Origin of the sequence: Stutzerimonas stutzeri, from assembly GCF_002890915.1 — a bacterium.
GTDB lineage: Bacteria > Pseudomonadota > Gammaproteobacteria > Pseudomonadales > Pseudomonadaceae > Stutzerimonas > Stutzerimonas stutzeri_AF.
In genome coordinates this window covers 55582-170924 of the sequence record NZ_POUT01000001.1, presented here as the reverse complement: position 1 = coordinate 170924, position 115343 = coordinate 55582, and the positions used below count along the sequence as shown (strand labels likewise).

Here is a 115343-nt window from a genome sequence, read left to right as displayed (position 1 = left end):
TGGAGGCCGGCATGCAGATGACCCGCGAAGGCAAGACCTCGCAGTCGGCGGCCATCGTGATCTTCTCCTCGGCGCTGGTGAACCCGGTATTCGGCTGGTCGCTGACGGTGCTGCTGGACAACCTGGGGCTGATCGGCGACAAGGAGCGCGGCCAGTCGCTGAGCCATCTGCATCGCTGGGTGATCCCGACGATCGTGTTCGTCGTGCTCTGCGGCGTGATGCTGGGTATCGGCATGTTCCCGGGCATCCCGGCGCTGTTCGAATCCTTGCGCATCGACCTCTGAGGCGACGGGCATGAAAAAGGGGAGCCGCGGCTCCCCTTTTTGCGTTGCGCCGGATTCAGCGCTGGCTGTTGGTGATCAGCGTGCCGACGCCGACGTCGGTGAAGATTTCCAGCAGCACCGCGTTGGGCACCCGGCCATCGATGATGTGCGCGCTGTTGACCCCACCCTGCACCGCCTCCAGTGCGCAGCGGATCTTCGGCAGCATGCCGCCGTAGATGGTGCCGTCGGCGATCAGTGCGTCGACCTGGGCGGTGGACAGGCCGGTGAGCACGTTGCCCTGCTTGTCCATCAGGCCGGCGATGTTGGTCAGCAGCATCAGCTTCTCGGCCTTCAGCGCCTCGGCCACCTTGCCGGCCACCAGGTCGGCGTTGATGTTGTACGACTCGCCGTTGTCGCCGACGCCGATGGGCGCGATCACCGGAATGAAGTCGCCGTGCACCAGCATCTCCAGCAGCTCGCTGTTGACCCCGGTGACTTCGCCGACGTGGCCGATGTCGATGATTTCCGGCTTGGTCATTTCCGGCGTCTGCCGCGTGGCCTTGAGCTTCTTCGCGCGGATCAGCCCGGCGTCCTTGCCGGTCAGGCCGATGGCGCTGCCGCCGTGCTGGTTGATCAGGCTGACGATGCTCTTGTTGACCTGGCCGCCGAGGACCATCTCCACCACGTCCATGGTCTGGCTGTCGGTCACCCGCATGCCGTCGATGAAGTGGCTCTCGATGTTCAGCCGCTTGAGCAGGTCGCCGATCTGCGGGCCGCCGCCGTGCACCACCACCGGGTTGATGCCCACCGCCTTCATCAGCACGATGTCACGGGCGAAGCCAGTCTTCAGCTCCTCGCTCTCCATCGCGTTGCCGCCGTACTTGATCACCAGCGTCTTGCCGACGAAGCGGCGGATGTAGGGCAGCGCCTCGGACAGAACCTGGGCGAATTGGGTGGCAGCTTCACGGCTGAGGGTCATGCAGGGCTCCGCAGAATTCAGAACGGCAGTTTGAGGTCGGGTGCAACGCTGTGCAGCTGGGTGCGGAAGACGCCCTGGATGCGCTTCAGCTCGTCCTCGCTGTCAGCCTCGAAGCGCAGCACCAGCACCGGCGTGGTGTTGGAGGCGCGGATCAGGCCCCAGCCCTTGGGATAGTCGACCCGCACGCCATCGAGCGTGATCAGGTTCGCCTCGCCCCACTGGGCGTCGCGTTGCAGGGCGTCAATGATGGTGAATTTGCTTTCTTCTGTCACCGTGATGTTGATTTCCGGCGTGGAGATATCGGCGGGGAAGGCGGCGAACACCTGTTCGGCATCGCGCTTGTCCTGGCTGAGGATCTCCAGCAGGCGCGCGGCGCTGTAGATGCCATCGTCGAAGCCGAACCAGCGCTCCTTGAAGAAGATGTGGCCGCTCATCTCGCCGGCCAGCAGCGCGCCGGATTCCTTCATCTTCTTCTTGATCAGCGAGTGGCCGGTCTTCCACATAACCGGGCGGCCGCCGTAGCCGCTGATCAACGGGGTGAGGCGGCGGGTGCACTTGACGTCGAAGATGATGTCGGCGCCCGGGTTGCGCGAGACCACGTCCTTGGCGAACAGCATCAGCAGGCGATCGGGGTAGATCATGCTGCCGGCGTTGGTCACCACGCCGACGCGGTCGCCGTCGCCGTCGAAGGCCAGGCCCAGGTCGGCCTTTTCCGCTTTCACCTTGGCGATCAGGTCGACCAGGTTTTCCGGCTTGCCCGGGTCCGGGTGGTGATTGGGGAAGTTGCCGTCGACCTCGCAGTACAGTGGGATGACCTTGCAGCCCAGCGCTTCGATCAGTTGTGGGGCGATGACGCCGGCCACGCCGTTGCCGCAATCGACCACCACCTTCATCGGCTTGGCCATGGCGATGTCGTCGCGGATCTGCTGGAAGTAGCGTTCGAGCACGTCGACCTGCTCGACGCTGCCGACGCCTTCGGCCAAGTCGTTGGTTTCGATGCGCCGGCGCAGCGCCTGGATCTGCTCGTTGGCCAGCGTGTCGCCGGCGATGACGATCTTGAAGCCGTTGTAGTCCGGCGGGTTGTGGCTGCCGGTGAGCATCACCCCGGACTTGCCGGCGAGGATGTTGGCCGCGTAGTAGAGCACCGGGGTCGGCACCATGCCGATGTCGCTGACAGTGCAGCCGCTGTCGAGCAGGCCCTGGATCAGCTGTTGCACCAGTTCCGGACCGGAGAGGCGGCCGTCGCGGCCCACGGAAACATTGGGCTCGCCCTTGGCGAGGCTTTCCGAGCCGATCGCGCGGCCCACCCAGTAGGCGGTTTCGTTGGTCAGGCTGTCGCCGACGACGCCACGGATGTCGTAGGCGCGGAAGATGCTGGCGGGCAAGTTCGGGGCTTTGGCGCTGCTCATTGCGTTTTCTCGCTCCTTGCTGTCGAGGCCGAAAAGATCCTGGTCCTCGTCGAGAATATCGATGTCGAGAATATCGGTGTCCGGCACGCGCGGATCGACGTACTCGCTGGATTTGGCTTGCCGGACGGCGGGCGCCGCCGCAGCGGATGCGTGAGTCGGAGCCGATCCGGCGGTGCGGATGGGCAGACGGACCATGTTCCGGGCCAGCGCATCGAGCGCCGGCAGGCTCAAGGCCGGTATTTGGATGGTCTTGCCGGTGGAGAGTTCCTGCAGCAGCCGATTGATCTGCAACACATCCTCGCGCAGCCGCCGCTGCTGGGCGCCGAGCACCAGCTGCAGGCCGATCAGCACGCCGGCCAGCGCCAGCAGCGCGGCGGCCAGCAGCGTCAGGGGCGGGATCGTCGCGCTGCCGGCGGCGCTGCCCGGCTGGAAACTCAGCTTCCAGTTGGGGTTGCCGACGGACAGGTTCAGCGTCGTTGCCGCGCGGGCGCCTGTGCCGCGCTCGATGAGCAGTTGGGCCGGTGCGCCGGAGAACTGTTGGCTCAGGCGCAACTGACCGGCCTCGACGGGCAGTCTGGGCAACGCGGCGAGCAGCCGCTCGAGCTCGATCACCAGTAGCAGCGTGCCGCGTATCGGCTGTTGCGGATCGGCGCGCAGCGCGGTGGCGCTGTAGAGTAGCCAGCGATTGCCTATCTTGTAGGCTTCCGCCGCTGGCGCCTGGCCGTTTGCGGCGCGCTGCAGCAAATCCATCGCGGCGAAATTCATCGGCCCCGGGCGGTTGTTGTCGGGCCTGATCCGGCCAAGTGGGTTGAGGTAGGCATCGACCACGCCCGGCTGCCCGCGCAGGCTGCGCTCGGCCTCGTCGGTCTGCTGTGCGTCGTCCAACGCGTCCAGCAGGCGCAGCCGGGCAACGCTGGCCTGGGTATCGTCCTGCAACTGGCGCAGGGCCTGCTGCAGGGCGCTCGCCTGGCTCTGGCCCCAGGCATTGGCGAGCAGCGCCTGTTGCTGTTGCTGTGCGTTCTGCAGCCCGAACCAGAGCAGCGCGGCGGCGGCGCCGAGGCCGATCAGGCTGGTCGTCAGGCCGGCCAGCAGCGGCTTGAGGTTGGTCGTGCCGCTACGCTTGGTGCGGGGGGCGGCCGGGTTCAGTACGCCTGAATCCTTGGCTGTGCGTTTGAAGAGTGCCATGAAGCTCCTCGAATCATCCTGAAAGGCGGGCAGTGGGCTCAGTGGTTGCCGGAATGCCCGAAGCCGCCGGCGCCGCGGTCGCTGCTGTCGAAGTCGGCGACCAGCTCGAAGCGGGCCTGCACCACCGGCACCAGCACCAGCTGGGCGATGCGTTCGCCGACGGCGATGGAAAAGGCGCTCTGGCCGCGGTTCCAGCAGGACACCATCAGTTCGCCCTGATAATCCGAATCGATCAGGCCGACCAGGTTGCCGAGCACGATGCCGTGCTTGTGGCCCAGGCCCGAGCGCGGCAGCACCAGCGCCGCCAGGCCCGGATCGGCGATGTGGATCGCCAGCCCGGTGGGAATCAGCAGGGTCTCGCCCGGTTGCAGGACGGTGTCGCTCTGCAGCATGGCGCGCAGGTCGAGCCCGGCCGAGCCCGGGGTGGCGTATTCGGGGAGCGGGAAGTCCCGGCCGAGGCGCGGGTCGAGGATCTTCGCTTGGAGTGCGTGCATGGTTGGGTCAGGCCTGTTTCTGGTAGCGGTCGGCGATGAAGGCCACCAGCTCGCGGGCAATGTGCCCCTTGCTGGCCTGGCCGAAGCGGGTTTCGTGCTGCTGGCGGTCGATCACGCTGACGGCGTTGTCTTCGCTGTTGAAGCCGATGCTGGGGTTGGCCACGTCATTGGCGACGATCAGGTCGAGGTTCTTGTCGCGCAGCTTGCGCGTGGCGTATTCCAGCAGGTTCTCGGTTTCGGCGGCGAAGCCGACGCAGAACGGACGATCCGGGCGGCTGGCCAGGGTGGCGAGGATATCCGGATTGCGCACCATCTGGAGCAGCAGGCCGTCACCGCTGTTGGGGTCTTTCTTCAGTTTGTGCGGTGCGACCACTTCCGGGCGGTAGTCGGCCACCGCCGCGGCGGCGATCAGCAGGTCGCAGGGCATCGCCGCTTCGCAGGCGGCGAGCATGTCGCGGGCGCTGACCACGTCGATGCGCTGCACGCGGTCGGGCGTCGGCAGGAACACCGGGCCGGTGACCAGCGTCACCCGTGCGCCGGCCTCGGCGGCGGCCTCGGCCAGGGCGAAGCCCATCTTGCCCGAGCTGTGGTTGGTGATGTAGCGCACCGGGTCGATGTTTTCCTGGGTCGGCCCGGCGGTGATCAGCAGGTGCAGGCCGGTCAGCGTGCCGGTGGCGAAGCAGTCGGCAGCCGCCTGCGCCAGCTCCTCGGCCTCGAGCATGCGGCCCATGCCGACGTCGCCGCAGGCCTGGCTGCCGGAGCCGGGGCCGAACAGGCGGATGCCGCGTTCGAGCAGCAGTTCGCGGTTGGCCTGGGTCGCCGGGTCGGCCCACATCGCCTGGTTCATCGCCGGCGCCAGGGCCACCGGCGCGTTGGTCGCCAGTACCAGGGTGGTCAGCAGGTCGTTGGCGGTGCCCTGGGCCAGGCGCGCCATGAGGTCGGCGGTGGCCGGGGCGACCAGTACCAGGTCGGCCCAGCGGGCCAGTTCGATATGCCCCATGGCCGCTTCGGCGGCGGGATCGAGCAGGTCCAGATGTACCGGATGGCCGGACAGCGCCTGCAGGGTGAGTGGGGTGATGAATTCACGCCCGCCCTGGGTCATCACCACCCGGACCTCGGCGCCGTGGTCGCGCAGGCGGCGGACCAGTTCGGCGCTCTTGTAGGCGGCGATGCCGCCGCCGACGCCCAGGACGATGCGTTTACGATACAGCCGCTGCATAGGCCTGCCTTCTATCTTGTAAGAATTGCCGGGGTGAGAACTGCGTCGGAACTTGCCCGGACCCCCGGAAAAAATGACGGGCTAAGATAGCACAGCGCCCACAGCGGAGAAGTGGGCCCGCTCGACAGGGAGGTGACATGAGCATTCGTGACTGGCCGGCGGCGGAACGGCCGCGGGAGAAGCTACTCGAACAGGGCGCGGCCGCGCTTTCCGACGCCGAATTGCTGGCGATATTCCTGCGCACCGGCGTGGCCGGCAAGAGTGCGGTGGATCTGGCGCGGCATCTGCTCAGCGAATTCGGCAGCCTGCGCGCACTGCTGGAAGCCGATCTCGCCGAATTCGGTGCGCACCTGGGGCTCGGCCCCGCCAAGTTCGCTCAGCTGCAGGCGGTGCTGGAGATGGCGCGGCGACACCTGGCCGAACGCCTGCGCCGCGACTCGGCGTTGGAAAGTCCGCAGGCGGTGCGCGACTACCTCAAGGCGCGCCTGCGCCACGAGCCGCACGAACTGTTCGGCTGCCTGTTCCTCGATGCCAAGCATCGCGTGCTGGCCTTCGAGGTGCTGTTCCACGGCACCATCGACGGCGCCAGCGTCTACCCGCGGCAGGTGGTCAAGCGCGCGCTGGCGCAGAACGCGGCGGCGGTGATCCTCACCCACAATCATCCCTCCGGCGTGGCCGAACCGAGCGAGGCCGATCGCCGGCTGACCCTGCGCCTGAAGGAGGCGCTGGCGCTGATCGATGTGCGGGTGCTGGATCATTTCATCGTCGGCGAGGGGGAGCCGTTGTCGATGGCGGAATATGGGTGGGTGTGAGGGAGATTGGCCTGGGGCCTTCGGCCTCGATCATGAAGCGGGACTTCCACCCCATATCCAATCCTGCCTATTCAAGACCAGGCTTCGCTCAGCTAGGCCAACAACGGCACCAGCAATAACGGCCCGAGCACCAGCAGCACGAAGCGCCCGTTCCAGCCGAAGGCGATGCGCCATGGCGAGAGCTGCGCCTGGCGCGCCAGCATCAGTGCCGAGGGGCCGTAGGGCGAAAGCAGCATCGCCAGCGAGAAGCCGGCGAGCAGCGCCACCGCCGGCTGCATGACCGCCACGCCGTGCCCGGCCAGTTGCGCCAGCAGCGCGGCGCACAGGCTCAGCGAGATGATCGGCGCGACGCCGAGCAGGGCCAGGCCGATGATGGCGAGCAGGCCGGCGCTGCCGAGGCCGAACAGCGCCAGCGGCGTGGCGCTGAAATGGGTGGCCAGGGTGGCCACCGGTACCAGCGCGGCGGTCAGTCCGCCGAGCAGCGCCGAGCAGGCGAAGATGAAGGTCTCGTTGCGCATGCCGGCGAGGGTTTCGCGCACTTCCGTGTAGGCTGCGCGAGGTTTTTCGCCCTGCCGGAACAGGAGGCCGATCACCGCCAGCGGTACCAGCAGCATCGCCGCCTGGGTCGCCGACAGCCAGGTCAGCGCCGCCAGCAGGGCGATCGACAGGATACCGATCAGGCTGCCGAGCAGCAGGCCGCGGAATTCGGCCGGCGGCGCTTCGTCCGTGAGCGTGCCGGACGCGCCCATGCCGTGCAGCTGTTGCAGCCGGCGATTCTCCAGCGGCCAGCCGACCAGCAGCAGGATCGCCGCGGCGAGCAGGCCGAACGGCAGTAGCGCGGCCCAGCTCAGCTCCGGTAGTTCGCGGGTGAGGATCGCCACCGCCACGCTGGTCGGCGCCAGCAGCGGTACCAGGGCGAAACCGCGCAAGGCGGTCACCATCACCCCGCGGCTGCCCTCGCGGCGCTGGGTTTCGCTGTAACGGCGATTCTGCAGATGGCGATCCAGCGAGCCGCAGACCAGGTTGAGCATGCCGAAGCTGAGAATCGAGCTGATCGCGAAGGTGCTCAGCAGATAGCTCGGATAGAGGCTCGCGCGCGGTCCGGCGAGCAGCAGCCGGTGCAGTTCGCCGAGCTGGTGCAGGCGCTTGACCAGGCAGTGCATCAGCCCCAGGGCGCCGATGAAGGCGCCGTAGTACGCCGCCGAGGCGAGCATCCGCTGGCCTTGCGGCCAGCTGGCGTCGCCGCGCAGCAGCCAGTAGCCGAGCAGGCCCAGGGTGACCAGCCCGAGCCGGCGCGGATAGGGCATCAGCGAGCGCCAGTGCCAGGCGAAGAACAGCCCCAGCAGCAGCCCGCTGGCCACGCTGAGCGGTTGCAGCCGGGTCACCAGGGCCAGCAGTTCGCAGAACAGCGCCAGCGGCAGCAGGGCGGTCATGGCGTCAGGGCAGTTCGCTGCGCAACGGGCCGCGCTTGTAGACGCCCTCGCCGAAGGCGATCAGGCGCTGCTGTTCGTCGAGCAGGTCGCAGCTGGCCATGAACACCTTGTGGCCGCTGGAGCGGCAGCGGGCCACCGCGCGGATGCGGCTGCCGGTCGGCGCCGGCGCGCTGAAGCTGACGGTCATCGACAGGGTGGTGGCGACGCGGCGCTGCTCCGGATGCTCGGCCCAGGTGCCGCACAGGCCCATGGCCACGTCGAGCAGCGTCGCGCTGACCCCGCCGTGCAGGTTGCTGGCATTGTTCAGGTGGCGTGGCAGCAGGAGCAGCTCGACCACCGCAAGGTCGGGCGCGTAGTCGACGAGGCGGCAGCCGAGGTCCTGGAAGAAGCCGGTGACGGTGGCTTCCACCTGGCGCAGCGTGATGTCGGAATAATGAGTGTCGGGCATGGCTGTGTTCGCGGATGGCTTGCGCGGCAGCCTGGCAGTCTTTAGGCTTTCGGTCAATCGTGTGGAATGTCATTCCGCTGTGCGAAATAAAAATAAGAGCGATCGAGGAGGTCCGCATGTTTTCCCGTATCGGCATCATCGGCGCCGGCGCCATGGGGCGCGGCATCGCCCAGCTCTTCGCCGCCGCCGGCCAGCAGGTCTGGCTGTACGACGCGCGCCCCGAGGCCGTCGCCGAGGCGCTGGCATTCAACCGCGAGCTGCTCGAGCGCAACGTCGCCAAGGGGCGCATGACGGCCGAGCAGCTCGCCGCCACGCTCGCGCGCATGCAGCCGGCGCATGCCCTGGCCGAACTGGCGGGCTGCGACCTGCTGATCGAGGCGATCGTGGAAAACCTCGAGGCCAAGCAGGCGCTGTTCGTCGAGCTGGAAGGGCTGGTCGGCGCGGAGGCGGTGCTCGCCAGCAATACCTCGTCGCTCTCGGTGACGTGCATCGCCGCCGCCTGCCGCCGTCCGGAGCGGGTGGCGGGCTTTCATTTCTTCAACCCGGTGCCGCTGATGAAGCTGGTCGAGGTGGTGCGCGGCGAACGCACCGCTGCGCAGGTGATCGAGCGGCTGGTGCGGCTCGCCGAGCAGGCCGGGCACTTCCCGGCGGTCACCCCGGATACCCCCGGCTTCCTGGTCAACCATGCCGGCCGCGCCTACGGCACCGAGGCCCTGCGCATCCTCAGCGAGGGGATCGCCAGCGCCGAGCAGATCGACCGTATCCTGCGCGACGGTCCGGGTTTTCGCATGGGGCCGTTCGAGCTGTTCGACCTGACCGGGCTGGACATTTCCCATGCGGTGATGGAGTCGGTCCACGGGCAGTTCTACCAGGACCCGCGCTACACGCCGTCCTACCAGGCGGCCCAGCGCGTCGCCGCCGGCCTGCTCGGGCGCAAGAGCGGCCAGGGCTACTACCGCTACGACAACGGCCAGCAGATCCGCCCGGCGGAGCCGCGGCGCGAGGCGGTCGCTGTCGACCGGCCGTTCTGGCTGGACAGCCGCGACCCCGAACTGCGCGGACGTGTCGCCGCGCTTCTGCACGGAGCCGGCGCGTTGCTGGAACCGGATGCGGAGCCTTCGGCGCGGGCCATCTGCCTCCTCACCCCGCTGGGCGAGGATGCCAGCAGCATGATCGCGCGGTTGGCGTTGCCGGCGGCGCGCTGCATCGCCCTCGACCCGTTCAGCGACTTCGACAGGCGCCGCGTGCTGATGCGCCAGCCGGCCCTCGACCCGGCGCTGGAGGCACAGGCGTGCCAGGCGCTGGGGGGCGACGGCGTTCCCGTCGAAGTGATCAACGACTCGCCGGGCTTCGTCAGCCAGCGGGTGATCGCCAGCATCGTCAACCTCGGCTGTGAGATCGCGCAGAAGGGCATCGCCGAGCCGCAGACGCTGGAGCGCGCCGTCCAGCTCGCCCTCGGCTACCCGAAAGGCCCGCTGGGTTTCGCCGCGCACTACGGCGCGGCGCGGATTCTCACCATCCTGCAGGGCCTGCAGCTGTGCTACGGCGGGGAGCCGCGCTATCGGCCCAGCCCGTGGCTGCGCCGGCGCGTGCAGCTGGGGCTACCGCTGGCCACGCCCGATCGTCCCGACGCCTGAATCGACTCCGGCGCGAGCGCCCGCCGGGACGAACGGCGCTGCCGGCGGGTCTTCAGTTTGCGGCGGGCCTGCCGCTAGCCTGTAAGGTCCCGCATGAAGGCCAGTTGCTACTAAGGAACTACTGTGTTTCGTGGCGGGGATAGGTAAAACACTCTGTCCGTTCGACAAGAACAAGAGGCCGCACATGAGCCCCGCCTTTCGCCGTCAGCCCGGGATCGTCCTGTTCCAGGGGCTGCTGATCATCGGCCTGCTGCTGCTTCAGCACTGGCTGGTGCCGCCGTTGCCCGTGATGGCCTTGTTGTGGCTGGGGGCATCGCTGTGGCCTTGGTTCGTCCGCTGGCCGGCGACGAGTGACGTCGCCGCAAGCGCCGAGGGTGGCCAGCAGGCGTTCACCGACTTCAGCAAGAACCTTTCGCGCAACACCTGCCATAACGCCCTTGCCGCGGCGCAGGTGGCCTACAGCGCCGAGCAATTGGCCAGCCGCCTGCAGTCCCAGCTGCAGGCGGTGAGCGAGATCGCCGGTGGCGCCGAGGGCATCGCCGCCACCGAGCAGGAAAGCGCCGAGCGGGCGCGCCAGGCGCTGGAGGCGGCCGAAGCCGTGCGCCGTCGCAGCGATGCCGGGCAGGCCGAACTGCAGCAGGCGATCGAGCGCATGCAGCAACTGAGCGCACAGACCCAGGCCAGCCGCACGCTGATCGACGGGTTGTCGCTGCGCACCGAGGAAATCCGCCAGATCACCGATGTGATCCAGTCCATCGCCAGCCAGACCAACCTGCTCGCGTTGAACGCCGCCATCGAGGCGGCGCGTGCTGGCGAGGCCGGGCGCGGCTTCGCGGTGGTCGCCGACGAGGTACGCAACCTCGCCGCGCGCACTTCCAGCGCCACCGAGGAAGTCGGGCGCATGGTCGCCGACATCCGCCAGCAGAGCGAAGCGGTGGTGAGCCACATCCAGAAACAGGCCGACGAGCTCGATGCCGCCGCCGGGCAGATCGCCACCACCGGCGAGCAGCTCAGCGGCATCGCCGGGCTGGCCGGTAACGTCGAGAGCCAGGTGGCGCAGATCAGCTCGGGGACCGCCAGCAATCACGAACGCCTCACCGGGCAGTTCGTCGCCCTCGACCAGTTGCGTGCCGACGCCCTGGGCAGCGAGCAGCAGACCCGCCAGCTCGAGCAGGCCGCCGAGCGCCTGGTGGCGCAGGCCGAGAGCGCCAGCGAGCAACTGGCCGAGGTGCAGCTCGACGACTATCACCAGTTCATCTTCGACCTCGCCCGTGAGGGGGCGGCGGCGATCGGCGCGCGCTTCGAGGCCGATATCGAGGCGGGGCGGGTCAGCCTGGACGATCTGTTCGACCGCAACTACCAGGCGCAGCCCGGGACCGACCCGCAGAAGTACCACACCCGCTTCGACCGTTACGCCGACGAGGTGCTGCCGGCGATCCAGGAACCGCTGCTGGAGAAGCACTCGGCCGTGGTCTATGCCATCGCCACCACGCCGGAGGGCTACGTGCCGACCCACAACCGCGCATTCAGCCAGCCGCCGGTGGGCGACCCGCAGATCGACCGGGTCAAGAGCCGCAGCAAGCGCCTGTTCAACGACCGTACGGGCGGGCGTTGTGGCAGCCACCAGCGCAAGGTGCTGCTGCAGACCTACAGCCGCGACACCGGCGAGCTGATGCATGACCTGTCGGTACCGATCATGGTGCGCGGCCGGCACTGGGGCGGCCTGCGCCTGGGCTATCGGCCGGAGGCATAACCGCGCGGCCGTTGCCGACTGCGATCAGCGATCAGGGCGCCACGGCCATCCATTGCTCGCTGAGGCTGCGTGCGTGGCGGTCGACCATGATCGGGGCGAAAGGGCGGCCCGAGGCCGTGGTGAAGTTGTTGCTGCCGCTGTTCATGTCCTCCAGGGCCACCTTGAGGAAGCCCCAGCGGGTCTTCAGCTTCGCCAGCGCCGGATCGCGTTTGCCGTCCAGCGCCGCCATCTGGGCATCGATGGCCGGCACGAGCTGGCGCTCGTCCTGCCCCAGGTAGGTGTCCGGCTGCTCGCGGGCGATCTCGAAGGAGCCGATGTAGGCACGGCTGAGGTATTGCACGGCCAAGTACTCGACCTTCGCCGGCAGCTCGGCCTGCGCGCCGGCACTGGCCTGCTGGGCGCGCACCTCGGTGAGGAAGTCGCGCAGCGCCTTGCTCATCTGCAGCGGCCAGCCCCAGGGCATGTCGTCTTCTGCGCGGCCGAAGCCGGCGCCTTCGCGCAGCCGCTCCTGCAATTGCCGATGGCTTTCGCGCAGTGCCGTGGTCGGAGCGGGAATGCCCTGCAATGCGGCGTCCAATGCGAGGAGGTCGTTTTCCAGGCGCAGCAGATGGGCCTTCTGAAAACCTTCGCCGCGGTAGAGCAGGAGGCTGCTGGTGGCGCGGTTGGCATGGATCTGCAGGCTTTCCAGGGGCGTCAACGGTTGGCCCTGGGCCGTCTCCACCAGACCGGGAAGCAGGCCGAGAAGCAGGAACAGCAGCCAGAAGCGGGTATGACGATGCATAGTCGTGCTCCTTTGTTGTTTTTATAGAAGCGGTGCGGCAGCCCGTGGCCATAGACCCTAGCGGACTCGTGGCCAAGTGGTATCACCCCAAGGAGTGATTTCGCCCCATGGGGCCGATTGGCGGCCAGGCTTGGCCGAAGTGTCCGCTTGACTAACCGAACAGCCCCTAGAGCATGTGCTCCAGGCCGATCACGTCGGCTATCCAGGCATTGAAGCGGCGCCAGAGGCCGCCCGGTTCCTTGTCCAGGGTGCGCAACTGGCCGTTGTCTTCGGCGATCCAGACCATGCGCGGGCTGCCGTCGCGTTCTTCCAGGCGCACCTCGTAGCTGATCGCTGGCGCCATGCCTTCCAGGGTCAGGCGCTGGACTTCCCGGGCGAGCGCCGGGCTTTCCACCAGGATGCCCACCTCGCTGTTCCACAGCACCGAGCGGGGGTCGAGGTTGAGCGAGCCGATGAAGACCTTCTCCTGGTCGAACACCGCGGCCTTGCTGTGCAGGCTCGATTCCGACTCGCCGAAGAAGCTGTAGGAGGTCTGCTCCTCGGGTTGCCGGCGCAGTTCGAACAGGCGCGTGCCCAGCGCGAGCAGTCGCTGTCGGTAGGGCGCGTAGCCGCCATGCACGGCGGGCACGTCGGTGGCTTCCAGGGAGTTGGTGAGCACGCGGATGGTCACGCCGGCATCGGCACGCCCGGCGAGGTATTCGACGCCGCTGTCGGTGGGGATGAAATAGGCCGAGACCAGCGTCAGTTCGCGGCGCACCTGCTGCATGGTCGGCGCCAGCTGGGTGGTCAGCAGCAGCGCCGGTGCCGGCGTGCCGTCGGCGAGCAGTTTTTCCGGGGCGTCCCACAGCGCTTCGCCCGCGGCCCAGGTCAATTGCTCCAGCCACTGCTGCAACTGCGAGTGCTGCCGGTAGGCGAGCAACCGTCGGTACTGCTCGCCATTTTCACGCTGGGCCCGGGCCAGGTAGTCCTGCAACTGCTGGCGCGCCTTGTCCAGGTCGGCCTGCTGCGGCTTGCGCCAGAGGAAATGCTGAATGGGAACGCTCAGCTGGTTGTTCCAGTACTGGTCGAAGCTCTGCGCGAGCTGTTCGGCTACGGGCCCCGCGCCGAGCAGATCGATATCGGTGAAATTGAATTTCTGGTTGGCGTCGAAATACTCATCGCCCAGGTTGCGGCCGCCGACGATGGCCAGGCTGCTATCGACCAGCATCAGTTTGTTGTGCATGCGCCGATGCTGCAGCGAGAGGTGCAACAGCCGTCCCATCGCCCGGGTGATGCCGGTGCTGCGGCCGAGATGCAGGGGATTGAAGACGCGAATCTGGATGTTCGGGTGGGCGGCCAGCGTGGCGATGCGGTAGTCCTGGCCGTCGCTGGTGGTGTCGTCCAGCAGCAGGCGTACGCGCACGCCGCGATCGGCGGCCTGCAGCAGCTCGTCCACCAGGGCGCGGGTGGTCAGGCCGTCGTGCACGATGTAGTACTGGATATCCAGGCTGAGCCGGGCGGCACGGATCATCTCGGCGCGGGCGGCGAACGCCTCGGTGCTCTCCGGCAGTAGCCGGAAGCCCGAATGGCCGGCGGGTTGCGCGGCGGCGAGTTGCTGCACCTGGCGCCCCAGGGGCGATTCGGCCGGCGCCACCGAGAACGATTCGCTCGGTGTCGGTTGGCTGGCACAACCCGCGAGTGCCAGGATCAGCAGGGGCAGCAGATAAGCGCGCAAGGTCACTCCGGTACGCGTCTGGTTACCTGAACTTGGACGCTGCGCTTGGCTTGGAATTCAGAATCGGTCCTTGAGCCGGTACCACAGCATACCCAGCGCCAGCAGCGGCGAGCGCAGCGCGCGGCCGCCGGGGAAAGTCGGGTGCGGGACCTGGGCGAACAGCTCGAAACGGCCGCCGTGCTGCCCGGCGATGGCCTCGGCGAGCAGTCGGCCGGCCAGGTGAGTGGCGTTCAGGCCGTGGCCGGAATAGGCCTGGGCGTAGAACACGTTGGGCTGCTCCGGCAGCCGGCCGATCTGCGGCAGGCGGTTGGCGCCGATGCCGATCATGCCGCCCCACTGGTAGTCGATGCCGATGCCGATCAGCTGTGGGAACACCTGAAGCATCTTCGGTTGCATGTAGGCGGCGATGTCCTTCGGATCGCGCCCCGAGTAGTGGCAGGCGCCGCCGAACAGCAGCCGGCCATCGGCCGAGAGACGGAAGTAATCGAGCGCCACGCGCTGGTCGCAGACCGCCATGTTCTGCGGCAGCAGCTCCTTGCACAGCGGTTCGGGCAGGCGCTCGGTGGCGATGATGTAGCTGCCCGCCGGCAGTACCTTGCCGGCCAGCTGCGGCTGCAGGTCGTTCAGGTAGGCGTTGCAGGCCAGCACCAGGTTGTCGGCCCGCACCACGCCTTGCGCGGTATGCACCTGTACCTGCGCTCCGTAGTCGATGCGTTCGACGCTGGACTGCTCGTACAGTCGCACGCCCAGCGCCTGCGCGGCAGCCGCCTCGCCGAGTGCCAGGTTCAGCGGATGCAGGTGCCCCGAACCCATGTCGACCAGGCCACCGAGGTAGCGCTGCGAGCCGACCACCGAGCCGATGTTCGGCCGCGAGATGCGCTGCAGCGGATGCGGATAGCCGAGGCGCAGCAGGTCGGCGTATTCCTCGTCGAAGCCCTTCAGATGACGCGGCTTGGTCGCCAGGTCGCAGTAGCCCCAGGTCAGGTCGCAATCGATCGCATGCCGTTCGATGCGCTGGCGGACGATGTCGACGGCCTCGAAGCCCATGCGCTTGAGTTCGTCCACGCCCTCCTCGCCGAGGATCGGCGCGAACTGCTCGACATCGTGGCCGACGCCGCGGATCAACTGCCCGCCGTTGCGTCCGCTGGCGCCCCAGCCGATGCGCCGGGCCTCCAGCAGGACCACCGAGAGCCCGCGCTCGGCGAGTTCGATGGCGGTGTTCAGGCCGGAGAAGCCGCCGCCGACGATACAGACATCGGCCTGCTGCTCGTCCTGCAGAGGTGGGAACTGGAGTTCGCGATTGACGCTGGCGGCATAGTAGGAAGGGACATGAACGCCGGCGTTCGGCGCGGATGTACGGCTATTCATCGAAGAGTCATTGGCTATAGGCATGTGCCTAGGGTAGACCGGAGCGGCACCGCCGGGCAAAGGCCAGCCTGACCGACGGCGGCGCCCGGTGGGCGTCGACGGTCGCATGGCCGGGGTGCGCAATGCTCTACTCCGGTACTGGCAGGTCCAGCGACTCCTTGAGTTCTTCCATCACGATGTAGCTCTTCGATTCGCGCACGTGCGGCAGCTTCAGGAGGATGTCGCCCAATAATTTGCGGTAGGAGGCCATCTCGGAGATGCGCGCCTTGACCAGGTAGTCGAAGTCGCCGGAGACCAGGTGGCATTCCAGCACATGCGGCAGCTTGAGTACCGCGCGGCGGAACTCCTCGAAGATGTCGCCGGACTTGTAGGCCAGGCTGATCTCGACGAAGACCAGCAGGCCGGCCTTGAGATGCTGCGGGTTCAGGCGGGCCGAGTAGCCCATGATGATGCCCTCGCGCTCCAGCCGACGCACGCGCTCGGTACAGGGGGTGGTGGACAATCCGACGCGCTCGCCCAGCTCGGTGAACGGCAGGCGCCCTTCGGCCTGCAGGATGCGCAGGATCTGGCGGTCGATCTTGTCCAGCTCACGACGAGTCTGGTGCTTGGTTCTCATGGGGAAATACCCTCCATAAAAAGCCAGGATGGCGTTAATAAAAGGCAAATTTAGCTTTTTATATAGTGAATATCACTGCGCAGGCCTTTTTATACTGCCCTCAATAGTGATCCGTGAAAGCCCGGTCGAAACGGGCGGGAGGGCATGTCATGCGTGTACTGGTACTGGGTAGCGGTGTGGTCGGTACGGCCAGCGCCTACTATCTGGCCCGGGCCGGGTTCGAGGTGGTGGTGGTCGACCGCCAGCCGGCGGTGGCCATGGAAACCAGCTTCGCCAACGCCGGCCAGGTTTCGCCCGGCTATGCCTCGCCATGGGCCGCGCCGGGGGTGCCGCTGAAAGCGATCAAATGGCTGCTGCAGCGCCACGCGCCGCTGGCGATCAAGCTCACCGGGGACGTCGAGCAGTACCTGTGGATGGCGCAGATGCTGCGCAACTGTACCGCCGCGCGCTATGCGGTGAACAAGGAGCGCATGGTGCGGCTGTCCGAATACAGCCGCGACTGCCTCGACGAGTTGCGCGCCGAGACCGGCATCGCCTACGAGGGGCGCCAGCTCGGCACCACCCAGCTGTTCCGTACCCAGGCGCAGCTCGACGCCGCGGCCAAGGACATCGCCGTGCTGGAGCGCTCCGGCGTGCCCTACGAATTGCTCGACCGCGCCGGCATCGCCCGCGCCGAGCCGGCGCTGGCCAAGGTGGCGGACAAGCTCAGCGGCGCCCTGCGCCTGCCCAACGACCAGACCGGCGACTGCCAGATGTTCACCACGCGCCTGGCCGAGATGGCCCGCGAGCTGGGCGTCGAGTTCCGCTTCGAGCAGAACATCCAGCGCCTCGAGTACGCCGGCGACCGACTCGCGGGCGTGTGGATCGACGGCACGCTGGAAACCGCCGACCGCTACGTGCTGGCGCTGGGCAGCTACAGCGCGCAGATGCTCAAGCCGCTGGGCATTCGCGCGCCGGTGTATCCGCTCAAGGGCTATTCGCTGACGGTGCCGATCAGCGACCCGGCGATGGCGCCGCAGTCGACCGTGCTCGACGAAACCTACAAGGTGGCCATCACCCGTTTCGACCAGCGCATCCGCGTCGGCGGCATGGCCGAGATCGCCGGGCACGACTTGTCGCTCAATCCGCGCCGCCGCGAAACGCTGGAAATGGTCGTCAGCGATCTCTTCCCGCTGGGCGGCGACCCGGCCGAGGCGGTATTCTGGACCGGCCTGCGACCGGCGACGCCGGACGGCACGCCGATCATCGGCGCAACACCCTATCGCAACCTGTTCCTCAATACCGGTCATGGCACGCTGGGCTGGACCATGGCCTGCGGTTCCGGCCGGGTACTCGCCGATCTGCTGGCATCCAAGCGGCCGCAGATCAGCACCGAGGGGCTGGACATCTTCCGCTACGGCAAGCACAAGGAGACCCGCAAGCATGCCCATCCGGCGCCTGCACACTGAAACCCGCTACAGCGAGGCGGTCATCCACAACGGCGCGGTGTATCTCTCCGGGCAACTGGCCGACGACCTCGACGGCGATATCCGCCAGCAGACCCGCGAGACGCTGGCCAGCATCGAGCGCCTGCTGGAGGAGGCCGGCACCAGCAAGGCGCGGCTGCTCTCGGCGACCATCCACCTCAAGGACATCGCCGGCGACTATGCCGGGATGAACGAGATCTGGGATGCCTGGCTCGCCCCGGGCACCGCGCCGGCGCGCACCACGGTGCAGGCCTTGATGTACGCGCCGCAGGTGCGGGTGGAGATCACCGTGGTCGCCGCCATGCCCGATCTGGCCGGGCCGGTGCTCTAGCTCCAATCCCACGTAGGGTGGACAACGGCGCAGCCTTGTCCACCGTGGTGGATAAGCCGCAAGCGGCGTTATCCACCCTACGCCGCCGCGCCCGAGATATCGTTCCGGCGTGTTGTAAATTCTGAACGCCATTGCCATCATAAGCGCCCTCATCGCATCGCTCTTGAAAGGGGGCTCCCGTATTGGACGTCGGCGTTCGACTGCAAACCATCCGCAAGCTCAAGGGCTTGTCCCAGCGCGAACTGGCCAAGCGCGCAGGCGTCACCAACAGCACCATTTCCATGATCGAGAAGAACAGCGTCAGCCCGTCGATCAGCTCGCTGAAGAAGGTGCTGGGCGGCATTCCCATGTCGCTGGTGGAGTTCTTCTCGCCGGATTTCGAGCAGGACGGCGACACCCAGGTGGTCTACAAGGCCGGTGAGCTGATCGATATCTCCGACGGTGCGGTGAGCATGAAGCTGGTGGGCAAGGCGCATCCGAGCCGGGCCATCGCCTTTCTCGACGAGACCTATCCGCCGGGCACCGACACCGGCGAGGAGATGCTCGCGCACCAGGGCGAGGAGGCCGGCATGCTGGTGGCCGGGCGCCTGGAACTGACCGTGAACGGCCAGATCTACGTGCTGGAAACCGGCGACAGCTATTACTTCGAGAGCAGCAAGCCGCATCGCTTCCGCAATCCGTTCGATGAGCCGGCCAGGCTGATCAGCGCGACGACGCCGGCGAATTTCTGAGCAGTGATATCCGCAGCGCCAGGTTGGGCACGACGAGACCAGTGCCTTCGGGCTGGTATCTGTTGGGCTTCGCGCCGCTCAGCGCCAACCTACGGGGCGCCCGCTCATCGAGGGCTGGGCGGCATCCCAACTGCCCCATAAGCAAAGGTCGCGCACGCTGGAATGCGACACAGGGTCGCTGCTGGCGCTTGGGCCGAAGCCGGTTGTTTCGGCGAGCAAGGCTTGCCGCTATACTACCGCCCGCCTGCGTAACCGTGGCCGCGGGCGTGTCTAGCCACAATGAGGGTGTAAGGTGAACCTGATTAAGAAGATCCTGGTAGCACAGACTGCCGTAGTGGCCCTGTGGGCAATGAGCGCTCAGGCTGCGACCGACGAAGCCATCGCCGAGCGTCTGAAGCCGGTGGGTGAAGTATGTATTCAAGGTGAAGAGTGCGCAGCGGCGGGTGCCGGCGCTGCCGCTGCCGCGGGCGGCGCTGCCCGCAGCGGCGAAGAGATCTATGGCAAGTTCTGCACCGCCTGCCATGGTTCCGGCCTGCTCAATTCGCCGAAGACCGGCGATTCCGCAGCCTGGTCCGCCCGTGCCGACGCGGCCGGCGGCCTGGATGGCCTGCTCAAGCATGCTATCAGCGGCATCAACGCCATGCCGCCGAAGGGTACCTGCGGCGACTGCTCGGACGACGAGCTGAAGGCTGCGATCCAGCACATGTCCGGTCTCTGATCGCACACGAGCGTCATCTGCAAAGCCGCCTTCGGGCGGCTTTGTCGTATCTGCGCGGAGCAAAGCCGCGACGGGCCGGGTCGAATGTTGCGGATTCTGTTTCCACGCGACATTCCGCGTGGTCATCGCAGGCAGAGAGGTTGTCATGCCCGGTTCCGCGTCGCATCCCGAACAGCTGCGTTTCGCCAGTGACGGACGCACGCCCAACAGTCCGCATCCGCTGCTGATCTATCGCCAGTTGCCGCTGGCCGATGGCGATCTGGCCGTCGCCTTCGAGCGCCTGTTCGACAGCCATCTGTGGCCGGCTGCCTGGCGCGGGTCGATCTACGATTACCAGCACTATCACTCCACCGCGCACGAGGTGCTCGGTGTGTGCCGTGGCTGGGCGCGGGTGATGCTGGGTGGCGAGCGGGGGCGCGAAGTCGAGCTGCGCGCCGGCGATGCGCTGGTGCTGCCGGCCGGCACCGGCCATTGCTGCATGCAGGCGAGCGCGGATTTCCAGGTCGTCGCGGGGTACCCGGCGGGCCAGCACTACGACCTGCTGCGCCCCGATGAGGCTGGCCACGATGCCGCACGTGAGCGTATCGCGCAGGTCGGTGTGCCGATCAGCGATCCGCTGGCCGGCACCCAAGGCGCGCTGGTGCGGCTATGGCGCGAGGCGTCGCTCAGTCGATGAACTGCACCTGGCCGTCGGCCAGCGACTGCACCCGGGCCAGCGACTCGACCCGGAAACCGGCTTCTTCCAGCTCCCGGCGGCCATTCTGGAAGGACTTCTCGATGACGATGCCGAGCCCGGCGATGCTCGCGCCGGCCTGCTGGATGATCGAGATCAGGCCCTTGGCGGCTTTGCCGTTGGCCAGGAAGTCGTCGATGATCAGCACCCGGTCATTGGCCGAGAGGTGGTTGGTGGAGATCGCGATGGTGCTTTCCACCTGCTTGGTGAAGGAATACACCGAGGCGGTCAGCAGGTGGTCGGTGAGCGTCAGCGACTGATGCTTGCGGGCGAAGATCACCGGTACGCCCAGCTCCAGCCCGGCCATCACCGCCGGGGCGATGCCCGAGGCCTCGATGGTGACGATCTTGGTGATGCCGTCTTCGCGGAAGAGGCGGGCGAACTCCTGGCCGATGGCCTGCATCAGGGCGGGGTCGATCTGGTGGTTGAGGAATGCGTCGACCTTGAGTACACGGTCGGAAAGTACGATGCCTTGCTGGCGGATTTTCTGTTTCAGCTGTTCCACGAACACGCTACCTCAAGCGGACTCCAGGGCCAGGCCGCCAGCGGGCACGGCAAGCGACCGCCCTGGGGCCGGGCTCGCGCGCCTCGTCACCGGTGCCATCCGCTCGCTGGCGCTCGCGCGCAGCCTGGAAAGCCGCGCATTCTCGCTCAAATCGCGTATCGCGTGCAAAACCGGCAACTGCGCCGGAGCCGGTGGTCGACGGGCGGTGAGCCGGCGCTCAGCCGAACAGCTGCTGCTTGCGCCGCAGCCAGCGATAGCCGTAGCCGCCCAGGCGCAGGTGCAGCGGATGCCCGCGGGGTTGTTCGTAGTCGCTGTCGGCGAGCACGTCGACCATGTTCTGCAGGTCTTCGTCATCGATCTCCACAGTCACTTCTTCGGGCGACAGGTTGACCAGCATCAGCACGGTGGAGCCGGCGTCGTGGCGGACGGCAAACACCGACGGCGGGCCGACCTGCACCGGGGTGTGCCGGCCCTGGCCGATCTCCCGCAGGCCGATGCGGGTGCGGATCATGTTGCCGGTGCGAGCCAGCAGCGAATCGCCGCGCAGGGTCTGCGCATAGACGTTGAGCCGTTCGTAGCTGAACGGCCCTTGGTCGATCAGCGGTGCGGCCAACTGCTCGGCTTCGGCGCAGGAAAAGCCGGCGTTGGGCTCGTTGGACCATTGCATCGGGGTGCGCACCGCCAGGCGTTCAGGCCGTGACAGGTCGTCGCCCATGCCGATCTCCTCGCCATAGCGGATGATCGGTGTGCCGGGCAGGGAGAACAGCAGGGCATGGGCCATGGCCAGGCGCCGCTCGTCGCCGTCGAGCATCGGCGCCAGGCGCCGGCGGATGCCGCGGCCATAGGCGCGCATGTCCGGATCGGGGGCGAAGGCCTGCATCACTTCCTCGCGCTCCGCCTCGGTGAGCCGTTCCAGGTCCAGCTCGTCGTGGTTGCGCAGCCAGATGGCGTACTGCGAACGTTCCGGCGGCTCCGGCTGGCGGCTCAGGGCATCCATCAGCGGTTGCGCGTCGTTGCGCGCGAGGGCGAGGAAGAAATGGTTGTTGGCCCAGAAGTTCAGCAGCAGGGTCAGCCGGTCACCCTCGCCGAAGTAGTCGCGGTACTCCTGCGGCTCGACGTCTACCTCGCCCAGCAGTACGGTTTCCGGGCGGCGCAGGGTGACGAAGTCGCGCATGTGCTCCAGCAGCCAGTGGCCCTTGGCGCTGTCGCCGGCGCCGGCCTGCTCGATCAGGTGCGAGGCGGCGTCGACGCGAAAACCCGAGACACCGAGGCGCAGCCAGAAGGCCATGATCCGCTCGATCTCCTCCACCACCCGCGGGTTGGCCAGGTTGAGGTCCGGCTCGTGGCTGTAGAACAGGTGCCGGTAGTACTGCCCGGCCTTCTCGTCCCAGGTCCAGACGCTGTCCTCGATGGTGGGGAAGATCGACTCGATGCTGTCGTCCGGCTCGTCCGCCCACAGGTAGTAGTCGCGGTACGGTGAGTGGCGGTCGCTGCGCGCCTGCTGGAACCAGCGGTGCTCGCGCGAGGTGTGCTGCACCACCAGCTCGATGATCACATGCAGGCCGAGTTCCTCGGCCTTCTCCAGCAGGCTGACCACGTCGGCCAGGTCGCCGAAGCGCGGGTCGACCTGCAGGTGGTCGCTGACATCGTAGCCGGCATCGCGGAACGGCGAGCGATAGAAGGGCATCAGCCAGACCGCGGTGGCGCCGAGGCCGCGCACGTAGTCGAGGCGTTCGGTGACGCCGGGCAGGTCGCCGCAGCCGTCGGCGTTGCTGTCGCGAAACAGCGAGGGGTCGATCTGATAGATCACCGCGTTGCGATACCAGAGTGGGCGCATCTTCAGGTTTCCTTCGGGCAGAGGAGCACGGCCTGGCCGGGAGCCAGTTCGCCGGAATAGGGCCGGCCTTCGCCCTGGCCGTCACTGGCGACCTGGAGCTGCCAGGCGCCGTTGAGCGGACAGGCATGGGCCTGCTCGGCGAAATTGATGCAGACGATGCGGCAGTCGTCGCCCAGCTCGCGGCGATAGGCGAGCACCTGCGGGTGCGACGGCAGCTCTTCCCAGCGCCCGTGACGCAGGGCCGGGCTGGCCTTGCGCGCGGCGATCAGCCGGCGATAGAGGGCGAAGGTGGAGTCGGCGGCGCGGTACTGGCGTTCGACGGCCAGCGCCTCGGCATCGGGCGCGAACGGCAGCCAGGGCGCGGCGCCCCAGCCATGCGGCGGTTCGGCGAGCCAGGGCAGCGGTGCGCGACAGCCGTCGCGGCCGCCGGGGTCGATCTGCTCGTCCGGGGCGATCGCGGCGTCCTCCAGGCCCAGTTCTTCGCCCTGGTAGAGGAACGGCGTGCCGCGCAGGGTCAGCAGCAGGACGGCGGCGGCATGGGCGCTGCGCAGCGAGCCCTGGTAGCGGCTGCGCTGGCGGCGGTTGTCGTGGTTGGACAGCACCCAGGTCGGCCAGGCGCCGGCCGGCTCCAGCAACTGCTCGACGTCGCGGATGCAGGTGCGGAACATCACCGGGTCCCAGGGCGCGTCCAGCGGGGTGAAGTTGAACGACATATGCAGTTCGTCGCCGGCGCCGTAGTACTGCAGGATGCGTTCGGTCGAGCGGATGTTCACCTCGCCCACCAGCACGCGGTCGCCGGGGTAGCTGTCGACGATCCGGCGGATGCCGCGCAGCACCTCGTGGCTGTAGGGCTGGTCGTTGAAGTTGGCCAGCGGCTCGCCGGCCAGGCAGCGCGGATCGTCGGCGAATTGCGGATCCTTGCCGGTGCAGTGGATGACGTCGATGCGAAAACCGTCGACGCCGCGCTCGAGCCAGAAGCGCAGCACGCCATGCATCGCCTCGATGACCTCCGGGTTGCGCCAGTTCAGGTCCGGCTGCTGCGGCAGGAACAGGTGCAGGTAGTACTGCTGGGTGTGCTCGTCCCAGGTCCAGGCGCTGCCGGCGTTGAGCTGCGCGCGCCAGTTGTTCGGCTGGTCGCGCCAGATGTACCAGTCGCGCCTGGGGTTGTCCCGCGCGCTACGCGACTCGAGGAACCAGGGGTGCTGGTCCGACGTATGGTTGGGTACGAAGTCCAGCAGCACACGGATGCCACGGGCATGGGCCTCCGCGATCAGCCGGTCGATATCGGCCAGCGAGCCGAACAGCGGGTCGATGTCGCAGTAGTCGCTGATGTCGTAGCCGGCATCGATCATCGGCGAGCGGAACACCGGCGACAGCCACAGCGCATCGACGCCCAGCCGCTGCAGATGGTCGAGCTGGCGCAGCACGCCCGCGAGGTCGCCGACGCCGTCGCCGTTGCCGTCGGCGAACGAGCGTGGGTAGATCTGGTAGACGGTGGCGCCTTTCCACCACGGCGGCTGGGTTGGTTCGCTCATGCGCGCTTCCTTCTCGGTCCTGGCGGGTCGTGGGCGATACCCCTGTGCAGTTACGACTGACGCGAAGCGCCCAGGTTCGCCATTGCCCGAACCGGGCCGAAGGACCACGGGCGCGCCGCTGTCTTTCAGCGGTCCTGGACGGATAGCATGTGGCGATAGCCCGTCTAGCACCTAAGCTAGGCACAGATCGTTCACCAATCCAATCCGGAGACCGTCATGCTGCGTATTGCCATCAATGGGTACGGCCGTATCGGCCGCACCGTCCTGCGCGCGCTGTTCGAACGTGGGCTGGACAACCAGATCCACATCGAGGCCATCAACGACCTCAGCGAGACCGCCACCCTGGCGCACCTGACCCGCTTCGATTCGACCTTCGGGCGTTTCCAGGGCCAGGTCGACGTGCACGATGACATCCTGCAGATCCGCGGGCAGTCGATCCGCCTGCTCTGCGAGCGCGACGCCAGCAGGCTGCCGTGGGGGGAGCTGGGCGTGGACGTGGTGCTGGAGTGCTCGGGCAAGTTCAAGAAGCGCGAACTGGTCGAACAGCACCTGCAGGCCGGGGCCGGGCGGGTCTTCGCCTCGCACCCGCTGGACGGGGCGGACCTGACCGTGGTCTACGGCGTCAACCACGAGCTGCTCGGCAGCCAGCGGGTGATCTCCAATGCCTCCTGCACCACCAACTGCCTGGCGCCGCTGGCCAAGGTGCTGCACCAGGCGGTCGGCATCCGCCAGGGGCTGCTCAACACCGTGCACTCCTATACCAATGACCAGAGCCTGCTGGACAAGGCCCACCGGGACCTCTATCGCGCCCGCGCCGCGGCGCTGTCGATGATTCCCTCGACCACCGGCGCGGCCAAGGCCATCGGCCTGGTGCTGCCGGAACTGGCCGGGCGCCTGGATGGCCTGTCGGTGCGCGTGCCGACGCCGAACGTCTCGCTGGTGGACCTGACCTTCACCGCCGAGCGCCCACCGGCCAGTGTCGAGGCGGTCAACCAGATGCTGCGCGAAGGCGCACGGCAACTGCCCACCGGCGTCATGGAGTGCAACGAACTGCCGCTGGTCTCCAGCGACTTCAACGGCTATCCGATTTCCTGCGTGGCCGATCTCAACCACACCCGCGTGCAGGGCGACCTGGTCAAGGTGCTGGCCTGGTACGACAACGAGTGGGCCTTCTCCCACCGTATGCTCGACGTGCTGCTGAGCTGGGAGGCGCTGTGTTCGGGCGCTTGAGTGCAACGGTCTGCACGGCTCGCAGGTTGGGGCGGGTGCGCAGTTCGTAGGTTGGGTTGAGCGAAGCGAAGCCCAACTTACCCAACCCAACAAGGAGGCACGAGCCAAGGCGGCTCCCTCGCCGGACAAGGATGGCGTTGGGCTTCGGCGCTGCGCGCCGCAACCCCACCTACGGGTTGCGGCGCATAAATCGAGACGAAAGGTCTCGATTTGCGGTTGACGGCGGCCGTCTATACTTTCTACTCTCCAGAAACGATAGTGAGACAAAAAGTCTCAAAATAATAAAAGCTGCCGCGCCAGGCAGCGCTGCTTGGAGAGTGCCCCATGAGCCATCGCATCGTTCTGCCGCGCCTGATGGAAATCGGCGCCGGCGCCAGCCAGCAGCTCGCCAGCGTGCTGCGCACGCTGGGTTGCAGCCGCCCGCTGATCGTCACCGACCGCATGATGGTCGAGTTGGGCTATGTCGCCCGCCTGAGCGAACAACTGGAGCAGGCCGGCATCGCCAGCCAATGCTTCGCCGATACCCTGCCCGAACCCACCGCCGCCTCGATCCGCGCCGGGGTGGAGATGGTCCGCGAGGGCGACTTCGACTCCATCGTCGCCCTCGGCGGTGGCAGCCCGATCGACTCGGCCAAGGCCATCGGCATCCTCGGCAAGTTCGGCGGCGAGATGCGCGACTACCGCTTCCCGCGTGACGTCAGCGAGGCCGGCCTGCCGCTGGTCGCCATCCCCACCACCGCCGGCACCGGCTCGGAGGCGACCCGCTTCACCATCATCACCGACGAGACCAGCGACGAGAAAATGCTCTGCGCCGGCCTCGGCTTCATGCCCGTCGCCGCGCTGATCGACTACGAGCTGACCCTCTCGCTGCCGCCGCGGGTCACCGCCGACACCGGCATCGACGCGCTGACCCATGCCATCGAGGCCTACGTCAGCCGCAAGGCCAGCCTCTACAGCGACGCCCAGGCACTCGAAGCCATGCGCCTGCTGGCACCGAACCTGCGCAGCGCCTTCCACGAGCCGAATAATCGTGCCGCGCGCGAGGCGATGATGCTTGGCTCGAACCTCGCCGGGATCGCCTTCTCCAACGCCTCGGTGGCGCTGGTGCACGGCATGAGCCGGCCGATCGGCGCCTTCTTCCACGTGCCGCACGGGCTGTCCAACGCCATGCTGCTGCCGGCGATCACCGCCTTCTCGATTCCCGCCGCGCCCGAGCGCTATGCCGATTGCGCCCGCGCCATGGGCATCGCCGCCGAAGGCGACAGCGTCGAGGCCGCCAACGACAAGTTGCTGGCCGAGCTGCGCGCGCTCAACCAGGAACTGAAGGTGCCGAGCCCCGCGCAGTTCGGCATCGAGCGCGCGCGCTTCTTCGAACTGCGCGAAACCATGGCGCGCCAGGCGCTGGCCTCGGGTTCGCCGGGCAACAACCCACGCGTGCCCACGGAAGCGGAAATCATCGACCTCTACGAAACCGTCTGGAACCAGGAGTGAGACCATGCAGACCCTCGGCAACCTGATCAACAACGAAGCCGTCGCCGGCCGTTCCGGGCGCAGCGCCACCGTTTACAACCCGGCCAGCGGCGAAGCGCGGCTGCAGGTCTCGCTGGCCTCGGCGGAGGAAACCCGCGAAGCCATCGGCGCCGCCCAGGCCGCCTTCGACGGCTGGTCGAAGACCCCGCCGCTGGTGCGTGCGCGGGTGATGTTCCGCTTCAAGGAGCTGCTCGAACGCCGCCGCGACGACGTCGCCCGGCTGATCACCAGCGAGCACGGCAAGGTCTTTTCCGACGCCCAGGGCGAAGTCACCCGCGGGCTGGAAGTGGTCGAGTTCGCCTGCGGCATCCCGCACCTGCTCAAGGGCGAGTTCTCCTCCAACGTCGGCCGCGACATCGACTCCAACTCGCTGATGCAGCCGCTGGGCGTCTGCGCCGGCATCACCCCGTTCAACTTCCCGGCGATGGTGCCGCTGTGGATGGTTCCGGTGGCGCTCGCCTGCGGCAACACCTTTGTCCTCAAGCCGTCGGAGAAGGACCCGAGCGCGACCATGCTGATCGGCGAGCTGCTGGCCGAGGCGGGACTGCCGGCCGGCGTGCTGAACATCGTCAACGGCAACAAGGAAGCGGTGGACGTGCTGCTGACCGACGAGCGCGTGCAATCGGTGAGCTTCGTCGGCTCGACGCCGATCGCCGAGTACATCTACCGGACCGCCTCGGCCCACGGCAAGCGCTGCCAGGCCCTGGGCGGGGCGAAGAACCATATGGTGGTCATGCCCGACGCCGATCCGCAGCAGGTGGTCAGTTCGCTGATGGGTGCCGCCTACGGCTCGGCCGGCGAGCGTTGCATGGCGATCTCGGTGGCGGTGTGCGTCGGCGACGAGGTGGCCGACAAGCTGGTCGGCATGCTCCGCGACGAGATCGGCCGGATGCGCACCGGCCCGGGCCTGGGCGTCGAGCCCGAACCGCAGATGGGCCCGCTGGTCACCCGCGAGCACCAGCAGAAGGTCCTCGGTTACATCGACCTCGGCGTCGAGGAAGGCGCGACGCTGGTCTGCGACGGTCGCGGCTACAGTGTCCAGGGCTACGAGAACGGCTTCTACGTCGGCCCGACGCTGTTCGATCACGTCACCCCGCAGATGCGCATCTACCAGGAGGAAATCTTCGGCCCGGTGCTGGCCGTGGTGCGGGTCGCGTCGTTCGACGAGGCGCTGCAGCTGGTCAACGACCACGAGTACGGCAACGGCACCTCGATCTTCACCCGCGACGGCGACACCGCGCGGCAGTACGAGGAGAACGTCAGGGTCGGCATGGTCGGCGTCAACGTGCCGATCCCGGTGCCGATGGCCTTCCACTGCTTCGGCGGCTGGAAGCGTTCGATCTTCGGCCCGCTGAACATGCATGGCCCGGACGGGGTGCGTTTCTTCACCCGGATGAAGACCGTGACCCGGCGCTGGCCCACCGGTATCCGCGCCGGTGCCGAGTTCGCCATGCCGACGATGAAGTAAGCTCGCGCGACACGAGAGCGTAGGGTGGAAAACCGCGCAGCGTTTTCCACCGCTACCCCTGCCTGGCTCCGCCGCCTGCGGGCGGCCTGTCATCCATCGTCATGAGTGAAACCATGCGCAGTACCCGCGAAAAAGGTTCCTCCATCACCCGCGTGCTGGAAATCATCGAGGCAGTGGCCGCTGCCAAGGACCCCCTGACGCCGACCGCACTGGCGGAAAGGCTGGATATTCCAAAAGCCAGTGCACATCGCCTGGTGCAAACGCTGGAGAGCGAAGGCTTCCTGCAGTTCGGCCTGCGCGGCGGGCTGCTGCCGGGCGAGCGGCTACACGTCGCCGCGCTGAACATCCTGCGCAGCAGCCGGCACAAGGCGTTGCGCCAGGCGATCCTGCGCCAATTGTCCGAAGCCATCGGCGAAACCTGCGGCCTGGCGATCCCGGACGGGTTGGACATGCTCTATTTCGACCGGGTGCAGACCAACTGGCCGCTGCAGATCAACCTGCCGATCGGCAGCCATACACCGCTGTGGTGCACCGCCAGCGGCAAGCTCTACCTCGCCTCGCTGCCCCCCGAGCAGCTGGAGCGGGTGCTGCCGCGCCTGCCGGTCCAGCGCCTGGCGCGCAACACCCTCACCGACCTCAGCGCATTGCGCGACGACCTGGCGCGCATCCGCGAGGAGCAACTGGGCACCGATTCCGAGGAGTTCATCGATGGCATGGTGGCCTGCGCGGTGCCGGTGCGCGATGCGCAGGGCGAGTTGCTCGCCTGCCTGTTCAGCCATGCCCCGGTGATCCGCTGCTCGATGGCGCAATTGCTCGAGTTCGTACCGCGCCTGCGCGCCGCTGCCAGCGAACTGGAAGCGGTACTCGGCAGCGCGGCCGTGCTGCAGGAGCAACGCTGAGTCAGATCACGTAGAACAGTATCGCGATGAAGTGCAGCAGGCTGCCGACCATCACGAAGATGTGCCAGACGCCATGCCAGTGGCGAAAGCGCTCGTCGTAGACGAAGAACACGATGCCGATGGTGTAGCACAGGCCGCCGCCCAGCAGCCAGGCGAAACCCGCACCGCCCAGCGCGGCGAACAGCGGCCTGACCGCCACCAGCACGATCCAGCCCATCACCGCGTAGATCACCAGCGACAGCACCCGCGCCTCCGAGCGCGGCTTGATCTCCTGCGCCATGCCGATCAGCGCCAGGCCCCAGACGATGCCGAACAGTGTCCAGCCCCAGGCGCCGCTCAGCGTTACCAGGCAGAACGGCGTGTAGCTGCCGGCGATCAGCAGGTAGATCGACAGGTGGTCGAGCTTGCGCATGACCACCTTGGCCCGCCCACGCAGGCTGTGATAGAGCGTGGAGATGCTGTAGAGCAGGATCAGGCTGAGGCCGTAGATCGCCACGCTGACGATCTCCAGCACCGTGCCGTCGAGCGCGGCGAGCACCAGCAGCCAGATGGCGCCCATGCAGGCCAGCACTGCACCGACCAGGTGCGTCCAGGCATTGAAGCGTTCGCCGTGGTACATCGAATCCCTCCCGAACATGCGACCTGCCAAGCATGCCGCGCCTGGGTTACGGGATTCAAACAGACGAATGACGATCGTCGGAATTCAGGGGAGAGCGATTTCAGGCTTTTTGGCAGCCCTTCGACCTGCATCGCCCCGAGGTCGGGCCTCCCACAAAAGCAGCATACCTTCGCCAGACTGGTGGGAGGCGCGCCCTCGCGGCGATGTTTTTTAGGCTTCAGGCTTCAGGCTTCAGGCGGGATTTCCCTAGCGCTTCAGCATCGCCCGCATCGCCGCCAGCGCGTCGTTGCCGCGCGCGGCCTTGACTTCCACCGGGGCGTCTTCCTGGCCTTCCCACTCCAGGTCTTCGGGCGGCAGTTCGTCGAGGAAGCGGCTGGGCAGGCATTCGATGATCTCGCCGTACTGCTTGCGCTTGGCGGCGAAGGTCATCGCCAGGTTCTGCCGCGCGCGAGTGATGCCGACGTAGGCCAGGCGGCGCTCTTCCTCGATGGTATCGGCCTCGATGCTGGAGCGGTGCGGGAGGATTTCCTCCTCCATGCCGAGGATGAACACGTAGGGGAACTCCAGGCCCTTGGAGGCGTGCAGGGTCATCATCTGCACGCCCTCGGCGCCTTCTTCCTCTTCCTGCTGGCGTTCGAGCATGTCGCGCAGCACCAGCTTGGCGATGGCCTGCTCGATGGTCATGTCGCCGTCCTCGTCCTTCTCCAGGGTATTCTTCAGGGCGTCGATGAGGAACCAGACGTTGCCCATGCGGAAATCCGCGGCCTTGTCGCTGGAGGTCTGCGAGCGCACCCAGGTCTCGTAGTCGATGTCCATGACCATGCTGCGCAGCGCGGCGATCGGGTCGTTCTGCGCGCATTGCTGGCGCAGGTCGTCCATGTAGCGCTTGAAGCGCGCCAGGCGTTCGGTGAAGCGGGTGTCCAGGTGTTCGCCCAGGCCGATCTCGTCGCAGGCGGCGTACATGCTGATCTTGCGCGCGGTGGCATAGTTGCCGAGCTTCTCCAGGGTGGTGGAGCCGATCTCGCGGCGCGGCACGTTGATCACTCGCAGGAAGGCGTTGTCGTCGTCCGGGTTGACCAGCAGGCGGAAGTAGCTCATCAGGTCCTTGACCTCCTGGCGGGAGAAGAAGCTGGTGCCGCCGGACAGCCGGTAGGGAATCTGGTGGTGCTGCAGCTTCAGCTCGATCAGCTTGGCCTGGTAGTTGCCGCGGTAGAGGATGGCGAAGTCGCTGTAGGGCCGCTGGGTCTTGAGGTGCAGGGTGAGGATTTCCACTGCCACGCGCTCGGCCTCGGCTTCCTCGTTGCGGCAGCGGATCACCCGGATCGGGTCGCCGTGCCCCATTTCGGACCACAGCTGTTTCTCGAAGGCGTGCGGGTTGTTGGCGATCAGCACGTTGGCGCACTTGAGGATGCGGCTGGTGGAGCGGTAGTTCTGCTCGAGCATCACCACCTTCAGCGACGGGAAGTCCTCCTTGAGCTGCATCAGGTTCTCCGGCCGCGCGCCGCGCCAGGCGTAGATCGACTGATCGTCGTCGCCGACCACGGTGAAGTGCGCGCGCTCCTGCACCAGCATCTTGACCAGCAGATACTGGCTGGCGTTGGTGTCCTGGTATTCGTCGACCAGCATGTAGCGCACCTTGTTGCGCCACTTCTCCAGCACTTCGGGGTGGTCCTGGAACAGCTTCACCGGCTGCAGGATCAGGTCGTCGAAGTCCACCGCGTTGTAGGCCTTGAGGGTGCGCTGGTAGTGCGTGTAGACGATGGCCGCGGTCTGTTCCTTGGGGTTGCGCGCCTCGGCCAGGGCCTGGTCGGGCAGGATCAGGTCGTTCTTCCAGTTGCCGATGTAGTGCTTGATCTCGTCGACGCCATCGTCACCGGCATATTCCTTCTGCATGATGTCGGTCAGCAGTGCCTTGATGTCGCCCTCGTCGAAGATCGAGAAGCCCGGCTTGTAGCCGAGCCTGGCATATTCCTTGCGGATGATGTTCAGGCCCAGGTTGTGGAAGGTCGACACGGTCAGGCCCTTGCCTTCGCCGCCGCGCAGCAGGCTGCCGACGCGTTCCTTCATCTCGCGGGCGGCCTTGTTGGTGAAGGTCACGGCGACGATGTACTGCGCGCGGATGCCGCATTGCTGGATGAGGTAGGCGATCTTGCGGGTGATCACGCTGGTCTTGCCGGAGCCGGCACCGGCGAGCACCAGCATGGGGCCGCCGACGTAATTCACGGCTTCCTGTTGCCGAGGGTTGAGTCGGGACATGTCGTTCAGGTCGTTCGAAGCGGGGGCGGGAGTTTAGCAGGCTGAAGGTTGATGCCGGTCAGTCGCTCATCAATAAGCCACCAATCGTCGCCCGCTGGGCCTTGGCTAATGAAAATAATCCATTAGTCTTGTCGGCGCGCTGCAGGATGCGGGTGTTACCTGGCACAGGGATATGTGGGAATCATGAGGCGAATCGCACGCCTCCAACATATCGACTCGCGGAGGCCGCTTGCCAGCGCCCGTCCAATCCATGCCGCTGTTGCTGCTGACCGAGCGGCCCGAATGGGCCGAGCGGTTGCGCGCCTGCCTGCAGGCCTCGCGCAGCCAGCAGCCGCTGATCGTCGAGCGCGACTGGGAAACGGCCCGCGCGCATCTCGCCGGCCCCTGCCTGCTGCTGGCGACCCCCGCCTGCCAGCCGGCCGCCGGACTTTGCCCATGGCCGCTGATCCTGCTGCTCGACGAGGAACCGCGGGAGGCGCCGGAGGGCGCGGTCGATTGGCTGGTGGCCGACCAGTTGACCCCCGAAGTGCTGCGCCGCTGCCTGCGCTATGTGCGCGAGCGCTGCAATCTGCAGGGCACCCTGCAGCGTCTCGCCGAACAGGACCCGCACACCGGTATCGCCAATCGCCAGGGCTTCCAGGTGCTGCTGCTGGAGGCGCTGGCCGAACATCAGGGCCAGGGGCTGGTGCTCGGCTACCTGGACCTGGACAACTTCCGCCACGTCAACGATGCGCTCGGCCACCGGGCCGGCGACCGGCTGATCCTGCAGGTGGTGGCGCGGCTCAAGGCGCAGCTGGAGGTCGGCGACCTGCTGGCGCGCCTGGGCGGCGACGAATTCGCCCTGCTGCTGGATACTCGCGACGATCCCCTGCGTGCCGAGGCGGTCGCCGATCGCCTCGTCGAGGCCCTGGCCGAACCCTACTGGGTCGACGGCGAAAGTCTGATGCTCGGCTGCAGCCTCGGCCTGGCGCGTGCCTCTGCCGGCATCGGTGCCGACCCGCTGCTCTGGCGTGCGCAGATCGCCATGCGCCAGGCCAAGGCCAGCCAGGGCTGCACCTGGTACTTCTACGACGAGCAGGCCAACCGCGGCGCGCGCAGCCTGGTCGATCAGGAAGGCGAGCTGCGCCGGGCGCTGCGCCGCGATGAGCTGGAGCTGCACTACCAGCCGCGATTGTGCCTGGAGAGCGGGCGTATCGTCGGCATCGAGGCGCTGGTGCGCTGGCGGCATCCCGAGCGCGGCCTGCTGGCGCCGGACGCCTTCGTTCCCATGGCCGAGGAGAGCGGGCTGATCGTGCCGCTGGGCTACTGGGTGATCGCCCGCGCGCTGCGCGACCTGCAAAGCCTGCACGCCCAGGGCGCACAGCTGCTGCACATGGCGATCAACCTGTCGTTCCGCCAGTTCCAGGACAGCCAGTTGCTGCCGACCCTCAACCGGCTGATCGACGAACGGGGCATCGATCCGCACTGGCTGGAATTCGAACTCACCGAAACCGCGGTGATGCGCCGCAGCGAGCAGGTCCAGCAGACCATGCAGGCCCTCGGCCGGCTCGGCGTGCGCTTCTCGCTGGACGACTTCGGCACGGGCTTCTCGTCGTTCGTGCACCTCTCCAGCCTGCCGATCACCCTGCTGAAGGTCGACAAGAGCTTCGTCGCCGGCATGATCGTGCGGCCCGAGAAGCGGCAACTGGTGCAGGCGATGATCGGCCTGGCGCACAACCTGCAGCTGGAAGTGGTCGCCGAGGGGGTGGAAACCGCCGAGCAACTCGAGCTGCTGCGCCAGTTCGGCGCCCAGCAGGTGCAGGGCTATCTGGTCAGCCGGCCGCTGCCGCTGGCCGGGCTGATCGCCTTCATGAGCGCCGAGCGCCAGGCCGGCCAGGCACACTGAGCGGCCTGGCGCGTCTTCAGCGGACCATGTGCAGGAAGTGCATGTGCTTCTCGTACTGGTCGAGGATGTCACCGATCACGTCGTCACGGCTCCAGCCCATCACGTCGTAGTCCTGCCCGCCTTCCTTGAGGTGCACCTCGGCACGGAAGTACTTGCGCTCCTCGCGCTCGTCCTCCTCGCTGGTGGTGACGACGAAGCTCGGCATCACGTAGGCGCGCGGACGCACCTCGTAGATGAAGTCCGGTTCGCCCTCGTGGCGGATCTCGATGCGCACGCGGCGATCCTCGCCTTCGCTGAGTTCGACACTGTAGCCCTGCTTGCGCATTTCCTCGGCGATCGCCTCGCAGGCCGGACGCACCACCTCGGCGATGAAGCGCACCACATGGGCGCGGCGCGGGAACAGCATCAGGTTGCGCAGGCGCCGCTGCCAGCCGCCGGCACCGCGTGGCGCGCTGGGCGAGATGCTCAGCGCCTGGTAGCGCAGGCCCTGCTTGGTCGCATCCAGGCGCAACGCCTTGAGCAGCCCCCACATCGAGCAGAGCAGGGCGATGGTGAACGGCAGCGCGCTGGCGATGGTGGCGGTCTGCAGCGCGGTGAGGCCGTCGGCCAGCAGCAGCGCGATGGCCACGCCGCCCATCGAGGCCGCCCAGAAGATGCGTTGCCATACCGGCGTGCCCGGATGGCCGCCGGAGGCGAGCATGTCCACCACCAGCGCGCCGGAGTCGGCCGAGGTGACGAAGAACACCACCACCATGATGATGGCGATCAGCGAGATGAGCGCGGAGAACGGGAAGTGCTCAAGGAAGGCGAACAGCGCCAGCGAGCTGTCCTGCTCGATGGCCTCGCCGAGGCTGCTGACGTGTTCCCAGAGGATCATGTGGATCGCGCTGTCGCCGAACACGGTCATCCACAGCAGGGTGAAGGCCGTAGGCACCAGCAGTACGCCGGCGACGAACTCGCGGATCGTGCGGCCACGGGAGATCCGTGCGATGAACAGGCCGACGAAGGGCGACCAGGCCAGCCACCAGCCCCAGTAGAACAGGGTCCAGCCGCCGATCCAGTCGTTCGGTTCGTAGGCGTAGAGGTTGAAGGTCTTGTTGACGATATCCGACAGGTAGCTGCCGGTGTTCTGCACGAAGGTCTGCAGGATGAACACCGTGGGGCCGGCGATCAGCACCAGCAGCATCAGCAGGGCCGCCAGCGTCAGGTTCAGCTCGGACAGGCGCCGCACTCCCTTGTCCAGGCCGCTGACCACCGAGATCGTCGCCAGCAGCGTGGTGGCGATGATCAGGCCGATCTGCACCGGCACCGATACCGGCAGCCCGTACAGGTGGTTGAGCCCGGTGTTGATCTGGGTGACGCCCAGGCCCAGCGAGGTGGCGACGCCGAGCACCGTGCCGATGATCGCGAAGATGTCCATGGCATGCCCGATCGGCCCGTGGATGCGTTCGCCGATCAGCGGGTAGAGCGCCGAACGCAGGGTCAGCGGCAGGCCGTGGCGGTAGGCGAAGTAGGCCAGGATCATCGCCACGATGGCGTAGATCGACCAGGCGTGCAGGCCCCAGTGGAAGAAGGTGATCTTCATGGCATCGCGGGCGGCGAGGACCGTGCCGCCTTCGCCCGTCGGCGGCGAAAGGAAATGCATCACCGGTTCGGCGACGCCGAAGAACATCAGGCCGATGCCCATGCCGGCGGAGAACAGCATGGCGAACCAGGTCAGGGCGCTGTAGTCCGGTTCGCTGTGGTCGGGGCCGAGCTTGATGTCACCGTAGCGGCTGAAGGCCAGCAATACCACCATCAGCAGGATCAGCGCGACGGCGAGGATGTACAGCCAGCTGACGTTGGCGATGATCCAGGCCTGCGCCTCGCTGAACAGCATTTGCGCATGGCTCTGGAAGGCGACGCTGTAGATCACCAGCGCCAGGATGATGAGGGCCGAGCCGTAGAAGACCGGGGCGGTGAAGGTTGAAGACGAAGACTGTTTTGCCTCCATGCTGCGCTCCTTTGTGGGTGTCTGGGGAGTGGCCGCCTGTGGCGAAAGGACAGCAATTTAACACAGACCGCCAAACGGCCCGGCCGACGCCAGGCTCGGCGCCACTGGCCGACACGGGGGCGCTCCGGCGCCGGCCGCGCGCAAGGGCTTGCTTCAGGCCTGGCTGCCGGGGCGGTACTGCAGCGCTTCGGCGAGGTGCTGGCGGCCGATGCGGGGGGCCTGTTCGAGGTCGGCGAGGGTGCGAGCCACCTTGAGCAGCCGGTGGGCGGCGCGCAGCGACAGGCCGAGGCGCTCGCAGGCGTGCTCCAGCCAGCGCTGGTCCTCGGCCTGCAACTGGCAGTGGCTGCGCAGGCCGGCGAGGTCGAGAAAGGCATTCGCGCAGCCCTGGCGCGCCAGCTGCAGCTGCCGGGCCTGTGCCACCTGGGCGGCGGCTTCGGCACTGCTTTGCCCGGCTTGCGGCGGCGCGTTGAGCGCGGTGGCTTCGCGGGCGACGGTCAGGTGCAGGTCGATGCGATCGAGCAGCGGTCCGGAGAGCTTGCTGCGATAGCGCTGGATCTGGTCGGGCGAGCAGTGGCAACGGCCGCCGGGATCGCCGAGATAGCCACAGGGGCAGGGATTCATCGCCGCCACCAGCTGGAAGCGCGCCGGGAAGCGCACCTTGTCGCGCGCCCGGGCGATGACGATCTGGCCCGATTCCAGTGGCTCGCGCAGCACCTCGAGAACCTTGCGGTCGAACTCGGGCAGTTCATCGAGAAACAGCACGCCCTGGTGCGCCAGGGTGATCTCGCCGGGTTGCGGCCGGCTACCGCCACCGACCAGCGCCGGCCCGGATGCACTGTGATGGGGCTGGCGAAAGGGGCGCTGCGGCCAGTGCGCGAGCGGGCTGTGGCTGGCCACCGAATGGATCGCCGCGACTTCCAGCGCTTCCTGCTCGTCGAGCGGCGGCAGCAGCCCGGGCAGGCGGCTGGCCAGCAGGGTCTTGCCGGTCCCCGGTGGGCCGGAGAACAGCAGGTTGTGCGCGCCGGCCGCAGCGACCAGCAGGCCGCGCTTGGCGGCCTGCTGGCCCTGCACGTCGGCCAGGTCGGGGTAGGGCAGGGTCTGGCGCAGCAGCCCCTGCGCCACATAGGGTTGCAGCGGCGTCGCGCCATTGAAGTGCGCGGCGACTTCGAGCAGGTGGTCGGCGGCATAGACGACCAGGCCGGAGGCCAGGCTGGCTTCCTCGGCATTGGCCCGTGGCACCAGTAAGGCACGGCCGGCAGCGCGTGCCGCGAGTGCCGCCGGCAGCACGCCCTGGACCGGCCGCAGTGCGCCGGACAGCGCCAGCTCGCCGAGGCATTCCAGGCTATCGAGGCGCTCGGCGGGCAGCTGGCCGCTGGCGGCGAGGATGCCGAGGGCGATGGCGAGGTCGAAGCGGCCGCCATCCTTGGGCAGGTCGGCGGGGGCAAGGTTGAGGGTGATGCGCCGCGGCGGGAAATCGAAGCCGGAGGTGAGGATGGCGCTACGCACGCGGTCCTTGCTTTCCTTGACCGCGGTTTCCGGCAAGCCCACCAGCGCCAGCGCCGGCAGGCCGTTGGCCAGGTGAGCCTCGACCGTCACCGACGGGGCTTCGACGCCGACCTGCGCGCGGCTGTGAACGATGGCCAGGGACATTCGATCGCTCCTTGATCGTGTCGCGGCCCGGTCTATTCGGACGCGGGCGGCGCGAGTCTTTCTTCCAGTTCGGTGACTTTGGCTTCCAGCGCCTCCAGGCGGGCGCGGGTGCGGGCGAGCACGACCATCTGGCTGTCGAATTCGTCGCGGCTGACCACATCGAGCTTGTTCAGCGCGCCTTGCACCACAGCCTTGAGCTGGGCTTCGAATTCGCTGCGCGGCAGCGGCGCCTCGCCATTGAACAGGCGCGAGGCCTGGGAACCGATGGCATCTAGGAAAGCTTTGGGCGGCAACATTGACAATACCTGCTGTTGAACGGCGCGCAGTGTAGCACGCGATTTTTTTGGTTTGCCTGCGCACAAAAATTGAGCAGTTGCGGGTATGCGTGCGCCCTGTTTTGGTGCGTGCGTGCGGCGCAACCGCCCGTCGGGGCGCGGCGTCGGTGGCTGGAGCCCCTGAAATCCGGCCTTGGCTAAAGCTGGCATCGATTCTGCTTTGTCCCCATCGACGCATGCACCACCGGGTTGCGGCGCACAGGCGATTCGAGACGCGTTGTTGGAGAGGTTGGTGGTGTCGGTTTAGCCGCTCCGGCCGCAGTCGGAGCGTTACAAGAGCCAGACACTGAGCTTAGACTTGAGCCGGGTTCGTACTTCTGGGGCAAGTCCACCTAAAACGGGAGAAGTTTTCATGAAACTAGTCACTGCCATCATCAAGCCGTTCAAGCTGGACGACGTGCGCGAGTCGCTGTCGGAAATCGGCGTGCAGGGCATCACGGTCACCGAGGTCAAGGGTTTCGGTCGCCAGAAGGGGCATACCGAGCTGTACCGCGGTGCCGAATACGTCGTCGATTTCCTGCCGAAAGTGAAGATCGACGTGGCCATCGCCGACGATCAGCTCGATCGCGTGATCGAGGCCATCACCAAGGCGGCCAACACCGGCAAGATCGGTGACGGCAAGATCTTCGTCGTCAACCTGGAACAGGCCATCCGCATCCGTACCGGCGAAACCGATACCGACGCGATTTAAGCAGACCTGCGAACCCCCCACGCCCCAGGAGTAAAACCATGACTCTGCGAAAATTCGCAGGGCTAGGAGCCCTTTTGTCCCTGTTAAGCCCCGGCCTGGCCATGGCGCAGGAGGCAACGCTGGATTCAGGCGACACGGCATGGATGCTCACGGCCACCGCGCTGGTGCTGTTCATGACGGTCCCTGGGCTGGCCCTGTTCTACGGCGGCATGGTCCGCTCGAAGAATATCCTCTCGGTGATGATGCAATGCTTCGCCGTCACTGGCCTGATGAGCATCCTCTGGATGGTCTACGGCTATAGCCTCGCCTTCGACACTACCGGCATGGAAGCGGGAGTCACCAACTTCAATTCCTTCGTCGGTGGCCTGGAGCGCGCCTTCCTCAGCGGCCTGAGCCCCGACAGCCTGATCGGCGCCTTCCCGGAAAGCGTCTTCATCACCTTCCAGATGACCTTCGCCATCATCACCCCGGCGCTCATCGTCGGCGCCTTCGCCGAACGCATGAAGTTCTCGGCGATGCTGGTCTTCCTCGGTGTCTGGTTCACCCTGGTCTATGCACCGATCGCCCACATGGTCTGGAGCGGCGACGGCGGCCTGATGTGGGACTGGGGCGTGCTCGACTTCGCCGGTGGCACCGTGGTGCACATCAACGCTGGTATCGCCGGCCTGGTGGCCTGCCTAGTGCTGGGCAAGCGCAAGGGCTACCCGACCACGCCGATGGCACCGCACAACCTGGGCCTGACCCTGGTCGGCGCGGGAATGCTCTGGGTCGGCTGGTTCGGCTTCAACGCCGGCTCCGCGGTGGCCGCCGACGGCACCGCCGGCATGGCCATGCTGGTCACCCAGATCGCCACCGCGGCGGCGGCACTGAGCTGGATGTTCGCCGAGTGGATCGCCCATGGCAAACCCAGCGCGCTGGGCATCGCCTCCGGCGTGGTCGCCGGCCTCGTCGCCATCACCCCGGCCGCCGGTACGGTCGGCCCGATGGGCGCGCTGGTCATCGGCCTGGTCTCCGGCGTGGTCTGCTTCCTCTGCGCGACCAGCCTGAAGCGCAAGCTGGGCTACGACGACTCGCTGGACGCCTTCGGTGTGCACGGCATCGGCGGCATCGTCGGCGCGCTGCTCACCGGGGTGTTCGCGGCACCGGTGCTGGGGGGCTTCGGTGAGGTGGAAAGCATCGCGCTGCAGCTGTGGATCCAGTTCAAGGGCGTGCTCTTCACGGTGATCTATACCGCCGTCGTCACCTTCGTGATCCTCAAGGTGATCGATCTGGTGATGGGCCTGCGGGTCACCGAGGAGCAGGAGACCGTCGGCCTCGACCTCAGCCTGCACAACGAGCGTGGCTACAACCTGTAACCCATTTCAGGGCAGCCCCGGAGCCAACCCGGGGCCAGGGCAGGCCGTCGGCGCAGAACGCGGCGGCCTGCAGACCGAACAGCGCGAGAAGCGCGACAGCAAGAGGTGAAACATGGATAGCACAGCGTTGATACCCGTCCAGTACGGACTCGATACCTTCTACTTCCTGATCTGCGGAGCCCTGGTGATGTGGATGGCGGCCGGTTTCGCCATGCTCGAGTCCGGCCTGGTCCGGGCGAAGAACACCGCCGAGATCCTGACCAAGAACATCGTGCTCTATGCGGTGGCGTCGATCATGTACCTGCTGATCGGCTACTACATCATGTATTCCAGCCCGGAAGGCGGCATTCTCCCCAGCCTGGGCTTCCTGATCGGCGACGAGAACGCGGTCGACGTGGTAGCCGCCGGTGGTGAGGACGCGCCGTACTATTCCTCGCGCTCCGACTTCTTCTTCCAGGTCGTGTTCGCCGCCACCTGCATGTCGGTGGTCTCCGGTGCGGTGGCCGAGCGCATGAAGCTCTGGGCCTTCATCGCCTTCGCCGTGGTGATGACCGGCTTCATCTACCCGGTGCAGGGGTTCTGGAAATGGGGCAGCGGTTTCCTTAATGCCGCCGGGTTCCTCGACTTCGCCGGTTCCGGCGTGGTGCACATGGCGGGTGCCACCGCGGCGCTGGCGGGTGTCCTGCTGCTTGGCGCGCGCAAGGGCAAGTACGGCCCGAACGGCCAGATCAATGCCATCCCCGGCGCCAACATGCCGCTGGCGACCCTCGGTGCGTTCATCCTGTGGATGGGCTGGTTCGGCTTCAACGGTGGCTCGCAGCTGAAGATGAGCACCATCGAGGATGCCAACGCCGTGGCCCAGGTCTTCGTCAACACCAACATGGGCGCCGCCGGCGGCCTGGTGGCGGCGCTGATCACCGCCCGCCTGCTGTTCGGCAAGTCCGACCTGACCATGGTGCTCAACGGCGCCCTGGCCGGCCTGGTGGCGATCACCGCCGAGCCGCTGACCCCGAGTGCCCTGCAGGCGACGCTGATCGGCGGCGTCGGCGGCGTGCTGGTGGTGTTCAGCATCCTCGGCCTGGACAAGCTGAAGCTCGATGATCCGGTCGGCGCCATCTCCGTGCACGGCGTCGCCGGCATGTGGGGCCTGCTGGCGGTGCCGCTGACCAACGCGGATGCCTCCTTCGGCGCACAGCTGCTGGGCCTGGTGTCGATCTTCCTCTGGGTGTTCATCGCCAGCCTGATCGTCTGGGGCATCATTAAAGCGGTGATCGGCCTGCGCGTCAGCGAGGAAGAGGAATACGAGGGCGTCGACGTGGTCGAGTGCGGTCTGGAAGCCTATCCGGAATTCACCCGTCAGTAACGATTCGACGGCTTGTGACAAGGGCGCCTTTTGGCGCCCTTTGTTTTTTCTGGCGCCACGCTAGAATGCGCGCGATCAGCCGTTGAACATGAGTCTTCCCACATGTGGCAACAGACCCGGATCGCCCTGCGGCCGCGGCCGCGCGGTTTTCACCTGATCACCGACGAGTTGCTGGCGGCGCTGCCGGAACTGCGGCAATGCCGGATCGGTCTGTTACATCTGTGGCTGCGGCATACCTCGGCCTCGCTGACCGTCAACGAAAACGCCGATGCCGCGGTGCGCCGGGATTTCGAGCGCTTCTTCAACCGCCTGGTGCCGCAGGGTGAGGGCGGCTACGAGCACGATTACGAAGGGCCGGACGATCTGCCCGCGCACTTCAAGGCCAGCCTGCTCGGCTGTCAGCTGAGCCTGCCGGTCAGCGATGGGCGCCTGGCGCTGGGGACCTGGCAGGGCGTCTATCTCGGGGAACACCGCGATCAGGGTGGTTCGCGGCAGATAGTGGCAACGCTGCACGGAACGGCAAGTTGAATTTTTTTTGGCGGTGACGGTCATTCCGCATCGCTGGGCTATAACTTACTACCGCTTTGGCAAGCCATGAGGTTGAACATGAGCGAAGAAGAACTAGAACAAGACGATCTGGACGTGGGCGACGAGGAGGAAGGGGAGGAGCTGAACGCGGCCGACGACGCCGACGACAGCCTCGACGACGAAGGCACCGACAGCGAGCGGGCCACGCCGACCAAGAAGGCCAAGGCGAAAGCCGCCGAGCCTGACGAACTGCCGAGCCTGGAGGCCAAGCAGAAGGAGCGCGATGCGCTGGCGCGGGCCATGGAGGAATTCCTGGCGCGTGGCGGTCGGGTGCAGGAGGTCGAGCCCAATGTGGTCGCCGACCCGCCGAAGAAGCCTGATAGCAAGTACGGAAGCCGCCCTATCTGAGCACGGATGAATACCCAGAAGCCCGCCCGCGTGCGGGCTTCTTCGTGTCTGGACGGCTGCGGCCGTTCGTCAGCTGCTGCGCCAGCCGTGCAGCAGCTTGGGCAGATCGGCCAGGCTGCGGATCTCGGCGTCCGGCTGGTAGTCGTGCTGCCAGGCGATGCCGCCCGGGTTGAACCAGACCGCGCGCAGGCCGGCCTGCTGTGCGCCGGCGATATCGTCCAGCGCATGGTCGCCGATGTGCACCGCCTGGCTCGCCTCGACTTCGCCGAGGCGTAGCGCCTGCTGGAACGGGTGCGGGTCGGGCTTGCCGACGCCCAGTTCCTCGGCGCAGAGGGTGAAGCGGAAATAGTCGGCCAGGCCCAGGCGGCGCACGTCGGCGTTGCCGTTGGTGATCACGCCGAGGGTGTAGTGGTTGGCGAGGAATTCCAGGGTGGGCTGCACGTCGGGGTAGATCTGCACCCCATGGCGCGCTTCGAGGAACACCTGGAAGCCCTGCTCGGCCAGCTCGCTCGCCTCGTGGGCGGGGTAGCCGGCATCGTTCAACGCATGGAACAGGATGCGCCGGCGCAGCTCACTGATGCGGTGCCGGAGCGCCGGCTCGCGCTCGACCAGCATGCGCCGGATCGCCCCCAGCGCCTCGATCGGAAACTCGCCCAGGCGCGGAGCATTGTGGCCCAGCCAGTCGCGCAGGGCGGTTTCGGCGCTGTGGATCGCCGGGCTGGCTTCCCAGAAGGTGTCGTCGAGGTCGAAGGTGATCAGGCGGATGCTCATGTGTCGGTGTCCTGCTTGCGCTTGGCGCGCGGGTGCGCCTGGTCGTAGACCTTGGCCAGGTGCTGGAAATCCAGGTGGGTGTAGATCTGCGTGGTGCCGATGTCGGCGTGGCCGAGCAGTTCCTGCACCGAGCGCAGGTCCTGTGAGGATTCCAGCAGGTGACTGGCGAAGCTGTGGCGCAGCATGTGCGGATGCAGGTGCTGGCCGAGCTCGCGCACGCCGGCCTGGCGTACCCGCAACTGCACGGCGCGGGCGCCGAGGCGGCGGCCCTGCTGGCCGATGAAGACCGCGCCGTCGGCCGGGTTGGCCAGTGCCCGCAACGGCAGCCAGGTCTGCAGCGCTTCGCGTGCCTTGCGGCCGACCGGCAGCTCGCGGACCTTGTTGCCCTTGCCGAGCACTCGCACCAGGCCGGCGGCCAGGTCGAGCTGGTCGAGGTTCAGCCCGACCAGTTCGGACAGGCGCAACCCCGAGGAATAGAACAGCTCCAGCATCGCCTGGTCGCGGTGGGCGATGAACTCGTCTTCCACGCCGCCATCGAGCAGCTGCATGGCGCGGTCGGTATCCAGCAGGCGCGGCAGGCGCCGTTCGCCCTTGGGGGCCGACAGGCCCGTAGCCGGGTCGTGCTGGCAGCGGCCTTCCTGGTTGAGATAGCGGTAGAAGCCGCGCACCGAGGACAGCAGGCGCGCCAGGCTGCGGCTGGACTGGCCCTTGCGGTGCAGCTCGGCGATCAGCTGGCGCAGGTGGCGGCCGTGCAGCTCGTTCCAGCTGGCGATGTGCTGCTGCGCGCAGTAGCCGAGCAGCTTGTGCAGGTCGCGCCGGTAGCCATCCAGCGAATGCGCCGACAGCTGCCGGGCGCTGCGCAGGTGTTCGAGGTAGGCGTCTAGATCGGTTTGCACAAGGGCTCCTTCGATCTGGAAAAGCGGCAAGCTACCCATGGATGTAGGAGCCAGCTTGCTGGCGATGTTGCAAGCCACCGATCGCCAGCAAGCTGGCTCCTACACTGATGCGCTTGCAGTTGCTTCTAGGGTCTGTTGCCGTTTCGTCGCGAGCCGCGTTGCCGCGCCAAATGACGCCAGGCAAGGCGCGGGACGCAGGTAATGGTCATTCCCTTGCCAAGTCCCGCAACGCCGCATGGCGCCATTTGCCGCGCAACCCGAAGGGCCGGGCCGGTTTTTGCGCGGTGCTGCGTTATTCGTCGTTCATTTGGAATAACCAAACTTCACTCCTCATGCCTTGCCCCGCGCAAAAACCGGCTCCGGCGCGGCCGCGAACGAAATGGCAACAGACCCTAGCGTACCGACCGCAGCGGCGTGCCGAAGCGCGGCAGCACGCGGGTGAGCACTTCGGCGATGTAGCCGAGGAACAGCGTGCCCAGCGAGCTCTTGTAGTGCTGTGGATCGGGGCTGCCGATCGCCAGCACGCCCAGCTGGTTGGCGAGCGTGACCACCGCGGCCGAGCCGATGCTGGAGCTGTCCTCGGCGCCGAACAGGAAGCTCAGCTCGTGCGGGCGCAGCACGCCGCAGATGGTCTTGCCGCCGTCCAGCAGGCCGCCGATGCTCTGCTGCGCCTCGCCGGAGCTGACGCAGCGGCCCACCGGCAGCGCGGCGTCGCTGAACAGGATCAGGCTGACGTAGGGTACCTGGAACTCGTGGCGCAGGCTGTCTTCCACCGCGCTGACCACTTCCTCCAGGCTGCCGGCATCGAGCAGGTCGAGCACCAGCCGGCGGGTCTTGTCGAACAGCCGATCGTTGTCGCGGGCGACGTCCATCAGTTGCGACAGGCGGTGGCGCATCTCGATGTTGCGTTCGCGCAGCAGCTTGACCTGGCGCTCCACCAGCGACACCGCGCTGCCGGGCTGGTGGGGGATGCGCAATTCGGGAATCAGCTCGTCGTGGTCGACGAAGAATTCCGGGTGGGCACGCAGGTAGGCGGCGACGGCTTCGGCGTCGGGCAGCGGCTCGTTGCCCTGGGTCTGGTCGGTCATAGGCGAACCTGTCCTTCAAAAACGCGAACGGCGGGGCCGGTCATCATAACCGGCTGCCCCGGGCCTGCCCATTCGATGGACAGACGGCCGCCGGGCAGCTCGATCTGCACCGGCGAGTCCATCCAGCCCTGGCGGATGGCGGCGACCGCCGCGGCGCAGGCGCCGGTGCCACAGGCCTGGGTTTCACCGGCGCCACGCTCCCAGACGCGCAGGCGCGCATGCTGGCGGTCGATGACCTGCAGGAAGCCCGCGTTGACCCGCTGCGGGAAGCGCGGATGGTGTTCGATCTTCGGGCCCAGCTCGTGCACCGGCGCCTGGTCGACGTTGTCGACGCGCAATACGGCATGCGGGTTGCCCATGGATACGGCGGCGATTTCGAGGCTCTGGCCGTCGACCTGCAGCGGATAGCTGAGCGCCTCGCCTTCGGCCTGGAAGGGAATCTCGACCGGCACCAGGCGGGGCGGCCCCATGTCGACGCGGATCTGGCCATCCGGGCGGATATCCAGTTCGATGATGCCGCCCTTGGTCTCGACGCGGATCCTGCGCTTGACGGTCAGGCGCTTGTCCACCACGAAGCGGGCGAAGCAGCGCGCGCCGTTGCCGCACTGCTCCACTTCCGAGCCGTCGGAATTGAAGATGCGGTAGCGGAAGTCCACGTCCGGATTCTGCGGCGGCTCGACGATCAGCAACTGGTCGAAGCCGATGCCGGTATGGCGATCGCCCCATTGCTTGGCGTGCTTGGGCTGGATGTGCGCGTGCTGGCTGACCAGGTCGATGACCATGAAGTCGTTGCCGATGCCGTGCATCTTGGTAAAGCGCAGAAGCATGGTCTCGGCCTCAACTGGGCAGCGGGCTTTCGCCGGCATAAAGCTCCTGCACGCTCTCGCGGCGGCGCACCTCGAAGGCCTGCTCGCCATCCACCAGCACCTCCGCGGCGCGGCCGCGGCTGTTGTAGTTGGAGCTCATGACGAAACCATAGGCACCGGCCGAGCACACGGCCAGCAGATCGCCTTCGGCCAGGGCCAGTTCGCGGTCCTTGGCGAGGAAGTCGCCGGTCTCGCAGATCGGCCCGACGATGTCGTAGCGGCGGGGCTGGCCGGCACGCGGCTGCACGGCGATCACGTTCATCCAGGCCTGGTACAGCGCCGGACGGATCAGGTCGTTCATCGCCGCATCGACGATGGCGAAATCCTTGTGCGCGGTGTGCTTGAGGTACTCCACGCGGGTCAGCAGCACGCCGGCGTTGGCGACGATGGAGCGGCCCGGTTCGAACACCAGTGCCAGCCCGCGGCCCTCGATGCGCTGGCGCACGGCCTGGATGTAGTCGCCGGCCAGTGGCGGCTGTTCGTCGCGGTAGCGCACGCCGAGGCCGCCACCCAGGTCCAGGTGACGGATGTGGATGTCGTGTGCGGCGAGGCGGTCGATCAACGCCAGCAGGCGATCGAGCGCATCGAGAAACGGTGGCAGGCTGGTCAGTTGCGAACCGATATGACAGTCGACGCCAACCACCTCCAGGTTCGGCAGCTCGGCAGCGCGGGCATAGACCGCCTCGGCCTGGTCGATGTCGATGCCGAACTTGTTTTCCTTGAGCCCGGTGGAAATGTACGGGTGGGTGCCGGCGTCCACGTCCGGGTTGACCCGCAGCGACACCGGCGCCTGCAGGCCCAGCTCGGCGGCGACCTGCTGCAGGCGCTCCAGCTCATCGGTGGATTCGACGTTGAAGCAGTGCACGCCGACCTCCAGCGCGCGGCGCATGTCGTCGCGGGTCTTGCCGACGCCGGAGAAGACGATGCGCTGCGGCTGGCCGCCAGCGGCCAGCACGCGCTCCAGCTCGCCGCGCGAGACGATGTCGAAGCCGGCGCCGAGGCGCGCCAGGACGTTCAGCACGCCCAGGTTCGAGTTGGCCTTGACGGCGAAGCAGACCAGATGCGGCATGCCCTGCAGCGCATCGGCGTAGGCCCGGTACTGGGCCTCGATGTGGGCGCGGGAGTAGACGTAGGTCGGGGTGCCGAAGCGCTGTGCCAGCGCGGACAGTGCCACGCCCTCCGCGAAGAGCTGACCGTCGCGGTACGAGAAGGCTTCCATGAATTGCCTCCTTTAGAGTTCGAAACGGTCTTTGGAACGTTCTTTGACGGTTTGCTCGTCATCCGGCAGGTACAACGGACCTTTCTGGCCGCAGCCACTGAGCGCGGCGGCGAAAACGGCGAGGGCGACGAAGGGAAGCAACAGACGCTTCATGGGGGTTGGAATCCTTGAAAAAGCTAATCGCCGGAGTATACCCAGCACCCGCCGGATTGCCTATGCGGGCTGCGTGTGGCGTGGCCGCCGCGACCGGCGTTGCCGCGGGACTTTTGCAGGAGCGGGCTATGTCCGCGATGGCTTGCAGGGCCTGCTTCGCGAGCATGGCTCGCTACGGTACTCGCCGAGCCCGCCTGGGGATGGGTTGTATCGAAACGGGAACAAGCTCTAAGCTCGCCGCCATTCAGTGCGGCCCGCTGCCGCGCCCCTTTCAGCCGAGGAACAGCCGCATGAGCCTGAGCGAAGCCCGCTATCACGATCTGGTCGATACCGTGCAGGAAAGTGTCGAGGACGCATTCGATGACAGCGGCCTTGATGTCGACCTGGAAAATTCCGGCGGGGTGCTGACGGTGCGCTTCGACAATGGCAGCCAGCTGATCCTCAGCCGCCAGCCGGCCTTGCGCCAGCTGTGGGTCGCCGCACGTTCCGGCGGCTTCCATTTCGACTATGACGAAAGTAGCCGGTTGTGGCTGTGCGACGCCAGCGGCGAGCGGCTCGGCGAGCTGCTCGCGCGTGCCACCCAGGAACAGGCCGGCGAAGCGCTGACGTTCGACGAGCTCTGAGCCCGTCGTCCTGCAGCGCCCGTGATTGCTGGCCTGCGGGGCGGGGCCTTGCTTATTCGGGCCGCTGTGATAGTGTCTTGCACAGGTCAACAAAACCCCGCCTTCGGGCGGGGTTTTGCTTTTTTCGCCTTTTGATTTTTGCAGGAGCTAGCCAGAACCCATGACCAGCGCACCGCCGATCATCCTCACCCAACTCGATCTGCAGCGGCTTGAGCGGCTGCTCGACAACCTGGACGACTACGGTCCGGCTGCCGAAGCGCTCGAGCAGGAATTGTCGCGGGCGCAGGTCGTGGAGCGCAGCGAAATGCCCGCCGGCGTCGTCACCATGAACTCGCGCGTGCATTGTCGCGACGAAGGCAGCGGCAAGGACTACCACCTGACGCTGGTCTATCCGCAGGACGCCGGCAAGGAAGGCACCGTTTCCGTGCTGGCGCCGGTGGGCACCGCGCTGCTGGGCATGAGCGTCGGCCAGCATATCGACTGGCCGGCGCCGGGCGGCAAGATGCTCAAGCTCACCCTGCTCGCCATCGAGTATCAACCCGAAGCGGCGGGCGACCCGCTCTGAGCTTCAGCTCCCGCCCGCTCCATCGCCCGGCAGATCCCGCTGCCGGGCTTCCAGTGCCGCGATACGCTGCTCCAGCCGATAGTTCCGATACAGCCGCAATGGCCAGCAGGATGGCCGCTGCGGCGCGCAGCCCGTGGTCGATGACGGCCGAGTCGAGAAAGTCCATTCAAACCTCGATGTTCAGAGCGTGTCGAGAAAGCTGCGTAGCGCCTTCAGTTCGTCCCGGTTCAGCTCCAGCGCTTGGAGGCGCGCCGAGGTGGTCGGAAACAGCGGGTCGTCCTGCTGCGCGGCGGTGGGTTTCGGCCGAGGCATGCCGACGTTGTAGAAGTTGAGCAGGCCCATCAGGTCGGGAAACAGCCCGTTGTGAATCCACGGCCCGGTCCGGCTCACCAGACGCAGCGACGGCGTGCGGAAACGACCGACGTCCTCCGCCCGGCCGGTCACCTCGTAGCGTCCCAGGTCCTGGTACTTGCGGCCGTAGTAGGTCATGCCGGCGTTGTGGAATCGATCGTCGCTCATGGCCGGGCCGAAGTGGCAGTTCATGCAGCGCGCCCGGGTGCGAAACAGATGCAGGCCGTGCAGTTGTTCGTCGCTCAGTGCATCGTGGCGCCCGCGCAGGAAACGCTCGAAGCGCGTCGTGCGAGCGAAACGCACCAGCGTGCGCTGGTAGCTGGCCAGAGCCTGGCGCAGCATGCGCGCGTCGATCGCATCCGCGCCGAACGCCTCGGCGAAACGCTGACGATAGCCGGCGTCGGCATTCAGCCGTCGCAGCAGTTCGTCCCGCTCGAAGGCCATTTCCAGCGGGTCCTCCACGGGAAACAGCGCCTGGTCCTCGAGGCTGGCGGCGCGGCCGTCCCAGAACGGCTGGCGGGTGAAGCCGCTCATCACCAGGCTCGGTGAATTGCGCCGCCCGGCCTGGCGGTCATGGCCGAAGGACACCTTGCGGCCATCGGCGAAGGCCAGGTCCGGCTCGTGGCAGGAGGCGCAGGCGATCTGCCTCGAGCGCGACAGGATGGGGTCGAAGAACAGCCGCTCGCCCAGGGCCGCCTTGGCCTCACTGAAAGGATTGCCCGGCGGCGAGGGCGCACGCTCGGGCAGCGGGCCGAGTTCCTGCCAGGCGATGTCCTTGTCCACGTGTGGCGTCGGCCAGGTGTGTGGCGGCTGGGTGTAGATCTGGCGCAGGCAGGCGTAGCCCTCCCTGTCCGGCGCAGGGGCGAGGTGGTACAGGCAGTCGTCGGCCTGGGCCGCGACACTCAGCAGTACGCTGAATAGCGTAACGGGCAACAGTTGCATGGCCATCAGAACCGGTAACCGACTTCCAACCAGAACTGGCGACCGGTTTCATAGACTGCCGAGTCGTAGTAGGCCGAGGCGCTGGTATTGTCGTTGGCGTTGCTGCGGTTGGTGAGGTTGTAGACATCGAGATTGACGAAAATGGCCTGGCCTTCGAGCGTTGGCTGCTCCCAGGCGAGGCGCGCGTCCCAGGTGAAGGCATTGCCATACGACTTGTCGTAGTAGGCGCGATAGCCGTTGACCGATTGCAAGGCCTGTTTGAGCGTATCGACACCGGCGCGATAGCGGAAGAAGTTGCTCCAGCTGAGGCGCCAGACGGGGATCTCGGTGATGATGGTGAGCCGGTAGGTCCAGTCGCGGGTGTAGTTCGATGGAGGCAGGTCGCTGATGTGGATCACCTTGCCCTGGTAATGGACGTAGCGATCCTCTTCGACAGAGTCCGCGTAGCTGTTGTGATTGGTATTGTGGTGGGTCCAGTCGGCTGCCAGTTGGCCCGAGGTGCGGGCCCCCCAGGCATCGAAGCTGCGCAGAGGGGTAAGAGTCAGCGTCAGCACTTCGGTGTTGGACTGGCCATCGTTGGTGTAGCGGTAGTCGCCGTTGACCTGTTCCACCTCCATGACCTGGTCGCGGCCCTTGCGCTTGACCCATTTCACTCCCAGTTCGAGATCATCGAGCCGCTGGGTCAGGCCGAAGGTCAGTTCGTCGTCATGGGGAATGTCCAGTTTCGAGAACAGGGTGTCGTCACCCTGGGCGCGTTCGCCCCAGGTGAAGCCGTTGCCGGCGTTGCGCAGGTAGGTGTGTTCCAGCGCGCTGCGGCCCTGTTGCAGGCGCCAACCGGCTGAGTTGCGGCCATAGTAACGGTTGACTCCGGTATGGAAGCGGGTGCTGCGCTCGCCGAAGACATCCCACTCCAGGGCGAAACGCGGTGCCAGCGTGTGCTTGTCCATGTAGTCGTCGCTGTCCAGGCGTGCGCCTGGGCGCAGCATGAGGTTGCCGAAGCGGATCTCGTCCTGAAGGAAGGCGGCCCAGCTGTTGAGGGAAAAGCGTACTTCGCCCTGGTCATAGCGGGTCAGAGTGCCGACATACTGCCCCAGGTCTTCGTCGCATAGCCCCTGTCCCGGCATGCTGGCACAGGTACGGCTGCCCAACAGGGAATAGACGTTCACCGTGGACGTGCTCAGGCGCTCGTAATCGTATTTCAGGTGGCGGAACTCGAAGCCCGTCTGGAACAGGTGCTGGCTGCCGAACAGATCGAGTCTGTTCCAGTCCGCAACCAGCTTGTAGTCGAACGCATCCTGGCTCTGCTCGATGTCGCCATAGCCGCCTTCGGTCGAGATCGTGCCGATGCCCCAGTCCTTGTCGGCCGTCTTGCGCCAGTTGTTCCAGTCGTCACGGTCGCTGTCGCGGGAGTTTTCCAGGCGGCTTAGTGACAGGTTCTGGGTAACGCGGGCGAATTGGCCCTGGTAGAGGGCCTTGGTATTGAGCATCAGGCCGCCCGACTCGACGCTGTAGCGGCTGTCGAGAGCGTTGTTGCGGTAGTGGGTTGATTCCTCCGGCGCGTAGGTCAGGCTGCCTTCGAGATCCAGCTGGTCGTTGGCCTGCCAGACGGCCTTGAGGAAGATGTTCTGCGCCTTGCGTTCTTCGTCGCGCGTTTGCGCGCTGTAGCCGACCTTGCCGATGTTGTTGGGGGTGTATTGATGCACCGGAATGCTCGATTCTTTCTGCACAATGTTGGCCAGCAGACCGACGCTCTCGGTCAGGTAACCCTCCAGTGTGGCGCGGTAGATATGCTTGGTGAATTCGGGCTGATAGCTGTCCGCGTAGCCGGTGCCTGATCCGGCGCCCTCGAAGTTCTCCCGTTCATCGTCATCGACGTGATACTCGGTCCACTGCGCACGGGTGGTCTGGTAGGACAGCCGGCCGTGCAGGTCACGCGTCGGCTTGCGGGTATTGGCTTCCACTACGCCGCCGTTGAAGCCGCCGTATTGTGCACCGACGTTGCTGTCGAGCACCCGGATTTCTTCCAGCAGGTCGGTGTCCAGTGCCAGACCCTGGCTGCGACCTGGCACGGCATTCGCCAGGTTGTGTTGGCTCTGGGCAGGATCGATGTCATTGTTCATGTTCATGCCATCGACCAGAAAGGCGTTCTGGTAGAACTTGGCGCCGTTGATGCTGATATTGGCCGGGCCGATCTCGCCGGGTGTCTTGCTGCTCAGCTGGGCATTGTCGAACTGCACGTTGGGATGGATCTTCAGCAGGCTGGTGATATCGCCGTTGCCGGCCGGAAGGCTTTCGATGAGGTGCCGGTCTATCGTGGTTTCGCCCTGCTTGTGTGTGCGGTCGGCCAGCACCACCACGTCGTCGAACTGCAGGGGACGCCGTTCGGCCCGGTCCGCGCTCGGGGTGACGGCCGGTGCGGGCTCCAGGCTGAGGGTGCCGCCGCGCTGCTGGTGCCAGGTGAGCCCGGTGCCGGCGAGCAGACGCTGCAAGGCTTGCTCCAGCGTCAGTTCGCCCTGCACGGCGCCGGACTGCTTGTCCCTGAGCAGCTGGCCGCTGACGCTGACCTGGACGCCGGCCTGCTGGCCGAAGGCGATCAGTGCGGCGGCCAGCGGTTGCGCGGCGATGTCGAACGAGCGGGTCTGCTGGCGGACGTCGATGGTTTCGGCTGCCGTAGCGAAGTCGGGGCTGGCCAGCAGCAGTGCCACGGCGATGACGGCGAACAGGCGACTGGAATGGAGCGGGGTGCGGGCTGGCCCGGCGGGGCGGTGGTTCACTGAAGAATCCCTCTACTGCATGCTTAGATGAGAACAATTCCCGATTGCAGGCAAGAAGACGGATGACGGTTCAGAATTTTCAGAAAATCGCGAATTTTCCTTGAGCCGGTTTTAACGCAGCAGGGTCCGCAGGTCGGGCGCGTAGGTTGGGCTGAGGAGCGTAGCGACGAAGCCCAACACGTCAGTGTGCGATCGATCAATGGCTCGAACACCGGCTGCTGCAGGAAATCCGTGCCCGATTCCCCAGCAAGGCCTGACGCGGGCAAAGCTTTTCAACGGCCCGTCAGCGGCGGATCACCAGCAGGTAGGGCGACCAGCTTTCCACTCGGCCGCCATGGGGTTGGACCAACGCCTGCAGCGCGGCCTGCGGATGTTGCAGGTCGTACCGGCCGGTGACGCGCTCGTTGGCCAGCGCCGGGTCCTGCAGCAGGATCCAGCCGGCATAATGCGGCCGCAACTGCTCCAGCAGTTCGCCGATCGGCTGGTCTTCGGCGATCAGTTCGCCGCGGCGCCAGGCGGCCACGCGTGCCGGCATGACGCGGTCGCGCATGCGCAGTCCGTCGCGGGTGTCCAGACGCATGCGGTCGCCGCCCTTGAGTCGGGTATTGCGCCGCGGGTCCTCGACGCGCACCGAGCCATGTTCGACGGCGACGCTCAACGTCGGCCCCTGCAGGGCTACGGAGAAGGCGGTGCCGGTGACTTCGACGCGGCTGTCGCCGGCCTGCACGGTGAAGGGGCGCGAAGCATCGGGAGTGACCTCGAAAAAGACTTCGCCCTGCAGCAGGTCCAGATGGCGGTGATCGTCGTCGAAGCGGGGCCGGATGGCGCTGCCGCCCTTCAGCCAGACCCGGCTGCCATCCTCCAGGACCAGTTGCCGCGGCGCGCCCTTGCCGTTGTCCAGCTCGCCATGCCCGTGCCACGGCAGCAGCACCATGAGCAAGGCCAGACAGGCGGCGAGGGCGCTGCCGATGACTGCGAACCGGCGCCGGCGCATACCGGGCCAGCGCCGATGGCTGGTGCGTGGCAACTGGCCGCTGAGGCGCCAGACCCGCTCGGCCCGCTGCCAGGCCCGGGCATGGGCGGGAGAGGCCTGCTGCCAGGCGCGACAGGCCGCGCGCAGCTCTTCGTCGTCCGGCGATTCCTGAATCCAGAGCAGCCATTCCATGGCGCTGTTCCAGTTCGGGTCCGGGCGAGGAAGGTCCTTCATCGTGGCGCTCATCGCGTTCGAGGTCTGTGGGTTGCCCGCCGTTGGGGGCGTTTGCGGGGGGCGGCGCATCAGCATGCCCCATCGTCCAGGCTGGCTGCGCAGTGGCTGAGCGCGGTTCGCACCAACTGGTGCGCGAGGCCGATGGAGATGCCGAGGTGCGCGGCGATCTGCTGCAGGGTATAGCCACCCAGCCGGTGCATTTCGAAGGCGATGCGGGTGCGTTCCGGCAGCCGTGCCAGCGCCTCGGCGATCAGGCGCAGCTCGTCCTGCTGGCACAGCTGCTGTTCGGGGGAGGGGGTACTCGCCGGCAGTTCGGCGAGCAGATCGTCGGCATCTTCCTGGCGTTGCACGTTGCCGGCGCGGCGAACCAGGTCCAGCGACAGGTTGCGCACGATGCGATAGAGATAGGCCAGCGGCTGCGCGAGATGGTCGCGTTCGGCCTGGCTGAAACGTACCCAGGCCTCCTGCACGACTTCCTCGGCCTCGGCGCGGCAGCCGGTGATCGGCGCCGCGTAATCCACGAGTGCGTTGCGATGGTTCACGAACAGATCGGTACTGTTGCCTGGCTCGTTCACGATGGATGCTCTGGTTGGGGCGCAGCCCGTTGGCGTGGCGATCCTGGCGTGAAGGAAAATTGTTATCAAATGCTAGTTATTCTCATCTGCTCCTGAGCGCCAGGTTCAGTGCCGCTTCCAGCCGTGACTTGTAGCGCAGGTGCTGCACGGTCTGGCTGCGCCCCGTGCCGTGCAGGCCGGTGAGGTCGAGGTCGGTGATGTAGCAGGGGTAGCGCTCGCCATTGCGCCGGCGCGCGAGGATGTAGCGCGCCACCGTGGCGAATAGCTCGGCACCGTATTCCAACCCGGAAAACTCCTGGTGGTTGCAGTACAGCGTGACCTGCGAGCGGCCCTGGTCGCCCGGCTCGATGATGGCCTGGACGTCGTAGAACGGATCGCTGACTTCCCCTTGCGGCGCGGGCCGAGGTTCCAGCCGCATACCCCCGTCCTGGTCACGAAGGATGCGGTGGACGTGAATCTCCAGCGTGTTCGGTGCCAGGCCTTCGCCCAGCGGCCACTGGGCATTGCGCCGGTAGGCCAGCGATTGCAGGAAGCGCAGCAAAGGCATCAGCAGGCGTTGTTCGTCGCGATAGGGCAGTTGCTGGCGCCACAGCGCGTTGCATTCGTCGAGCACGCTGAGTTCGGCGCTTTCACCGGCGCTGCGGTAGAACACCTGCAGGCAGTCCGGGCGTCCGAGCGGCAGGATCAGCGCCAGATCGTCGCCGGCCAGCGCCTGGCGGTCGAGGCGGATCGGGCTGAAGACGTGGTGCGCCTCGCCCAGGTGTTCGAGCAGGGCCGGCCGGTCGTTGAGGCTGGCCAGGCTGATGTCGCCGGCTACGCGGCGCAGCAGGTGAAAATGCTGGCGCACCTGCAGCAGGTAGCGACAGTGATCGGCGGCGAAGACCTGGCGGGCATCATCGAAGATTTCCTGGACCCGCCGGGCGATGGCCTGGCCCCGGTTGCGTGCGAAGCAGAACACCTGCAGTTCGGGCCGCCGGTCATCGCCCAGCAGGCTGGCGAGGTATTCGCGCAGGCATTGGGCAAGCGCCTGCGGACCTTCGTAGCGGGTCACCAGCAGCTCGTTCCAGCTGTTCAGCGTGACCTGGTCGATGCTCAGCACCAGATTCTCCGGCGTCACGACCTGGCCGGATGGCTCGGCGTTCGCCGCATCGGCCTGGAGCGTCATGGGATCGATGCCGACATTGATCAGCAAGAGCACCCGGCTGGGTCTGCTGCTGGCCAGCAGCGCCTCTTCGCCGACCTGGGGCAGCGGCATCGGCAGCGCACGACGCAGGTCGCTGAGCAGTGCGAACAGCTCCGGCTCGCTCAGGCCGCTGTCGCCAGGGAACAGCGCCAGGTGGGTACCGGCATCGACCACGCCATTGCGGTGGCACCAGGCGAGCAGCGCCAGCAATTCGCGGGAGCGCTTGAGCGGAGCGAAGTCCGGCCATTGCTGGGGCGTGAGGCTGCCCTGGTAGAGCGACCAATGCACCTCGCCGGCGGCGTCGTAGCCGTGCACCAGAGTCAGGCTGTCTTCGGCCATGTCCGGCGAGATGCCGAGGTTGACCACTTCGACCTTGCCGGCCTTGCGCTCGATGGCGGCGTACAGCCGGCGGCCGAGTACGCCGAGATCACGGCTGTTGAGCGGGCTGGCGGCCTGCAGGCGGCGGGGGAAGTCGTTGAGGAAGCGGTAGCCGTAGGTCAGCTCGTTGACCAGCGCGCGGCGCTCCTGGCTGACCTGGCGGACCTTCCACTGGTTGCGATTGTCGAGCAGGGCGAGCTGCCGCTCGTCCCAGCGCCAGGCCAGGACCAGGCGCTCGAGCAGACGACGCTGCCAGCTCTTGTGGCGGTTGCGCGGCGGGCGGCTGAGTGGCCGGTTGATCTTCAGGTACAGGCAGCGCCGCGCCAGTTCCAGGCGTTCGTGGTCGCCGCGTTCGCCCAGATAGCGCTCGATGGCGCCATAGGCGGCAATGTAGGGGTCGAGTTCGTCCAGCTCGGCGTGCCCGTCATAGATCGCCTGCTTGAAATCCAGGGCGAGACAGCGCAAGCGTGGATGCTGGCTGGCGTAGACCTCCACCAGCAGCAGCTTGAACAGCGACTTGTAGGGCGCGTCGATGGCCTTGTAGAGCTGCCAGAGCCCGGCGCCGACGAATTCGCCGGGTGGCACCAGGCCGAGATGGCCGAGGTCGAGCACGTCCTCTTCACGGACGAAGCGCTTGGCCAGCAACGTCGCCACGTAGTCGTCGTAACGGTGTTCCTCGTAGGCCGGCACCAGCCACCAGAGCGGGGTACGCCCGCCGAGCCAGAGCGCCGTGCGGTAGAACTCGTCCAGCAGCAGATAGTGCTGGGTAGTGCCGCAGTCGTCGGAGGTCAGCTGTGCTTCGCGCTGGCCTTGGGTGAAACGCTGCGGGTCGACCAGGAAGAAGTGCGCCTCGCTGCCCTGGCTTGCCGCCCAGGCACGCAGAGCCTCGCACTTGCGCCCCAGCTCCTCGAGCTGCCGGGCGTCGAGCGCCGGATCGTGGCAGACCCAGACATCGAGGTCACTGTGTTCGTCCTGGGCGACGGTGCCCAGGCTGCCCATCAGGAACAGCCCGAGGATCGGCTGGGGCGGCTTGCCGCGCAGGGGCTTGTAGGCGAACGAGCGGCTCAGGCGCTGCGCCTCGGCCAGCTGTTCGGCGTCCGGTTCGAAGCCGGCGAGCCCGGCGGGCGCGGTGGCCGAAACGTAGCCGGGCAGGATCGGGTGGTTGACGTGAAACAGCAGCGGCAGGAGCTTGAGCACCTGCTGCTGGCGCGTCGACATCGCCTGTAGTGCACGATCCAGGCGCTGGCCATTGACCGCCAGGAAGCGCGTGCGAAGCGTGGCCAGCACCTTGCGATCGATGCCTTCTTCGAGGATCGGGTGGATTTTCTGCGTGCGGATCATGATGGTTCGTGCAGGCGGCTAACCTCTGGTCATCGGCTGGCCGGCGTGGCGCTTGAGGGCGCTGCCAAGGGTTCCGCCGAACGGTCGCGGCCATTGCCCGGGGCCGGCATTATCCGTGCCCCGGACCACGAAATGCAAAAGCGGCGCGCGCCGCCGTTGCCGCTCAGGCGGTCGCGGCTTCGCCGAGGATGGTCAGCAGCGTTTGCGTCTGCTCGGCCGCGTCGCGGCCGAGGCTGGTGAGATAGCCGCCGTCGGCCTGGGTGATCAGGCCCTTGGCGTGCAGGCGCGCGAAGGCGGCGATGGTGGCGGGACTGGCATCGTGGTGAACCTTGAGGCCCTCCTGCAGATTTTCCAGGTTGAACTGTCGAAGGACTTCCAGTTCGGCGACCAACTCAGGGGTGTACGACATGCTCGCTCCTCGGATGGTGGGCGGTTGCCCTGTCCGCTGAGTGTAGATGCTGTCGGCGGGGCTGCCTTGATCCAGGTCCAGGAGATGGCGGTCGGAAGGGCACCCTGCATGTGCACACCGACCCGTAGGCGCCCGGGGGAGTCCTTGCCGGCGATCATCGGCGTTGCGGCGGATCGCCAGCAAGCTGGCTCCTACAAGCCACGATGGGACTTTGCCGGGCCCTATTCGGGCATGTCCGGCAGGTTGCGCAGCATGGCCTCGTAGGCGGCGCCGTCGAAGGGGCGATCCTCGCTGAGCATGCCGCGGATTTCATGGGCCAGTACCAGCGCCATCATCTGCAGGCTTTCCTCGCGTTCGTAGCCGACCAGCGTGAGCTTGTTCAGCGTGGCCTGGGTGGCCGCCGGTTCGCCAGCTTCGAGCTGGTTCTCGATGGCCTGGATCAGGGTGGCTTCGGCGAAGGCTTCGTCTTCTTCGCTGTCCCGGGTGTCGTGCGTCATGGCAGGCGTCTCGTCGAGGATGGCCGGATTCGCTTGATCCAGCTGGCAAAGGGTGCAGCTGCCGTCGTCCGGGCGGCTGGTCTCGACGTAGCGTACCCGTCGATGGGCGGTCTGGCGATCGGCGCTGACGCGAAAGCGTGGACGGTCTGTGTCGGACATGGGGTTTCCTCGATAGCTGCTGGCTCCTAGGCGCGCCAGGGGCGCAACTCGAGCCGGGCGGGGCGCTGTCAGTCCATGAAGCTCAGCGCCAGGCAGAGCAACCCGAACGCGGTCCAGACCAGCGAGAAGATGACCGGCGTGCGCAGCGAGAACAGCAGCGTCCGTTTGTAGCGCTTGCCGCCGACGGGGCTGTTGCCCTCGCCGAACAGCGCCGATTCGTTGTTCGGCAGCATGCCGACGCGCCCTTCCAGTTGCAGCAGCTCGGCCTGCTTCTGGTGCCAGCGTTCGATGACATCGAAGTTGGCCTTGATGCCCGGCATCGCATGCAGCGACGTCACCAGCCCGAGGATGGCCAGCACCGCCGGAACCACCAGGCGGAACAGGTTGCCCCAGTCCGGATTGCTGTTGGCCATCGACGAGGCGAAGGCGATCATCAGGAAGGATTGCGAGGCCAGGTAGGCGTTGGTGCGATCGGCCAGCAGCGACGACTCGAAGTGGATCTCCGAGCGATAGAAGGCCAGACGTTCCTTGGGCGACTCGAAGAGTTCGCCGCCTTGGGTGTCCTGGTTCAGCAACAGGGTGCGCAGGTCGGTCATGCCGGTTCCGCTGGGTTCGACGGGCACTGGCGGATTCGCCAGCGGTTGCTTGGTAGGTCAAGCGTGCCGGCCGAGAGTTCCGGTGGGCGGCTCAGCGGTCGTCTGGGCGATGGCGCGCGCCGCGGTTCTGCCAGAGCAGAACCAGCAGTGCCGCGAAGGCCAGCGACCAGCAGGCCGCGGCGAACAGCAGCCAGCCCGGCTGCGCCAGCCCCAGCAGCGCCGGCACTACCCGCGCCAGCGCGGCGAGGCTGATCAGCAGCACCGGCGGATGAATCCACGGCCTGGCGTTGGCATCGCGCCAGCGCTGGGTCAGCCAGGTGCGCGCCATCACGCCGAAGGTCAGGCTGCCCAGTGCACCGACGCTCAGCGCATGCAGCGTCGCAGTCTGTGGCAGCGCCGGCAGCAGCGTACCCAGCCCGAGCAGCAGCAGGCCGATGGCCAGCCAGGCATAGCCGAGCAGCAATACCAGCAGGTCCGCCCGCGTGCCGCAGCGCCAGGGCCGCCAGCGCAGCAGGCGGATCGCGGTGAGCACGCTGGCGGCGACCAGCAGGGCGCCGGTCAGGCGTTCCAGCGGTGGCCAGGGCAGCGGTTTCAGCAGCGCGGCGAGTAGCAGCAGGACCAGTACCGTTCCCTCCAGGCGTGGTTGCACGCGTGCAGCCTGCGCGCGGCCCTGGCTCTGCGCGTGCCCGGCGATCGCCGGTGCGATGATCCGTCCGCCCATGAAGAACAGCAGCACGGCGATCAGCAGCAGGCCTTCGCTGAGCAGCGGCCAGGCGAAGCCCCGGGAAAAGGCGATCCCGGCGCTGGCGCTGAGCAGGCTCAGGCCGCCGACCACCGGGGCGACCGTCTGGTTGCGCCATTTCTTCGCCGCGCCGAGAAAGCGCGGCAGCACCTTCCAGGCGAGCCCGGCGGCGAACAGCACGGCGCTCGCCAGCGTCAGCCACGAGCCCGGCCAGAGCAGGAAACTGACGCGCGCCAGCGACCAGCAGCCGAGCAGGGCCAGGGTCAGGCGCAGTGGCTGCGGGCCGAGCAGGTAGCCGGCGATCACCGCCAGGGCGAAACCGAAGAGCATTTCATGGGCGTGCCCGGCGGGTGTGGCCAGGCCCGGCAGGAGCGGAACCAGGCCGAGCAGGCTCAGCACCGACCAGGGCAACAGCAGCGCCGCATACAGCGCGGCCGCGGGGAAGAAGCAGGCGTTGGCGAAGGGCAGGCGCGGTTTGCGCGGGTGCATTGCGCACCTCCTCCGAGGAATGCGTGACGGGGCGGGCGCCCCGTCACCGGCAGCGGTCAGCGGCTGGCGAGCAGCGCCCGGCCGCGTTCGACGGCGGCGCGCACCTGCGCCGGGGCGGTGCCGCCGATATGGTCGCGGGCGTTCACCGAGCCCTCCAGGGTCAGCACGGCGAACACGTCGTCGCCGATCTGGTCGCTGAAGCGACGCAGCTCGTCGAGGCTCATCTCGGCCAGGTCCTTGCCGCTGTCCACGCCGTATTTCACCGCGTGGCCGACGATCTCGTGGCAGTCGCGGAACGGCAGGCCCTTGCGCACCAGGTAGTCGGCGAGATCGGTGGCGGTGGAGAAGCCGCGCAGCGCCGCCTCGCGCATGACCTCGCGCTTCGGACGGATCGCCGGAATCATGTCGGCGAACGCGCGCAAGCTGTCGCGCAGGGTGTCGGCGGCGTCGAACAGCGGTTCCTTGTCTTCCTGGTTGTCCTTGTTGTACGCCAGCGGCTGGCCCTTCATCAGCGCCAAGAGGCCGGTCAGCGCGCCGAACACGCGGCCGGTCTTGCCGCGTACCAGCTCGGGCACGTCCGGGTTCTTCTTCTGCGGCATGATGGAGGAGCCGGTGCAGAAGCGATCCGGCAGGTCGATGAACTGGAACTGGGCGCTGGTCCAGAGCACCAGCTCCTCGGAGAAGCGCGACAGGTGCATCATCGCCACGGAGGCGGCGGCGCAGAATTCGATGGCGAAGTCGCGATCCGAGACGCCATCCAGCGAGTTGCCGGAGATCGCTTCGAAACCGAGCAACTGGCAGGTGATCTCGCGCTGGATCGGGTAGGTGGTGCCGGCCAGCGCGGCCGAGCCCAGTGGCATGCGGTTGGTGCGCTTGCGGCAGTCGACCAGGCGCTCGTAGTCGCGGCTGAGCATCTCGAACCAGGCCAGCAGGTGATGGCCGAAGGTCACCGGCTGGGCGGTCTGCAGGTGGGTGAAGCCGGGCATGATGGTGCCCGCCTCGGCTTCGGCCAGGCCCAGCAGGCCCTGCTGCAGGCGGGTGATCTCGCCGAGGATCTGGTCGATCTCGTCGCGCAGCCAAAGACGGATGTCGGTGGCCACCTGGTCGTTGCGGCTGCGTCCGGTGTGCAGCTTCTTGCCGACGATGCCGATGCGGTCGGTCAGCCGCGCCTCGATGTTCATGTGCACGTCTTCCAGGTCGACGCGCCAGTCGAAGGTGCCGGCCTCGATCTCGGCCTGGATGTCCTTGAGGTTGGCGATGATCTGGTCGCGCTCATCGCGGCTCAGCACGCCGGCCTTTTCCAGCATCGTGGCGTGGGCGATCGAGCCCATGATGTCGTGGCGGTAGAGGCGCTTGTCGAACTCGACGGAGGCGGTGAATCGGGCGACGAAGGCGTCGACGGGCTCGCTGAAACGGCCGCCCCAGGACTGGTTGGTCTTGTCGGTGCTCATGAATGCGCTCGCTGAAAATCCGGAAGCTGGAGGAAAGCGGCGATGATAGCAGGGTTCCTTGGACTGTCGGATGCGGTGACGGGCCGCCGCGAAGGGTGAGCTGGCTGGCAAATCCGCGTTTTTCCGCCGCCGGCGGCCAGTGCCCGGCTTGCCGTTGCCGGGGCGCGCAAGGAAACTGCCGGGCATGCCAACCGACGGGCCGAACCTGTGAAATCCACTGCCGTATCCGATGAATTCTTCGTGCCCGAGTTGTGCCAGCCAGAGGCGTTGCTCGGTCTGGTGCTGCTCGCCGAGCTGCTGGTACTGGTGCTGGTGCTGGCCGAGCCGATGCAGCCGGGCTTCGACTGGATGCGCCTGGCGCTGACCTCGCTGTTCGTGCAGTGGATCGTGCTGCTGTCGGCCGGCACCATGTGCCTGCTGCGCCCGCTGCTGGCGCGGTTGCGGGCCTCGCTGGCGGGGCTGGTGTGTTGCCTGCTGGTGGTGGGGCTGACCCTCGCCTGCACCGCGGTGGCGGACATCTACGAGCTCGGCGGGCCATTGTCGCGCACCGGCGAGGTCAACCTGTACCTGCGTCATGCACTGATCAGCCTGATCATGTCCGGTCTGCTGCTACGCTATTTCTATCTGCAGAGCCAATGGCGGCGCCAGGAACAGGCCGAACTGCGTGCGCGGATCGAATCGCTACAGGCACGGATTCGCCCGCATTTCCTGTTCAACAGCCTGAACAGCATCGCCTGCCTGGTCGCCAGCGACCCGGCCAAGGCCGAGCAGGCGGTGCTGGACCTGTCCGACCTGTTTCGCGCCAGCCTGGCGCGCCCCGGCACTCTGGTGACCTGGAGCGAGGAGTTGGAATTGTCGCGACGCTATCTGTCGATCGAGCAATACCGTCTTGGCGAGCGCCTGCGCATGCAGTGGCAGGTCGACGGCGTGCCGGACGATCTGCCGATCCCGCAGCTCACCCTGCAGCCGCTGCTGGAGAACGCGCTGGTCTACGGCATCCAGCCACGCATCGAGGGCGGTGTGGTCGGCGTAACGGCCGATTATGTCGATGGCGTGTTTCAGCTGGAAGTCAGCAACCCCTTCGACGAGACCGCTCAAACACAGGCTTCGCGCGGTACGCGGCAGGGTTTGCACAATATCGACGCACGATTAGCGGCACTTTTCGGCCCGCAAGCGAGTCTCAGCGTGGAGCGCCGTGATGGCCGCCATTACACCTGTCTACGCTATCCATGTGCGAGACGAATGCAGGAAGCCAGAACTCTATGAATGTCCTGATTGTCGATGACGAACCTCTAGCCCGCGAGCGCCTCAGCCGACTGGTAGGTGACCTCGACGGTTATCGTGTCCTCGAACCTGCCGCCAGCAACGGTGAGGAGGCCCTCGCCCTGATCGAAGAGTTGCGCCCGGATATCGTGCTGCTGGATATCCGCATGCCCGGGCTCGATGGCCTGCAGGTTGCGGCCAGGCTCTGCGAGATGGATGCACCGCCGGCCGTGATCTTCTGTACGGCCCATGACGAATTCGCCCTCGAAGCCTTCCAGGTCAGCGCGGTCGGCTACCTGGTCAAGCCGGTGCGCCCCGAGCACCTGAGCGAGGCCCTGAGGAAAGCCGAGCGCCCCAACCGGGTACAGCTCGCGGCGCTGACGCGGCCGGCGGCGGTGTCCGGCGCCGGGCCACGCAGCCATATCAGCGCGCGCACCCGCAAGGGCATCGAGCTGATTCCGCTGGATCAGGTGATCTATTTCATCGCCGATCACAAGTACGTCACCCTGCGCCACGAGGGGGGCGAGGTGCTGCTGGACGAGCCGTTGAAGTCGCTGGAAGACGAGTTCGGCGAACGCTTCGTGCGCATTCACCGCAATGCACTGGTGTTCCGTGACCGCATCGAGCGCCTGCAGCGCACCCCGCTGGGGCACTTCCAGCTGTTCCTCAAGGGGCTCAATGGCGAAGCGCTGACGGTCAGCCGTCGGCACGTCGCCGGCGTGCGCAAGCTGATGCAGAATCTCTGAGAAGCGGCTTGAAGCCTGAAGCTGGAAGCGTGAAGTAAAAGCGGAACGAGCTTGACGGCGCTTCGGCGCTAAATCGCACCCTGATTCGCTTCCGGCTTCCGGCTTCCGGCTTCCGGCTTCCGGCTTCCGGCTTCCGGCTTCCGGCTTCCGGCTTCCGGCTGCTTTCCTTGATCCCGGCCAGCCCAGTCCGCGCACCGGGCCTGTTATCATCGCCGGCAGTTCATCTGCTTTGGAATTGCCCCATGTCTCGCGAAATTCGCATCGCCACCCGCAAGAGTGCCCTGGCCCTGTGGCAGGCCGAATACGTCAAGGCGCGCCTGGAGGCGTCGCATCCGGGGCTGAAGGTCAGCCTGGTGCCGATGGTCAGCCGCGGCGACAAGCTGCTCGATGCGCCGCTGGCGAAGATCGGCGGCAAGGGCCTGTTCGTCAAGGAACTGGAAACCGCGCTGCTGGAAAACGAGGCGGACATCGCCGTGCATTCGATGAAGGACGTGCCGATGGAGTTTCCCGCCGGGCTCGGCCTGTACTGCATCTGCGAGCGCGAAGACCCGCGCGACGCCTTCGTCTCCAACCGTTTCGACAGCCTCGACGCGCTGCCGCCCGGCAGCGTGGTCGGCACCTCCAGCCTGCGCCGCCAGGCGCAACTGCTGGCGCGCCGGCCGGACCTGAAGATCCAGTTCCTGCGCGGCAACGTCAACACCCGCCTGGCCAAGCTCGATGCCGGCGAGTACGACGCCATCATCCTCGCCGCCGCCGGCCTGATCCGGCTCGGCTTCGGCGAGCGCATCCGCTCCAGCATCGGCGTCGACGAGAGCCTGCCGGCCGGCGGCCAGGGTGCCGTGGGCATCGAGTGCCGTACCGCCGACAGCGAGTTGCACCAATTGCTGGCCTGCCTGAACGACCCTGCGACCGCCACCCGGGTCACGGCCGAACGTGCGCTGAACAAGCGCCTGAACGGCGGCTGCCAGGTGCCGATCGCCTGCTACGCGGTGCTCGAAGGCGAACAGTTGTGGCTGCGCGGCCTGGTCGGTCAGCCGGACGGCACCCTGCTGCTGCGCGCCGAAGGCCGTGCACCGGCCGCGGAGGCCGAGGCGCTGGGTGTGCGGGTCGCCGAAGACCTGCTGGCCCAGGGCGCCGAGCAGATCCTCAAGGCGGTCTATGGCGAGGCCGGGCACGCGTGAGCGGCTGGCGCCTGCTGTTGACCCGGCCGGCCGAGGAGTGTGCCGCACTGGCGGCGACCCTGGCCGGTGCCGGCATCCACAGTGCGAGCCTGCCGCTGCTGGCGATCGAGCCCCTGGCGGAAACCGCCGAGCAACGTGCGACGATCCTCGAACTGGATCGCTACTGCGCGGTGGTCGTGGTCAGCAAACCGGCTGCGCGGCTGGGCCTCGAACTGCTCGACCGCTACTGGCCGCAGCCGCCGTTCGGCCAGGCCTGGTTCAGCGTCGGTGCCGCCACTGGCGCGATCCTCGAAGGCTACGGTCTGGATGTGAGCTGGCCGCAGCATGGCGATGACAGCGAGGCGCTGCTGGCCCTGCCACGGTTGAGCGAGGCGCTGGCCCGGCCGGAGCCGAAGCTGCTGATCCTGCGCGGCGAGGGCGGTCGCGAATTCCTCGCCGAGACGTTGCGAAGCCGCGGTGTGCAGGTGGACATTCTCGAGCTCTATCGACGCCACCTGCCGAGCTATCCGCCGGGGGCCCTGGCCGCCACCCTGGAAGCGGAACGGCTCAACGGCCTGGTGGTCAGCAGTGGGCAGGGTTTGCAGTCGCTGCGCGAGCTGGCGGCCGAGAGCTGGCCCGAGGTGGTTGAGCTACCCTTGTTCGTACCCAGCCCGCGGGTGGCCGAGATGGCTCGACGGCTGGGCGCCAAACGAATCGTAGATTGCCGTGGCGCAGGAGCCGCGGCCTTGCTGGCGGCCTTGCGGGAAACCACCCTGGCCGCTTCCTGATGCAAAGGATGGAAACGTGAGCGAAGCAGATTCCAAGAAAGACCCGCTGCAACCCCCTGCCAGTGAGCCGACTCCCGCCGTCGAGTCCGTCCAGTCCGAACCATCCAAGCCTGCTGCCGGTGGCCTTGGGAAAGCCCTGGCCGCGCTGGCGCTGCTGGTCGGTGTCGGCGCCATCGCGCTGGGTGGCTACAGCCTCTGGCAATTGCAGCAGCTCGGTGCCCAGGAAGATCGCCAGCTCCAGGCATTGCAGGGCGCCAGCGAACAGACTCGGCAACTGGCGGCTAGCGATCAGCAACTGGCCGCGCGCCTCGGTCGGCTGGAACAGCTGCCCTCGGCCGCCGAACTGGAGGAGCGGCGGCGCCTGCTGGCCGCGCTGCAGAGCGACCAGCAGCGGCTCTCCGGTCGCGTCGAGCAGGTGCTCGGCGCCAGCCGCGAGCAATGGCGCCTGGCCGAGGCCGAACACCTGCTGCGCATGGCCATGCTGCAGCTGTCGGCGATGCAGGACGTCAAGAGCGCCGAGATGCTGGTGCACGAGGCCGACCTGATCCTGCAGAAGCAGGACGACCCGAGCGCCTATGCCACCCGGCAGAAGCTGCTCGAAGGGCTGGAGGCGCTGCGCAGCCTGCCGGAACTCGATCGTACCGGGCTGTTCCTGCAGCTCGGCGCGCTGCGCGGGCAGAGCAGCCAGCTCAGCGCCCTGGCGCCGGAGTTCGTCAATGGCGAAGCGTTGCCCGAGGTTGCGGGGCAGAGCCGCTGGCAGCGCTGGCTGGACGAGCTGACCCGCTACGTGCGCGTCGATTTCGATGCCAGTGCCGACGTCAAGCCGCTGCTGGCGGGGCAGACGCTGGGCCAGGTGCGCCTGGCGCTGTCGCTGGCCATCGAGCAGGCGCAGTGGGCCGTGCTCAACGGTAATGCCGAGGTGTACCGGCAGTCCCTGCAGCAGGCCAGTGCGCTGTTGCAGGACCATTTCAGCGAGGAGAACGGCCAGGCGCGCGGCCTGCGCGAGCGCATCGAGACGCTGTCGCGGCGCGAGGTGCAGGTGACGCTGCCGGACCTGGCGCCCGCGCTCAAGGCGCTGCAGGCCTACGTACAGCAGCAGGAGACACCTGAAAGCGCCGCGCCAGCCGAACCCGCGGCCGACGAGCAGGAGGCGCAGCGCACATGAAACGCCTGGCCCTGGTACTCATTCTGCTGCTCGCCATCGCGGGCTTGCTCGGCTGGGCGATCAGCCAGAGCGCCGGCTATGTGCTGATCACCTACGACCGCTTCCGTTACGAGTCGAGCTTCTGGGTCTTCCTCGCGCTGGTCGCCTGCCTCTGGTTGCTGGCAGTGGCGCTGCACTGGTTGCTTGGTGTGCTGCAGGTCTCCGGCGCACTGGTCAACCCCTGGTCGCGCCGACACCGCGCCCGGCGGGTCGAGAACGCCTCGCGGCGTGGCTTGCGGGAACTGGCCGAGGGGCAGTGGAGCCACGCCCTCGCTCATCTGCGCCTGGCGGCGGACAACGATCGCCAGCCGCTGGTGCACTACCTGGGCGCGGCGCGCGCCGCCAACGAACTGGGCGAACACGAGCAGAGCGACGAGCTGCTGCGCAAGGCGCAGGAGCGCGAGCCCGAGGCGGCGCTGGCGATCGGCCTGACCCAGGCGCAGCTGCAGATCGCCCGCGGCCAGTACGCCGAGGCGCGTGCTTCGCTCAGCGCATTGCAGGATGAGCATCCGCGTCATCCCTACGTGCTTGCGCTGCTGCAACAGCTGTACGTGCAGCTCGAGGACTGGCCGGCGCTGTGCCGGCTGCTGCCGGAACTGCGCAAGCATCGGGTATTGCCACCGGCGCGCCTGGGCGAGCTGGAAGTGCTCGCCTGGACCGCTGCCATCGAGCAGGCCGGGCAAGCGGCGGAACCCTCCGAGGAGGCCGTGCAGGTGCTCAACCAACGCTGGCAGACGGTACCGAGCGCCCTGCGTGGCGGGGCGCTGGTGGTGCGTGCCTATGCGGATGGGCTGAACCGCCTGGGCGCCGAGGCCAAGGCCGAAGAGGTGCTCTTCGCGGCGATCAAGCGACAGTTCGACGAGCGCCTGGTGGAGCGCTACGGCCGCGTTCGCGGGCGCGAGCCGGCGCGCCAGCTCGCGCAGGCCGAAGCCTGGTTGAAGGACCACCCGGACAATGCCGTGCTACTGCTGGCGCTGGGGCGCCTGAGCCTGCGCAACGAGCTGTGGGGCAAGGCCCGCGATTACCTGGAAGCGAGCCTGCGCTTCGATCATCGGCCGGAAACCTGCGCCGAACTGGCGCGCCTGCTGGCCCAGCTGGGCGATACCGAAAGCAGCAACCGCCTGTTCCAGCAGGGCGTCGGCCTGCTCGACCGTACGCTTCCGGCCACGTTGTGATCGACTAGTCAGGTCCGCCATGCCGCGGGCCTGACGCATGCGCACGACCCTGGCGCGGCTTGTAAGGCGATCCCGCTTTCCACTACCGTAGCGGACTTTTCCAGCCCAGCTAGCGGAGCCATCATGCGCCTGGCCAGCCCTCGTTCATTATTTCTTCTCGCCTTCCTCGGCAGCGCCCTGCTGATCGTCGTCGCGCTCTATCTGGAACACGTCGTGGGCCTGGTGCCCTGCCCGCTGTGCATCGTGCAGCGCATCTGCACCATCGGCTTCGGCCTGGTCTGCCTGGTGGCCGCCATCCACGGGCCGGCGCGGGTCGGCCGGAGGATCTACGCGGTACTCGCGTTGCTGTTCGTGCTTGCCGGTGGCGCCACGGCGATTCGGCAGATCTGGTTGCAGAGCATTCCGGCCGACCAGTTGCCGAGCTGCCTGCCGAGCCTGGAATACATGATGGAAGCGCTGCCGTTCCAGGAGATCGTCCGGCTGGTGCTGCATGGCACCGCCGAATGCGCGGAAGTGAACTGGACCCTGCTGGGCCTGAGCATTCCGGAATGGAGCCTGCTGGCGTTCATCGGCATGGCGATCCTCTGCGCCTGGCAGCTGCTGCGTCGCGACTGAACCAATCCTTTTCCCTAACGGCGAACTCCCGTTGCGGTTGTATGGTCTTCTTTTCCAGGGTGCACGGCACCTCGGGGGAGCCTTCCAGCGGCGGCGCGGAAATTTCGTCGGCATTGCTTGATGCTTCGAGCGCCGCGGCATAGTCTGCTCGTGCGGTGACGGAATCTTGCCATTCGCTGCCGCCACTCACCCAAAGGCCGATACCGAAAGACAAAAACGTCTCGGAATGGCGTAGAAGCATCATCGATTAGGGAAGTGAGGTCATCATGCTCGAAAGCTGTCGGAACGCCCAGGAACGCTGGGGTGGTGTGCATCTGCTGATCGACCGCTGGCTGCACGAACGTCACGCACTGATCAACGCATTCGACAACCTGCATGTGGAGCGCGATGGCGCTACACGCCAGGCATTGCAGAAGTTCTGCGAACTGCTGGTCGACTATGTGTCGGCCGGCCATTTCGAAATCTACGAGCAATTGCTCGCCGAGGCCGAGGCCTTTGGCGACGTGCGCGGGATCGAACTGGCGAAGCAGATATATCCGCGCATCGAAACCATCACTCAGGTCGCACTGGCCTTCAATGACCGTTGCGAGAAGGGCGACTGCCTGGGCAGTCCGGGCCTGGACGATGAGCTCAGGCAGCTCGGCCAACTGCTGCACGAGCGTTTCGAACTGGAAGATTGCCTGATCGAAGTGCTGCACAACGCGCACAAGCAGGCCGCCGCTACCGCCTGAGTATCGGCCGCACGGCTGCCGGATCGCTCGCGTCAGGCCGGTACGCCGAGCGCGAGGTTTTCCGGGTGGCTGGCGGCTGCCTGGCAGGCCGTCTAGTATGGGGGCATCGATCCTGCCAGGAGGCACTTTCATGCCCGCGAAGAAGAAGTCGGTCACCACTCCGCTGCATCTGCTGCAGCAGCTTTCGCACAGCCTCATCGACCATCTGGACAAGGCCTGTACCCAGGCGCGAAAGGAAGCTGAGGACTCGCTTGCCAAGCTGCAGAAGCAGCGTGGCAAGGTCCAGGACAAATTGCTCAAGGCCCGTGCCAAGCTGGACGACGCCGGCAGTGCGGGCAAGGTCAAGGCCCAGGCCAAGGCGCGTGCCCGGATCGACGAACTGGAAGCATCGCTGGCGCTGCTGCAGACGCGTCAGAGCGAGACCCTGACGTACGTCACCGAACTCAAGCGCGACACCGAGCAAAGCCTGAAGCTGGCCCAGGGCATCCGCCAGGTTGCCGATGCCGCCGACCAGGCGTTGCAGGCACGCAACCAGCCGATCGCGAGCAAAGCACCCGCGGCCCGCAGCGGCGCATCCAAACCGGCGGCTGCGGCGAAGAGCGCGAGCAAGCCGGCGCCGGCCGCGCGTGCCGCCAAACCAGCCGCTACGCCGGCACCGGCCGCCGGGACGCCGCCGCGCAGCAAGCCGGCCGGCAGCCGAACCAGGCCGGCTGCGGCCCGCCAAGCCACCGGCGGCGCCAAGCCGGTGGCCAGCAAGCCCGCCGCCAAGCCGGCGGCAACGAAAAAGCCCGCCGCACGCAAGCCGGCAGCCAAGCCCGCTGCCACGCCTCCTCAGTCGCCAAGCAGCGCCAGCTGAGTCTGCTGAGCCGCGTGGCGCAGGATCTCCAGCGCCGCGCGGCAGTCGCCCGCGGGGCGCAACTGCGCCAGCCATTGCGCGGACTCCGGACCCGGCGGCCAGGCCTGGCTCGCTTCCTGGAGTTTCACCAGCAGCGCCCGTTCCGCCTCGAGTTCCAGCGCCTTCAGCTTTTCGCGCAGCGGTTGCAGCGTCGCGTCTTCGTCGGCGCACGGGCGCCAGGCCTGACGCAGCTGGCGTAGCGGCTGCACCACCTGGCGCTGCCAGGGCATGGCCAGGCGCGTGAGCCGTTGCCGCCGTGGCGCATTGCACCCGATGCCGCGCGCCTGCAGCCAGGCCGCGCAGAGCAGCAGGCAGACGTCTGCCCCGCCGGCTTGCAGTTCCAGGCAGGCGTCCTCGACGCCGGGGCGGGCGTAGCAGGCGAGGGCGAAGGACCAGAGATCGGTATTGGGCATGGCGTGCGCCTTTTTTTCGTCGGCGCCCGGTTGGCTTTCCGGGCGAGCTGATAAACTCCGCGGCCATTATGATCCGACTTCAGAACCTCACTCTACAGCGCGGCCCCCAGCGTCTGCTGGAAGGCGCCGAGCTGACCCTGCATCCCGGCCAGAAGGCCGGCCTGGTCGGAGCCAACGGCGCCGGCAAATCCACCCTGTTCGCCTTGCTGCGTGGCGAGCTGGTGCCCGATGGCGGCGATTGCCAGCTGCCGCCGGACTGGCGCATCGCGCACATGCGCCAGGAGATCGACACCCTCGAGCGCCTGGCGGTGGACTACGTACTCGATGGCGACATCGAGCTGCGCCGCATCCAGGCCGCGCTCGCCGCCGCCGAGCAGGCGCACGACGGCAACGCCCTGGCCCGGCTGCATACCGAGCTGGACACTGCCGACGGCTACAGCGCCGATGCCCGCGCGCGCAAGCTGCTGGCCGGGCTGGGCTTTTCCAACGAGCAGATGGCGTTGCCGGTCGGCAGTTTCTCCGGTGGCTGGCGCATGCGCCTGAACCTCGCCCAGGCGCTGATGTGCCCGTCGGACCTGCTGCTGCTCGACGAGCCGACCAACCACCTGGACCTGGATGCGATCCTCTGGCTGGAGGACTGGCTCAAGGGGTATCCCGGCACGCTGCTGCTGATTTCCCACGACCGCGATTTCCTCGACGCGGTGGTCGATCACGTCATCCATCTCGAGCAGCGCAAGCTGCCCCTCTACCGCGGCGGCTACTCGGCGTTCGAGCGCACCCGTGCCGAGCGCCTGGCGCAGCAGCAGCAGGCCTACGAGAAGCAGCAGGCGCAGCGCGCGCACATGGAAAGCTTCATCCGCCGCTTCAAGGCCAAGGCGACCAAGGCGCGCCAGGCGCAGAGCCGGATCAAGGCGCTGGAACGGCTGGAGGAGCTGGCGCCGGCGCATGTGGATTCGCCGTTCGATTTCCGCTTCCGCGAGGCCGACAAGGTCTCCAGCCCGTTGCTCGACCTGGCCGAAGGACGGCTCGGCTACGGCGAGAAGGTGGTGCTCGAGCAGGTCAAGCTGCAACTGGTGCCCGGTGCGCGCATCGGCCTGCTGGGCCCCAACGGCGCCGGCAAGTCGACCCTGATCAAGACCCTCGCCGCCGAGCTCGTGCCGATCGGCGGCCGGCTGCAGCGCGGCGAGAACCTGGTAGTCGGCTACTTCGCCCAGCACCAGCTCGATTCGCTCGATCCCAAGGCCAGCCCGCTGCTGCACCTGCAGCGCATCGCCGCCAATGAGCGCGAGCAGACCCTGCGCGATTTCCTCGGCGGTTTCGATTTCCGTGGCGAGCGCTGCGACGAGCCGGTGCTGAATTTCTCCGGCGGCGAGAAGGCGCGCCTGGCGCTGGCGCTGATCGCCTGGGGCAAGCCCAACCTGCTGCTGCTCGACGAGCCGACCAACCACCTCGACCTGGAAATGCGCCTGGCGCTGACCCTGGCACTGCAGGACTTCGAAGGCGCGGTGCTGGTGGTGTCCCACGACCGGCACCTGCTCAAGAGCACCACCGATGAATTCCTGCTGGTGGCCGACGGCCGGGTGCAGGCTTTCGATGGCGACCTGGAGGACTACGCGCGCTGGCTGGTGGACTATCGGGCCCGCCAGCAACCGTCGGCTGCCGGCGAGGGGGTGGCCGACAAGACCGACCGCCGCACCCAGCGCCAGGCCGCGGCCGCGCTGCGCCAGCAACTGGCCCCGCACAAGCGCCAGGCGGACCGGCTCGAGAAGGAGCTCGCCACGGTGCATGAACAGCTCGCCGCGCTGGAGGCCCGCCTGGGCGACAGCGCGGTCTATGAAGCGGCGCGCAAGGACGAGTTGCGCGAGCTGCTGGCCAGGCAGGCCGAGCTGAAGGTGCGCGAAGGCGAGCTGGAAGAGGCCTGGCTCGAGGCACTCGAAACCCTGGAAAGCCTCCAGGCCCAGTTGGAGGGCAGTGCATGAACGAGCAATTGCTGCAGCTGTCGCAGGAGTGGCGTGACCAGCTGCTGCTGGGCCTGCAGGTGCTGCTGATCCTGCTGGTGGGCTATGTCCTGCAGCGCCTGGTCGCCCGAGGGCTGACGCGGCTGTCGTCGCGCTATCCGTTGCCACCGGAACTGCTGCTGCCGGTACGCGGCGGCATCCGCTGGTTCATCATGGGTGGCGCGCTGATCATGGTGCTGGAGCGCTTCGGTGTTTCCGCCACCGTGCTGTGGACGGCCATCTCCGGTTTCGTCGCGGTGGCGGCGATCGCCTTCTTCGCCATCTGGAGCGTGCTGTCCAACCTGCTCTGCGCGGTGCTGATCCTCACCGTCGGGCCGTTCCGCCTGGGCGATGTGGTGGAGATCGTCGAAGCGTTCGACAAGCCGATCGTCAAGGGCCGGGTGATCGATATCAATCTGCTCTACACCACCTTGGAAGAGGTGGCCGAAGCGGACACCGGGGCCATCGTGCAGGTGCCCAACAGCCTGTTCTTCCAGAAGGCCGTCCGCCGTTGGCGCGGCAGTGAAGTGCAGTTCTATCAGCGTGGCTCCAACGAGAAGTAACCCCCTATGGAATGGCTTGGCAACCCGGAAATCTGGGTCGCGTTTCTGACCCTGACCGCCCTGGAAATCGTCCTCGGCATCGACAACATCATCTTCATCTCGATTCTGGTCGGCCGGCTGCCCAAGGCGCAGCAGCCGAAGGCGCGCTTCTTCGGCCTGGCGTTGGCCATGGGCACGCGCATCCTGCTGCTGCTGTCGATCGCCTGGGTCATGCGCCTGACCAACGACCTGTTCAGCCTCCTCGGCGAGGGCGTCTCCGGGCGCGACCTGATCCTGTTCTTCGGCGGCCTGTTCCTGCTGTTCAAGAGCACCCTGGAGATCTGGCACAGCGTCGAGGGCGAGGAGGAAAGCCACGAGGGCGGCGGCGCGGCGAAGGCCGGCTTCCTGGGGGTGATCCTGCAGATCGCGGTGATCGACATCATCTTCTCGCTCGACTCGGTGATCACTGCGGTGGGCCTGGTGCAGAACGTGCCGGTGATGATCGCGGCGATCGTCATCGCCGTGCTGGTGATGATGCTGGCCGCCGGCACCATCAGCGATTTCATCGACAGGCACCCGACGCTGAAGATCCTGGCGCTGTCGTTCCTCATCGTCGTCGGCACCCTGCTGGTCGCCGAAGCCTTCGATGTGCACGTGCCCAAGGGCTACGTCTACTTCGCCATGGCTTTCTCGCTCGGCGTCGAGGCGCTGAACATCCGCATGCGCAAGGCCATGAAGCGCAAGCTCAAGGAACCGGTGAAGCTGGGCAAGGGCTCGCCGGACTGAACCGCAGCGTCGACCACCCGGCCGACGCAACCGCTTGAAGGGGAGGCAATCACCATGTCGCTGGAAACCTGGCTCGCTTTCTTCGTCGCCTGTTGGGTGATCAGCCTGTCGCCGGGCGCCGGGGCCATCGCGTCGATGTCCTGCGGCCTGCAGTACGGCTTCTGGCGCGGCTACTGGAACGCCATCGGCCTGCAACTGGCGCTGGTGCTGCAGATCGCCGTGGTCGCCGCCGGCGTCGGCGCGGTGCTGGCGACCTCGGAACTGGCGTTCGGCCTGATCAAGTGGTTCGGCGTCGGCTACCTGCTGTGGCTGGCTTTCAAGCAATGGCAGGCGCAGCCCGAAGCGCTGGACGATTCCGCTGCGCCACGGCCCATCGGCCGGCCGTTGATCCTGGTGCTGCGCGGCTTCCTGGTCAATGCCAGCAACCCCAAGGCGATCGTCTTCATCCTCGCGGTGCTGCCGCAGTTCCTCGATCCGCAGCGGCCGCTGCTGCTGCAGTACAGCGAGATGGCGGCGACCATGGTGGTGGTGGATCTGCTGGTCATGGCCGGCTACACCGGGCTCGCCGCCAGGGTGCTGCGCCTGCTGCGTACGCCGCGTCAGCAGCGGCTGGTCAACCGCAGCTTCGCCACCATGTTCGCCGCTGCCGCGGCCCTGCTGGCGACGGTTCGGCGCGCCGCGGCATGAACGAGTCGGCCCCGATGCGTGTGTGGATCGACGCCGATGCCTGCCCGCGGGCGGCCAAGGACCAGGTGATCAGGTTCGCGCTGAAGCGCAAGTTCGAGGTGCTGCTGGTCGCCGGGCAGAGCCAGGTCAAGCCGGCGTTCGCCTGCGTCAGGCTGATCGTGGTGCCGAGCGGGCCGGATGCCGCCGACGATTATCTGGTCGAGCATGCCGAGCCCGGCGATCTGGTGATCTGCAGCGACGTGCCGCTGGCCGACCGCCTGGTGAAGAAGGGCGTCGCCGCGCTGGACCCGCGCGGGCGCGAGTTCGACGAGCGCAACATGGGCGAGCGACTGGCGGTGCGCAACCTGTTCACCGACCTGCGCGACCAGGGCCAGGTCGGCGGCGGCCAGGCCGCCTATGGCGAGCGTGATCGCCAGGCCTTCGCCAATGCGCTGGACCGCATGCTGACGCAACTGATGAGGCGCCGGGCGTAGGACGGGTGCAACCCGCCGAACGGAGTAGGCTTCGCGCACGCTTGGCGGGTTTCACCCGCCCTACGGCTGCAGCTGCTTCAGCCGCATAGATAGGTGCCGGTGCCCACCGCCACCAGCACGCCGTCCTCGTTGTGCAGCTCCGAGCGCACCACCGCCACCTTGTTGCCCGAGCGCAGCAGCACGGCGCTGGCGCTGAAGCGCGTGCCGCGCCCCGGGCGCAGGTAGTCGATGCGCAGGTCGATGGTGCCGAGCCGGGAAAGTCGCGCAGCGCGTTCCGCTGGCGTCAGGTGGCGATGCTTGTCGAAGGCGCCGAGCATCGCCATGGCGCCGCCGGCCACGTCCAGCAGCGAGGCGATGACACCGCCATGCAGGATGCCGTGGACGAAATTGCCCACCAGCTCGGGTTTCATCGGCAGGTGCATCACCACGCGCGAGGTCGAGATCTCGTCGAGCTCGATGCCCAGTGCCAGGTTGAAGGGAATGCGTTCGAACATCTGGCGTACGGCTTGGGCCTGCTCGGCGAGCAGTGTGTCATCGTCGTTCATGATCTGCGTTCCTGCCGGGAGAGCGATCACGCTGCCCGAGCGGCGGCGGGCTGACCAGAGCGTCGGCGGGAGCGCCGGCTGGTTTGGCGACTTTCGCGCAAAAAAAATCCCGGCCGCGGCGCCTAATGCTGCACTTAACGACTCAAGCTGGATGTTGGCTCTGTAGGAGCGGGCCACGCCCGCGATTCGCGCGCATGGCGCGCTCCTACAAAGTACTCTCCGTGCTTATCTGAACAGCATTACGGCCGCGGCGCCGGGATTTCATGATCGACGGTTCCTCAGACGGTCAGTTCCAGCACCCGGTCGACCAGCTTGTAGATGCCCGACGCGGCTTCGCTGATGGACTGCGCGAGCATGTAGGCCGGGGTGGTGACCAGCTTGTGCCGCTTGTCCTCGACGATCTCGCTGACTTCGCATGGCTGGTGCACGGCACCCATCGCGACGACCGCCTTGGCCGCATCGGCCTCGTCGCTGCCCAGGGTGCAGAGGACGCCGGGGCCGAAGATCTGTGCCGCCATGGTCGGGGCGATGCACATCATGCCGATCGGCTTGCCGGCCTGAGCGAAGGCCTGGGCCAGCGCGATCACCTCGGGCAGCGCCTTGCTGCTGGCGCCTTCGCTGGCGAAGTTCGACAGGTTCTTCGCCGCGCCGAAGCCGCCGGGCAGGATCAGGGCATCGAAATCCTCGACGCGTGCCTCGCGCAGGTCCTTGATCTCGCCGCGGGCCAGACGCGCCGACTCGGTCAGCACGTTGCGCGACTCCGGCATTTCCTCGCCGGTGAGGTGGTTGATCACGTGCATCTGTGGAATGTTGGGGGCGAAGCACTGCACCTTGGCTCCACGCTGGTCCAGGCGCAGCAGGGTAATCACGCTTTCGTAGATCTCCGAGCCGTCGTAGACGCCACAGCCGGAAAGGATCACGGCGACCTTTTTGTTCATAGCGATACTCCTGGTCTGGTCAAGTTCGAACGGCCCTTCCGGACGCTCGGGTCATGCGTCGATGCTAATGCCTGGGACGGCTCCGGGTAAGTCCCGCTCTGCAGTTTTGGAGTCGCGGCAGGCGCCGGTGTTCATTGCCACGGGCCCGGGGCCGCACCGTTGCGCCGCGCGCCGGTTGTTCAAAGCACTGGCAGTCACCGCCTAGGCTGGCGACAATGGGCCGTTCGGAGGTCTGCGCGGCATTGTCATCTTTTCGTCATGCTGTCGGCCTATAAACGTCATATTCGCCCGCTCTGCGGGCCAGGAGTTCGTCGTGAGTCTCGTTCCTGCCAGCCGGCTGTTTCCCGCTACTCGTCTGCGTCGCAACCGTCGCGATGATTTTTCCCGCCGCCTGGTGCGCGAGAACGTGTTGACGGTCGATGACCTGATCCTGCCGGTGTTCGTGCTGGACGGCGAGAACCGCCGCGAGCAGGTGCCGTCGATGCCGGGCGTGGAACGGCTGTCCATCGACCTGCTGCTGGAGGAGGCCGAGGAACTGGTGGCGCTGGGTATTCCGGCGCTGGCGCTGTTTCCGGTCACGCCGCTGGAGAAGAAGTCCCTCGACGCCGCCGAAGCCTGGAACCCCGACGGCATCGCCCAGCGCGCCACCCGCGCGCTGCGTGAGCGCTTCCCCGAACTGGGCATCATCACCGACGTGGCGCTCGATCCGTTCACCACTCATGGTCAGGACGGCATCCTCGACGAGCATGGCTACGTGCAGAACGACGTCACCGTCGATGCGCTGGTCCGGCAGGCGCTGTCCCATGCCGAGGCTGGCGCCCAGGTGGTCGCGCCGTCGGACATGATGGATGGCCGCATTCAGGCAATCCGCGAGGCGCTGGAGGTGGCAGGCCACCACAACGTGCGCATCATGGCCTATTCGGCGAAGTACGCCAGCGCCTACTACGGCCCGTTCCGCGACGCGGTGGGCTCGGCGGCCAACCTCGGCAAGAGCAACAAGAACACCTATCAGATGGACCCGGCCAACGGCGACGAGGCGCTGCACGAAGTCGCCGCCGACCTGGCCGAAGGCGCGGACATGGTCATGGTCAAGCCGGGCCTGCCGTACCTGGACATCGTCTGGCGGGTCAAGGACGCCTTCAAGGCGCCGACCTTCGTCTACCAGGTCAGCGGCGAGTACGCCATGCACATGGCGGCGATCCAGAACGGCTGGCTGAGCGAGGCGGTGATCCTTGAGTCTTTGGTCGGCTTCAAGCGTGCCGGGGCCGATGGCATTCTCACCTACTTCGCCAAGCAGGCGGCACAACAGTTGAAACGGGGCCGATGAGCCCGCTCGAGGCATAACGATGATCAACCAGGGACTCAGCGAGAAGGAAGTGCAGGACGCTGTCGGTGAACAGCTGGATCAGGCGCTGTCCGAGGTGCTGGCACCGCCGTTGCCCGAGGTGGCGGAGGAGGTGCCGGCCGCGGCGCCGCCGGTGCCGAACCTGGACGACAGCAGCCTCTACATCCATCGCGAGCTGTCGCAGTTGCAGTTCAACATCCGCGTGCTGGAGCAGGCGCTGGACGAGTCCTATCCGCTGCTGGAACGCCTGAAGTTCCTGCTGATCTTCTCCAGCAATCTCGACGAGTTCTTCGAAATCCGCGTGGCCGGGCTGAAGAAGCGCGTCACCTTCGCCCGCGAGCAGGCCGGTGCCGACGGCCTGCAGCCGCACCAGGCGCTGGCGCGCATCGGCGAGCTGGTGCATGGGCAGGTCGACCGCCAGTACGCGATCCTCAACGATGTGCTGCTGCCGGCATTGGCGGAAAACCACATCCGCTTCATTCGCCGCCGGCATTGGACCGCCAAGCTCAAGGCCTGGGTGCGCCGCTACTTCCGCGACGAGATCGCGCCGATCGTCACGCCGATCGGCCTGGACCCGACGCACCCGTTCCCGTTGCTGGTGAACAAGAGCCTGAACTTCATCGTCGAGCTGGAAGGCATCGACGCCTTCGGCCGCGACTCCGGGCTGGCGATCATCCCGGCGCCGCGCCTGCTGCCGCGGGTGATCCGCGTGCCGGAGTCGGTCGGTGGGGCGGGGGACAACTTCGTCTTCCTCTCCTCGATGATCCACGCCCACGCCGACGACCTGTTCCACGGCATGCGGGTCAAGGGCTGCTACCAGTTCCGCCTGACGCGCAACGCCGACCTGTCGGTGGACACCGAGGACGTCGAGGACCTGGCGCGGGCGCTGCGTGGCGAGCTGATCTCGCGGCGCTACGGCGACGCGGTGCGCCTGGAGGTGGCCGACACCTGCCCGCAGCACCTGGCCGACTTCCTGCTCAAGCAGTTCAGCCTCGGCGAGAGCGAGATGTACCGCGTCAACGGCCCGGTCAACCTGACCCGGCTGTTCAGCATCACCGGCCTGGACAGCCACCCCGAGCTGCAATACAGCCCGTTCACGCCGTCGATCCCCAGACTGCTGCAGAACAGCGACAAGATCTTCAGCGTGATCAACAAACAGGACATCCTGCTGCTGCACCCCTTCGAGTCGTTCACGCCGGTGGTCGACCTGCTGCGCGAGGCGGCCAAGGACCCCTGCGTGCTGGCGATCAAGCAGACCCTGTACCGCTCCGGGGCCAATTCGGAGATCGTCGACGCGCTGGTCGATGCGGCGCGCAGCGGCAAGGAAGTCACCGCGGTGATCGAGCTGCGCGCGCGCTTCGACGAGGAATCCAACCTGCAATTGGCCAGCCGCCTGCAGCAGGCCGGCGCGGTGGTGATCTATGGTGTGGTCGGCTACAAGACCCACGCCAAGATGATGCTGATCCTGCGCCGCGAGAACGGCGAACTGTGCCGCTATGCGCACCTGGGCACCGGCAACTACCACGCGGCCAACGCACGGCTGTACACCGACTACAGCCTGCTGACCTCGGACGATGCGCTGTGCGAGGACGTTTCCAAGCTGTTCAGCCAGCTGATCGGCATGGGCAAGACCATGCGCATGAAGAAGTTGCTGCATGCACCCTTCACCCTGAAGAAGACCCTGCTCGACCTGATCACCCAGGAAACCCAGCACGCCGCCGAAGGCAAGCCGGCGCACATCATCCTGAAGATCAATGCGCTGACCGATCCGAAGATGATCAAGGCGCTGTACAAGGCCAGCCAGACCGGCGTGCGTGTCGACCTCATCGTGCGCGGCATGTGCTGCCTGCGCCCGGGCATCGCCGGGGTGTCGCACAACATCCAGGTGCGCTCGATCATCGGCCGCTTCCTCGAGCACAGCCGGGTCTTCTATTTCCACAACGACGGCGACGAGAAGCTCTACCTCTCCAGCGCCGACTGGATGGAGCGCAACCTCGACCGGCGGGTGGAAACCTGCTTCCCGGTGGAGGGCAAGAAGCTGGTGACGCGGGTGAAGAAGGAGCTGGAGGGCTTCCTCAGCGACAACACCCAGAGCTGGCTGCTGCAGCCGGACGGCAGCTACCTGCGCAACAGCCCCAGCGGCAACCAGAACCCGCGCAACGTGCAGAACATGCTGCTGGAGCGCTTGACCGGCCCGCAGGGCAGCACCCGCTGAGCGGCATCAGAGCCTGGGCCTGACCTGCTTGGGCGTCAGGCCGAAGGCGCGCTTGAAGGCCGTGGAGAAGTTCGCGGCGCTGCTGTAGCCGGCCAGCCAGGCGGCCTGGCCGACACTGACGCCCTGGCGCTCCAGCGCTTCGCGTGCCTGCTGCAGCTTGCGCCGGCGTTGATACTCGAACAGCGATACGCCCTGGGCGGCCTGGAAATGCCGCTGCAGGGTACTGGCGTTGGTTCCCACTTCACGGGCGATCCGCTCCAGCGACCAGCCATCGGCGCTGTCGCTGTGCAGCAGTTCCAGCGTTCGCCTGATCCGCGCCATTTCCTGTGGACGCAGGCCCCGGCCCGCCCGGGGCGATTGCCGGGCCAGCAGGCTCAGCGCCTCGTTGGCGATCTCCAGTGCGCGGCTTTCCAGGTACAGGCGCTGCAACAGATCGGGGGCCTGTTGCGGGGCGAGGACCTGCTCGGCCAGCGCCAGCAGGCGCGGGGACGGTTGCCACTGCCGGAGCATGAAGGTGTCGCGCTCCAGATCGATGAGCTCGTGCAGGGCTTCATGGCTGTCGAAGCCGCCGGCTTCGAACCAGTCCGGCGTCAGGCTCACCGAGACCTTGCGTATCCGTTGGCCGCGGCGTGCCTGGCGGCTGAACTGGGTTGGCCGCCCCAGGGCGATGGTCACGCCCTGGGCGGCGGCGTCCGGGCCCGTGCCGAGGTGGAACCTGTGCTCGTCGAAACCGACATCGTTGCCGCCTTCGAGAAACAGGATGAAATTGATGTGCGGCGCCGTCTGTACCTGGGTGGTGAAGTGATGCAGCTCCACGCAGTCGGAGCAGTGCAACGACAGCCCGCTGCGTAGCTTCAGCCAGCTCAGGCGTCCCTCGAACAACCGGTCCTGGCAGGGCTCTCTTTCCGTCAGGCGCAGCGGCATTCCCACCCGGGCGCCCAGCTCGCCGGCCCTGACGACACCTCGTTCGTTCATTCATCCTCCCCCGTTGCGGTTTGCGCAAAGAAACAATCCGTTTCAACAAACCTACTGCCGCACCGACCGTGCAAGACTACTGCCGCTCAAATGTTGTTGCAAATAATTCGCATTAAGAAGAGTCTCCGCCGTTCGGTGTGTGGGCTCGGGGGAGGGCAGCATGTCATCGCATCAATCGTTCACCATTACCCGCCTGGCGCTTGCCGTCGCGCTGGCCATGCCGCTCCATGCCTGGGCCGAGGAGCCCCTGGCGCTGGACGACGACTATGTCCTGGCCACCGCCCGGGAGGAGCTGAAGCAGGCGCCCGGCGTGTCGATCATCACGGCCGAGGACTTGCGCAAAAGTCCGCCGGCGAACGATCTGGCCGAGATCATCCGTCGCCAGCCGGGGGTCAACCTGACCGGCAACAGCAGCTCCGGTGCGCGCGGCAACAACCGGCAGATCGACATTCGCGGCATGGGCCCGGAGAACACCCTGATCCTGATCGATGGCAAGCCCATCGCCTCGCGCAATGCGGTGCGCTACGGCTGGCGCGGCGACCGTGATACCCGCGGCGACACCAACTGGGTCCCGGCCGACCAGGTCGAGCGCATCGAGGTGCTCCGCGGGCCGGCGGCGGCCCGCTACGGCAGCGGCGCGGCCGGTGGCGTGATCAACATCGTGACCCGCCAGGCCGGCGCCGAGCAGCACGGTAGCCTGACCCTGTACCAGAACTTCCCGAGCCATGCCGAGGAGGGCGCCACGCGGCGGGCGACCTTCGGGCTCAACGGGCCGCTCGGCGAGAGCCTGTCGTACCGCATATACGGCAACGTCGCCCGCACCGACGCCGACGACGAGGACATCAACCGGGGGCACGAGATCGGCAACTACACCACGGCCGGCCGCGAGGGCGTGCGCAATCGCGACGTCAACGGCGTGCTCGCCTGGCGCATGACGCCGGAACAGGTTCTCGAGCTGGAGGCCGGCTTCGGTCGCCAGGGCAACATCTATGCCGGTGACAGCATGAACAATGTCGCCTCGGCATCGCTGGAAGCCTACCGCGCGCCCTGGATCGGCCGCGAGACCAATACGCTGTACCGCCAGAACTACGCGATGACCCATCGGGGCGAATGGGATTTCGGCAGCACGCTGAACTACCTGCAATACGAACAGACGCGCAATACCCGCCTGCGCGAGGGGCTGGCCGGCGGCCCCGAAGGCAACATCAACAGCGACCAGTTCGGCACCATCCACCTCGATACGCTGACCGCCCACAGCGAGGCGAGCCTGCCCCTGAGCTTCGGTGTCGAGCAGATGCTCACCTTCGGCGCCGAGTTCAGCGAGCAGAAGCTCGAGGACGGCGTATCGGACCTCACCGCGGCCAGCAACATCGCCAACCCGGCCGGCGGGCTGGATAGCAAGATGGCGATGCGCATCCTGTCGTTCTTTATCGAAGACAACATCGAACTGCGCCCCGGTACCATCCTCACCCCCGGGCTGCGCTTCGATCACAACGACCAGACGGGCGACAACTGGAGCCCGGCGCTGAACTTGTCGCAGATGCTCAGCGACACCCTCACCCTCAAGGCCGGTATCGCACGGGCCTACAAGGCGCCCAACCTCTACCAGCTCAACCCCGGCTATGCGCTGTACAGCGCCGGCAACGGCTGCTGGGCCTACAGCGGTACCGGCTGCTTCCTGCTGGGCAACGAGAACCTCGAAGCGGAAACCAGCGTGAACAAGGAGTTGGGCATCGAGTACCGCCAGGGCGGCTGGAGCGCCAGCGCAACCTGGTTCCGCAACGACTACCGCAACAAGATCGAGGCCGGACGCAGACCGGTCGGCACCTATTTCACCCGCGGCGCCGAGCAGGACGTGTATCTCTGGGAGAACGTGCCGCGGGCGGTGGTGGAAGGGATCGAAGGCAGCCTGGGCGTGCCGCTGGCCGACGACCTGCGCTGGACCACCAATCTCACCTGGATGCTCGATTCGGAAAACAAGGAAACCGGCGAGCCGCTGTCGATCATCCCGGAATTCACGCTCAACTCGACGCTGGATTGGCAGGCGAGCGCCCCCTTGTCGCTGCAGGCGCGCGTGACCTGGTACGGCCGGCAGACACCCGGCAAGTACGGCTACCAGGGCGTGGCGCTCAGCGGCGATGCGCGGCGCGAGATTCCGCCCTATGCGCTGGTCGGTCTCAGCGGCACCTATGAACTGAGCCGGAACCTGAGCCTGAGCGCCGGGATAGACAACCTCTTCGACAAGCGCCTGTACCGCGAGGGGAATGCCGTGGTGGCCGGTGCCTATACCTACAACGAGCCCGGTCGGACCTTCTTCACCAGCATCAGCACCACGTTCTAGACGGAGACCCGCATGATTCGTTTCCACGGGCAGGCGGCCACGCACAATGCCGGTCTGCTGATCGGCAGGCTGTGCCGGCACTTCCACCACAAGGGCAGCATCGAAACGATGGAAGATGGCGCGCAGGTCCGCTTCGATTTCGGTCAATGCCGGATGCGCGCCGTTGCCGAGCATCTGCTGCTCGATTGCCAGGTAGCGGATGAGCCGGCCGGGCAACGCATGCGGTTCGTGCTGGAGGACCATCTGCTGCGTTTCGCCCGCCACGAGACGCTCCAGCTCGAATGGCAGGCAGCGCCGCTGGAGGATGACGCGTGAGGCGCTGGGCCTGTGGGCTGCTGGCGCTGCTGCCGGCCCTCGCCGGTGCGGCGCCCGGGGCGAAGCCGGGCTGGGCCGAGGCGACCCTGCCCTACGGTGAGCAGCGCGACGTCACCTCTCGCCAAGGTCGCCACTACCGCATCTACCTGTCGCGCCCGCAGCTGCCACCGCCGGCGGGCGGTTATCCCGTGCTCTATGTGCTCGACGGCAATGCGCTGTTCCCCCTGCTGGCCATGCAGGCGCGGGCGCTGGAGATGCGCGTCGCGGTCAATGGCGCCGAGCCGGTGCTGGTGGTGGGGATCGGTTATCCGGGCGATGCGCTGTACGACGTCGCCGCGCGTGCCGAAGACTACACGCCGCCGACGGCGGGTCTCGGCGACAGCGGCGACCGCCTGAGCACCGCGCGTGGCGGTGCCGAGCGCTTCCTGGATTTCATCGAGCGCGAGGTCAAGCCACTGGTACAGGCACGCTACCCGGTCGATCGCTCACGCCAGACCCTGTTCGGCCACTCCTATGGGGGCTTGTTCACGCTCTATACGCTGTTCAATCGGCCGGCCAGCTTCCAGGCCTACATCGCCGCCAGCCCTTCGCTGTGGTGGGGAAAGGGTGTCATCTTCGACGATCTGCAGCGTTTCTCGGAGTCCCGGCAGGCGCTGGATGCGCGACTCTACCTGGCTGTCGGCGGGGCCGAGCAGCCGCGAGGCGATGTCGAGCCGACCACGCCGCGCCAGCGTCATCTTGCCGAGCGGCGCATGCTGGACAACCTGCGGCAACTGGCCGAGCGGCTGGCGCCGTTGCGCGAGCGGGGGCTGGCCAGCGAGCTGCATGTGCTGGACGGTGAAAATCACGGCAGCAGCGCGATCGTGGTATCTACTCGGGCCCTGCCGTTCGCCCTGGGCAAGGGGCCCATCGAGCCCTGAGCCGGCCTCACTTCATCCGCAGTTGGTAGCCGACCCGCGCGAGCCAGGCGGCTTCGGCCTCGAAGTCGGCGCGGGTCAGCGGGTTGGCGCTCAGCCAGCCGGCCGGAAAGACCAGTTCCAGGGCGCGCTCGCTGGCCTTCAGCTGTACCTCGGAAACGGCATTGGCGCCGCGGATATGGTGGAACAGGATGGCGAAGCGCAGGAGGATGCACAGGCGCACCAGGGCATCGGCGTCGGCGCCGATCTCGCCGAACTTGTCCTGCGGGATGTTGCGCCGGTGGCCGCGTACCAGCAGCGCCAGCATCAGCTGGTCCTGGCGGGAGAAGCCGGGCAGGTCGGAATGCTCGATCAGGTAGGCGCCGTGCTTGTGGTAGTGGTAGTGGGCAATGTCCAGCCCCACCTCGTGTACCCGCGCAGCCCATGCCAGCAGCTCGCGGTGCCAGTCCTGGTCGAGGTTCCAGGCCTCGGCGACCTGGTCGAAGGCCTCCAGCGCCTTGGCCTCGACCCGCGCGGCCTGCTCCGTGTCGACGTGGTAGCGCTCCATGAGAAAGCTCAGCGAGCGGTCGCGCACGTCCTCGTCGTGGTGGCGGCCCAGCAGGTCGTACAGCACCCCTTCGCGCAAGGCACCCTCGGAATGGGTCATGCTCTGCAGCTCGAGGGCGTCGAAGATGGCCTCGAGGATCGCCAGGCCGGCGGGGAATACGCCGCGCCGGTCCGGCTTGACGCCGTCGATGTCGATCTTCTCCACGTCGCCCAGCTTGAACAGCTTGCGCTTGAGCCAGCCGAGGCCTTCGCCATTGACCTCGCCATTGCCATAGCCACCGGCCTTGATCGCCAGCCCTACCGCGCGGATGGTGCCGGAGGCGCCGATCGACTCCTGCCAGCCGAGCCGACGCAGGCCGTGCTCGATGCCCATCAGCTCGACGCGCGCCGCGGTGTAGGCCTGGGCATAGCGCGCCGGGGTGATCTTGCCGTCGCGGAAGAACCGCTGGGTGTAGCTGACGCAACCCATCTGCAGGCTTTCGCGCAGTTGCGACTCGAAGCCTTCGCCGATGATGAACTCGGTGCTGCCGCCGCCGATGTCGGCCACCAGGCGCTTGCCCGGCGCGCCGGGGAAGGTGTGCGACACGCCGAGGTAGATCAGGCGGGCCTCTTCCCGACCGGAGATGACCTCGACCTGGTGGTTGAGGATTTCCTCGGCGAGGCGGATGAAGGTGGCGCGGTTGCGCGCCTCGCGCAGGGCGTTGGTGCCGACGATGCGCACCGCGCCCTGGGGCAGATGGTTGACCAGTTGGGCGAAGCGCCGCAGGCAGTCGAGCCCGCGTTGCATCGCCGCCTCGTCGAGCAGGCGGTTCTCGTCGATGCCAGCCGCCAGCTGTACCTTTTCGCCAAGCCGTTCGAGGATGCGCATCTCGCCATTGCTGGTGCGTGCCAGCACCATGTGAAAACTGTTCGAGCCCAGATCGAGGGCGGCGATCATGGGAAAACTTTCGGCGGGGGAGTGGGGCATGATAACGGCGTCTCGTTCGATTACGGCGCCATCGTGCCACGTGTGGGCGGATGAGCCAACGCAAATGGGCGCCGCGTGACGTCCGTCTGGATCATCGGCTGCGCCTGGAACAGAGCCGGAAGGCAGTGTTGCAGCGTCCGCTCGTCGCAGGCGTTGTCACAGCGCCGCCGCGAGTCGTCACGAGACGTTGAACGGGTGTGCGAAGGCGGTGCGGCGCCAGGCGGTGGGTTCGCCAGGCCTGGCGATTGAAGAGTAAAGTATCGGCTTCATTGGGCGGCTCAATCGCTCCGCGCCTTCCGGTGCGGCTGAAGCCGGGCTATGATGTCGCCACTTTTTTGCTTCCGAATCACGGAGACTTCCCATGAGCGAATTCATCACCAAAGTCAGCGATGCCAGCTTCGAGCAGGACGTCCTCCAGGCGGATGGCCCGGTGTTGGTCGATTACTGGGCCGAGTGGTGCGGTCCCTGCAAGATGATCGCTCCGGTACTCGACGAGATCGCCAAGGATTACGAAGGCAAGCTCAAGGTCTGCAAGCTGAACATCGACGAGAACCAGGAAACCCCGCCGAAATACGGCGTGCGCGGCATCCCGACGCTGATGCTGTTCAAGAACGGTAACGTCGAGGCGACCAAGGTCGGCGCGCTATCCAAGTCGCAGCTGGCAGCCTTCCTCGACAGCAACATCTGAGTTCCGGGCCTTCCGGGCCCACTCGAAAAGCCCCCGCAGACGCGGGGGCTTTTTTCATCGGCAGGGTGGACGCTGCGTCTGCACGATGCTAAATTCGGCCTCGCGACCATTTCTTCCGTCGCCCTCTGCATGCCGTCGCCGACGCACTTCAGCCTCATAAAGCACAACGAACCTCGTTCGTCTCCTGCTGCGCGGCTTCTCAAGCTAATCGCTTTCTACATCCTTCCTGATCTCTTTCTATGAATCTGACCGAACTCAAGCAAAAGCCCATCACCGAACTGCTGGAAATGGCCGAACAGATGGGCATCGACAACATGGCCCGTTCGCGCAAGCAGGACGTGATTTTCTCCCTGCTGAAAAAGCACGCGAAGAGCGGCGAGGAAATCTCCGGTGATGGCGTGCTGGAGATTCTCCAGGACGGCTTCGGTTTCCTGCGCTCCGCGGATTCTTCCTATCTGGCCGGTCCGGACGACATCTACGTGTCGCCCAGCCAGATCCGTCGCTTCAACCTGCGCACCGGCGACACCATCGTCGGCAAGATCCGCCCGCCGAAGGAAGGCGAGCGTTACTTCGCCCTGCTCAAGGTCGACTCGATCAACTACGATCGGCCGGAGAACGCGAAGAACAAGATCCTCTTCGAGAACCTCACCCCGCTGTTCCCCAACGAGCGCCTGAAGATGGAAGCCGGCAACGGCTCCACCGAAGACCTCACCGGCCGCGTGATCGACCTCTGCGCGCCGATCGGCAAGGGCCAGCGCGGCCTGATCGTCGCCCCGCCGAAAGCGGGCAAGACCATCATGCTGCAGAACATCGCCAGCAACATCACCCGCAACAATCCCGAGTGCCACCTGATCGTCCTGTTGATCGACGAGCGCCCGGAGGAAGTGACCGAGATGCAGCGCACCGTGCGCGGCGAAGTGGTCGCCTCCACCTTCGACGAGCCGCCGACCCGCCACGTGCAGGTCGCCGAGATGGTGATCGAGAAGGCCAAGCGCCTGGTCGAGCACAAGAAGGACGTGGTCATCCTGCTCGACTCCATCACTCGCCTGGCGCGTGCCTACAACACCGTGATCCCGAGCTCCGGCAAGGTGCTCACCGGTGGTGTCGACGCCCACGCGCTGGAGAAGCCCAAGCGTTTCTTCGGTGCCGCGCGCAACATCGAGGAAGGCGGTTCGCTGACCATCCTCGCCACCGCGCTGGTGGAAACCGGCTCGAAGATGGACGAGGTGATCTACGAGGAATTCAAGGGCACCGGTAACCTGGAGCTGCAGCTGGACCGCCGCATCGCCGAGAAGCGCGTGTTCCCGGCCATCAACATCAACCGCTCCGGCACCCGCCGCGAGGAGTTGCTGACTGCCGAGGACGAGCTGCAGCGCATCTGGATCCTGCGCAAGCTGCTGCACCCGATGGACGAGATCGCCGCCATCGAGTTCCTGCTCGACAAGCTCAAGGACACCAAGACCAACGACGAATTCTTCATGTCCATGAAGCGCAAGTAAGCGATTCGTCGTTGCCAGCAAGGCCGGGGAAACCCGGCCTTCGTCTGTCTGCAGGTTTTGGAAAACCCGGCGCTGGGGCTAAACTTTGCGCCCCGACCCTGCCGGCCCATGCGAGGCTCAAGCATGCAGTATCGCGATCTGCGCGACTTTATCAGCGGCCTGGAACAACGCGGTGAGCTCAAGCGCGTCACGGCTGCTGTCTCTCCCGTCCTGGAAATGACCGAAATCTGTGACCGCACCCTGCGCAAGCAGGGCCCGGCGCTGCTGTTCGAGAACCCGACCGGCTTCGACATGCCGGTGCTCGGCAACCTGTTCGGCACGCCGGGACGGGTCGCGTTGGGCATGGGCGCCGAGGACGTCGGCGAGCTGCGCGAGATCGGCAAGCTCTTGGCCTATCTCAAGGAGCCGGAGCCGCCGAAGGGGCTGAAGGATGCCTGGAGCAAGCTGCCGATCTTCAAGAAGGTCATCAGCATGGCACCCAAGGTGCTCAAGGACGCGCCTTGCCAGGAGGTGGTCGTCGAGGGCGACGACGTCGACCTGACGAAGATTCCGGTGCAGCACTGCTGGCCGGGCGACGTGGCGCCGCTGATCACCTGGGGCCTGACCATCACCAAGGGGCCGAACAAGGAGCGGCAGAACCTCGGCATCTACCGCCAGCAGGTGATCGGCCGTAACAAGGTGATCATGCGCTGGCTGAGTCACCGCGGCGGCGCACTGGATTTCCGCGAATGGTGCGAGAAATACCCTGATCGACCCTACCCGGTGGCGGTGGCGCTGGGTGCCGATCCGGCGACCATTCTCGGCGCGGTCACCCCGGTGCCCGATACGCTTTCCGAATATGCCTTCGCCGGCCTGCTGCGCGGCTCGCGCAGCGAACTGGTCAAGGCCATCGGCTCCGAGCTGCAGGTGCCGGCCTATGCCGAGATCGTCCTCGAAGGGCATATCCATCCCGGCGAGATGGCCGATGAGGGGCCTTACGGCGACCATACCGGCTACTACAACGAGGTGGATCGCTTCCCGGTGTTCACCGTCGAGCGCATCACCCACCGCAGGAATCCGATCTACCACAGCACCTATACCGGGCGTCCGCCGGATGAGCCGGCGATTCTCGGTGTGGCGCTGAACGAGGTGTTCGTGCCGATCCTGCAGAAGCAGTTCCCGGAGATCGTCGACTTCTACCTGCCGCCGGAAGGCTGCTCCTACCGCATGGCGGTGGTGACGATGAAGAAGCAGTACCCCGGCCACGCCAAGCGGGTGATGCTCGGCGTGTGGAGCTTCCTGCGGCAGTTCATGTACACCAAGTTCGTCATCGTCACCGATGACGACATCGATGCCCGCGACTGGAACGACGTGATCTGGGCCATCACCACACGCATGGACCCCAAGCGCGACACGGTGATGATCGACAACACGCCGATCGACTACCTGGATTTCGCCTCGCCGGTTTCCGGCCTGGGCTCGAAGATGGGCCTGGATGCGACGCACAAGTGGCCGGGCGAGACCAGCCGCGAGTGGGGGCGGGCCATCGTCCAGGACCCGGTGATCAAGCAGCGGGTCGATGAACTCTGGTCGCAGCTGGGTATCGACTGACATAACCGAAGAGGCGGGCTCGAGCCCGCCCGAAGCCTTGGCGGGTTATCCCGTTCACAGAAAAGACGTGCAGATGAAAGTGACCTTGCAGCCATCCGGCGCCGTACTCGAAGTCCGGCCCGGCGAACGCATCCTCGACGCCGCCAAGCGCCTGGGCTACGAATGTCCGCAGAGCTGCCGCAACGGCAATTGCCATATCTGCGCCTCGCTGTTGGTTGAAGGCCGTGTGCGCCAAGGCGGTGAGGTGCGCGATCATGGCGAGCTGCTGGCTTGCCTGGCCGAGCCGCTGGAAGACTGCGTACTGCACTGGGACGGCGTGCTGGCGCCCGGCGAGCTGCCGGTGCGCGAGCTGAGCTGCCAGTTGAGCGCTTACGAGGAGGTCGGCGGCGACGTGGTGCGTCTGCGCTTGCGCCTGCCGGCCGGGCGGCAGCCACGCTACTACGCCGGGCAGTACCTGTTGCTGCAGCGCGAGGATGGCGAGTGGTCGGCGTTCTCCCTGGCTTCCGCCCCGGACAGCGGGCGCGAGCTGGAGCTGCACGTGCTGGCGCGCGAGGAGTCGGCCATCGAGCTGCTGGCCTTCCTGCGCCGGCAGGGCTTCGCCCGCGTGCAGTTGCCGTTCGGCGATACCCACCTGGCCGAGCTGCCGGACGGCCCGCTGGTGCTGGTCGCGGCCGGTACCGGCATGGCGCAGATGCACAGCCTGATCGAGTACTGCCGTGCCGCCGGTTTCAGCCATCCGGTACATCTGTATTGGGGCGTGCGCCGGCCGGAAGATTTCTACCGGCTGCCGCACTGGGAGGAATGGCAGGGCATGGGCAACCTGCATCTGCACCGGGTAGTCAGCGATGTCTGTTGCTGGGAAGGCCGCTGCGGGCTGCTGCACGAGGCGATTCGCGAGGACTTCAGCGATCTCAAGCCGCTGCACGTGTATGCCAGCGGCTCGCCGGCGATGGTCTACGGCACCCTGGATGCGCTGGTGGCGGCTGGGATGGACCCGCACCAGATGCGCGCCGACGTGTTCGCCTACGCACCGCGAGAAAGCTGAGCGGAGTTTCCTCTGTTCCCAATAACAAGGGCTGAGTTGGCTGTTGCGGATGGACGTACCCCTGTAGGAGCGGGCCATGCCCGCGAAGCTTTGCGCGCTGGAATATTCGCGGGCATGGCCCGCTCCTACGGACGTTCAGAATACCTCGACACTTCGAGCAACACGCAATTGGGACAGAGCCATAAAAAACGCCGGGTCATGCCCGGCGTGTTCGTTCAGTGCGTCTGGCGTTGCTGCAACAGCAGATTCTTGTAGCCGCTGGCGGCCAGTGTCTTCTGCGCCGCGTTCAGTTGCTCGCGGCTGCTGAACGGGCCGACCAGCACCCGGTACCAGGGTTCGTCGCGCACCTTCACGTTCTCCACGCGCACATCCTGGCCGAGCAGGATGATCTGTGCGCGTACGCGGTCGGCTTCGGCCTGCTGGCGGAACGAGCCGGCCTGCAGGAAGAACTGCGTCACCGGCGCCTTGGCCACGGTCGGCGGCGGAGGCGGGACCTGGCCGTTGAGTGCGGCCTGGGCCCGCGCCTCGTCGATCCGGGCCGCTTCCTCCGGCGTCACCGGCTTGCTTGGCGGTTCTGGCTGCTTGGTTTCCGGCGGCAGAATGACTTCCGACTCCGGCAGCAGCGTATAGAAGTCGTACTTCGGCTTCGGCGGCTGCTCGCCGGCCGGGCTGCGCTTGGGTGGCTCCTTGGCCGTGGCCTTGGGGGCTTCCTTGGCGCGCTTGATCTCGTCGCCGCCGGGCTCCAGGTTCATCAGGAACATGATGAAGCCACCGATCACAAGCCCGCAGACCAGCCAGATCCAGCCGGGTACGGCTTTCTTCGCGGGGGCTTGGTAGCGGCTGGCGCCCCGTTTGGGCGCGGCTTTCTTGCGTGCGGCCACTTACATCCGCTCCAGAGGTTCCAGGCCGAGCAGTTCCAGGCCCTGCTTGAGCGTCTTGCCGGTCAGGGCCGCCAGGCGCAGGCGGCTCTGCTTCTGTTCTTCGTTATCGGCAGCGAGGATCGGGCAGTGTTCGTAGAAGCTGGAGAACAGCCCGGCCAGGTCGTAGAGGTAGCTGCACAGCAGGTGTGGCTCGCCCTTCTCGCCGACATTGTTGAGCAGTTCACCGAACTGCGCCAGCTTCGCCGCCAGGGCCAGTTCCTGCTCGGCGTCGAGACGGATGCGACCGTCGATCTCGTCGATGCCCTTGCCCAGCTTGCGGAACACGCTGGCCACGCGGGTGTAGGCATAGAGCAGGTAGGGTGCGGTGTTGCCTTCGAAGCTCAGCATCAGCTCGAAATTGAAGCGGTAGTCGCTGGTGCGGTGCTTGGACAGGTCGGCGTACTTCACTGCGCTGATGCCCACGGCGCGGGCGATCTGGCGCAGCTCGGCCTCGTCGAGCTGCGGGTTCTTGTCCTTGACCAGGGCATAGGCGCGCTGCTCGGCTTCGTCGAGCAGGTCGATCAGCTTCACCGTGCCGCCATCGCGGGTCTTGAACGGTCGGCCGTCGGCGCCGTTCATGGTGCCGAAGCCCATGTGCTCGAGCTGCATGCCGGCGTGGACGAAGCCGGCGCGGCGCGCCACTTCGAAAGCCATCTGGAAGTGCAGGGCCTGGCGCTGGTCGACGAAATACAGCACGCGGTCGGCATGCAGCACCTGGCTGCGGTAGCGCATGGCGGCCAGGTCGGTGGTGGCGTAGAGATAGCCGCCGCCAGCCTTCTGCACGATCACCGGCAGCGGGTTGCCCTCGGCATTCTTGAACTCGTCGAGGAAGACGCACTGGGCGCCATTGTCCTCGGTGAGCAGGCCCTTCTCGCGCAGAGCCTCGACGATACCCGGCAGCTCGGCGTTGTAGGCGCTCTCGCCCTTGACGTCGGCGGGGCTGAGCTTGACGTTGAGGCGGTCGTAGATCTTCTGGCAGTGCGACAGCGAGATGTCGTTGAAGCGTGTCCACAGGCGCAGGCAGTCGGCATCGCCCGCCTGCAGCTTGACTACCAGCTCGCGGGCGCGGTCGGCGAACGCGGCGGACTCGTCGAAGCGCTGCTTGGCGGCACGGTAGAACTGTTCCAGGTCGGCCAGTTCGCTTTCCGCCGCCGCCGGCTTTTCCTCGAGATAGGCCAGCAGCATGCCGAACTGGGTGCCCCAGTCGCCGACGTGGTTCTGGCGGATCACCTCGTCGCCGAGAAACTCCAGCACCCGGCCCACCGCATCGCCGATGATGGTCGAGCGCAGGTGGCCGACGTGCATTTCCTTGGCCAGGTTCGGCGACGACAGGTCGATCACCACGCGCTGCGCGGCGGCCGCCTTGCGCACCGCCAATTGCGGGTCGGCCAGCGCGGCTTCGAGGCGCCCGGCCAGGGCGTCGCTGTTCTGGAAGAAATTCAGGAAGCCGGGTCCGGCGATCTCCACCTTGCTGATCTGCGCATCCTGCGGCAGTGCGGCGATCAGCTTTTCAGCCAGCTCGCGCGGCTTCAGCCCAGCCGGCTTGGCCAGCATCATGGCGATGTTGCTGGCGAAGTCGCCGTGGCTCTTGTCCTTGGTGTTTTCCACCTGGATCGCCGGCGTCAGGCCTTCGGGCAGCACGCCGTCGTCGGTCAGGCGGGCGAGGGCTTGCTGGATCAGGTGGCGAATGCTGTCTTTCATGGTCGGCTCGGTCCGCAAGAGTGCGCGAAAACCCGGCATTATCGGGGCGCGATGGGGGTCGCTTCAAGTTGCGCGGCGACCGAGGGTGGAAAAGGCGGGTTCGGGGGCATTCAGAACAGGTCGACCGGATCCACGTCCAGGCTCCAGCGCACCGCGCGGCTGCCGGGCAGTTGCTCGACATACGGCAGCCAGGTGCTCATCAGGCGGTGCAGCGGCGCGCGGGCACTACCCTGCAGGAGCAGTTGCGCGCGGTAGCGGCCGGCGCGGCGTTCCATGGGCGCGGGGATGGGGCCGAGCAGTTCGATGCCGCTGAGCTGCAGTTCGTCGAGCAGGCGCTCGGCCTGGCTGCAGGCGTCGTCGAGGAACGCCTCGGCCTGTCCGGGCTTGTGCGCTTCGGCACGCAGCAGGGCGAGGTGGCTGAACGGCGGCAGGCCGGCGGCGCGACGTTCGGACAGGGCCTGCTCGGCGAAGGCGAAATAGCCCTGCTCGGTCAGCTGCACCAGCAGCGGGTGGTCGGCCAGGTGCGTCTGGATGATCACCTTGCCCGGCTCCTCGGCACGCCCCGCGCGGCCGGCGACCTGGACGATCAGTTGCGCCATGCGCTCGCTGGCGCGGAAGTCGGCGGAGAACAGCCCGCCATCGGCATCGAGGATCGCCACCAGCGTCACGCGGGGGAAATGGTGGCCCTTGGCGAGCATCTGGGTGCCGACCAGCAGGCAGGGTTCGCCGCGGTTGATGGTGCCGAACATCCGTTCCATCGCGCCCTTGCGCGCGGTGCTGTCGCGGTCGATGCGCAGCACCGGATAGTCGGGGAAGAGGATGCCGAGGCGTTCTTCTGCGCGCTCGGTGCCGGCGCCCACCGGCCGCAGGTCGACCTTGCCGCACTCCGGGCAGTTGCGCGGCGGTCGCTCGACGTACCCGCAATGGTGGCAGCGCAGTTCGTTGTGGCGCTGGTGCAGGGTCATGCGCGCATCGCAACGCGGGCACTGGCTGAGCCAGCCGCAGTCATGGCAGAGCAGGGTGGGGGCGAAGCCGCGACGGTTGAGGTAGATCAGCACCTGCTGGCCGGCGGCCAGGGTCTGGCCAATGGCCTGTTGCAGCGGCCCGGAGATGCCGGCATCGAGCGGGCGGCTCTTGACGTCCAGGCGCAGGAAGCGCGGCGGCTTGGCGGCGCCGGCGCGCTGGGTCAGCTTGAGCAGTGCGTAGCGGCCCGCGTGGGCATTGTGCAGGCTTTCCAGCGAGGGTGTGGCGGAGCCGAGCAGGATCGGCAGGTTTTCCTGGCGGGCGCGCAGCAGCGCCAGGTCGCGGGCGTGGTAACGCAGGCCTTCCTGCTGTTTATAGGAGGCGTCGTGCTCCTCGTCGATGATGATCAGCCCGGGGTTCTTCAGCGGCGTGAACAGCGCCGAGCGGGTGCCGATGACGATGTCCGCCTCGCCGTCGCGGGCGGCGAGCCAGGCGTCGAGGCGTTCGCGATCGTTGATGTTGGAGTGCAGCAGGGCGATCCGCGCGTTGAAGCGCTTCTCGAAGCGCGCGAGGGTCTGGGGCCCGAGGTTGATTTCCGGGATCAGCACCAGTGCCTGCTTGCCGGCCTCCAGTACCTGGTGGATGAGCTGCAGGTAGACTTCGGTCTTGCCGCTGCCGGTGACGCCGGCCAGCAGGAAGGCGCGAAAGCCGCCGAAGCCCGCGCGCACCGCTTCGAAGGCGGCGCGCTGCTGCGGATTCAGGGTCAGCTCCGGCTGCAGCAGCCAGCTGCCGCTGTGGGCGCGGGGCGGGCTGCTGCGGCGCGCTTCGATGCGTACCAGGCCTTTTTCCAGCAGCAGGTCGAGGCTGTCCTTGTTCAGTTGCAGCTTGCCTAGCAACGCATGCGGCAGGCCGTGGGCATGCTGGGCGATGACCTTCAGCGCCTCGCGCTGGCGTGGCGCGCGCGCCAGGCGCGGGTCGTCGAGGCGTGCACCGTCGACGATCCGCCAATAGCGCTCCAGGCGTGCCTCGGCCGGTTCGCCCTGGCGCAGCAGGACCGGCAACGCCCAGTTCAGGGTGTCGCCGAGGCTGTGCTGGTAATACTGTGCGGTCCACAGGCAGAGCCTGAACAGCGACGGCGGCAGGGGCGGCTGACGGTCGAGCAGCTCCAGCGCGGGCTTGAGCTTGTCCTCGGGAACCTCGCTGCGCTCCGCCAGCTCGACCAGGATGCCGACCACCTCGCGCCGGCCGAACGGCACGCGCAGGCGCATGCCCGGCTGCAGGACGCTGCGGGCGATGCCGGCCGGCGGGCGATAGTCGAACAGGCGGCGCAGCGGCGAGGGCAGCGCGAGGCGGAGGATGGTCGAGGGCACGCGGAGATCCTTGTTGGCGAGCGCCGATGGTAAACGATCATGCCGCGCAAAAGCGCCGGGGTGCCGCTTCGTTCGGCTCGGGAACCATAGGCCGGCACCGCCGGGCGCCTGTGCTTGCATCACCCTAGCGCTCTGGTATGATTCGCGCCCTACTTCGTGCGGTACTCGACATAGGGTCGGGTGGCGGCACGCAATTCAGAGGATTCATCATGAAAGCCGATATCCATCCCAACTACGTCGAAATCGAAGCCACTTGCAGCTGTGGCAACGTCATCAAGACCCGCTCCACGCTGGGCAAGAACCTGAACATCGACGTGTGCTCCGAGTGCCACCCGTTCTACACCGGCAAGCAGAAGGTGCTGGATACCGGCGGCCGCATCGATCGCTTCAAGCAGCGTTTCGGTGTGTTCGGCGCCAAGTAAGCTGGCGCAACGGGAATCCGGTGGGATTTTCCGAGCACATGAAAAAGGCGTCCCTGGTGGGCGCCTTTTTCGTTTCCGTCTTCTGGACTCTTCAGGCGCTGGCTTTCTGTCCGGCAGCGGAGCGTCTGCCGCTGGTGGAGGTCGCGCGCGTCGTCGACGGCGATACCCTGCGCCTCGTGGATGGGCGCAGCGTGCGGCTGATCGGTATCAATACCCCCGAGCGCAGTCGCCATGGGCGCAAGGCCGAGGCCTTCGCCGAAGCGGCCTGGCGCCATCTCGACGTCCTGGTGAAGGGTAATGGCGATCGGGTCGGGTTGAGTGTGGGGCGCGAGCCGCAGGATCGTCACGGGCGCGTGCTCGCGCATGTCTACGATGCGCAGGGCCGCAATCTCGAGGCCGCGTTGCTGGCCGAGGGGCTGGGGTACGCGGTGGCGGTGGCCCCCAATACCGAGCTGGCCGGCTGCCATTGGGCTGCCGAGGAGCATGCCCGCCGGGCTGGGAAAGGCGTATGGCGCAAGCCGGCGCTGCAGACGGCGCATTCGCTGCGCCAGGCCGGTTTCGCTCTGGTCGGCGGCAAGGTCGAGCGGGTCGAGCGCAACCGTGCCGGCTTCTGGCTGGAGCTGGACGGGCCCCTGGTCGTGCACGTGCCGCTGCAGGCTGTCGAAGCGTTCGATGCGCAGCGCCTGTCCGCACTGGCCGGCAAGACCATCGAGGCGCGTGGATGGGTGGTCGACCGGCGCGGCCGCACCGGCCGCAAGGAGCAGGCGCGCTGGATGTTGCGTCTGACTCACCCGGCTATGCTGAGCATGACGCGCTGACGTGTGGGGCGGCCCGGTCCAGCACTCGGGGCCGCAGCTCTACCGAAAAGTCGTAATCCCCGGGGGCTTGACAGTCCCGTCATCCACTGGCTTGTGAGCGCGCGCATTCTTGGCGTATGCTCGACCGCCTGTCTGTCCCAGTAAAATAAGCGGAAATGCCACATGACTGACCTGAAAACTGCCGCTCTTGACTATCATGCCCAGCCTCGTCCGGGAAAGCTGAGCGTCGAACTGACCAAGCCCACTGCCACCGCTCGTGACCTTTCCCTGGCCTACAGCCCGGGCGTCGCCGAGCCTGTCCGCGAGATCGCCCGCGATCCGGAGCTGGCCTACCGCTATACCGGCAAGGGCAACCTGGTGGCGGTAATCTCCGATGGCACCGCTATCCTCGGCCTGGGTAACCTGGGCCCGCTGGCCTCCAAGCCGGTCATGGAAGGCAAGGGTGTACTGTTCAAGCGTTTCGCCGGTGTCGACGTGTTCGACATCGAAGTCGATGCCGAAAGCCCGCAGGCCTTCATCGATACTGTCAAGCGCATCTCGATCACCTTCGGTGGCATCAATCTGGAAGACATCAAGGCGCCCGAGTGCTTCGAGATCGAGCGTGCACTCATCGAGCAGTGCGACATTCCGGTGTTCCACGACGACCAGCATGGCACCGCGATCGTCACCGCGGCCGGTATGCTCAATGCCCTGGAGATCGCCGGCAAGACCCTCGAGCAAGCCAAGATCGTCTGCCTCGGCGCGGGTGCTGCCGCTACGTCCTGCATGAAGCTGCTGGTGAGCATGGGCGCGAAGATCGAGAACATCTTCATGATCGACCGCAAGGGCGTCATCCATGCCGGGCGCGACGACCTGAACCAGTACAAGGCAGTGTTCGCCCATGAAACGGACAAGCGCACCCTGGATGACGCGCTCGAAGGCGCCGATGTCTTCGTCGGCCTGTCCGGCGCCAACCTGCTGAGCGGCGAGGGCCTCAAGCGCATGGCGCCGAATCCGGTGGTCTTCGCCTGCTCCAATCCGGACCCGGAGATCAGTCCCGAGCTGGCGCATGCCACGCGTTCCGACGTGATCATGGCCACTGGGCGTTCCGACTACCCGAACCAGGTCAACAACGTGCTCGGCTTCCCCTTCATCTTCCGCGGCGCGCTGGACGTTCGCGCCAAGCGCATCAACGAGGAGATGAAGATCGCTGCCGCCCTGGCCTTGCGCGACCTTGCCAAGCTGCCGGTGCCGGCGGAAGTCGCCGCCGCCTATGGCGTAGCCGACCTGCAATTCGGCCGCGAGTACATCATTCCGAAGCCGATGGATCCGCGCCTGATCACCCTGGTCTCCGATGCCGTCGCCAAGGCTGCGATCGAGAGTGGCGTGGCGACGCTGCCCTATCCGGCGCACTATCCGCTGAAGTCGGTGAACGACGTATTCGGCGAATAAGACCGGAAAGGTACAAGCCAGAAACAACGAACCCCGCCGCGGCGGGGTTCGTTGTTTCCGGGGCTCAGAATAGATCGAGCGGCGCGGCCTCGTTGGCCGGAAGCGGGCTGCCGGGGGCCTGGTAGCCGGGTTCGAATTCGCCCATGGGGGGGGGCGAATCCTCGCTCTTGAATACCTCGAAATAGGCGTTGGGTGTGCCGGGCGCAGCGGCCCGACCGCTGACCGGATCGACGCGCAGTTTGAGCAGCCCGTCCGGCTCCGCAGGTGGGTGCTCGGGCATGTCCTTGAGCACGGCGCTCATGTAGTTCATCCAGATGGGCAGGGCCACCGTGCCGCCATACTCATGGCGGCCGAGGCTCTGTGGCTGGTCGAAGCCGGCCCAGACGGTGGTGACGATATCGGCGTTGTAGCCGGAGAACCAGCTGTCGATCGAGTCGTTGGTGGTCCCGGTCTTGCCGGCGATGTCCTCGCGCCCCATGGCCAGTGCCCGGCGGCCGGTGCCGCGCTTGATCACGTCCTGCAGCATGCTGGTCATGATGTAGGCGGTGCGTTCATCGAGGATCTGCTCGGCGAAACGCGGTTCCTGCTCGGGCTTTTCGCTGCCCTGTCCGGGGTTGAAGGCTGGCGTCGGTGCGGCGATGACTTCGACGTCGGAAGCGGCGGCTGCCACTTCTTCCCCGTGGGGAACGCGCACGGGGTTGGCCTCGAACAGCAGGGTACCTTCGCGGTCTTCGATTCGCTGGATCAGATAAGGCTCGATCTTGTAGCCACCATTGGCGAAGCTCGTCCAGCCGGTGGCGATCTCCATCGGGGTCAGCGTCGCCGTGCCCAGCGCGAGGGAAAGATTGCGCGGCAGGTCCTGCGGGTTGAAACCGAAGCGGCTGATGTAGTCGATGGTGTGATCGATGCCGATGGTTTGCAGCAGCCGGATCGATACCAGGTTGCGTGATTTGTAGAGCGCCTCGCGCAAGCGGATCGGGCCGAGGAACGTATTGTTGTCGTTCTTCGGTCGCCAGATGCGGTCCATGCCCTGCTCGACGAAGACGATCGGGGAGTCGTTCACCAGGCTTGCCGCGGTGTAGCCGGCATCCAGTGCCGCGCTGTAGATGAACGGCTTGAAGCTCGACCCGGGTTGGCGTTTGGCCTGGATGGCGCGGTTGTAGTTGCTCTGGCCGAAGGAGAAACCGCCGGCCAGCGCCTCGATGGAGCCGTCTTGCGGATCGAGCGAAACCAGTGCGGCCTGCGCCTGTGGAACCTGGCTGAACAGTGGCGTCTCGCCTTGCCAGCGGATGCGCACCAGGTCGCCCACCTTTACCACGTCGGCGGGGCGCTGCGGCCTCGGCCCAAGGCTGTTGGTGGCCAGAAAGGGGCGGGCCCACTTCATGCTTTCCCACGCGACCGCATGCTCGCTGCCATCGCGGGTGAGAACCAGAATGCCGCTGTTTTCGACCTGCGAGACGATGGCCGGATGCAGCCCGGAAAGGCTTCTGCGCTTGCCCAGCTCCTGCAGCCAGTTATCGCGCGGCTGGTCGGCGAGGCGCGCTTCCGGGCCGCGGTAGCCGTGGCGCTGGTCGTATTCGATCAGGCCGCTGTTGAGCGCAGCGTTGGCCGCCTCCTGCCTTTCGCTGGTAACGGTGGTGTATACCCTGAAGCCGTCGGTGTAGGCCGCGCTGCCGTAGCGCCCGACCATCTCCGCCCGAGCCATCTCCGCGATATAGGATGCGTCCAGTTCCGGAGCGGCGCCGTGATAGCGCGCACTCTCCGGCTCGGCCAGCGCCTGCTGATAGCGTGCCTCGTCGATCGAGCCCAGCCGGTACATGCGGCCGAGAATCCAGTCGCGCCGCTCCTTGCTGCGGGCCGGATTGACCAGCGGATTGAACGCCGAGGGAGCCTTCGGCAGTCCGGCGATCATCGCCAGCTGGGCGAGGCTCAATTCCGTGATCGGCTTGCCGTAATACACCTGAGAAGCCGCTTCGATGCCGTAGGCGCGGTGGCCCAGGTAGATCTTGTTGACGTACAGCTCGAGAATTTCGTTCTTGCTCAGTTCGCGCTCTATCTGCAGCGCCAGGAGAATCTCGTTGATCTTGCGCGAGAAGCTCCGTTCGCTGGTCAGGAAATAATTCTTCGCCACCTGCATGGTGATGGTGCTACCGCCGGTCTGAATCTGTCCGGTTTTCAATAATTGCGTGGCAGCGCGCATCAGGCCGGTTATGTCGACGCCATAATGATTGGCGAAATTGTCGTCCTCGGCAGCCAGCAGGGCGTGGATGAAGTCCTCGGGGATCTCTTCGAAGCGGATCGGTGAGCGGCGCATCTCGCCGAACTCCGCGATCAGCTTGTCGTCGGCGCTGTAAACGCGCAGTGGAATCTGCAGCTGTATGCTGCGCAGCGAGTCGACCGAAGGGAGGTTCGGGCTCAGATAGAGAAAGGCGCCGGTAACGCTGAGTAATAGTGCGCAGAAAATCGCTAGGCACGACCAAAGGAAAAATTTCAAAAAACGCATCGGGGTTCTTGGAATCCAGGATTTGGGAGGGGGAAATGGCAGACGATGCTGAAAGGGAAAACCGTTCACATTATAAGCGCTTTTTTTGCCGGGTAGCCATTTGCGCTTCTGTCAAGGCTGTTATCTAATGTGGATAAACATAATTAATCCGTAAGTTGCGGATAAAGAAGGAAATCGGTCGTGCTAGGGCTCTTCACTAAGAAAGCGAACACGCTGCTCGGGATCGATATCAGTTCGACCTCAGTCAAGCTTCTCGAATTAAGCCGGTCGGGAAATCGATACCGCGTCGAGGCGTATGCCGTCGAGCCGCTCCCGCCGAACGCCGTCGTCGAGAAGAACATCGCTGAACTTGAGGGCGTCGGTCAGGCGCTGCAACGCGTGGTGGCGAAAGCCAAGACGGGTAGCAAGGCGGCGGCCGTGGCGGTATCCGGTTCTGCGGTCATCACCAAGAGCGTCGAAATGGACGCCGGGCTGTCCGACGACGAGCTCGAGAATCAGCTGAAGATCGAAGCCGATCAGTACATCCCTTATCCCCTCGAGGAAGTGGCGATCGATTTCGAAGTGCAAGGCCCCGCCGCGCGTGCGCCCGGACGGGTCGAGGTGCTGCTCGCCGCCTGCCGCAAGGAGAACGTCGAGATTCGCGAGGCTGCACTGGCCTTGGCGGGGCTGACCGCCAAGGTGGTCGATGTCGAGGCCTACGCGCTCGAGCGCTCCTATGGGCTGCTGGCACCGCAACTGGGTGTCGGGCACGACGAGTTGACCGTCGCGGTGGTGGATATCGGTGCCACCATGACGACGCTGAGTGTTCTGCATAACGGTCGTACCATCTATACCCGCGAGCAGCTTTTCGGTGGCCGCCAGCTGACCGAGGAAATCCAGCGCCGCTACGGGTTGTCCGTGGAGGAGGCCGGGCTCGCCAAGAAGCAGGGCGGGCTCCCGGACGACTATGACAGCGAGGTGTTGCTTCCGTTCAAGGAGGCGGTGGTTCAGCAGGTCTCGCGCTCGCTGCAGTTCTTCTTCGCGGCAGGCCAGTTCCATGATGTCGACTGCATTCTTCTTGCAGGTGGCACCGCATCCATTCCCGATCTCGATCGCCTCATTCAGCAGAAGATCGGGACCCAGACTCTAGTCGCCAATCCATTTGCCGATATGGCCTTGAGCAACAAGGTCAACGCCGGCGCGCTGGCCAGTGACGCCCCGGCGCTGATGATTGCTTGTGGCTTGGCGCTGAGGAGTTTCGACTGATGGCGCAGATCAATCTTCTCCCCTGGCGCGAGCAACTGCGCGAAGAGCGCAAGCAGCGTTTTCTTGCTTCCTTGGTCGGCGTGCTCATCGTCGCTGCCGGCCTCGTGTTCCTTGGCGACCGGTATTTCGAAAGTGCGATAGAGCAGCAGAAGGCGCGTAATGACTTCGTCCGCAAGGAAATAGCGGTGCTGGATGCTCGTATCAAAGAGATCAAGGAGCTGAAAGAGCGTAGGCAGCAACTGCTGGAGCGAATGAAGATCATCCAGGACCTGCAGGGCAATCGGCCAATCATCGCGCGCGTTTTCGACCAGTTGGTGCGAACCCTTCCGGACGGTGTTTATTTCACTTCGCTGAAAATGACCGGAAAGAATATCGCGATCGTGGGGGCGGCCGAGTCGAACAACCGCGTCTCCAACCTGATGCGCAATCTCGATGGGTCGGACTGGCTGGAAGCCCCCAACCTGAATGAGGTCAAGGCGGTTACAGCAGGTGCGGTCGATCAGGAAAACGTGTTCCAGCTGACGGTGCAGCAGACGCAGCCGACCGTCCCAACGGAAGGAAGCAAGCCATGAGCCTGGCTGACTCTTTGGAAAGTCTTCGCAAGATCGATTTTGCGGACCTGGACCTGAACAACCTGGGGTCCTGGCCTGCGCCGGTCAAGTTCATCGCCGGCGTGCTGTTGCTGGTAGCCGTGCTGGCGCTTGGGTACTACCTCCATCTGCAGGATATGCAGGTGCAGCTCGAGCAGCAGCGTGCGCAGGAAGTCACGCTGAAGCAGCAGTTCTCGACCAAGGCATTCCAGGCTGCAAATCTGGAAGCGTACAAGGAACAAATGGTTGAAATGGAATCTTCCTTCGGCGCGCTGCTGCGGCAACTGCCCAGCGATACCGAGGTTCCGGGGTTGCTGGAAGATATAACCCGGACCGGGCTGGGAAGCGGGCTCGAGTTCGAAGAAATCAAGCTGCAGCCCGAGGTGGTACAGCAGTTCTACATCGAACTACCCATTCAGATAAAAGTTGTTGGTGCGTATCACGATTTGGCCACTTTCGTAAGCGGAGTGGCCAGTCTTCCGCGTATCGTTACTCTCCATGATTTCGAAATTAATCCCGAAAACAAGGAAACGACTTCGAAGTTGCGCATGAATATCTTGGCCAAGACTTATCGTTATAACGACAAGGGGCTGCAGCAATGAACGAATCCCGTTTTGCTGTGCTGCTTTTAAGCTTCGCATTATTGGCGGGCTGTGGAGCTGGTTCGGATTTTGATGATTTGCAGCAATATCTTGACGAGGTGCGCGCAAAGCCTAAAGGAGCCATCGAGCCCTTGCCCGCTTTCATCCCGTATGAAGCCTTTACCTATAGTGCAGCTGCTCTTCGCCCACCATTCCAGCCGCCCGTAAAGCTCGATCTTGCGCAGCGCCAGAAGGGTTCTAAAGACATTCATCCCGATGAAGCGCGAGTCAAGCAGTTTCTTGAGGGTTTCAATATCGAGAACTTCGTCATGGTCGGCACGCTGGCCAACGAGGCCGGACGATACGCTTTGATTAAAGGCGGTGAGGGGGTTCACCGCGTCAAGGTTGGTGATTATCTCGGTCGCAACCACGGCCGCATCGTTGAGATCAGCGATGCCGGCGTTGACGTGCTGGAAATCGTACCTGATGGGGAGGGTGGGTGGCTCGAGCGCCCGCGCAGTTTGACCTTGAAAGAGCGCACCTAGCGCGGGGCTAAAGCATGGAAAACCTATACCGGTCTGCACAACGGAAGCAATTTATGAACAGCACCCTCTCTCGCTTCGGCTTGTCCTTGCTGGCGGCATTCGTATCGCCTGCGTTGCTGGCCGCCAACCTGAATGCATTGGATGTTGCCTCGCTGCCAGGTGATCGTGTCGAGCTTAAGCTGGCATTCGACGAACCGGTGGCCACGCCGCGGGGTTATACGTTGGATCAACCGGCGCGTATTGCTTTGGACTTGCCGGGGGTATCCAACAAGCTGGGCGCCAAGAACCGCGAGTTGGGTGTAGGGAATGCGCGTAGCGTGACCCTGGTCGAGGCGCAGGGACGCACTCGGATGATCGTCAACCTCACCTCGCTCGTTCCCTACTCGACGCGTGTCGAGGGCAACAACCTGTTCGTGGTGCTGGGTGAAAGCGCTGGCAGCAATGCAGCGGCGCCAGCGGCATCCAGCGTACCCGTCGCCACCCCATCACCAGTTAAGGCGATGACTGGAAAGGCTATCGACAATATCGATTTTCGTCGTGGTGACGACGGGGCGGGCAATGTGATCATCACGCTTTCCGATCCGTCGATGAGCTCCACCATCGAAGAGCAAGGTGGAAAGATCCTCGTCGCCTTCGCCAAAACGCAGTTACCGGAATCGCTGCGCGTGCGTCTCGATGTCCAGGACTTCGCTACGCCGGTGAAGTTCGTCGATTCGACGGCCCAGTCGGGCGGGGCGCGCATCGCCATCGAACCGACCGGTCGCTATGACTATCTGGCCTACCAGGCCGATAACAAACTGACCATCAGTATCAAACCGCTCACCGAGTCTGAAGCCGAGAAGCAGAAAGCGGATCGCTTTGCCTATTCCGGCGAAAAGCTGTCGCTGAATTTCCAGGACATCGACGTTCGCTCCGTTCTCCAGCTGATAGCCGACTTCACTGATCTGAACCTGGTGGCCAGTGATACGGTGAGCGGCAATATCACTCTGCGCCTGCAGAACGTACCGTGGGACCAGGCGCTGGATCTGGTGCTCAAGACCAAGGGGTTGGACAAGCGTCAGGTTGGTAATGTGTTGCTGGTTGCGCCAGCGGATGAAATTGCTGCCCGGGAGCGTCAGGAACTCGAGTCGAAACGCCAGATCGCGGAGCTTGCGCCGCTGCGTCGCGAGGTGGTGCAAGTCAACTATGCCAAGGCGGCCGATATCGCCCGCCTGTTCCAGTCGGTGACCAACACCCAAGGACAAGCGGACGAGCGCGGGTCGATCGCCGTGGATGATCGTACCAACAACATCATCGCCTACCAGACTCAGGAGCGCTTGGACGAGCTGCGTCGCATCGTTGCTCAGTTGGATATTCCGGTGCGGCAGGTGATGATCGAAGCCCGGATTGTCGAAGCCAATGTCGATTACGATAAAGCCTTGGGCGTGCGCTGGGGCGGAACGCAAATCTTTGCCAATGGTCGAGGCGCCGTATACGGCAATGACGATCTTGGCGACGAGGGCGGGGACTCGGGCGAAGACAGCAACGGTAATTTCCCTTTCGTTGACATGGGGGTGGCGAATCGCACGGCAGGTATCGGCATTGGCTATGTCACCGACAACCTCATTTTGGATCTCGAGCTTTCCGCGATGGAGAAGTCGGGCAATGGGGAGGTCGTTTCCCAACCGAAAGTCATGACTGCTGACAAGGAAACGGCAAAAATTCTGAAAGGCTCCGAGATTCCGTATCAAGAGGCCAGCTCCAGTGGTGCCACTGCGGTCACCTTCGTCGAGGCAGCGCTTTCGCTGGAGGTTACGCCTCAGATTACTCCGGACAATCGCATTATCATGGAAGTAAGGGTTACCAAGGATGAGCCCGATTTTGCAAATGATGTGAATGGAACACCGACCATTCGCAAGAACGAGGTGAATGCCAAGATCCTCGTGAACGATGGCGAGACGGTCGTCATCGGCGGGGTGTTCTCCAACACGCAGAGCAAGTCAGTCGATAAAGTTCCTTTCCTGGGCGATCTGCCTTATCTTGGGCGCCTGTTCCGTCGGGATGTTGTAGCTGATGCCAAATCCGAGCTCCTGATTTTCCTGACGCCTAAAATTCTCAATCACCAGGCCATTGCCGTGAGTCGCTGATATCGGTGAAGAACACTATCCTCGTGGGCCCGATGGGAGCTGGAAAAAGCACCATCGGGCGTTTGCTCGCCAAAGAGCTACGGTTGCCGTTCAAGGATTCCGACAAGGAGATCGAGCAGCGCACCGGCGCCAGCATTCCGCTGATCTTCGATGTCGAGGGCGAGGCAGGCTTTCGCGAGCGTGAACATACCGTAATCGCCGATCTCTGCCGGCTCGATGGTGTGGTGCTGGCAACCGGAGGTGGGGCGGTACTGCGTGAGGACAATCGCCAGGCGCTGCGTGCCGGTGGCCGTATCGTCTACTTGTGCACATCGGTCGAGCAGCAGCTCGAACGCACCTCCCGGGATCGCAATCGGCCGCTGTTGCAGGCGGCTGATCCAAGGCAGGTCCTGGCGGGGCTCATGGCCATTCGTGATCCGCTGTACCGCTCGATCGCGGACATCATCATCGAAACCGACGAACGCCCGCCGCGGCTGGTGGTCATGGAGATTCTCGATCGCCTCGCGTCGTTGCCACCTCGTGAAAGCCTGGATGAATCTGCGCTATCCTAGCTCCCTTTGTTCATGGGGGCCTCATGCAGACTCTTCAGGTCGATCTCGACGAGCGTAGCTATCCCATTCATATCGGCGAGCGGTTGATCGACCGCAGTGAACTATTCGCCGCGCAGATCCGTGGCCGGCAGGTCGCCATCGTCACCAACGAGACGGTAGCGCCGCTTTATCTCGACCGTTTGACGCGGGCCCTCTCCGGCTATGCCGTCACGCCAGTGATCCTTCCCGATGGCGAGGCTCACAAGAACTGGCAGACCCTGCAGCTCATTTTCGACGCGCTACTGGGTGCTCGGCATGACCGCCGCACGACGATAATTGCGCTCGGCGGCGGCGTGATCGGTGACATGGCGGGTTATGCGGCGGCCAGCTACCAGCGAGGGGTGGACTTCATTCAGGTGCCGACCACGCTGCTATCCCAGGTCGACTCGTCGGTGGGTGGCAAGACCGGCATCAATCACCCGCTGGGCAAGAACATGATCGGTGCCTTCTATCAGCCCCGGGCGGTGGTGATCGACACCACGACCCTGGCGACATTGCCGTCTCGTGAGTTGTCGGCCGGTCTTGCCGAAGTGATCAAGTATGGGCTGATTTGCGATGAGCCCTTCCTTGGCTGGCTCGAGACGAATATCGACCGGTTGCGTGCCCTCGATTCGGATGCCTTGACCGAAGCCATTCATCGTTCCTGCGCGGCCAAGGCTGCGGTGGTCAATGCCGACGAACGGGAGGGGGGCGTACGCGCCATTCTCAATCTCGGCCATACCTTTGGCCATGCGATAGAAACCCATATGGGATATGGCGTCTGGCTGCACGGCGAGGCCGTGGCGGCGGGAACCGTGATGGCCTTGCAGATGTCATGTCAACTGGGCTGGATTCGGCCGGACGACCGGGATCGGGCGATACGCTTGTTGCGCAGAGCCGGGCTGCCGGTGGTGCCGCCAGTCGAGATGCGGCCGCAGGATTTCCTCGAGCACATGGCCGTCGACAAGAAGGTGATGGATGGCCAGCTGCGCCTGGTCCTGCTCAAGCAGATGGGGGAAGCGGTGGTTACCGGTGATTTCCCCCGTGACGTGCTGGAGGCCACATTGAGCGTCGATTACGGCGCACTGACGGAACACTTGGGGGCGTAAGAAGATTCCATGACCAGTTTGTCCGCGGACGATGCGTTTCTGAACCACTACGGCTTCAGCCATGATCCCTTCGCTGCTCGTGTTCCGGGCTTCAAGTTCTTTCCTGCGCAGCGCAAACCGGTGCTCGGGCAGCTGCATCACCTGGCGCGCTACAGCCAGTTGCTGCTGGCCGTGACGGGGCCCGAAGGCAGTGGCAAGACGCTCCTGCGCCAAGCGCTGGTGGCCAGTAGCAACAAGCAGTCCGTTCAAAGCGTGGTCATTACGCCGCAGGCGATGACCGATGCCAGCGTGTTGCTTGCGCAGATCGCTCAGGCATTGAACAGCCAGAGTGCCGATTTCGATGCAGTGATGGCGCAGGTGATCCAGCTGGCCTTGACCGGGCAGGAGGTCTACCTGCTGGTGGACGATGCCGAGCGCCTGACCGGTGCTGCGGTGGAAACCTTGCTGCGCCTGGCCGCCGGAAGCCCCGAGGCGCGACCCCATGTGTTCCTGTTCGGCGAACCGGCCCTGGTCGGGCGCCTGGAGGCACTGAGCGAGGGGGATGAGCGCTACCATGCGATCGCGCTGCAACCTTACGACGAAGATGAAACCCGCGAGTACCTGGCGCTGCGGCTCGAAGGGGCCGGGGGCGGTATCGAGTGCTTGAGCGAAGAGCAGATCGTGCGCATCCATGAGCAATCGGGTGGCTGGCCGGGAGCGATCAACCAGGCGGCCCGGGACGAACTGCTGGCTGCGATGCAGAGTGCCAGAGGACGAGGAAAGGCGAAGGGCATGGCACTGCCGTTGCCCAAGAAGCATCTATTGGCGGTGCTGGGTGTGGTCTGCATCGTCGGTCTGGCGTTTCTCTTGCTGCGCGGCGGGGAGGATGAGCGCACCGCTCCAGCGGAGGTGACGCGCCTGTCGTTGAAGGGGGAGGAGCCGGTTGCCTCGGAAGGTGCGGTCGAGGAGCGCGAGGCGGCGATCGAGTTCGATGGGCGGGAGCGCCCTCTCTCTCTGCCGTTGGCCGGGGATGCCCAGCCGGTCATTCGCGAGCCGCTTGCAGCCGCTGCGGGAGGCGAGGAGCAGGGCGAGTCGGCGCCGTCCGGGACGGAGCGGGGCGAAGAGGCGGTTCCGCTCCCCGTGCCGACGGAGCGAATCGAGCTGGCACCCAAGCCGACGCCTGCTCCTGCGCCCGCTGAACCGGTGCGGCAAATTGCCGCTAAGCCTGCGCCTGCTCCTGTGGCGGAGGCTCCGAGGGGGGCGGACAACTGGTATGCCAGTCAGCCTGGAACCCATTACCTGGTACAGATTCTCGGTACACGAGCCGAGAAGAATGCCCAGGCGTTCATCCAGCAGCATGGCGGCAACTATCATTATTTCGTCAAGCAGCACCAGGGTAAGCCGCTGTATGTCGTGACTTACGGGAATTTCGCCAACCGTGCGGCGGCTGTGGCGGCAGTCAAGACACTGCCCGCCGCGTTGCAGGCGGGCAAGCCCTGGGTGCGGAGTTTCGCCAGCGTGCAACAGGAAGCTGGTCAGTCGCGCTAGAAAAATGCCCCAAAAAAGTGCGTAACGCACCGTTTTGGGGCTTTCAAAAATAAATTGTGCCGTTCCATCTGGCTTTGTAAACTGCTCCCCCTTTTGCCCACGTGAATGACGGGGCGATTCTGTGCGCCGTCAATAAGGGGTTGATTTACAACGTATTTTAGCTGGTGGAGTGCCTATGAGAGCAGGTCTGTTTCGTCCTGAAGAGTTCAAGGATAACTGCGGCTTCGGTCTGATTGCCCACATGCAGGGCGAGGCTAGCCATCACCTGCTAAAGACTGCCATTCAGTCCCTGACCTGCATGACCCACCGCGGCGGCATCAATGCGGACGGCAAGACCGGTGATGGCTGCGGCCTGCTGATGCAGAAACCCGATGCCTTCCTGCGTGCCAAGGCTCTCGAGCATTTCAATGCCGAGCTGCCGGCGCTCTATGCGGTCGGCATGATCTTCCTCAGCCAGGACGCCGCCATGGCCGAGACCGCGCGGGCCCGCCTGAACGAGGAAATCGCCGCTCAGGGGCTGACGCTGGTGGGCTGGCGCGAAGTTCCCGTCGACACCAGCGTGCTCGGGCAACTGGCCCTGGAGCGCCTGCCGCGCATCGAGCAGGTCTATGTCTGCGCTGACGGGATCAGCGAGCGCGACTTCGGCATCAAGCTGTTCTTCGCCCGGCGCCGGGCGGAAGTCGCCCTGGCCGACGACAAGGGCTTCTATGTCTGCAGCCTGTCGGACAAGGACATCATCTACAAGGGCCTGATGATGCCCGCCGACCTGGCGCAGTTCTACCCGGACCTCGGCGACGAGCGCCTCGCCACGGCGATCTGCGTGTTCCACCAGCGCTTCTCCACCAACACCATGCCGCAGTGGCGGCTGGCTCAGCCGTTCCGTTTTCTCGCGCACAACGGCGAAATCAATACCATTACCGGCAACCGCAACTGGGCCCAGGCGCGCCGCCTGAAGTTCGCCAACGAACTGCTGCCGGATCTCGAGAGCCTGTCGCCGCTGATCAACCGTACCGGTTCGGACTCCTCGAGCATGGACAACATGCTCGAACTGTTGGTCACCGGCGGCATGGATCTGTTCCGTGGTCTGCGCATGATCATTCCGCCGGCCTGGCAGAACGTCGAGACCATGGACCCGGACCTGCGCGCGTTCTACGAATTCAACTCCATGCACATGGAGCCCTGGGATGGCCCGGCCGGCGTGGTGCTGACCGACGGTCGCCACGCCGTCTGCCTGCTCGACCGTAACGGCCTGCGTCCGGCGCGCTGGGTGACCACCAAGAACGGCTACATCACCCTGGCCTCCGAAGTCGGCGTCTGGGACTACCAGCCCGAGGACGTCCTGGCCAAGGGCCGCGTCGGTCCGGGGCAGATCCTCGCCGTGGATACCCACACCGGCAAGGTGCTGCACACCGATGACATCGACAATCATCTGAAGTCGCAGCAGCCCTACAAGAAGTGGCTGCGCCAGAATGCCCTGCGCATCCAGTCGACCCTGGACGACAACGATCATGGTTCGGCCTTCTATGACGCCGACCAGCTCAAGCAGTACATGAAGATGTTCCAGGTCACCTTCGAGGAGCGTGACCAGGTCCTGCGTCCGCTGGCCGAGCAAGGCCAGGAAGCGGTCGGTTCGATGGGCGACGACACGCCGATGGCCGTGCTATCGCGGCGCGTGCGTTCGCCTTACGACTACTTCCGCCAGCAGTTCGCGCAGGTCACCAACCCGCCGATCGACCCGCTGCGCGAAGCCATCGTGATGTCGCTGGAAACCTGCCTGGGAGCCGAGCGTAACGTCTACGAGGAAACGCCCGAGCATGCCAACCGCGCGATCCTGACCACGCCGGTGATCTCCCCGGCGAAGTGGCGCAGCATCATGGAACTGGACCGCCCGGGCTTCGAACGGCTGGTCATCGACCTCAACTACGACGAGAGCCTCGGCCTCGAGGCGGCGATCCGCAACATCGCCGACCAGGCCGAGGAAGCCGTGCGTGGCGGCAAGGTGCTGCTGGTGCTCAGCGACCGCCACATCGCGCCGGGCAAGCTGCCGGTGCATGCCTCGCTGGCGGTCGGTGCCGTGCACCACCGCCTGGTCGAGACCGGCCTGCGCTGCAGCTGCAACATCCTGGTGGAAACCGCCACCGCCCGCGACCCGCACCACTTCGCGGTGCTGATCGGCTTCGGCGCGACTGCGGTCTACCCGTTCCTCGCCTACGAGGTGCTGGGCGACCTGATCCGCACCGGCGAAGTGTTGGGCGATCTCTACGAGGTGTTCAAGCACTACCGCAAGGGCATCTCCAAGGGGCTGATGAAGATTATCTCCAAAATGGGCATCTCCACCATCGCTTCCTACCGTGGTGCCCAGCTGTTCGAGGCCATCGGCCTGTCCGCGGACGTGGTCGAGCTGAGCTTCCGCGGCGTCGCCAGCCGCATCCAGGGCGCCCGTTTCAGCGATCTCGAGGCCGAGCAGAAGGCGCTCGCCGCCGAGGCCTGGAGCAATCGCAAGCCGATCCAGCAGGGCGGCCTTTTGAAGTTCGTCTACGGCGGCGAATACCACGCCTACAACCCCGACGTGGTCAGTGCGCTGCAGATGGCGGTGCAGAGCGGCGACTACGGCCGTTTCAAGGAATACACCGCGCTGGTCGACCAGCGCCCGGTGGCGATGCTGCGTGACCTGCTCAAGGTGAAGGTGGCCGATCACCCACTGGCGCTGGAAGAGGTCGAGCCGCTGGAAGCGATCCTCAAGCGCTTCGACTCGGCCGGCATTTCGCTCGGTGCGCTGTCGCCCGAGGCCCACGAGGCCATCGCCGCGGCGATGAACCGGATCGGCGCGCGCTCGAACTCCGGTGAGGGCGGCGAAGATCCGGCCCGTTACGGCACCGAGCGCAGCTCGAAGATCAAGCAGGTCGCCACCGGCCGCTTCGGTGTCACCCCGGAATACCTGGTCAACGCCGAAGTGCTGCAGATCAAGGTGGCGCAAGGCGCCAAGCCCGGCGAGGGTGGCCAGCTGCCCGGCGGCAAGGTCAACGGCCTGATCGCGCGGCTGCGCTACGCGGTGCCGGGCGTCACGCTGATTTCGCCGCCGCCGCACCACGACATCTATTCCATCGAGGACCTGGCGCAGCTTATCTTCGACCTCAAGCAGGTCAACCCGCAGGCGCTGGTGTCGGTCAAGCTGGTGGCCGAGCCGGGCGTTGGCACCATCGCCGCCGGCGTCGCCAAGGCCTATGCCGACCTGATCACCATTTCCGGCTACGATGGCGGCACCGGCGCTTCGCCGCTGACTTCGATCCGCTACGCCGGCTCGCCCTGGGAACTCGGCCTGGCCGAAACCCACCAGACCCTGCGCGGCAACGACCTGCGCGGCAAGGTCCGGGTGCAGACCGACGGCGGCCTGAAGACCGGCCTGGACGTGATCAAGGCGGCAATCCTCGGTGCCGAGAGCTTCGGCTTCGGTACCGCGCCGATGATCGCGCTGGGCTGCAAATACCTGCGTATCTGCCACCTGAACAACTGCGCCACCGGTGTCGCGACCCAGAACGAGCAACTGCGCAAGGACCACTTCATCGGCACCGTCGACATGGTGGTGAACTTCTTCCAGTTCGTCGCCGAGGAAACCCGCGAGTGGCTGGCCAGGCTGGGCGTGCGCAGCCTGGGCGAACTGATCGGGCGCACCGACCTGCTCGAGATCCTGCCGGGCGAGACCGCCAAGCAGGGCAACCTGGACCTGAGCCCGCTGCTCGGCGGCAACGACATCCCGGTCGACAAGCCGCAGTTCTGCGAGGTCGAGAAGAACCCGCCGTTCGACCAGGGTCTGCTGGCCGAGGAAATGGTCAAGCTGGCCAAGGGCGCCATCGGGACCAAGAGCGGTGGCGAGTTCGCGCTGGAAATCTGCAACTGCGACCGCTCCATCGGTGCTCGTGTGTCCGGTGAGATCGCCCGCCAGCACGGCAACCAGGGCATGGTCGCTGCGCCGATCACCTTCCGCTTCAAGGGCACCGCCGGCCAGAGCTTCGGCGTCTGGAACGCCGGCGGCCTCAACCTCTACCTCGAAGGCGATGCCAACGACTACGTCGGCAAGGGCATGACCGGCGGCAAGCTGGTGATCACCCCGCCGCAGGGCAGCGCCTACCGTTCGCAGGACTCGGCTATCATCGGCAACACCTGCCTGTATGGTGCCACCGGCGGCAAGCTGTTCGCCGCCGGTACCGCGGGCGAGCGCTTCGCGGTGCGCAACTCCGGTGCCCATGCGGTCGTGGAAGGCTCGGGCGACCATTGCTGCGAATACATGACCGGTGGCTTCGTCTGCGTGCTGGGCAAGACCGGGCACAACTTCGGCTCCGGCATGACTGGCGGTTTCGCCTACGTGCTGGACATGGACAACAGCTTCATCGATCGGGTGAACAACGAGCTGGTCAATTTGCACCGCATCACGGGTGAGACGATGGAGGCCCATCGCAGCCATCTGCAGGAGGTATTGCGCGAGTACGTCGCCGAGACCGCAAGCGCCTGGGGCATCGAGCTGCTGGAGAATCTCGACGACTACCTGCGTCGTTTCTGGCTGGTCAAGCCCAAGGCGGCCAACCTGGCGTCGCTGCTGTCGAGCACGCGCGCGAACCCCCAATAACAAGCAGCCGCAAGCCGCAAGCCTCGCGCGACGAGCGAGAGGCCTGCGGCAGCCGTGAAGAGTCTTGCAGTTGCGGCCTATGGCCTGCTGCTGCCGTCAAGAGGTTTTGAAATGACTGAACGTCTGAATAACGACTTCCAGTTCATCGAGGTCGGGCGCAAGGATCCGAAGAAGAAGCTGCTGCGCCAGCGCAAGAAGGAGTTCGTCGAGATCTACGAACCCTTCAAGCCGCAGCAGGCCTGCGAGCAGGCGCATCGCTGCCTGGGTTGCGGCAACCCTTATTGCGAGTGGAAGTGCCCGGTCCACAACTACATCCCCAACTGGCTCAAGCTGGTCTCCGAGGGCAACATCCTCGCGGCGGCCGAGCTGGCGCACCAGACCAACACCCTGCCGGAAGTCTGCGGCCGCGTCTGCCCGCAGGATCGCCTGTGCGAAGGCGCCTGTACTCTCAACGACGGCTTCGGCGCGGTGACCATCGGCTCGGTGGAGAAGTACATCGCCGATACCGCCTTCGCCATGGGCTGGCGCCCGGACATGTCCAAGGTCAAGTCGACCGGCAAGAAGGTCGCCATCATCGGTGCCGGCCCGGCGGGCCTGGGTTGCGCCGACGTGCTGGTACGCAACGGCGTGACCCCGGTGGTGTTCGACCGTAACCCGGAAATCGGCGGCCTGCTGACCTTCGGTATCCCCGAGTTCAAGCTGGAGAAGACCGTACTCAGCCGTCGTCGCGAGATCTTCAGCGGCATGGGCATCGAATTCCGCCTCAATACCGAGGTGGGCAAGGACGTCACCATCGAGCAGTTGCTGGCCGATTACGATGCGGTGTTCATGGGCATGGGCACCTACACCTACATGAAGGGCGGCTTTCCCGGCGAGGACCTCCCCGGCGTGCACGACGCGCTGGATTTCCTCATCGCCAACGTCAACCGCAACCTCGGCTTCGAGAAGTCCGCCGAGGACTTCATCGACATGAAGGGCAAGAAGGTGGTGGTGCTCGGCGGCGGCGACACCGCGATGGACTGCAACCGTACCTCCATCCGCCAGGGCGCCAAGAGCGTGACCTGCGCCTATCGCCGCGATGCGGCGAACATGCCGGGTTCGCGCCGCGAGGTGAAGAACGCCAAGGAAGAGGGCGTGAAGTTCCTCTTCAACCGCCAGCCCATCGCCATCGTCGGCGAAGGCAAGGTGGAAGGCGTCAAGGTGGTCGAGACCCGTCTCGGCGCGCCGGACGCTCGCGGTCGTCGCAGCCCCGAGCCGATCCCGGGCTCCGAGCAGGTGCTGCCGGCCGATGCGGTGGTCATCGCCTTCGGTTTCCGCCCGAGCCCGGCGCCGTGGTTCGAGGCCCAGGGCATCCAGGTCGACAACCAGGGCCGCGTGGTCGCGCCCGGGGTGGGGCACTCGTTCAAGCACCAGACCAGCAACCCGAAGATCTTCGCCGGCGGCGAC

100 protein-coding genes (2 of these 100 only partly in view) are annotated in these 115343 nt (G+C 66.2%); 57 read left to right on the top strand and 43 right to left on the bottom strand.

What is annotated here, in order from left to right; genetic code table 11:
• Positions 1-284, top strand: partial view of a DUF3360 family protein gene (locus CXK94_RS00780; RefSeq protein ID WP_102892909.1) — the end only. It extends 1192 nt beyond the left edge of the window; 284 of the gene's 1476 nt are visible here — the last part of the coding sequence; its start codon lies off the left edge, out of view; its stop codon occupies positions 282-284.
• A 55-nt stretch (positions 285-339) separates the two neighbouring features.
• On the opposite strand, the gene argB is transcribed toward CXK94_RS00780, so the two are convergent.
• Genes argB through coaBC form a run of 4 tightly spaced genes read right to left on the bottom strand, consistent with a single transcriptional unit; the run spans position 340 to position 5549 of the window.
• The gene (argB, locus tag CXK94_RS00775) at positions 340-1242 is read right to left on the bottom strand and encodes an acetylglutamate kinase (protein WP_102892908.1); all 903 of its coding nucleotides are present in this window, start codon (positions 1240-1242) and stop codon (positions 340-342) included.
• Positions 1243-1259: 17 nt separating this feature from the next.
• Entirely contained in the window at positions 1260-3836 is a 2577-nt protein-coding gene (locus CXK94_RS22805; RefSeq protein WP_102892907.1) for a phosphomannomutase/phosphoglucomutase, read from the bottom strand.
• A 38-nt stretch (positions 3837-3874) separates the two neighbouring features.
• Positions 3875-4330 carry a dUTP diphosphatase gene (gene dut / locus CXK94_RS00765; RefSeq protein ID WP_102892906.1) on the bottom strand — a complete coding sequence of 152 codons (456 nt, stop codon included), beginning with the start codon at positions 4328-4330 and terminating at the stop codon, positions 3875-3877.
• A gap of 7 nt (positions 4331-4337) precedes the next feature.
• On the bottom strand, positions 4338-5549 hold the full coding sequence (gene coaBC / locus CXK94_RS00760; protein ID WP_102892905.1) for a bifunctional phosphopantothenoylcysteine decarboxylase/phosphopantothenate--cysteine ligase CoaBC: 1212 nt from the start codon (positions 5547-5549) through the stop codon (positions 4338-4340).
• Between the two features lie 137 nt (positions 5550-5686).
• Here coaBC and radC point away from each other — a divergent pair, with 137 nt between their 5' ends.
• Entirely contained in the window at positions 5687-6361 is a 675-nt protein-coding gene (gene radC / locus CXK94_RS00755; protein ID WP_037040996.1) for a RadC family protein, read from the top strand.
• Between the two features lie 92 nt (positions 6362-6453).
• On the opposite strand, the gene CXK94_RS00750 is transcribed toward radC, so the two are convergent.
• Together CXK94_RS00750 and CXK94_RS00745 are read right to left on the bottom strand one after the other, a co-directional pair.
• On the bottom strand, positions 6454-7794 hold the full coding sequence (locus CXK94_RS00750) for a hypothetical protein (protein ID WP_102892904.1): 1341 nt from the start codon (positions 7792-7794) through the stop codon (positions 6454-6456).
• 4 nt (positions 7795-7798) lie between these two features.
• On the bottom strand, positions 7799-8242 hold the full coding sequence (locus tag CXK94_RS00745; RefSeq protein WP_102892902.1) for a PaaI family thioesterase: 444 nt from the start codon (positions 8240-8242) through the stop codon (positions 7799-7801).
• Positions 8243-8358: 116 nt separating this feature from the next.
• Between CXK94_RS00745 and CXK94_RS00740 the strand changes: the two genes are divergently transcribed.
• Both CXK94_RS00740 and CXK94_RS00735 read left to right on the top strand, forming a co-directional pair.
• On the top strand, positions 8359-9879 hold the full coding sequence (locus tag CXK94_RS00740; protein ID WP_102892901.1) for a 3-hydroxyacyl-CoA dehydrogenase: 1521 nt from the start codon (positions 8359-8361) through the stop codon (positions 9877-9879).
• Between the two features lie 184 nt (positions 9880-10063).
• A complete protein-coding gene (locus CXK94_RS00735; RefSeq protein ID WP_102892900.1) occupies positions 10064-11632 on the top strand; it encodes a methyl-accepting chemotaxis protein in 1569 nt (522 codons plus the stop codon).
• Positions 11633-11663: 31 nt separating this feature from the next.
• Here CXK94_RS00735 and CXK94_RS00730 read toward each other — a convergent pair whose 3' ends face one another.
• The 4 genes from CXK94_RS00730 to CXK94_RS00715 form a co-directional block, all read right to left on the bottom strand.
• A complete protein-coding gene (locus CXK94_RS00730) occupies positions 11664-12413 on the bottom strand; it encodes a hypothetical protein (protein WP_102892899.1) in 750 nt (249 codons plus the stop codon).
• 166 nt (positions 12414-12579) lie between these two features.
• A complete protein-coding gene (locus CXK94_RS00725; protein WP_102892898.1) occupies positions 12580-14127 on the bottom strand; it encodes a phospholipase D family protein in 1548 nt (515 codons plus the stop codon).
• Between the two features lie 57 nt (positions 14128-14184).
• Positions 14185-15495 (bottom strand): NAD(P)/FAD-dependent oxidoreductase, encoded by a 1311-nt coding sequence (locus CXK94_RS00720; protein ID WP_102892897.1) that lies wholly within the window; start codon positions 15493-15495, stop codon positions 14185-14187.
• A gap of 127 nt (positions 15496-15622) precedes the next feature.
• Positions 15623-16111, bottom strand: coding sequence for an Lrp/AsnC ligand binding domain-containing protein (locus CXK94_RS00715; protein WP_037041011.1), 489 nt, complete (start codon positions 16109-16111; stop codon positions 15623-15625).
• 149 nt (positions 16112-16260) lie between these two features.
• Here CXK94_RS00715 and dadA point away from each other — a divergent pair, with 149 nt between their 5' ends.
• From dadA to CXK94_RS00690, 5 genes are all read left to right on the top strand, one after another.
• On the top strand, positions 16261-17559 hold the full coding sequence (gene dadA / locus CXK94_RS00710) for a D-amino acid dehydrogenase (protein WP_037041012.1): 1299 nt from the start codon (positions 16261-16263) through the stop codon (positions 17557-17559).
• Positions 17534-17908, top strand: a complete 375-nt coding sequence (locus CXK94_RS00705; RefSeq protein ID WP_037041015.1) for a RidA family protein — start codon at positions 17534-17536, stop codon at positions 17906-17908. Before dadA ends, CXK94_RS00705 begins: the two co-directional genes overlap by 26 nt.
• 182 nt (positions 17909-18090) lie before the next feature.
• Positions 18091-18639: a cupin domain-containing protein gene (locus tag CXK94_RS00700; protein ID WP_037041019.1), complete on the top strand. Its 549-nt coding sequence runs from the start codon at positions 18091-18093 to the stop codon at positions 18637-18639.
• A 292-nt stretch (positions 18640-18931) separates the two neighbouring features.
• Positions 18932-19357: a c-type cytochrome gene (locus CXK94_RS00695; protein WP_037041022.1), complete on the top strand. Its 426-nt coding sequence runs from the start codon at positions 18932-18934 to the stop codon at positions 19355-19357.
• Between the two features lie 145 nt (positions 19358-19502).
• Positions 19503-20033 carry a cupin domain-containing protein gene (locus tag CXK94_RS00690; RefSeq protein ID WP_102892896.1) on the top strand — a complete coding sequence of 177 codons (531 nt, stop codon included), beginning with the start codon at positions 19503-19505 and terminating at the stop codon, positions 20031-20033.
• Here CXK94_RS00690 and CXK94_RS00685 read toward each other — a convergent pair.
• The 3 genes from CXK94_RS00685 to CXK94_RS00675 all read right to left on the bottom strand — a co-directional run bounded on the left by CXK94_RS00685 (position 20023) and on the right by CXK94_RS00675 (position 23967).
• Positions 20023-20595 (bottom strand): xanthine phosphoribosyltransferase, encoded by a 573-nt coding sequence (locus CXK94_RS00685; protein WP_037041040.1) that lies wholly within the window; start codon positions 20593-20595, stop codon positions 20023-20025. The genes CXK94_RS00690 and CXK94_RS00685 overlap by 11 nt on opposite strands.
• 217 nt (positions 20596-20812) lie before the next feature.
• Complete coding sequence (locus CXK94_RS00680; RefSeq protein WP_102892895.1) at positions 20813-22432, bottom strand: alpha-amylase family protein; 1620 nt, start codon at positions 22430-22432, stop codon at positions 20813-20815.
• 2 nt (positions 22433-22434) lie between these two features.
• Positions 22435-23967 (bottom strand): alpha-amylase family glycosyl hydrolase, encoded by a 1533-nt coding sequence (locus CXK94_RS00675; RefSeq protein WP_102892894.1) that lies wholly within the window; start codon positions 23965-23967, stop codon positions 22435-22437.
• A gap of 216 nt (positions 23968-24183) precedes the next feature.
• On the opposite strand from CXK94_RS00675, the gene gap reads away from it, so the two are divergent.
• From gap to CXK94_RS00655, 4 genes are all read left to right on the top strand, one after another.
• Entirely contained in the window at positions 24184-25197 is a 1014-nt protein-coding gene (gene gap / locus CXK94_RS00670; protein ID WP_102892893.1) for a type I glyceraldehyde-3-phosphate dehydrogenase, read from the top strand.
• A 324-nt stretch (positions 25198-25521) separates the two neighbouring features.
• A complete protein-coding gene (locus tag CXK94_RS00665; RefSeq protein WP_102892892.1) occupies positions 25522-26688 on the top strand; it encodes an iron-containing alcohol dehydrogenase in 1167 nt (388 codons plus the stop codon).
• Positions 26689-26692: 4 nt separating this feature from the next.
• Positions 26693-28195, top strand: a complete 1503-nt coding sequence (locus CXK94_RS00660; protein WP_102892891.1) for a CoA-acylating methylmalonate-semialdehyde dehydrogenase — start codon at positions 26693-26695, stop codon at positions 28193-28195.
• Between the two features lie 113 nt (positions 28196-28308).
• Complete coding sequence (locus CXK94_RS00655; protein WP_102892890.1) at positions 28309-29094, top strand: IclR family transcriptional regulator; 786 nt, start codon at positions 28309-28311, stop codon at positions 29092-29094.
• Between the two features lies 1 nt (position 29095).
• Here CXK94_RS00655 and trhA read toward each other — a convergent pair whose 3' ends face one another.
• On the bottom strand, positions 29096-29713 hold the full coding sequence (gene trhA, locus CXK94_RS00650; protein ID WP_037044258.1) for a PAQR family membrane homeostasis protein TrhA: 618 nt from the start codon (positions 29711-29713) through the stop codon (positions 29096-29098).
• 246 nt (positions 29714-29959) lie between these two features.
• Positions 29960-31969: a DNA helicase Rep gene (gene rep, locus CXK94_RS00645; RefSeq protein ID WP_102892889.1), complete on the bottom strand. Its 2010-nt coding sequence runs from the start codon at positions 31967-31969 to the stop codon at positions 29960-29962.
• 250 nt (positions 31970-32219) lie between these two features.
• On the opposite strand from rep, the gene CXK94_RS00640 reads away from it, so the two are divergent.
• A complete protein-coding gene (locus tag CXK94_RS00640) occupies positions 32220-33854 on the top strand; it encodes a putative bifunctional diguanylate cyclase/phosphodiesterase (RefSeq protein ID WP_102892888.1) in 1635 nt (544 codons plus the stop codon).
• A gap of 16 nt (positions 33855-33870) precedes the next feature.
• Here the strand turns inward: CXK94_RS00640 and CXK94_RS00635 are convergent, their stop codons facing one another.
• The 3 genes from CXK94_RS00635 to CXK94_RS00625 form a co-directional block, all read right to left on the bottom strand.
• Entirely contained in the window at positions 33871-35847 is a 1977-nt protein-coding gene (locus CXK94_RS00635) for a BCCT family transporter (RefSeq protein ID WP_102892887.1), read from the bottom strand.
• A 153-nt stretch (positions 35848-36000) separates the two neighbouring features.
• Positions 36001-37497 carry a YifB family Mg chelatase-like AAA ATPase gene (locus CXK94_RS00630; protein ID WP_102892886.1) on the bottom strand — a complete coding sequence of 499 codons (1497 nt, stop codon included), beginning with the start codon at positions 37495-37497 and terminating at the stop codon, positions 36001-36003.
• Between the two features lie 32 nt (positions 37498-37529).
• Positions 37530-37793 (bottom strand): accessory factor UbiK family protein, encoded by a 264-nt coding sequence (locus CXK94_RS00625; protein WP_102892885.1) that lies wholly within the window; start codon positions 37791-37793, stop codon positions 37530-37532.
• Between the two features lie 391 nt (positions 37794-38184).
• On the opposite strand from CXK94_RS00625, the gene glnK reads away from it, so the two are divergent.
• From glnK to sutA, 5 genes are all read left to right on the top strand, one after another.
• Complete coding sequence (gene glnK, locus CXK94_RS00620) at positions 38185-38523, top strand: P-II family nitrogen regulator (RefSeq protein ID WP_003096476.1); 339 nt, start codon at positions 38185-38187, stop codon at positions 38521-38523.
• 38 nt (positions 38524-38561) lie between these two features.
• Positions 38562-39878 carry an ammonium transporter gene (locus CXK94_RS00615; protein WP_102892884.1) on the top strand — a complete coding sequence of 439 codons (1317 nt, stop codon included), beginning with the start codon at positions 38562-38564 and terminating at the stop codon, positions 39876-39878.
• Between the two features lie 112 nt (positions 39879-39990).
• Positions 39991-41241 (top strand): ammonium transporter, encoded by a 1251-nt coding sequence (locus CXK94_RS00610; RefSeq protein WP_102892883.1) that lies wholly within the window; start codon positions 39991-39993, stop codon positions 41239-41241.
• A gap of 102 nt (positions 41242-41343) precedes the next feature.
• A complete protein-coding gene (locus tag CXK94_RS00605) occupies positions 41344-41769 on the top strand; it encodes a secondary thiamine-phosphate synthase enzyme YjbQ (RefSeq protein WP_037042238.1) in 426 nt (141 codons plus the stop codon).
• Between the two features lie 78 nt (positions 41770-41847).
• A complete protein-coding gene (gene sutA / locus CXK94_RS00600) occupies positions 41848-42177 on the top strand; it encodes a transcriptional regulator SutA (RefSeq protein ID WP_037042240.1) in 330 nt (109 codons plus the stop codon).
• Between the two features lie 69 nt (positions 42178-42246).
• On the opposite strand, the gene CXK94_RS00595 is transcribed toward sutA, so the two are convergent.
• From CXK94_RS00595 to lptM, 6 genes are all read right to left on the bottom strand, one after another.
• A complete protein-coding gene (locus CXK94_RS00595; RefSeq protein ID WP_102892882.1) occupies positions 42247-42948 on the bottom strand; it encodes an HAD family hydrolase in 702 nt (233 codons plus the stop codon).
• Positions 42945-43844 (bottom strand): tyrosine recombinase XerC, encoded by a 900-nt coding sequence (xerC, locus tag CXK94_RS00590; RefSeq protein ID WP_037042242.1) that lies wholly within the window; start codon positions 43842-43844, stop codon positions 42945-42947. Before xerC ends, CXK94_RS00595 begins: the two co-directional genes overlap by 4 nt.
• A 392-nt stretch (positions 43845-44236) precedes the next feature.
• Positions 44237-44932: a DUF484 family protein gene (locus CXK94_RS00585; protein ID WP_102892881.1), complete on the bottom strand. Its 696-nt coding sequence runs from the start codon at positions 44930-44932 to the stop codon at positions 44237-44239.
• Entirely contained in the window at positions 44929-45759 is an 831-nt protein-coding gene (dapF, locus tag CXK94_RS00580; protein WP_037042285.1) for a diaminopimelate epimerase, read from the bottom strand. The genes CXK94_RS00585 and dapF overlap by 4 nt, the downstream gene beginning before the upstream one ends.
• A gap of 10 nt (positions 45760-45769) precedes the next feature.
• Entirely contained in the window at positions 45770-47017 is a 1248-nt protein-coding gene (gene lysA / locus CXK94_RS00575) for a diaminopimelate decarboxylase (RefSeq protein WP_102892880.1), read from the bottom strand.
• Between the two features lie 12 nt (positions 47018-47029).
• Positions 47030-47170, bottom strand: a complete 141-nt coding sequence (gene lptM / locus CXK94_RS00570; RefSeq protein WP_003301130.1) for an LPS translocon maturation chaperone LptM — start codon at positions 47168-47170, stop codon at positions 47030-47032.
• A gap of 290 nt (positions 47171-47460) precedes the next feature.
• On the opposite strand from lptM, the gene cyaY reads away from it, so the two are divergent.
• Together cyaY and rnk are read left to right on the top strand one after the other, a co-directional pair.
• Complete coding sequence (gene cyaY / locus CXK94_RS00565; protein ID WP_102892879.1) at positions 47461-47793, top strand: iron donor protein CyaY; 333 nt, start codon at positions 47461-47463, stop codon at positions 47791-47793.
• 160 nt (positions 47794-47953) lie between these two features.
• Positions 47954-48358 (top strand): nucleoside diphosphate kinase regulator, encoded by a 405-nt coding sequence (rnk, locus tag CXK94_RS00560; RefSeq protein ID WP_102892878.1) that lies wholly within the window; start codon positions 47954-47956, stop codon positions 48356-48358.
• Positions 48359-48538: 180 nt separating this feature from the next.
• Here the strand turns inward: rnk and CXK94_RS00555 are convergent, their stop codons facing one another.
• The 10 genes from CXK94_RS00555 to argH all read right to left on the bottom strand — a co-directional run bounded on the left by CXK94_RS00555 (position 48539) and on the right by argH (position 61452).
• Positions 48539-49651, bottom strand: coding sequence for a cytochrome-c peroxidase (locus tag CXK94_RS00555; RefSeq protein WP_102893323.1), 1113 nt, complete (start codon positions 49649-49651; stop codon positions 48539-48541).
• Positions 49652-49656: 5 nt separating this feature from the next.
• Positions 49657-52425: a TonB-dependent receptor gene (locus tag CXK94_RS00550; RefSeq protein ID WP_102892877.1), complete on the bottom strand. Its 2769-nt coding sequence runs from the start codon at positions 52423-52425 to the stop codon at positions 49657-49659.
• Positions 52426-52708: 283 nt separating this feature from the next.
• Complete coding sequence (locus CXK94_RS00545) at positions 52709-53632, bottom strand: FecR family protein (RefSeq protein WP_180984371.1); 924 nt, start codon at positions 53630-53632, stop codon at positions 52709-52711.
• 68 nt (positions 53633-53700) lie between these two features.
• Positions 53701-54207 carry a sigma-70 family RNA polymerase sigma factor gene (locus CXK94_RS00540; protein WP_102892875.1) on the bottom strand — a complete coding sequence of 169 codons (507 nt, stop codon included), beginning with the start codon at positions 54205-54207 and terminating at the stop codon, positions 53701-53703.
• 82 nt (positions 54208-54289) lie between these two features.
• The gene (locus CXK94_RS00535; protein WP_102892874.1) at positions 54290-57109 is read right to left on the bottom strand and encodes a class I adenylate cyclase; all 2820 of its coding nucleotides are present in this window, start codon (positions 57107-57109) and stop codon (positions 54290-54292) included.
• Positions 57110-57272: 163 nt separating this feature from the next.
• Positions 57273-57518 (bottom strand): TIGR02647 family protein, encoded by a 246-nt coding sequence (locus CXK94_RS00530; protein ID WP_037042259.1) that lies wholly within the window; start codon positions 57516-57518, stop codon positions 57273-57275.
• A gap of 221 nt (positions 57519-57739) precedes the next feature.
• Positions 57740-58174 (bottom strand): hypothetical protein, encoded by a 435-nt coding sequence (locus CXK94_RS00525; RefSeq protein WP_102892873.1) that lies wholly within the window; start codon positions 58172-58174, stop codon positions 57740-57742.
• Between the two features lie 68 nt (positions 58175-58242).
• Positions 58243-58770, bottom strand: a complete 528-nt coding sequence (locus CXK94_RS00520; RefSeq protein WP_037042261.1) for a hypothetical protein — start codon at positions 58768-58770, stop codon at positions 58243-58245.
• 91 nt (positions 58771-58861) lie between these two features.
• On the bottom strand, positions 58862-60001 hold the full coding sequence (locus CXK94_RS00515; protein ID WP_102892872.1) for an NnrS family protein: 1140 nt from the start codon (positions 59999-60001) through the stop codon (positions 58862-58864).
• Between the two features lie 56 nt (positions 60002-60057).
• Positions 60058-61452, bottom strand: coding sequence for an argininosuccinate lyase (argH, locus tag CXK94_RS00510; RefSeq protein ID WP_102892871.1), 1395 nt, complete (start codon positions 61450-61452; stop codon positions 60058-60060).
• 207 nt (positions 61453-61659) lie between these two features.
• Between argH and CXK94_RS00500 the strand changes: the two genes are divergently transcribed.
• From CXK94_RS00500 to CXK94_RS00460, 9 genes are all read left to right on the top strand, one after another.
• Positions 61660-62718, top strand: coding sequence for a sensor histidine kinase (locus CXK94_RS00500; protein WP_102892870.1), 1059 nt, complete (start codon positions 61660-61662; stop codon positions 62716-62718).
• Complete coding sequence (locus CXK94_RS00495; RefSeq protein ID WP_037042270.1) at positions 62715-63461, top strand: LytR/AlgR family response regulator transcription factor; 747 nt, start codon at positions 62715-62717, stop codon at positions 63459-63461. The genes CXK94_RS00500 and CXK94_RS00495 overlap by 4 nt, the downstream gene beginning before the upstream one ends.
• 242 nt (positions 63462-63703) lie before the next feature.
• Positions 63704-64642: a hydroxymethylbilane synthase gene (gene hemC / locus CXK94_RS00490; RefSeq protein WP_037042272.1), complete on the top strand. Its 939-nt coding sequence runs from the start codon at positions 63704-63706 to the stop codon at positions 64640-64642.
• The gene (locus CXK94_RS00485) at positions 64639-65409 is read left to right on the top strand and encodes a uroporphyrinogen-III synthase (RefSeq protein ID WP_102892869.1); all 771 of its coding nucleotides are present in this window, start codon (positions 64639-64641) and stop codon (positions 65407-65409) included. Before hemC ends, CXK94_RS00485 begins: the two co-directional genes overlap by 4 nt.
• 16 nt (positions 65410-65425) lie before the next feature.
• Complete coding sequence (locus CXK94_RS00480) at positions 65426-66574, top strand: uroporphyrinogen-III C-methyltransferase (protein ID WP_102892868.1); 1149 nt, start codon at positions 65426-65428, stop codon at positions 66572-66574.
• Positions 66571-67788, top strand: a complete 1218-nt coding sequence (locus CXK94_RS00475; RefSeq protein ID WP_102892867.1) for a heme biosynthesis HemY N-terminal domain-containing protein — start codon at positions 66571-66573, stop codon at positions 67786-67788. Before CXK94_RS00480 ends, CXK94_RS00475 begins: the two co-directional genes overlap by 4 nt.
• 123 nt (positions 67789-67911) lie before the next feature.
• Positions 67912-68403, top strand: a complete 492-nt coding sequence (locus tag CXK94_RS00470) for a disulfide bond formation protein B (RefSeq protein ID WP_102892866.1) — start codon at positions 67912-67914, stop codon at positions 68401-68403.
• A gap of 266 nt (positions 68404-68669) precedes the next feature.
• A complete protein-coding gene (locus CXK94_RS00465) occupies positions 68670-69134 on the top strand; it encodes an Rsd/AlgQ family anti-sigma factor (protein WP_037042280.1) in 465 nt (154 codons plus the stop codon).
• Between the two features lie 130 nt (positions 69135-69264).
• A complete protein-coding gene (locus tag CXK94_RS00460) occupies positions 69265-69990 on the top strand; it encodes an AlgP family protein (RefSeq protein ID WP_102892865.1) in 726 nt (241 codons plus the stop codon).
• Here the strand turns inward: CXK94_RS00460 and CXK94_RS00455 are convergent.
• Entirely contained in the window at positions 69966-70442 is a 477-nt protein-coding gene (locus CXK94_RS00455) for a TIGR02444 family protein (protein ID WP_037037886.1), read from the bottom strand. The genes CXK94_RS00460 and CXK94_RS00455 overlap by 25 nt on opposite strands.
• A gap of 68 nt (positions 70443-70510) precedes the next feature.
• Here CXK94_RS00455 and CXK94_RS00450 point away from each other — a divergent pair, with 68 nt between their 5' ends.
• The 5 genes from CXK94_RS00450 to CXK94_RS00430 are packed head-to-tail and all read left to right on the top strand — an operon-like array spanning position 70511 to position 74927.
• Positions 70511-72421, top strand: a complete 1911-nt coding sequence (locus CXK94_RS00450) for an ATP-binding cassette domain-containing protein (protein ID WP_037037885.1) — start codon at positions 70511-70513, stop codon at positions 72419-72421.
• On the top strand, positions 72418-73002 hold the full coding sequence (locus tag CXK94_RS00445) for a mechanosensitive ion channel family protein (protein ID WP_102892864.1): 585 nt from the start codon (positions 72418-72420) through the stop codon (positions 73000-73002). Before CXK94_RS00450 ends, CXK94_RS00445 begins: the two co-directional genes overlap by 4 nt.
• Before the next feature lie 6 nt (positions 73003-73008).
• Complete coding sequence (locus CXK94_RS00440; protein ID WP_037037880.1) at positions 73009-73767, top strand: TerC family protein; 759 nt, start codon at positions 73009-73011, stop codon at positions 73765-73767.
• Between the two features lie 54 nt (positions 73768-73821).
• Positions 73822-74454: a LysE family transporter gene (locus CXK94_RS00435; RefSeq protein WP_102892863.1), complete on the top strand. Its 633-nt coding sequence runs from the start codon at positions 73822-73824 to the stop codon at positions 74452-74454.
• 14 nt (positions 74455-74468) lie between these two features.
• Positions 74469-74927, top strand: coding sequence for a YaiI/YqxD family protein (locus tag CXK94_RS00430; protein WP_037037877.1), 459 nt, complete (start codon positions 74469-74471; stop codon positions 74925-74927).
• Between the two features lie 77 nt (positions 74928-75004).
• Here CXK94_RS00430 and CXK94_RS00425 read toward each other — a convergent pair whose 3' ends face one another.
• Positions 75005-75472, bottom strand: coding sequence for a thioesterase family protein (locus CXK94_RS00425; RefSeq protein ID WP_037037876.1), 468 nt, complete (start codon positions 75470-75472; stop codon positions 75005-75007).
• A gap of 278 nt (positions 75473-75750) precedes the next feature.
• On the bottom strand, positions 75751-76410 hold the full coding sequence (gene elbB, locus CXK94_RS00420; RefSeq protein WP_037037875.1) for an isoprenoid biosynthesis glyoxalase ElbB: 660 nt from the start codon (positions 76408-76410) through the stop codon (positions 75751-75753).
• Positions 76411-76723: 313 nt separating this feature from the next.
• Between elbB and hemB the strand changes: the two genes are divergently transcribed.
• Positions 76724-77737 (top strand): porphobilinogen synthase, encoded by a 1014-nt coding sequence (gene hemB / locus CXK94_RS00415; RefSeq protein ID WP_102892862.1) that lies wholly within the window; start codon positions 76724-76726, stop codon positions 77735-77737.
• Between the two features lie 19 nt (positions 77738-77756).
• On the top strand, positions 77757-79970 hold the full coding sequence (ppk1, locus tag CXK94_RS00410; protein WP_102892861.1) for a polyphosphate kinase 1: 2214 nt from the start codon (positions 77757-77759) through the stop codon (positions 79968-79970).
• 6 nt (positions 79971-79976) lie between these two features.
• On the opposite strand, the gene CXK94_RS00405 is transcribed toward ppk1, so the two are convergent.
• Complete coding sequence (locus CXK94_RS00405; RefSeq protein WP_102892860.1) at positions 79977-80945, bottom strand: helix-turn-helix transcriptional regulator; 969 nt, start codon at positions 80943-80945, stop codon at positions 79977-79979.
• A gap of 160 nt (positions 80946-81105) precedes the next feature.
• Here CXK94_RS00405 and CXK94_RS00400 point away from each other — a divergent pair, with 160 nt between their 5' ends.
• Genes CXK94_RS00400 through CXK94_RS00390 form a run of 3 tightly spaced genes read left to right on the top strand, consistent with a single transcriptional unit; the run spans position 81106 to position 84521 of the window.
• The gene (locus tag CXK94_RS00400; protein ID WP_102892859.1) at positions 81106-83286 is read left to right on the top strand and encodes a TonB-dependent siderophore receptor; all 2181 of its coding nucleotides are present in this window, start codon (positions 81106-81108) and stop codon (positions 83284-83286) included.
• A gap of 12 nt (positions 83287-83298) precedes the next feature.
• Positions 83299-83601, top strand: coding sequence for a DUF2218 domain-containing protein (locus CXK94_RS00395; RefSeq protein WP_037037869.1), 303 nt, complete (start codon positions 83299-83301; stop codon positions 83599-83601).
• Positions 83598-84521, top strand: a complete 924-nt coding sequence (locus CXK94_RS00390) for an alpha/beta hydrolase (protein WP_102892858.1) — start codon at positions 83598-83600, stop codon at positions 84519-84521. The genes CXK94_RS00395 and CXK94_RS00390 overlap by 4 nt, the downstream gene beginning before the upstream one ends.
• Positions 84522-84528: 7 nt before the next feature.
• Here the strand turns inward: CXK94_RS00390 and ppx are convergent, their stop codons facing one another.
• Positions 84529-86031: an exopolyphosphatase gene (gene ppx, locus CXK94_RS00385; RefSeq protein WP_102892857.1), complete on the bottom strand. Its 1503-nt coding sequence runs from the start codon at positions 86029-86031 to the stop codon at positions 84529-84531.
• A 361-nt stretch (positions 86032-86392) separates the two neighbouring features.
• On the opposite strand from ppx, the gene trxA reads away from it, so the two are divergent.
• The 4 genes from trxA (at position 86393) to CXK94_RS00365 (ending at position 90853) form a co-directional block, all read left to right on the top strand.
• Positions 86393-86719 (top strand): thioredoxin TrxA, encoded by a 327-nt coding sequence (gene trxA / locus CXK94_RS00380; protein WP_003301063.1) that lies wholly within the window; start codon positions 86393-86395, stop codon positions 86717-86719.
• A gap of 239 nt (positions 86720-86958) precedes the next feature.
• Positions 86959-88218 carry a transcription termination factor Rho gene (gene rho / locus CXK94_RS00375; protein ID WP_011911776.1) on the top strand — a complete coding sequence of 420 codons (1260 nt, stop codon included), beginning with the start codon at positions 86959-86961 and terminating at the stop codon, positions 88216-88218.
• Positions 88219-88341: 123 nt separating this feature from the next.
• Positions 88342-89808: a 4-hydroxy-3-polyprenylbenzoate decarboxylase gene (gene ubiD / locus CXK94_RS00370; RefSeq protein ID WP_102892856.1), complete on the top strand. Its 1467-nt coding sequence runs from the start codon at positions 88342-88344 to the stop codon at positions 89806-89808.
• Between the two features lie 73 nt (positions 89809-89881).
• The gene (locus tag CXK94_RS00365; RefSeq protein WP_102892855.1) at positions 89882-90853 is read left to right on the top strand and encodes a CDP-6-deoxy-delta-3,4-glucoseen reductase; all 972 of its coding nucleotides are present in this window, start codon (positions 89882-89884) and stop codon (positions 90851-90853) included.
• Positions 90854-91068: 215 nt separating this feature from the next.
• Here CXK94_RS00365 and CXK94_RS00360 read toward each other — a convergent pair whose 3' ends face one another.
• The 3 genes from CXK94_RS00360 to CXK94_RS00350 all read right to left on the bottom strand — a co-directional run bounded on the left by CXK94_RS00360 (position 91069) and on the right by CXK94_RS00350 (position 95807).
• Complete coding sequence (locus CXK94_RS00360; protein ID WP_037037865.1) at positions 91069-91734, bottom strand: SPOR domain-containing protein; 666 nt, start codon at positions 91732-91734, stop codon at positions 91069-91071.
• The gene (gene argS, locus CXK94_RS00355) at positions 91735-93474 is read right to left on the bottom strand and encodes an arginine--tRNA ligase (protein WP_037037864.1); all 1740 of its coding nucleotides are present in this window, start codon (positions 93472-93474) and stop codon (positions 91735-91737) included. It abuts the gene before it with no gap.
• 110 nt (positions 93475-93584) lie between these two features.
• Positions 93585-95807: a primosomal protein N' gene (locus tag CXK94_RS00350; RefSeq protein ID WP_102892854.1), complete on the bottom strand. Its 2223-nt coding sequence runs from the start codon at positions 95805-95807 to the stop codon at positions 93585-93587.
• 209 nt (positions 95808-96016) lie between these two features.
• On the opposite strand from CXK94_RS00350, the gene rpmE reads away from it, so the two are divergent.
• From rpmE to CXK94_RS00335, 3 genes are all read left to right on the top strand, one after another.
• Positions 96017-96229, top strand: coding sequence for a 50S ribosomal protein L31 (gene rpmE / locus CXK94_RS00345; protein ID WP_003301052.1), 213 nt, complete (start codon positions 96017-96019; stop codon positions 96227-96229).
• A 38-nt stretch (positions 96230-96267) separates the two neighbouring features.
• The gene (locus CXK94_RS00340; protein WP_256046066.1) at positions 96268-97047 is read left to right on the top strand and encodes a thermonuclease family protein; all 780 of its coding nucleotides are present in this window, start codon (positions 96268-96270) and stop codon (positions 97045-97047) included.
• Between the two features lie 162 nt (positions 97048-97209).
• Positions 97210-98478 carry a malic enzyme-like NAD(P)-binding protein gene (locus tag CXK94_RS00335; protein ID WP_037037858.1) on the top strand — a complete coding sequence of 423 codons (1269 nt, stop codon included), beginning with the start codon at positions 97210-97212 and terminating at the stop codon, positions 98476-98478.
• A 64-nt stretch (positions 98479-98542) separates the two neighbouring features.
• On the opposite strand, the gene CXK94_RS00330 is transcribed toward CXK94_RS00335, so the two are convergent.
• Positions 98543-100981 carry a penicillin-binding protein 1A gene (locus CXK94_RS00330; RefSeq protein WP_102892852.1) on the bottom strand — a complete coding sequence of 813 codons (2439 nt, stop codon included), beginning with the start codon at positions 100979-100981 and terminating at the stop codon, positions 98543-98545.
• Between the two features lie 180 nt (positions 100982-101161).
• Here CXK94_RS00330 and CXK94_RS00325 point away from each other — a divergent pair, with 180 nt between their 5' ends.
• From CXK94_RS00325 to CXK94_RS00280, 10 genes are all read left to right on the top strand, one after another.
• Complete coding sequence (locus CXK94_RS00325) at positions 101162-102226, top strand: pilus assembly protein PilM (RefSeq protein ID WP_037037855.1); 1065 nt, start codon at positions 101162-101164, stop codon at positions 102224-102226.
• On the top strand, positions 102226-102798 hold the full coding sequence (gene pilN, locus CXK94_RS00320) for a type 4a pilus biogenesis protein PilN (RefSeq protein WP_102892851.1): 573 nt from the start codon (positions 102226-102228) through the stop codon (positions 102796-102798). Before CXK94_RS00325 ends, pilN begins: the two co-directional genes overlap by 1 nt.
• Positions 102795-103418, top strand: coding sequence for a type 4a pilus biogenesis protein PilO (pilO, locus tag CXK94_RS00315; protein WP_102892850.1), 624 nt, complete (start codon positions 102795-102797; stop codon positions 103416-103418). Before pilN ends, pilO begins: the two co-directional genes overlap by 4 nt.
• Complete coding sequence (pilP, locus tag CXK94_RS00310) at positions 103415-103942, top strand: type 4a pilus biogenesis lipoprotein PilP (RefSeq protein WP_102892849.1); 528 nt, start codon at positions 103415-103417, stop codon at positions 103940-103942. Before pilO ends, pilP begins: the two co-directional genes overlap by 4 nt.
• A 53-nt stretch (positions 103943-103995) precedes the next feature.
• Positions 103996-106068, top strand: a complete 2073-nt coding sequence (pilQ, locus tag CXK94_RS00305; RefSeq protein WP_102892848.1) for a type IV pilus secretin PilQ — start codon at positions 103996-103998, stop codon at positions 106066-106068.
• Positions 106069-106073: 5 nt separating this feature from the next.
• Positions 106074-106619 (top strand): shikimate kinase AroK, encoded by a 546-nt coding sequence (gene aroK / locus CXK94_RS00300; RefSeq protein WP_102892847.1) that lies wholly within the window; start codon positions 106074-106076, stop codon positions 106617-106619.
• A gap of 23 nt (positions 106620-106642) precedes the next feature.
• On the top strand, positions 106643-107746 hold the full coding sequence (gene aroB, locus CXK94_RS00295) for a 3-dehydroquinate synthase (RefSeq protein ID WP_102892846.1): 1104 nt from the start codon (positions 106643-106645) through the stop codon (positions 107744-107746).
• 9 nt (positions 107747-107755) lie between these two features.
• Entirely contained in the window at positions 107756-109273 is a 1518-nt protein-coding gene (locus tag CXK94_RS00290; RefSeq protein ID WP_102892845.1) for an AAA family ATPase, read from the top strand.
• A 175-nt stretch (positions 109274-109448) separates the two neighbouring features.
• Positions 109449-113897 carry a glutamate synthase large subunit gene (gltB, locus tag CXK94_RS00285; protein ID WP_102892844.1) on the top strand — a complete coding sequence of 1483 codons (4449 nt, stop codon included), beginning with the start codon at positions 109449-109451 and terminating at the stop codon, positions 113895-113897.
• Positions 113898-114008: 111 nt separating this feature from the next.
• Positions 114009-115343 carry the 5' portion of an FAD-dependent oxidoreductase gene (locus tag CXK94_RS00280; protein ID WP_037037845.1) on the top strand. It continues 87 nt past the right edge of the window, so only the first 1335 of its 1422 coding nucleotides appear in the window; its start codon is at positions 114009-114011; the stop codon falls past the right edge of the window.

Bases quoted from the DNA above. Each gene is read 5' to 3' on its own strand.
- argB (WP_102892908.1), bottom strand. From the start codon at position 1,242: ATGACCCTCAGCCGTGAAGCTGCCACCCAATTCGCCCAGGTTCTGTCC.
- CXK94_RS22805 (WP_102892907.1), bottom strand. From the start codon at position 3,836: ATGGCACTCTTCAAACGCACAGCCAAGGATTCAGGCGTACTGAACCCG.
- dut (WP_102892906.1), bottom strand. From the start codon at position 4,330: ATGCACGCACTCCAAGCGAAGATCCTCGACCCGCGCCTCGGCCGGGAC.
- coaBC (WP_102892905.1), bottom strand. From the start codon at position 5,549: ATGCAGCGGCTGTATCGTAAACGCATCGTCCTGGGCGTCGGCGGCGGC.
- radC (WP_037040996.1), top strand. From the start codon at position 5,687: ATGAGCATTCGTGACTGGCCGGCGGCGGAACGGCCGCGGGAGAAGCTA.
- CXK94_RS00750 (WP_102892904.1), bottom strand. From the start codon at position 7,794: ATGACCGCCCTGCTGCCGCTGGCGCTGTTCTGCGAACTGCTGGCCCTG.
- CXK94_RS00745 (WP_102892902.1), bottom strand. From the start codon at position 8,242: ATGCCCGACACTCATTATTCCGACATCACGCTGCGCCAGGTGGAAGCC.
- CXK94_RS00740 (WP_102892901.1), top strand. From the start codon at position 8,359: ATGTTTTCCCGTATCGGCATCATCGGCGCCGGCGCCATGGGGCGCGGC.
- CXK94_RS00735 (WP_102892900.1), top strand. From the start codon at position 10,064: ATGAGCCCCGCCTTTCGCCGTCAGCCCGGGATCGTCCTGTTCCAGGGG.
- CXK94_RS00730 (WP_102892899.1), bottom strand. From the start codon at position 12,413: ATGCATCGTCATACCCGCTTCTGGCTGCTGTTCCTGCTTCTCGGCCTG.
- CXK94_RS00720 (WP_102892897.1), bottom strand. From the start codon at position 15,495: ATGAATAGCCGTACATCCGCGCCGAACGCCGGCGTTCATGTCCCTTCC.
- CXK94_RS00715 (WP_037041011.1), bottom strand. From the start codon at position 16,111: ATGAGAACCAAGCACCAGACTCGTCGTGAGCTGGACAAGATCGACCGC.
- dadA (WP_037041012.1), top strand. From the start codon at position 16,261: ATGCGTGTACTGGTACTGGGTAGCGGTGTGGTCGGTACGGCCAGCGCC.
- CXK94_RS00705 (WP_037041015.1), top strand. From the start codon at position 17,534: ATGCCCATCCGGCGCCTGCACACTGAAACCCGCTACAGCGAGGCGGTC.
- CXK94_RS00690 (WP_102892896.1), top strand. From the start codon at position 19,503: ATGCCCGGTTCCGCGTCGCATCCCGAACAGCTGCGTTTCGCCAGTGAC.
- CXK94_RS00680 (WP_102892895.1), bottom strand. From the start codon at position 22,432: ATGCGCCCACTCTGGTATCGCAACGCGGTGATCTATCAGATCGACCCC.
- CXK94_RS00675 (WP_102892894.1), bottom strand. From the start codon at position 23,967: ATGAGCGAACCAACCCAGCCGCCGTGGTGGAAAGGCGCCACCGTCTAC.
- gap (WP_102892893.1), top strand. From the start codon at position 24,184: ATGCTGCGTATTGCCATCAATGGGTACGGCCGTATCGGCCGCACCGTC.
- CXK94_RS00665 (WP_102892892.1), top strand. From the start codon at position 25,522: ATGAGCCATCGCATCGTTCTGCCGCGCCTGATGGAAATCGGCGCCGGC.
- CXK94_RS00660 (WP_102892891.1), top strand. From the start codon at position 26,693: ATGCAGACCCTCGGCAACCTGATCAACAACGAAGCCGTCGCCGGCCGT.
- CXK94_RS00655 (WP_102892890.1), top strand. From the start codon at position 28,309: ATGCGCAGTACCCGCGAAAAAGGTTCCTCCATCACCCGCGTGCTGGAA.
- trhA (WP_037044258.1), bottom strand. From the start codon at position 29,713: ATGTACCACGGCGAACGCTTCAATGCCTGGACGCACCTGGTCGGTGCA.
- rep (WP_102892889.1), bottom strand. From the start codon at position 31,969: ATGTCCCGACTCAACCCTCGGCAACAGGAAGCCGTGAATTACGTCGGC.
- CXK94_RS00640 (WP_102892888.1), top strand. From the start codon at position 32,220: ATGCCGCTGTTGCTGCTGACCGAGCGGCCCGAATGGGCCGAGCGGTTG.
- CXK94_RS00635 (WP_102892887.1), bottom strand. From the start codon at position 35,847: ATGGAGGCAAAACAGTCTTCGTCTTCAACCTTCACCGCCCCGGTCTTC.
- CXK94_RS00630 (WP_102892886.1), bottom strand. From the start codon at position 37,497: ATGTCCCTGGCCATCGTTCACAGCCGCGCGCAGGTCGGCGTCGAAGCC.
- CXK94_RS00625 (WP_102892885.1), bottom strand. From the start codon at position 37,793: ATGTTGCCGCCCAAAGCTTTCCTAGATGCCATCGGTTCCCAGGCCTCG.
- glnK (WP_003096476.1), top strand. From the start codon at position 38,185: ATGAAACTAGTCACTGCCATCATCAAGCCGTTCAAGCTGGACGACGTG.
- CXK94_RS00615 (WP_102892884.1), top strand. From the start codon at position 38,562: ATGACTCTGCGAAAATTCGCAGGGCTAGGAGCCCTTTTGTCCCTGTTA.
- CXK94_RS00610 (WP_102892883.1), top strand. From the start codon at position 39,991: ATGGATAGCACAGCGTTGATACCCGTCCAGTACGGACTCGATACCTTC.
- CXK94_RS00605 (WP_037042238.1), top strand. From the start codon at position 41,344: ATGTGGCAACAGACCCGGATCGCCCTGCGGCCGCGGCCGCGCGGTTTT.
- sutA (WP_037042240.1), top strand. From the start codon at position 41,848: ATGAGCGAAGAAGAACTAGAACAAGACGATCTGGACGTGGGCGACGAG.
- CXK94_RS00595 (WP_102892882.1), bottom strand. From the start codon at position 42,948: ATGAGCATCCGCCTGATCACCTTCGACCTCGACGACACCTTCTGGGAA.
- CXK94_RS00585 (WP_102892881.1), bottom strand. From the start codon at position 44,932: ATGACCGACCAGACCCAGGGCAACGAGCCGCTGCCCGACGCCGAAGCC.
- dapF (WP_037042285.1), bottom strand. From the start codon at position 45,759: ATGCTTCTGCGCTTTACCAAGATGCACGGCATCGGCAACGACTTCATG.
- lysA (WP_102892880.1), bottom strand. From the start codon at position 47,017: ATGGAAGCCTTCTCGTACCGCGACGGTCAGCTCTTCGCGGAGGGCGTG.
- lptM (WP_003301130.1), bottom strand. From the start codon at position 47,170: ATGAAGCGTCTGTTGCTTCCCTTCGTCGCCCTCGCCGTTTTCGCCGCC.
- cyaY (WP_102892879.1), top strand. From the start codon at position 47,461: ATGAGCCTGAGCGAAGCCCGCTATCACGATCTGGTCGATACCGTGCAG.
- rnk (WP_102892878.1), top strand. From the start codon at position 47,954: ATGACCAGCGCACCGCCGATCATCCTCACCCAACTCGATCTGCAGCGG.
- CXK94_RS00555 (WP_102893323.1), bottom strand. From the start codon at position 49,651: ATGCAACTGTTGCCCGTTACGCTATTCAGCGTACTGCTGAGTGTCGCG.
- CXK94_RS00545 (WP_180984371.1), bottom strand. From the start codon at position 53,632: ATGAAGGACCTTCCTCGCCCGGACCCGAACTGGAACAGCGCCATGGAA.
- CXK94_RS00535 (WP_102892874.1), bottom strand. From the start codon at position 57,109: ATGATCCGCACGCAGAAAATCCACCCGATCCTCGAAGAAGGCATCGAT.
- CXK94_RS00530 (WP_037042259.1), bottom strand. From the start codon at position 57,518: ATGTCGTACACCCCTGAGTTGGTCGCCGAACTGGAAGTCCTTCGACAG.
- CXK94_RS00525 (WP_102892873.1), bottom strand. From the start codon at position 58,174: ATGTCCGACACAGACCGTCCACGCTTTCGCGTCAGCGCCGATCGCCAG.
- CXK94_RS00520 (WP_037042261.1), bottom strand. From the start codon at position 58,770: ATGACCGACCTGCGCACCCTGTTGCTGAACCAGGACACCCAAGGCGGC.
- CXK94_RS00515 (WP_102892872.1), bottom strand. From the start codon at position 60,001: ATGCACCCGCGCAAACCGCGCCTGCCCTTCGCCAACGCCTGCTTCTTC.
- argH (WP_102892871.1), bottom strand. From the start codon at position 61,452: ATGAGCACCGACAAGACCAACCAGTCCTGGGGCGGCCGTTTCAGCGAG.
- CXK94_RS00495 (WP_037042270.1), top strand. From the start codon at position 62,715: ATGAATGTCCTGATTGTCGATGACGAACCTCTAGCCCGCGAGCGCCTC.
- hemC (WP_037042272.1), top strand. From the start codon at position 63,704: ATGTCTCGCGAAATTCGCATCGCCACCCGCAAGAGTGCCCTGGCCCTG.
- CXK94_RS00475 (WP_102892867.1), top strand. From the start codon at position 66,571: ATGAAACGCCTGGCCCTGGTACTCATTCTGCTGCTCGCCATCGCGGGC.
- CXK94_RS00470 (WP_102892866.1), top strand. From the start codon at position 67,912: ATGCGCCTGGCCAGCCCTCGTTCATTATTTCTTCTCGCCTTCCTCGGC.
- CXK94_RS00465 (WP_037042280.1), top strand. From the start codon at position 68,670: ATGCTCGAAAGCTGTCGGAACGCCCAGGAACGCTGGGGTGGTGTGCAT.
- CXK94_RS00460 (WP_102892865.1), top strand. From the start codon at position 69,265: ATGCCCGCGAAGAAGAAGTCGGTCACCACTCCGCTGCATCTGCTGCAG.
- CXK94_RS00455 (WP_037037886.1), bottom strand. From the start codon at position 70,442: ATGCCCAATACCGATCTCTGGTCCTTCGCCCTCGCCTGCTACGCCCGC.
- CXK94_RS00450 (WP_037037885.1), top strand. From the start codon at position 70,511: ATGATCCGACTTCAGAACCTCACTCTACAGCGCGGCCCCCAGCGTCTG.
- CXK94_RS00445 (WP_102892864.1), top strand. From the start codon at position 72,418: ATGAACGAGCAATTGCTGCAGCTGTCGCAGGAGTGGCGTGACCAGCTG.
- CXK94_RS00440 (WP_037037880.1), top strand. From the start codon at position 73,009: ATGGAATGGCTTGGCAACCCGGAAATCTGGGTCGCGTTTCTGACCCTG.
- CXK94_RS00435 (WP_102892863.1), top strand. From the start codon at position 73,822: ATGTCGCTGGAAACCTGGCTCGCTTTCTTCGTCGCCTGTTGGGTGATC.
- CXK94_RS00430 (WP_037037877.1), top strand. From the start codon at position 74,469: ATGCGTGTGTGGATCGACGCCGATGCCTGCCCGCGGGCGGCCAAGGAC.
- CXK94_RS00425 (WP_037037876.1), bottom strand. From the start codon at position 75,472: ATGAACGACGATGACACACTGCTCGCCGAGCAGGCCCAAGCCGTACGC.
- elbB (WP_037037875.1), bottom strand. From the start codon at position 76,410: ATGAACAAAAAGGTCGCCGTGATCCTTTCCGGCTGTGGCGTCTACGAC.
- ppk1 (WP_102892861.1), top strand. From the start codon at position 77,757: ATGATCAACCAGGGACTCAGCGAGAAGGAAGTGCAGGACGCTGTCGGT.
- CXK94_RS00405 (WP_102892860.1), bottom strand. From the start codon at position 80,945: ATGAACGAACGAGGTGTCGTCAGGGCCGGCGAGCTGGGCGCCCGGGTG.
- CXK94_RS00400 (WP_102892859.1), top strand. From the start codon at position 81,106: ATGTCATCGCATCAATCGTTCACCATTACCCGCCTGGCGCTTGCCGTC.
- CXK94_RS00395 (WP_037037869.1), top strand. From the start codon at position 83,299: ATGATTCGTTTCCACGGGCAGGCGGCCACGCACAATGCCGGTCTGCTG.
- ppx (WP_102892857.1), bottom strand. From the start codon at position 86,031: ATGCCCCACTCCCCCGCCGAAAGTTTTCCCATGATCGCCGCCCTCGAT.
- trxA (WP_003301063.1), top strand. From the start codon at position 86,393: ATGAGCGAATTCATCACCAAAGTCAGCGATGCCAGCTTCGAGCAGGAC.
- rho (WP_011911776.1), top strand. From the start codon at position 86,959: ATGAATCTGACCGAACTCAAGCAAAAGCCCATCACCGAACTGCTGGAA.
- ubiD (WP_102892856.1), top strand. From the start codon at position 88,342: ATGCAGTATCGCGATCTGCGCGACTTTATCAGCGGCCTGGAACAACGC.
- CXK94_RS00365 (WP_102892855.1), top strand. From the start codon at position 89,882: ATGAAAGTGACCTTGCAGCCATCCGGCGCCGTACTCGAAGTCCGGCCC.
- argS (WP_037037864.1), bottom strand. From the start codon at position 93,474: ATGAAAGACAGCATTCGCCACCTGATCCAGCAAGCCCTCGCCCGCCTG.
- rpmE (WP_003301052.1), top strand. From the start codon at position 96,017: ATGAAAGCCGATATCCATCCCAACTACGTCGAAATCGAAGCCACTTGC.
- CXK94_RS00340 (WP_256046066.1), top strand. From the start codon at position 96,268: ATGAAAAAGGCGTCCCTGGTGGGCGCCTTTTTCGTTTCCGTCTTCTGG.
- CXK94_RS00335 (WP_037037858.1), top strand. From the start codon at position 97,210: ATGACTGACCTGAAAACTGCCGCTCTTGACTATCATGCCCAGCCTCGT.
- CXK94_RS00330 (WP_102892852.1), bottom strand. From the start codon at position 100,981: ATGCGTTTTTTGAAATTTTTCCTTTGGTCGTGCCTAGCGATTTTCTGC.
- pilN (WP_102892851.1), top strand. From the start codon at position 102,226: ATGGCGCAGATCAATCTTCTCCCCTGGCGCGAGCAACTGCGCGAAGAG.
- pilO (WP_102892850.1), top strand. From the start codon at position 102,795: ATGAGCCTGGCTGACTCTTTGGAAAGTCTTCGCAAGATCGATTTTGCG.
- pilP (WP_102892849.1), top strand. From the start codon at position 103,415: ATGAACGAATCCCGTTTTGCTGTGCTGCTTTTAAGCTTCGCATTATTG.
- pilQ (WP_102892848.1), top strand. From the start codon at position 103,996: ATGAACAGCACCCTCTCTCGCTTCGGCTTGTCCTTGCTGGCGGCATTC.
- aroB (WP_102892846.1), top strand. From the start codon at position 106,643: ATGCAGACTCTTCAGGTCGATCTCGACGAGCGTAGCTATCCCATTCAT.
- CXK94_RS00290 (WP_102892845.1), top strand. From the start codon at position 107,756: ATGACCAGTTTGTCCGCGGACGATGCGTTTCTGAACCACTACGGCTTC.
- gltB (WP_102892844.1), top strand. From the start codon at position 109,449: ATGAGAGCAGGTCTGTTTCGTCCTGAAGAGTTCAAGGATAACTGCGGC.